At 72.8% G+C, this 115,343-nt stretch carries 87 protein-coding genes and 1 tRNA gene; 36 read left to right on the forward strand and 52 right to left on the reverse strand.

Annotated elements, in window-relative coordinates; translation table 11 throughout:
* The first annotated feature begins 87 nt into the window (after positions 1-87).
* On the forward strand, positions 88-1,518 hold the full coding sequence (locus ABD332_RS10590) for a gamma-aminobutyraldehyde dehydrogenase (RefSeq protein ID WP_425552172.1): 1,431 nt from the start codon (positions 88-90) through the stop codon (positions 1,516-1,518).
* Positions 1,518-2,798, forward strand: coding sequence for a 4-aminobutyrate--2-oxoglutarate transaminase (gabT, locus tag ABD332_RS10595; protein ID WP_344501634.1), 1,281 nt, complete (start codon positions 1,518-1,520; stop codon positions 2,796-2,798). The genes ABD332_RS10590 and gabT overlap by 1 nt, the downstream gene beginning before the upstream one ends.
* 1 nt (position 2,799) lies before the next feature.
* On the opposite strand, the gene speB is transcribed toward gabT, so the two are convergent.
* Genes speB through ABD332_RS10625 form a run of 6 tightly spaced genes read right to left on the reverse strand, consistent with a single transcriptional unit; the run spans position 2,800 to position 9,105 of the window.
* Positions 2,800-3,819 carry an agmatinase gene (gene speB / locus ABD332_RS10600; protein WP_344501635.1) on the reverse strand — a complete coding sequence of 340 codons (1,020 nt, stop codon included), beginning with the start codon at positions 3,817-3,819 and terminating at the stop codon, positions 2,800-2,802.
* A complete protein-coding gene (locus ABD332_RS10605; protein ID WP_344501636.1) occupies positions 3,816-5,012 on the reverse strand; it encodes a saccharopine dehydrogenase family protein in 1,197 nt (398 codons plus the stop codon). The genes speB and ABD332_RS10605 overlap by 4 nt, the downstream gene beginning before the upstream one ends.
* Positions 5,013-5,015: 3 nt before the next feature.
* Positions 5,016-5,828: an ABC transporter permease gene (locus ABD332_RS10610; protein WP_344501637.1), complete on the reverse strand. Its 813-nt coding sequence runs from the start codon at positions 5,826-5,828 to the stop codon at positions 5,016-5,018.
* Positions 5,828-6,733, reverse strand: a complete 906-nt coding sequence (locus ABD332_RS10615; RefSeq protein WP_344501638.1) for an ABC transporter permease — start codon at positions 6,731-6,733, stop codon at positions 5,828-5,830. Before ABD332_RS10615 ends, ABD332_RS10610 begins: the two co-directional genes overlap by 1 nt.
* The gene (locus tag ABD332_RS10620; protein WP_344501639.1) at positions 6,730-7,866 is read right to left on the reverse strand and encodes an ABC transporter ATP-binding protein; all 1,137 of its coding nucleotides are present in this window, start codon (positions 7,864-7,866) and stop codon (positions 6,730-6,732) included. Before ABD332_RS10620 ends, ABD332_RS10615 begins: the two co-directional genes overlap by 4 nt.
* Before the next feature lie 3 nt (positions 7,867-7,869).
* Complete coding sequence (locus ABD332_RS10625; protein WP_344501640.1) at positions 7,870-9,105, reverse strand: polyamine ABC transporter substrate-binding protein; 1,236 nt, start codon at positions 9,103-9,105, stop codon at positions 7,870-7,872.
* A 230-nt stretch (positions 9,106-9,335) separates the two neighbouring features.
* On the opposite strand from ABD332_RS10625, the gene ABD332_RS10630 reads away from it, so the two are divergent.
* Genes ABD332_RS10630 through ABD332_RS10645 form a run of 4 tightly spaced genes read left to right on the forward strand, consistent with a single transcriptional unit; the run spans position 9,336 to position 13,136 of the window.
* Positions 9,336-9,836, forward strand: a complete 501-nt coding sequence (locus tag ABD332_RS10630) for an Lrp/AsnC family transcriptional regulator (protein ID WP_203845385.1) — start codon at positions 9,336-9,338, stop codon at positions 9,834-9,836.
* Positions 9,833-11,212, forward strand: coding sequence for an aspartate aminotransferase family protein (locus ABD332_RS10635; RefSeq protein WP_344501908.1), 1,380 nt, complete (start codon positions 9,833-9,835; stop codon positions 11,210-11,212). Before ABD332_RS10630 ends, ABD332_RS10635 begins: the two co-directional genes overlap by 4 nt.
* A 50-nt stretch (positions 11,213-11,262) precedes the next feature.
* Positions 11,263-11,793 carry a pyridoxamine 5'-phosphate oxidase family protein gene (locus ABD332_RS10640; protein WP_344501641.1) on the forward strand — a complete coding sequence of 177 codons (531 nt, stop codon included), beginning with the start codon at positions 11,263-11,265 and terminating at the stop codon, positions 11,791-11,793.
* A gap of 8 nt (positions 11,794-11,801) precedes the next feature.
* The gene (locus ABD332_RS10645) at positions 11,802-13,136 is read left to right on the forward strand and encodes an NAD(P)/FAD-dependent oxidoreductase (protein ID WP_344501642.1); all 1,335 of its coding nucleotides are present in this window, start codon (positions 11,802-11,804) and stop codon (positions 13,134-13,136) included.
* Positions 13,137-13,140: 4 nt separating this feature from the next.
* Here the strand turns inward: ABD332_RS10645 and ABD332_RS10650 are convergent, their stop codons facing one another.
* Positions 13,141-13,590: a metallopeptidase family protein gene (locus ABD332_RS10650; protein ID WP_033364641.1), complete on the reverse strand. Its 450-nt coding sequence runs from the start codon at positions 13,588-13,590 to the stop codon at positions 13,141-13,143.
* 173 nt (positions 13,591-13,763) lie between these two features.
* On the opposite strand from ABD332_RS10650, the gene ABD332_RS10655 reads away from it, so the two are divergent.
* Positions 13,764-14,120 carry a DUF3499 domain-containing protein gene (locus ABD332_RS10655; RefSeq protein WP_033364642.1) on the forward strand — a complete coding sequence of 119 codons (357 nt, stop codon included), beginning with the start codon at positions 13,764-13,766 and terminating at the stop codon, positions 14,118-14,120.
* Between the two features lie 48 nt (positions 14,121-14,168).
* On the opposite strand, the gene ABD332_RS10660 is transcribed toward ABD332_RS10655, so the two are convergent.
* Positions 14,169-14,426, reverse strand: coding sequence for a WhiB family transcriptional regulator (locus ABD332_RS10660; RefSeq protein WP_033364663.1), 258 nt, complete (start codon positions 14,424-14,426; stop codon positions 14,169-14,171).
* A gap of 315 nt (positions 14,427-14,741) precedes the next feature.
* On the opposite strand from ABD332_RS10660, the gene ABD332_RS10665 reads away from it, so the two are divergent.
* Positions 14,742-15,320, forward strand: coding sequence for a signal peptidase I (locus ABD332_RS10665; protein WP_344501643.1), 579 nt, complete (start codon positions 14,742-14,744; stop codon positions 15,318-15,320).
* Here the strand turns inward: ABD332_RS10665 and ABD332_RS10670 are convergent.
* Together ABD332_RS10670 and ABD332_RS10675 are read right to left on the reverse strand one after the other, a co-directional pair.
* Positions 15,317-17,797, reverse strand: a complete 2,481-nt coding sequence (locus tag ABD332_RS10670) for a bifunctional FO biosynthesis protein CofGH (protein WP_425552186.1) — start codon at positions 17,795-17,797, stop codon at positions 15,317-15,319. The two genes, ABD332_RS10665 and ABD332_RS10670, sit on opposite strands and share 4 nt — an antisense overlap.
* A gap of 169 nt (positions 17,798-17,966) precedes the next feature.
* Positions 17,967-19,736: a hypothetical protein gene (locus ABD332_RS10675; RefSeq protein ID WP_344501645.1), complete on the reverse strand. Its 1,770-nt coding sequence runs from the start codon at positions 19,734-19,736 to the stop codon at positions 17,967-17,969.
* A 133-nt stretch (positions 19,737-19,869) separates the two neighbouring features.
* Between ABD332_RS10675 and cofD the strand changes: the two genes are divergently transcribed.
* The 3 genes from cofD to ABD332_RS10690 are packed head-to-tail and all read left to right on the forward strand — an operon-like array spanning position 19,870 to position 22,420.
* Positions 19,870-20,826, forward strand: coding sequence for a 2-phospho-L-lactate transferase (gene cofD, locus ABD332_RS10680; protein ID WP_344501646.1), 957 nt, complete (start codon positions 19,870-19,872; stop codon positions 20,824-20,826).
* The gene (locus tag ABD332_RS10685; protein WP_344501647.1) at positions 20,823-21,875 is read left to right on the forward strand and encodes a coenzyme F420-0:L-glutamate ligase; all 1,053 of its coding nucleotides are present in this window, start codon (positions 20,823-20,825) and stop codon (positions 21,873-21,875) included. Before cofD ends, ABD332_RS10685 begins: the two co-directional genes overlap by 4 nt.
* Positions 21,872-22,420: an NUDIX hydrolase gene (locus ABD332_RS10690; RefSeq protein ID WP_344501648.1), complete on the forward strand. Its 549-nt coding sequence runs from the start codon at positions 21,872-21,874 to the stop codon at positions 22,418-22,420. The genes ABD332_RS10685 and ABD332_RS10690 overlap by 4 nt, the downstream gene beginning before the upstream one ends.
* A gap of 1,193 nt (positions 22,421-23,613) precedes the next feature.
* Here the strand turns inward: ABD332_RS10690 and ABD332_RS10695 are convergent.
* The 3 genes from ABD332_RS10695 to ABD332_RS10705 all read right to left on the reverse strand — a co-directional run bounded on the left by ABD332_RS10695 (position 23,614) and on the right by ABD332_RS10705 (position 28,099).
* A complete protein-coding gene (locus ABD332_RS10695) occupies positions 23,614-24,711 on the reverse strand; it encodes a mannose-1-phosphate guanylyltransferase (RefSeq protein WP_344501649.1) in 1,098 nt (365 codons plus the stop codon).
* A 101-nt stretch (positions 24,712-24,812) separates the two neighbouring features.
* Positions 24,813-25,958: a glycosyltransferase family 4 protein gene (locus tag ABD332_RS10700; protein WP_344501650.1), complete on the reverse strand. Its 1,146-nt coding sequence runs from the start codon at positions 25,956-25,958 to the stop codon at positions 24,813-24,815.
* Between the two features lie 128 nt (positions 25,959-26,086).
* On the reverse strand, positions 26,087-28,099 hold the full coding sequence (locus tag ABD332_RS10705; protein WP_344501651.1) for an N-acetylmuramoyl-L-alanine amidase: 2,013 nt from the start codon (positions 28,097-28,099) through the stop codon (positions 26,087-26,089).
* A gap of 71 nt (positions 28,100-28,170) precedes the next feature.
* Between ABD332_RS10705 and ABD332_RS10710 the strand changes: the two genes are divergently transcribed.
* Positions 28,171-28,911 (forward strand): TIGR03089 family protein, encoded by a 741-nt coding sequence (locus ABD332_RS10710; RefSeq protein ID WP_344501652.1) that lies wholly within the window; start codon positions 28,171-28,173, stop codon positions 28,909-28,911.
* Here the strand turns inward: ABD332_RS10710 and ABD332_RS10715 are convergent.
* Positions 28,901-30,835: an acetoacetate--CoA ligase gene (locus ABD332_RS10715; RefSeq protein ID WP_344501653.1), complete on the reverse strand. Its 1,935-nt coding sequence runs from the start codon at positions 30,833-30,835 to the stop codon at positions 28,901-28,903. The genes ABD332_RS10710 and ABD332_RS10715 overlap by 11 nt on opposite strands.
* A 98-nt stretch (positions 30,836-30,933) precedes the next feature.
* Between ABD332_RS10715 and ABD332_RS10720 the strand changes: the two genes are divergently transcribed.
* Complete coding sequence (locus ABD332_RS10720; RefSeq protein WP_344501654.1) at positions 30,934-31,419, forward strand: TspO/MBR family protein; 486 nt, start codon at positions 30,934-30,936, stop codon at positions 31,417-31,419.
* Here the strand turns inward: ABD332_RS10720 and ABD332_RS10725 are convergent.
* The 3 genes from ABD332_RS10725 to ABD332_RS10735 are packed head-to-tail and all read right to left on the reverse strand — an operon-like array spanning position 31,388 to position 33,564.
* Positions 31,388-32,494: a hypothetical protein gene (locus ABD332_RS10725; protein WP_344501655.1), complete on the reverse strand. Its 1,107-nt coding sequence runs from the start codon at positions 32,492-32,494 to the stop codon at positions 31,388-31,390. The two genes, ABD332_RS10720 and ABD332_RS10725, sit on opposite strands and share 32 nt — an antisense overlap.
* Positions 32,491-33,036 carry an RNA polymerase sigma factor gene (locus ABD332_RS10730; RefSeq protein ID WP_344501656.1) on the reverse strand — a complete coding sequence of 182 codons (546 nt, stop codon included), beginning with the start codon at positions 33,034-33,036 and terminating at the stop codon, positions 32,491-32,493. The genes ABD332_RS10725 and ABD332_RS10730 overlap by 4 nt, the downstream gene beginning before the upstream one ends.
* Positions 33,037-33,054: 18 nt before the next feature.
* On the reverse strand, positions 33,055-33,564 hold the full coding sequence (locus ABD332_RS10735) for an acyl-CoA thioesterase (protein WP_344501657.1): 510 nt from the start codon (positions 33,562-33,564) through the stop codon (positions 33,055-33,057).
* Positions 33,565-33,588: 24 nt separating this feature from the next.
* Between ABD332_RS10735 and ABD332_RS10740 the strand changes: the two genes are divergently transcribed.
* The gene (locus ABD332_RS10740) at positions 33,589-36,885 is read left to right on the forward strand and encodes a hypothetical protein (protein ID WP_344501658.1); all 3,297 of its coding nucleotides are present in this window, start codon (positions 33,589-33,591) and stop codon (positions 36,883-36,885) included.
* Positions 36,886-37,113: 228 nt separating this feature from the next.
* Entirely contained in the window at positions 37,114-38,709 is a 1,596-nt protein-coding gene (locus tag ABD332_RS10745; protein ID WP_344501659.1) for an ABC-F family ATP-binding cassette domain-containing protein, read from the forward strand.
* On the opposite strand, the gene ABD332_RS10750 is transcribed toward ABD332_RS10745, so the two are convergent.
* From ABD332_RS10750 to ABD332_RS10775, 6 genes are all read right to left on the reverse strand, one after another.
* Entirely contained in the window at positions 38,681-39,331 is a 651-nt protein-coding gene (locus ABD332_RS10750; RefSeq protein ID WP_344501660.1) for a hypothetical protein, read from the reverse strand. The genes ABD332_RS10745 and ABD332_RS10750 overlap by 29 nt on opposite strands.
* A gap of 343 nt (positions 39,332-39,674) precedes the next feature.
* Positions 39,675-41,258 (reverse strand): hypothetical protein, encoded by a 1,584-nt coding sequence (locus tag ABD332_RS10755; protein WP_344501661.1) that lies wholly within the window; start codon positions 41,256-41,258, stop codon positions 39,675-39,677.
* Positions 41,255-42,145 carry an ABC transporter ATP-binding protein gene (locus tag ABD332_RS10760; RefSeq protein WP_344501662.1) on the reverse strand — a complete coding sequence of 297 codons (891 nt, stop codon included), beginning with the start codon at positions 42,143-42,145 and terminating at the stop codon, positions 41,255-41,257. Before ABD332_RS10760 ends, ABD332_RS10755 begins: the two co-directional genes overlap by 4 nt.
* A complete protein-coding gene (locus tag ABD332_RS10765; protein ID WP_344501663.1) occupies positions 42,142-42,951 on the reverse strand; it encodes a hypothetical protein in 810 nt (269 codons plus the stop codon). The genes ABD332_RS10760 and ABD332_RS10765 overlap by 4 nt, the downstream gene beginning before the upstream one ends.
* Positions 42,952-43,242: 291 nt before the next feature.
* The gene (locus tag ABD332_RS10770) at positions 43,243-43,791 is read right to left on the reverse strand and encodes an RNA polymerase sigma factor (protein WP_344501664.1); all 549 of its coding nucleotides are present in this window, start codon (positions 43,789-43,791) and stop codon (positions 43,243-43,245) included.
* Between the two features lie 51 nt (positions 43,792-43,842).
* Positions 43,843-45,222: a glycoside hydrolase family 76 protein gene (locus ABD332_RS10775; RefSeq protein ID WP_344501665.1), complete on the reverse strand. Its 1,380-nt coding sequence runs from the start codon at positions 45,220-45,222 to the stop codon at positions 43,843-43,845.
* 194 nt (positions 45,223-45,416) lie between these two features.
* Here ABD332_RS10775 and ABD332_RS10780 point away from each other — a divergent pair, with 194 nt between their 5' ends.
* Complete coding sequence (locus ABD332_RS10780) at positions 45,417-47,081, forward strand: GDSL-type esterase/lipase family protein (RefSeq protein ID WP_344501666.1); 1,665 nt, start codon at positions 45,417-45,419, stop codon at positions 47,079-47,081.
* Here the strand turns inward: ABD332_RS10780 and ABD332_RS10785 are convergent.
* From ABD332_RS10785 to ABD332_RS10795, 3 genes are all read right to left on the reverse strand, one after another.
* Entirely contained in the window at positions 47,078-47,461 is a 384-nt protein-coding gene (locus ABD332_RS10785; RefSeq protein ID WP_344501667.1) for a hypothetical protein, read from the reverse strand. The genes ABD332_RS10780 and ABD332_RS10785 overlap by 4 nt on opposite strands.
* 27 nt (positions 47,462-47,488) lie before the next feature.
* Complete coding sequence (locus tag ABD332_RS10790; protein ID WP_344501668.1) at positions 47,489-52,753, reverse strand: SCO7613 C-terminal domain-containing membrane protein; 5,265 nt, start codon at positions 52,751-52,753, stop codon at positions 47,489-47,491.
* Positions 52,754-52,888: 135 nt separating this feature from the next.
* Entirely contained in the window at positions 52,889-54,310 is a 1,422-nt protein-coding gene (locus tag ABD332_RS10795; RefSeq protein ID WP_344501669.1) for a UDP-glucose dehydrogenase family protein, read from the reverse strand.
* Between the two features lie 200 nt (positions 54,311-54,510).
* Between ABD332_RS10795 and ABD332_RS10800 the strand changes: the two genes are divergently transcribed.
* Complete coding sequence (locus tag ABD332_RS10800) at positions 54,511-55,671, forward strand: acyl-CoA dehydrogenase family protein (RefSeq protein WP_344501670.1); 1,161 nt, start codon at positions 54,511-54,513, stop codon at positions 55,669-55,671.
* A gap of 105 nt (positions 55,672-55,776) precedes the next feature.
* Complete coding sequence (locus ABD332_RS10805; RefSeq protein WP_344501671.1) at positions 55,777-57,099, forward strand: helix-turn-helix domain-containing protein; 1,323 nt, start codon at positions 55,777-55,779, stop codon at positions 57,097-57,099.
* Here the strand turns inward: ABD332_RS10805 and ABD332_RS10810 are convergent.
* From ABD332_RS10810 to ABD332_RS10845, 8 genes are all read right to left on the reverse strand, one after another.
* Complete coding sequence (locus tag ABD332_RS10810; protein WP_344501672.1) at positions 57,096-58,709, reverse strand: hypothetical protein; 1,614 nt, start codon at positions 58,707-58,709, stop codon at positions 57,096-57,098. The genes ABD332_RS10805 and ABD332_RS10810 overlap by 4 nt on opposite strands.
* Positions 58,710-58,720: 11 nt before the next feature.
* Entirely contained in the window at positions 58,721-59,632 is a 912-nt protein-coding gene (locus tag ABD332_RS10815) for a protein phosphatase 2C domain-containing protein (protein WP_344501673.1), read from the reverse strand.
* Positions 59,632-60,309 (reverse strand): vWA domain-containing protein, encoded by a 678-nt coding sequence (locus ABD332_RS10820; protein WP_344501674.1) that lies wholly within the window; start codon positions 60,307-60,309, stop codon positions 59,632-59,634. Before ABD332_RS10820 ends, ABD332_RS10815 begins: the two co-directional genes overlap by 1 nt.
* Before the next feature lie 16 nt (positions 60,310-60,325).
* Complete coding sequence (locus ABD332_RS10825) at positions 60,326-62,032, reverse strand: hypothetical protein (protein ID WP_344501675.1); 1,707 nt, start codon at positions 62,030-62,032, stop codon at positions 60,326-60,328.
* On the reverse strand, positions 62,029-64,305 hold the full coding sequence (locus tag ABD332_RS10830; RefSeq protein WP_344501676.1) for a hypothetical protein: 2,277 nt from the start codon (positions 64,303-64,305) through the stop codon (positions 62,029-62,031). The genes ABD332_RS10825 and ABD332_RS10830 overlap by 4 nt, the downstream gene beginning before the upstream one ends.
* Positions 64,305-65,474 carry a toll/interleukin-1 receptor domain-containing protein gene (locus ABD332_RS10835; protein WP_344501677.1) on the reverse strand — a complete coding sequence of 390 codons (1,170 nt, stop codon included), beginning with the start codon at positions 65,472-65,474 and terminating at the stop codon, positions 64,305-64,307. The genes ABD332_RS10830 and ABD332_RS10835 overlap by 1 nt, the downstream gene beginning before the upstream one ends.
* A 215-nt stretch (positions 65,475-65,689) precedes the next feature.
* Positions 65,690-66,742: a hypothetical protein gene (locus tag ABD332_RS10840; RefSeq protein WP_344501678.1), complete on the reverse strand. Its 1,053-nt coding sequence runs from the start codon at positions 66,740-66,742 to the stop codon at positions 65,690-65,692.
* A 348-nt stretch (positions 66,743-67,090) separates the two neighbouring features.
* A tRNA-Met gene (locus ABD332_RS10845) sits at positions 67,091-67,164 on the reverse strand.
* A gap of 102 nt (positions 67,165-67,266) precedes the next feature.
* Here ABD332_RS10845 and ABD332_RS10850 point away from each other — a divergent pair.
* Positions 67,267-67,599, forward strand: a complete 333-nt coding sequence (locus tag ABD332_RS10850) for a sigma factor (protein WP_344501679.1) — start codon at positions 67,267-67,269, stop codon at positions 67,597-67,599.
* The gene (locus ABD332_RS10855; protein ID WP_344501680.1) at positions 67,596-68,378 is read left to right on the forward strand and encodes a hypothetical protein; all 783 of its coding nucleotides are present in this window, start codon (positions 67,596-67,598) and stop codon (positions 68,376-68,378) included. The genes ABD332_RS10850 and ABD332_RS10855 overlap by 4 nt, the downstream gene beginning before the upstream one ends.
* A 71-nt stretch (positions 68,379-68,449) precedes the next feature.
* Here ABD332_RS10855 and ABD332_RS10860 read toward each other — a convergent pair whose 3' ends face one another.
* Positions 68,450-69,799, reverse strand: a complete 1,350-nt coding sequence (locus ABD332_RS10860) for an FAD-binding oxidoreductase (protein ID WP_344501681.1) — start codon at positions 69,797-69,799, stop codon at positions 68,450-68,452.
* A 44-nt stretch (positions 69,800-69,843) separates the two neighbouring features.
* Positions 69,844-73,284, reverse strand: coding sequence for an ATP-binding protein (locus ABD332_RS10865; protein WP_344501682.1), 3,441 nt, complete (start codon positions 73,282-73,284; stop codon positions 69,844-69,846).
* Positions 73,285-73,725: 441 nt separating this feature from the next.
* On the opposite strand from ABD332_RS10865, the gene ABD332_RS10870 reads away from it, so the two are divergent.
* The 5 genes from ABD332_RS10870 (at position 73,726) to ABD332_RS10890 (ending at position 83,727) form a co-directional block, all read left to right on the forward strand.
* Positions 73,726-75,975, forward strand: coding sequence for an alpha/beta hydrolase family protein (locus ABD332_RS10870; protein WP_344501683.1), 2,250 nt, complete (start codon positions 73,726-73,728; stop codon positions 75,973-75,975).
* Between the two features lie 217 nt (positions 75,976-76,192).
* The gene (locus ABD332_RS10875) at positions 76,193-79,675 is read left to right on the forward strand and encodes an AAA domain-containing protein (RefSeq protein WP_344501684.1); all 3,483 of its coding nucleotides are present in this window, start codon (positions 76,193-76,195) and stop codon (positions 79,673-79,675) included.
* A 97-nt stretch (positions 79,676-79,772) separates the two neighbouring features.
* Positions 79,773-81,377, forward strand: a complete 1,605-nt coding sequence (locus tag ABD332_RS10880) for a hypothetical protein (RefSeq protein ID WP_344501685.1) — start codon at positions 79,773-79,775, stop codon at positions 81,375-81,377.
* A gap of 52 nt (positions 81,378-81,429) precedes the next feature.
* Positions 81,430-81,822 (forward strand): SRPBCC family protein, encoded by a 393-nt coding sequence (locus tag ABD332_RS10885; RefSeq protein ID WP_344501686.1) that lies wholly within the window; start codon positions 81,430-81,432, stop codon positions 81,820-81,822.
* Positions 81,823-83,727 carry a beta-galactosidase gene (locus ABD332_RS10890; RefSeq protein WP_344501687.1) on the forward strand — a complete coding sequence of 635 codons (1,905 nt, stop codon included), beginning with the start codon at positions 81,823-81,825 and terminating at the stop codon, positions 83,725-83,727.
* Positions 83,728-83,818: 91 nt separating this feature from the next.
* Here ABD332_RS10890 and ABD332_RS10895 read toward each other — a convergent pair whose 3' ends face one another.
* Positions 83,819-84,943 (reverse strand): glycosyltransferase, encoded by a 1,125-nt coding sequence (locus ABD332_RS10895; protein ID WP_344501688.1) that lies wholly within the window; start codon positions 84,941-84,943, stop codon positions 83,819-83,821.
* A gap of 118 nt (positions 84,944-85,061) precedes the next feature.
* Between ABD332_RS10895 and ABD332_RS10900 the strand changes: the two genes are divergently transcribed.
* The 4 genes from ABD332_RS10900 to purE all read left to right on the forward strand — a co-directional run bounded on the left by ABD332_RS10900 (position 85,062) and on the right by purE (position 89,427).
* Positions 85,062-87,029 (forward strand): thioredoxin domain-containing protein, encoded by a 1,968-nt coding sequence (locus tag ABD332_RS10900; protein WP_344501689.1) that lies wholly within the window; start codon positions 85,062-85,064, stop codon positions 87,027-87,029.
* Between the two features lie 106 nt (positions 87,030-87,135).
* A complete protein-coding gene (locus ABD332_RS10905; protein WP_344501690.1) occupies positions 87,136-87,693 on the forward strand; it encodes a hypothetical protein in 558 nt (185 codons plus the stop codon).
* Positions 87,694-87,796: 103 nt separating this feature from the next.
* Positions 87,797-88,927 (forward strand): 5-(carboxyamino)imidazole ribonucleotide synthase, encoded by a 1,131-nt coding sequence (locus ABD332_RS10910; protein WP_344501691.1) that lies wholly within the window; start codon positions 87,797-87,799, stop codon positions 88,925-88,927.
* Positions 88,924-89,427 carry a 5-(carboxyamino)imidazole ribonucleotide mutase gene (gene purE, locus ABD332_RS10915; RefSeq protein ID WP_344501692.1) on the forward strand — a complete coding sequence of 168 codons (504 nt, stop codon included), beginning with the start codon at positions 88,924-88,926 and terminating at the stop codon, positions 89,425-89,427. Before ABD332_RS10910 ends, purE begins: the two co-directional genes overlap by 4 nt.
* A 4-nt stretch (positions 89,428-89,431) precedes the next feature.
* Here purE and ABD332_RS10920 read toward each other — a convergent pair whose 3' ends face one another.
* Both ABD332_RS10920 and ABD332_RS10925 read right to left on the reverse strand, forming a co-directional pair.
* On the reverse strand, positions 89,432-92,254 hold the full coding sequence (locus ABD332_RS10920; protein WP_344501693.1) for an AbfB domain-containing protein: 2,823 nt from the start codon (positions 92,252-92,254) through the stop codon (positions 89,432-89,434).
* Between the two features lie 670 nt (positions 92,255-92,924).
* A complete protein-coding gene (locus tag ABD332_RS10925) occupies positions 92,925-94,367 on the reverse strand; it encodes a hypothetical protein (RefSeq protein WP_344501694.1) in 1,443 nt (480 codons plus the stop codon).
* A gap of 142 nt (positions 94,368-94,509) precedes the next feature.
* Here ABD332_RS10925 and trpB point away from each other — a divergent pair, with 142 nt between their 5' ends.
* The 3 genes from trpB to ABD332_RS10940 are packed head-to-tail and all read left to right on the forward strand — an operon-like array spanning position 94,510 to position 97,220.
* A complete protein-coding gene (trpB, locus tag ABD332_RS10930; protein ID WP_425552174.1) occupies positions 94,510-95,718 on the forward strand; it encodes a tryptophan synthase subunit beta in 1,209 nt (402 codons plus the stop codon).
* A complete protein-coding gene (gene trpA, locus ABD332_RS10935) occupies positions 95,715-96,458 on the forward strand; it encodes a tryptophan synthase subunit alpha (protein WP_344501695.1) in 744 nt (247 codons plus the stop codon). Before trpB ends, trpA begins: the two co-directional genes overlap by 4 nt.
* A 30-nt stretch (positions 96,459-96,488) precedes the next feature.
* Positions 96,489-97,220 carry a GntR family transcriptional regulator gene (locus ABD332_RS10940; protein ID WP_344501910.1) on the forward strand — a complete coding sequence of 244 codons (732 nt, stop codon included), beginning with the start codon at positions 96,489-96,491 and terminating at the stop codon, positions 97,218-97,220.
* Positions 97,221-97,622: 402 nt separating this feature from the next.
* Here the strand turns inward: ABD332_RS10940 and ABD332_RS10945 are convergent, their stop codons facing one another.
* From ABD332_RS10945 to mca, 8 genes are all read right to left on the reverse strand, one after another.
* The gene (locus tag ABD332_RS10945; RefSeq protein WP_344501696.1) at positions 97,623-98,285 is read right to left on the reverse strand and encodes a hypothetical protein; all 663 of its coding nucleotides are present in this window, start codon (positions 98,283-98,285) and stop codon (positions 97,623-97,625) included.
* Between the two features lie 87 nt (positions 98,286-98,372).
* The gene (locus ABD332_RS10950; protein WP_344501697.1) at positions 98,373-98,954 is read right to left on the reverse strand and encodes a TIGR03086 family metal-binding protein; all 582 of its coding nucleotides are present in this window, start codon (positions 98,952-98,954) and stop codon (positions 98,373-98,375) included.
* A 100-nt stretch (positions 98,955-99,054) separates the two neighbouring features.
* Entirely contained in the window at positions 99,055-99,840 is a 786-nt protein-coding gene (locus ABD332_RS10955) for an ABC transporter permease (RefSeq protein WP_344501698.1), read from the reverse strand.
* A 43-nt stretch (positions 99,841-99,883) separates the two neighbouring features.
* Positions 99,884-100,657 carry an ABC transporter permease gene (locus tag ABD332_RS10960; RefSeq protein ID WP_344501699.1) on the reverse strand — a complete coding sequence of 258 codons (774 nt, stop codon included), beginning with the start codon at positions 100,655-100,657 and terminating at the stop codon, positions 99,884-99,886.
* The gene (locus ABD332_RS10965; protein ID WP_344501700.1) at positions 100,654-101,619 is read right to left on the reverse strand and encodes an ABC transporter ATP-binding protein; all 966 of its coding nucleotides are present in this window, start codon (positions 101,617-101,619) and stop codon (positions 100,654-100,656) included. The genes ABD332_RS10960 and ABD332_RS10965 overlap by 4 nt, the downstream gene beginning before the upstream one ends.
* 89 nt (positions 101,620-101,708) lie before the next feature.
* Positions 101,709-104,123 carry a putative bifunctional diguanylate cyclase/phosphodiesterase gene (locus ABD332_RS10970; protein WP_344501701.1) on the reverse strand — a complete coding sequence of 805 codons (2,415 nt, stop codon included), beginning with the start codon at positions 104,121-104,123 and terminating at the stop codon, positions 101,709-101,711.
* A gap of 186 nt (positions 104,124-104,309) precedes the next feature.
* Complete coding sequence (locus ABD332_RS10975) at positions 104,310-104,549, reverse strand: hypothetical protein (RefSeq protein WP_344501702.1); 240 nt, start codon at positions 104,547-104,549, stop codon at positions 104,310-104,312.
* 5 nt (positions 104,550-104,554) lie between these two features.
* Complete coding sequence (gene mca / locus ABD332_RS10980; RefSeq protein WP_344501703.1) at positions 104,555-105,418, reverse strand: mycothiol conjugate amidase Mca; 864 nt, start codon at positions 105,416-105,418, stop codon at positions 104,555-104,557.
* Positions 105,419-105,609: 191 nt separating this feature from the next.
* Here mca and ABD332_RS10985 point away from each other — a divergent pair, with 191 nt between their 5' ends.
* Together ABD332_RS10985 and greA are read left to right on the forward strand one after the other, a co-directional pair.
* Positions 105,610-106,026, forward strand: a complete 417-nt coding sequence (locus tag ABD332_RS10985) for a DUF4307 domain-containing protein (RefSeq protein WP_344501704.1) — start codon at positions 105,610-105,612, stop codon at positions 106,024-106,026.
* A gap of 85 nt (positions 106,027-106,111) precedes the next feature.
* Positions 106,112-106,612 carry a transcription elongation factor GreA gene (greA, locus tag ABD332_RS10990; protein WP_344501705.1) on the forward strand — a complete coding sequence of 167 codons (501 nt, stop codon included), beginning with the start codon at positions 106,112-106,114 and terminating at the stop codon, positions 106,610-106,612.
* Positions 106,613-106,615: 3 nt separating this feature from the next.
* Here greA and ABD332_RS10995 read toward each other — a convergent pair whose 3' ends face one another.
* Genes ABD332_RS10995 through ABD332_RS11015 form a run of 5 tightly spaced genes read right to left on the reverse strand, consistent with a single transcriptional unit; the run spans position 106,616 to position 112,254 of the window.
* A complete protein-coding gene (locus ABD332_RS10995) occupies positions 106,616-107,734 on the reverse strand; it encodes a M48 family metalloprotease (protein ID WP_344501706.1) in 1,119 nt (372 codons plus the stop codon).
* 10 nt (positions 107,735-107,744) lie between these two features.
* A complete protein-coding gene (ilvA, locus tag ABD332_RS11000) occupies positions 107,745-108,971 on the reverse strand; it encodes a threonine ammonia-lyase (RefSeq protein ID WP_344501707.1) in 1,227 nt (408 codons plus the stop codon).
* Complete coding sequence (locus tag ABD332_RS11005) at positions 108,968-109,681, reverse strand: hypothetical protein (protein ID WP_344501708.1); 714 nt, start codon at positions 109,679-109,681, stop codon at positions 108,968-108,970. The genes ilvA and ABD332_RS11005 overlap by 4 nt, the downstream gene beginning before the upstream one ends.
* A gap of 8 nt (positions 109,682-109,689) precedes the next feature.
* Positions 109,690-111,075: an amidase gene (locus ABD332_RS11010; protein ID WP_344501709.1), complete on the reverse strand. Its 1,386-nt coding sequence runs from the start codon at positions 111,073-111,075 to the stop codon at positions 109,690-109,692.
* 36 nt (positions 111,076-111,111) lie between these two features.
* Positions 111,112-112,254: a cystathionine gamma-synthase gene (locus tag ABD332_RS11015; protein ID WP_344501710.1), complete on the reverse strand. Its 1,143-nt coding sequence runs from the start codon at positions 112,252-112,254 to the stop codon at positions 111,112-111,114.
* 216 nt (positions 112,255-112,470) lie between these two features.
* Here ABD332_RS11015 and msrA point away from each other — a divergent pair, with 216 nt between their 5' ends.
* Together msrA and ABD332_RS11025 are read left to right on the forward strand one after the other, a co-directional pair.
* The gene (gene msrA, locus ABD332_RS11020) at positions 112,471-113,067 is read left to right on the forward strand and encodes a peptide-methionine (S)-S-oxide reductase MsrA (protein ID WP_344501911.1); all 597 of its coding nucleotides are present in this window, start codon (positions 112,471-112,473) and stop codon (positions 113,065-113,067) included.
* A gap of 251 nt (positions 113,068-113,318) precedes the next feature.
* Positions 113,319-115,256: an IPT/TIG domain-containing protein gene (locus ABD332_RS11025; RefSeq protein WP_344501711.1), complete on the forward strand. Its 1,938-nt coding sequence runs from the start codon at positions 113,319-113,321 to the stop codon at positions 115,254-115,256.
* The last annotated feature ends 87 nt before the right edge of the window (positions 115,257-115,343 follow it).

The following is a 115,343-nucleotide window of genomic DNA, read 5'->3' on the forward strand; positions in this document are numbered from 1 at the left end:
CTTCACAGCATGGAAACAGTTGCTCAAGGGGTTGTGCACTGCGGAATCGGTGGAAGGATGTGGCTGCCGACACTCAAAGGAGTGGACATGACCAAGCAACTGCAGAACTTCATCGACGGCGCCCACGTGGAGCCCGCCGACGGCCGTTATTCGGACCTGATCGACCCCTCGACCGGTGAGGTGTTCGCCTCCGCGCCGGTCTCGGGCGAGGCCGACGTCGACCGCGCGGTGAAGGCGGCCAGCAAGGCGTTCGAGACGTGGCGGGACGCCACGCCCGCGGAGCGGCAGCGGGCGCTGCTGAAGCTCGCCGACGCGATGGAGGACCGCGCGGCCGAGCTCATCGACGCCGAGTGCCAGAACACGGGCAAGCCGCGGGCGCTGACCACCAGCGACGAGCTGCCCCCGGCCGTGGACCAGGTCCGGTTCTTCGCCGGTGCCGCCCGGGTCCTGGAGGGCAAGTCCGCCGGGGAGTACATGAAGGGCCACACCAGCTACGTGCGCCGCGAGCCGATCGGCGTCTGCGCGCAGGTCACCCCGTGGAACTACCCGCTGATGATGGCGATCTGGAAGATCGCGCCGGCGCTCGCCGCGGGCAACACCGTCGTCCTCAAGCCGTCGGACACCACCCCGGTGTCGACGCTGCTGCTGGCCGAGCTGGCCGCGGAGTTCCTGCCGCCGGGCGTGCTCAACGTGGTCACCGGCGACCGGGACACCGGCCGGGCCCTCGTGTCGCACCCGGTGCCGCAGTTCGTGTCGATCACCGGCTCGGTCCGCGCGGGCCGCGAGGTGGCGGGCTCCGCCGCGCCCATGCTCAAGCGCACCCACCTGGAGCTCGGCGGCAAGGCACCGGTCGTGGTGTTCGACGACGCCGACCTGGAGGCGGCGGCCGAGGCGATCGCGGTCGCCGGCTACTTCAACGCCGGCCAGGACTGCACCGCCGCGACCCGCGTGCTCGCCGGCCCCGGCATCTACGACGACTTCGTGGCCGCGATCGCCGAGCAGGCCGCCGCGACGAAGACCGGCGCGCCCGACGACGAGGACGTGCTCTACGGCCCGCTCAACAACGCCAACCAGCTGGCCCGGGTCGCCGGCTTCGTCGACCGGCTGCCCGACCACGCGAAGCTCGACGCGGGCGGCGCCCGGGTCGGCGACCGGGGCTACTTCTACTCCCCCACCGTCGTCTCCGGCCTGCGCCAGGACGACGAGATCATCCAGGACGAGGTCTTCGGCCCCGTCATCACCGTGCAGCGCTTCACCGACGAGGACGAGGCGGTCCGCTGGGCCAACGGCGTCGAGTACGGGCTGTCGTCGTCGGTGTGGACGAGGGACCACGGCCGGGCGATGCGGATGACCCGCCGGCTCGACTTCGGCTGCGTGTGGGTGAACGCCCACATCCCGATCGTCGCGGAGATGCCGCACGGCGGTTTCAAGTCCTCCGGTTACGGTAAGGACCTGTCCATGTACGGGCTGGAGGACTACACCCGCATCAAGCACGTCATGCACAACATCGAGCTGTGATGACGGCGTCCGGGGAGCTCCACAAGCGCCGCGGCGCCGCGGTCGCCCGCGGCGTCAGCAGCATGATCTCGTCCTATGTGGACCACGCGGCGGGCGGCACGCTGTCCGACGTGGACGGTCGCGAGTGGATCGACATGGCCGCCGGCATCGCCGTCACCAACGTGGGCAACAGCTCGCCGAAGGTCGTCGAGGCGGTGCGGCGCCAGGTCGAGCGCTTCACCCACACCTGCTTCATGATCGCGCCGTACGAGGGCTACGTCGCGGTCTGCGAGCAGCTCAACGCGCTGACCCCGGGCACGTTCGAGAAGCGCTCGGCGCTGTTCAACTCCGGCGCCGAGGCGGTGGAGAACGCGGTGAAGATCGCCCGGCACGCGACCGGGCGGCAGGCGGTCGTGGTGTTCGACCACGCGTACCACGGCCGCACCAACCTCACGATGGCCCTGACCGCCAAGGCGATGCCCTACAAGCACGGCTTCGGCCCGTTCGCCGGCGAGATCTACCGCGTGCCGATGTCCTACCCCTTCCGCGACGGCCTCTCCGGCCCCGACGCGGCCGCGCTGGCCACCGGCATGATCGAGAAGCAGGTCGGCGCCGACCAGGTCGCCGCCGTGCTCATCGAGCCGGTCCAGGGCGAGGGCGGCTTCATCGTGCCCGCGCCCGGCTTCCTGCCGGCGGTCGCCGCGTGGGCCCGGTCCGCCGGGGCGCTCTTCGTCGCCGACGAGATCCAGACCGGCTTCTGCCGCACCGGCGAGTGGTTCGCCTCGACCCACGAAGGCCTGGAGCCCGACCTGGTCACCACCGCGAAGGGCATCGCCGGCGGGCTGCCGCTCGCCGCGGTGACCGGCCGGGCCGAGGTGATGGACGCCGTGCACCCCGGCGGTCTCGGCGGCACGTACGGCGGCAACCCCGTCGCCTGCGCGGCCGCCCTGGCCTCGATCGAGACCATGATGGAGCTGGACCTGGCGGCCGCGGCCCGGCGGATCGAGTCGGTCATGCGCCCGCGCCTGGAGTCCCTGGCCGCCGCCCACCCGTGCGTCGGCGAGGTCCGCGGCCGGGGCGCCATGCTCGCCCTGGAGATCGTCGTGCCGGACGCCTCCGGCCCGGCGGGCCCGACCCCGGACCCGGCGAAGACCGCGGCGATCCAGAAGGCGGCCCACGAGGCGGGCCTGCTCCTGCTCACCTGCGGCACCTACGGCAACGTGATCCGCTTTCTGCCACCCCTGGTCATGGACGACGCCACCCTCGGCCGCGCCCTGGACCTCCTGGAGTCCGCCCTGTAGCTCACGCCTCGGCGGCCGGGGACCGACCCCGGCCGTCGAGGAGGGGCTGGCGCGGGTTCCAGGGGTCGCCGCGGCGGCGTCTGGCGATGGCGGACAGCGCTTCGAGGACGACGCGGTTGGCGAGGTATGCGGTGATCTCGGCGTGGTCGTACGGCGGGGAGACCTCGACGACGTCGATGCCGGCGATCGGGAGCTCGTAGCAGCAGCGGCGGACGGCGTCGAGGAGCTGGCGGGAGGTGAGGCCGCCGGGTTCGGGGGTGCCGGTGCCGGGGGCCATGCCAGGGTCGACCACGTCGACGTCGACGGACAGGAAGACGCCGTCGCAGTCGTCGGTGGCGATCGTGAACGCCTCGGTGAGGCAGTCGTCGAGGCCGCGGGCCACGATCTCCGTCATCTCGTAGGAGCGCATGCGCTGGGCCGCCATCCAGTCCAGCGTGGCCGGGCCCGGCCAGTAGCCGCGCAGGCCCAGCTGCAGGAAGCGGTCGCCGCGGACCGCGCCGGACTCGATGAGGCGGCGCATCGGCTGGCCGTGGCCGACGAGGGAGCCGAACTCGGTGTCGCCGGTGTCGGCGTGCGCGTCGAAGTGCACGAGGGAGACCCGGCCGTAGCCGAGCTGCCGGGCCACGCCGGTGGCGTCGGGCCAGGCGATCGTGTGGTCGCCGCCCAGGACCACCGGGATCGCGCCCGTGGCCGCGACCGTGTGGACCGCGTCCTCCAGCCTTGCGATCGCGCCGGCCGCGTCGCCGGAGAACATCTCGACGTCGCCCGCGTCGTACACCCGCAGATCCCGCAATGGGTCGACACGCAGCGCGAGGGACGGGCGGGAGCCGTCGTGGGCGAGGTAACAGGCCTGGCGGATCGCGCCCGGGCCGAAGCGGGTCCCGGGCCGGTGCGAGGTGCCGCCGTCGAAGGGCGCGCCGACGATGACCACGTCCGCGTCCGGCGGCAGCGCGTCGAGGTCGCAGGGCGGCACCCCGAGGAACGTGATGTCAGGTCCGTACATAGGACCGTATCGCGTCATTTTTCCTGCATACCCCACGGCGAGCCGTACTCGGTGAGCAACTCCAGGAACGGCTTCGGCGGCAGCGCCTCCGGCCCGAGCACGCCACGGCCTTCCCAGGCCCCGGACGCCAGGAGCTCCAGGGCCACCACCGGGTTGATCGCCGTCTGCCAGACGACGGCCTGCGAGCCGTACTCGGCCATCGACCAGGCGTTGTCGACCACGTGGTACAGGTAGGTGCTGCGCGGCGCGCCCGACTTGTCCAGGCCGGTGACGAGCGTCCCCGCGCAGGTCTTGCCGCGCATGCGGTCGCCGAGGCCGGCCGGGTCGGGCAGGCAGGCCGCGACCACGTCCCGCGGTGCCACCTCGACGCCGCCGACCCGGACCTTGCGGGTCGAGTCGAGGCCGAGCTTGTGCAGGGTCTTGAGCACGTCGATGAACTCGTCGCCGAGGCCGTACTTGAACGTGACCCGGCGGCAGTCGACCCAGCGCGGGATGAGCAGGACCTCTTCGTGCTCGACGTTGACGCACTCGACCGGACCGATGCCCTCCGGGAAGTCGAAGACCTCCGGCTCGGAGAAGGGCGCCGTGGTGAACCAGCCGCGGTCGCGTTCCCAGACGACCGGCGGGTTCAGGCACTCCTCGATCGTGGTCCAGATGGAGAACGAGGGTGCGAAGTCGTAGCCGTCGACGACGAGGTTCGCGCCGTCCCGGACGCCGACCTCGTGGACCTCGGAGAAGAGCTCGTCGGCGGCGTACCGGGCGAAGACGTCGGACAGGCCGGGCTCGACGCCGATGCCGACGAGCGCGAGCCGGTCGGCGGCCTCCCACGTCGCGGCGGCGGCGAACTGCTCGTCGCCGAGCTTCATCCCGGTCTCCGCGTACGGCGCGGTGGGGTGCGGTGAGGACAGCGACATCGCCATGTCGAGGTAGTGCGCGCCGGCGGCGAACGCGCCCTCGAAGATCGGCATGACGAACCGCGGGTCGACCGCGTTGAGTACGTGCGTGATCCGATGAGCCCGGCACAGCTCCTCGACAGCTGCCGCCGATGAGGCGTCGATCTGGGCCGCCGTGAAGCGGTCGTCGATCACCGCCGCCTGCGCGCGGGGCAGCGAATAGTCGGCGACGACACAGGTCTCGAAGAACGAGCGGCGGCCGAGAATGCGCACGGCGGCGGAGCCGACGCCACCGGCGCCGACGATGAGCAGGTGCATCGGTCAGCCCTTCTGACGGGAGCGGCGCATGTTGGGGACCTGGCCGATGAGCACGACCAGGAAGGAGATGACGAACATGGCGGTGCCGATCACGTTGATCTGCGGGGGGATGCCCCGCTGCGAGGCGCCCCAGACGAACATCGGGAACGTGACGGTGCTGCCGGAGTTGAAGTTGGTGACGATGAAGTCGTCGAAGGACAGCGAGAAGGACAGCAGCGCCGCCGCGACGATGCCGGGCATGACCAGCGGCAGCGTGACCCGCAGGAAGGTCTGCGCCTCGTTGGCGTAGAGGTCCATCGCGGCCTCCTGCAGCCGCGGGTCGAGGCCGGCGAGGCGGGCCTTGACGGTGACGACCACGAACGACAGGCAGAACATGATGTGGGCGATGACGATCGTCCAGAAGCCGAGCTGCACGCCGGAGGCGACGAACAGCGCCAGCAGCGACGAGCCCATGACGATCTCGGGCGTCGCCATCGGCAGGAAGATCAGGGTGTTGGTGGCGGCGCGGCCGCGGAACGTGTGGCGGGCCAGGGCGAAGGACATCAGCGTGCCGAGGATGACCGCGCCGAGCGTGGCGATCGCCGCGATGACGATGCTGAGCAGGAAGGCGTCGCCGATGCCGGCGGTGCCGAAGGGGTCGGCCCAGTGCGCCCAGGTGAACTTGTAGTTCTCCAGCGAGTAGGGCGCGTTGCGGCCGGCGTCGCGGAACGACATCGCGGCGACGACGCCGATCGGCACGAACAGGTACAGCAGGACGAGCAGGCCGATCGCCATGACCCAGTGGTCGGCGACGGAGCGGCGTAGGCGATGCAGCATCAGAGCACCTCATCCGTCCCGGCGCGCCGGACGTAGACGAAGACCAGGACCAGGATCGCCGCCATCAGCGTGAAGGACAGCGCGGCGGCGCTCGGGTAGTCGCCGACCTTCAGGAACTTCGACTGGATGACGTTGCCGATCATGTACTGCCGGTTGGTGCCCAGCAGCTGCGCGTTGATGTAGTCGCCGGCGGCGGGGATGAACGTGAGCAGCGTGCCGGCGACGACGCCCGGCATCGACAGCGGCAGCGCGACCCTGGTGAAGCGGGCGACGGGCCGGGCGTAGAGGTCGCCGGCGGCCTCGAGCAGCCGCGGGTCGAGCTTCTCCAGGCTGGCGTACAGCGGCAGCACCATGAACGGCAGGAAGTTGTAGACGAGCCCGGCGATGACGGCGGGGGTGGTGGCGAGGAGCCGGTCGTCGGGCAGCGGCACGTGCAGCGCGTTGAGGGTCGTCACCAGCCAGCCGTTGTCCGACAGGATGACCTTCCACGCGAGGGTGCGGATCAGGAAGCTGGTGAAGAACGGCGCGATCACGCAGATCAGCAGCAGGTTCTTCCACCGGCCGCCCTTGAGCGCGATCGCGTACGCGAGGGGGTAGCCGAGCAGCAGGCAGATGGCGGTGGTCAGCGCCGCGTAGCCGAGCGAGCGCATGAAGTGCGGGAGGTATTCGCTCGCGGCGTCGACGTAGTTGCTGAACTGCCACGTCATCGCGTAGCCCTCTTCGAGGGATCCGCTCGGGTCGTAGAGGCTGGTCGCGAAGAGCTGGATCGAGGGCACGGCGAAGAACAGGATCAGCCACAGGCCGCCGGGGAGCAGCAGCAGATACGGCAGCCAGCGCTTCCTCGGCTTTTCGAGGTTCGCCGGTGTACCGGTGGTGCCCGCCCCCACGTGCCCGAGCGCACTCATGCCAACGCCTCGGCGTCGACCACTGGCGCCACCGTCTGCCCCTCGGGTCGCGGCAGCAGGAACGCGTGCTCGGGCCGCCAGTGCACGGTGACCTCGCTGGCGACCGCGAGCGGCGCGGAGACGCCGGAGTTCGGCACGAACACCGTCAGCTCGTCGCCCCACGCCGGTTTGACGAGGTACTGCGTGCTGACGCCCACGTAGGACGAGTCGGTGATGATGCCCGTGACGGACTGGTGCCCGGCCGGGACCTTGTCCAGACCCGTCGCCAGGTGCATCTTCTCCGGCCGGACGCCGAGCCACACCGAGCCGTCCGCGATCCTGGCCCGCGAAGCCGGCAGCGAGTGGCGGGCGCCGTGCGCCTCCACGAGGACGTCGTCGCCGGAGCGGCCGGTGACGGTGCCGGCGAGGAGGTTCGACTGGCCGAGGAAGTTGGCGACGAAGGCGGTGCCGGGGAAGTCGTACATCTCCACGGGGCTGCCGAGCTGCTCGATCCTGCCGGCGTTCATGACCGCGACGGTGTCGGCCATGGTCATGGCCTCCTCCTGGTCGTGGGTCACGTGGACGAAGGTGATGCCGACTTCGGTCTGGATCCGCTTGAGCTCGACCTGCATCTGCCGGCGCAGCTTGAGGTCCAGGGCGCCGAGCGGCTCGTCGAGCAGCAGCACCCGCGGGTGGTTGATCAGGGCCCGGGCGAGGGCGACGCGCTGCTGCTGGCCGCCGGAGAGCTGGGCGGGCCGGCGCTTGCCGAAGCCTTCCAGGTCGACCAGGTGGAGCATCCGCTCCACCTGGTCGGCGACGCCCTTGACGCCGCGGCGGCGCAGGCCGAACGCGACGTTGTCGGCGATGTTGAGGTGCGGGAAGAGCGCGTAGCTCTGGAACACGGTGTTGACGGGCCGCTTGTACGGCCGCAGCCGCGTCACGTCCTCGTCGCCGAGCAGGATGCGGCCGGTCGTCGGCTCCTCAAGACCGGCGATCATGCGCAGGGTCGTGGTCTTGCCGCAGCCGGAGGCGCCGAGGAGGGCGAAGAACGACCCCGCGGGCACCGTCAGGCTGAGGTCGTCGACGGCCGTGAAGGCGCCGAACGACTTCGTCACGCCGACCAGGTTGAGGTCGGCACCGCTCTGCTCGGCCATCTATCAAGCTCCCGAGATCGCTTCGAACTTCGCCGAGTACTTCTTGTCCTCGTCCTCGGTGAGGGCCTTGAAGCTCTTGGTCTTGGCGAGGGTGGCGGCGTCCGGGAAGATCAGCGGGTTGCTGGCCAGGTCCGGGTCGATCTGCTGCATCGCGTCCTGCGCGCCCTGGACGGGGCAGATGTAGTTGACGTACGCCGCCAGCTCCGCCGCGACCTTCGGGTCGTAGTAGTAGTCGATGAGCTGCTCGACGTTGCCCTTGTGGGTCGCCGTCGACGGGATGAGGATGTTGTCCGACCACAGCACCAGGCCCGACTCGGGCGTGACGAACTTGACGTCCTCGTTCTCGGCGCTGAGCTGGATCACGTCGCCGGACCAGGCGATGCACGCGGCGAGGTCGCCCTTGTTCAGGTCTTCCTTGTAGTCGTTGCCGGTGAACTTGCGGATCTGCCCGGAGTCGACGGCCTTCTTCAGCTTCTCCAGCGCGGCGTCGAACTCGGCGTCGGTGACGGTGCCGGGATCCTTGCCCTGCGACATGAGGATCAGGCCGACGGTGTCGCGCATCTCCGACAGCACTGCGACCTTGCCCTTGAGGTCGGCGCGGGTGAGCAGTTCGTCGATGGTGCGGACCTCTTTGGTCGCCTTGGCGTTGTAGGCGATGCCGGTGAGCCCGGACTGCCACGGCGCGGCGAACTTCATGTCCTTGTCCCACGCCCGGTTCTTCAGCGTGCCGAGGACGTTCTTGGTGAAGTTCGGGGTCTTGGCGTTGTCGAACGCCTGCACCCAGCCGAGGCCGACGACGCGGGAGGCCATCCAGTCGGTGAGGACCATGATGTCGCGGTCGATCGACTGGCACGCCTGCAGCTGGTTGCGGACCTTGCCGAAGAACTCGTTGTTGTCGTTGATGTCTTCGTTGTACGTGACGGCGATGCCGGTCTTCGCGGCGAAGGCGTCGAGGCTGGGCCGCTTCTTCTCGTCCTTCTCGTCGACGTCGACGTACAGGGGCCAGTTGGAGAAGGTGATCTTCTTCTCGGTCGCGGAGACGTCGGTGGCGGTGCACGCCGCCTTCTCCGCCTCGGTCTTCTTCGCGGGCTTCGTGCCGCACGCGGCGAGGGCGCCGCCCGTCGCGATGAACGCTCCACCGGCGAACAGGCCTCGCATCAGGGTCCGGCGCGACAGGCCGGTGGCGTTGAGGACGGCGGCCGCTTCGGGCGAGAGCGGCGGGCGAGAGGGGTTTCGCACGAGGGCTCCTACGGATCTCGGGCCGGAACCTCGGGGGGTGGTATCCGACGACCGATCCTGACACGAGGTGCCATCACTGACAAGGGATTCCGTCGTTACGATCGGGCCGCACAACGAAAAGCGCCACTTGGTCAGATTGAGGTTACCGTCGTGACCCGGCGGAAATATGGTCCCGAACGACGATCGATTCCTGACGGATCACGAATCCGCAGATCCCTAGTTATCCAGCTATGGAATTAGTTGCCAACAGCGGGGTCTTGGGCAAGAATCCACACGTGACCGAGCCCGTCCTTGACGACGTCAACAAGCGGATCATCGAGCAGCTGCAGCGCGATGGTCGCATGTCCTACGCCGCCCTCGCCAAGGTCGTCGGCCTGTCGGAGGCGGCGGTCCGCCAGCGTGTGCAACGCCTGCTGGACACCGGCGTCATGCAGATCGTGGCGGTGACCGATCCCCTGACGCTCGGCTTCGCCCGCCAGGTGATGATCGGCCTGAAGGTCGAGGGCGACCTGCGGCCGGTGGCCAAGGCCCTCGCCGCGGTGCCGGAGATCGACTACGTGGTGATCTGCGCCGGCGGCTACGACCTGCTCGTCGAGCTCGTCTGCACCGACGACGAGCACCTGCTGAACCTTCTCAACGACACGATCCGGAGCATCCCTGGCGTCACCGCCACGGAGACCTTCGTCTACCTCAAGCTCGCCAAGCAGACCTATGCGTGGGGGACACGATGACCGACCAGCAGCCCGATGCCGAGCGACTCGACCAGGCCGCCCGAGACCACCTCTGGATGCACTTCACCCGCCTGTCGGCGTACGCCGACGCGCCGGTGCCGGTGATCGTCCGTGGCGACGGCCCCTACATCTACGACAGCAACGGCAAGCGTTACCTCGACGGCCTCGCCGGCCTGTTCGTGGTGCAGACCGGGCACGGCCGGCACGAGCTCGCCGACGCCGCCGCCAAGCAGGCCTCCGAGCTGGCGTACTTCCCGCTGTGGTCCTACGGGCACCCGAAGGCGATCGAGCTCGCCGACCGGCTCGCGGACCTCACCCCCGGCGACCTGAACCGGGTCTTCTTCACCACCGGCGGCTCCGAGGCCGTCGAGAGCGCGTGGAAGCTGGCCCGCTCGTACTTCAAGCGCACCGGCAAGCCGATGAAGACGAAGGTGCTGTCCCGCTCGATCGCCTACCACGGCACGTCGATGGGCGCCCTGTCGATCACCGGCATCCCCGTGCTCAAGCAGGAGTTCGAGCCGCTGGTGCCGGGCGCGTTCCGGGTGCCGAACACCAACTTCTACCGCCGGCCCGACCAGTCGATGACCGAGGAGCAGTTCGGCGTCTGGGCCGCGGACCGCATCGCCGAGGCGATCGAGTTCGAGGGCCCGGAGACCGTCGCGGCCGTCTACCTGGAGCCGGTGCAGAACGCGGGCGGCTGCTTCCCGCCCCCGGCCGGCTACTTCCAGCGGGTCCGCGAGATCTGCGACCGGTATGACGTGCTGCTCGTCTCCGACGAGGTCATCTGCGCGTTCGGGCGGCTCGGCGAGTACTTCGGCGCCAAGCGCTTCGGCTACCAGCCCGACATCATCACCGTCGCGAAGGGCCTCACCTCCGGCTACGTGCCGCTCGGCGCGATGCTCGCCTCCGAGCGGCTCGCGGAGCCGTTCCTCGACGGGGCCAACTGGTTCGCCCACGGCATCACCTACGGCGGGCACCCCGTCGGCTCCGCGGTCGCGCTGGCGAACCTCGACATCTTCGAACGCGAGGACCTCAACGGGCACGTCCGGACCAACTCGCCGCTCTTCCGGTCCTACCTGGAGCGCCTGTACGACCTGCCGATCGTCGGCGACGTCCGCGGCGACGGCTACTTCTTCGGCATCGAGCTGGTGAAGGACAAGGCGACGAAGGAGACCTTCAACGACGAGGAGTCCGAGGCGCTGCTGCGCGGCTTCCTGTCCAAGGCCCTCTTCGACGCCGGCCTCTACTGCCGCGCCGACGACCGCGGCGACCCGGTGATCCAGCTTGCGCCGCCGCTGATCTGCGACGAGAGCCACTTCATCGAGATCGAGCAGATCCTGCGTTCGGTGCTGACCGAGGCATGGGCGCGCCTCTGAGCCGGACGCGGGTCCGTCGGCTTCCCGAGCTCCAGGTCGACGATCCCGCCGTGCTGCACGGCATTCTCGACGCGGGGACGATCGGCCATCTCTCGATCGTCCACGATGGACAGCCGTACGCGATCCCCGTCGCGTACGGCCGGTCCGGCTCCTCGGTGCTCTTCCACGGCTCCACCGGCAGCCGCCTGTTCCGCGTCCTCGCGGAGGGCGCGCCCTGCTGCTTCACGGTGACGCTGCTCGACGGCCTGGTCCTGGCCCGCAGCGCCTTCGAGACCTCGATGCACTACCGGTCGGTGATGGTGCTCGGCGCGTGCACGGTCGTCGAGGACAAGCTCCCGGCCCTGGAGACCATCAGCGAACACGTCACGCCCGGGCGATGGGCGGTCGTCCGCCCGCCCTCACGCAAGGAGCTGGCCGCCACCCTGGTCCTCGCCTTGGCCCTGGACGAAGTGTCAGTGAAGGTGAGCGCCGGGCCGCCGAGCACTTCCCCCGAGGACGCGGGGTTCGACCCGTGGGTGGGGGTAGTGCCTCTTCGCGTCGAACGCGGCGAACCGATCGAGTGCGAGGAGGAGCTGCCTTGAGTTTCTGGATGTCCGTGCTCCCTTCGGTACCGCCGCGTTCGGCGCTGACCGGCGACACCGACGCCGACGTGGCGATCGTCGGCGCCGGGTACACCGGGCTGTGGACCGCGTACTACCTCGCCAAGGCCGACCCGGCGCTGCGGATCGTGGTGCTGGAGGCCGAGACCGCGGGGTTCGGGGCGAGCGGCCGCAACGGCGGCTGGTGCTCGGCGCTGTTCCCGAAGTCGGTGCCGGCCCTGGCCCGCGCGCACGGGCTGCCGGCGGCGCTCGCGCTCAACGCCGCGATGGAGTCCACTGTGGACGAGGTCGGGCGGGTCGCGGCGCTCGAGGGCATCGACTGCGACTACGCCAAGGGCGGGACCGTCGTCCTGGCGCGTTCGGCGGTACAGCTGGACCGGGCGCGACACGAGGTCGCCGAGGCGCAGGGACTCGGCGTCGACCTGCGGCTGCTGTCCTCCGAGGAGGCGTTCGAGCGGGTCGGCGCGACGAACGTGCTCGGCGGCACGTACACGCCGCACTGTGCGGCGATCCAGCCGGCGAAGCTGGTGCGGGGGCTGGCGTCCACGGTGGAGCGGCTCGGGGTGCGGCTGTTCGAGCAGACCCCGGTCACGGCCATCACCGCGGGCCGGGCCGACACTCCACACGGGACGGTGCGGGCGCCGATCGTGGTGCGGGCCACCGAGGGCTTCACGCCGCGGCTGCCGGGGCTGCGCCGGGCGATCGCGCCGGTCTACTCGCTGATGATCGCGACCGAGCCGCTGCCCGCGTCGTTCTGGGCGTCCGCCGGCCTGGCACGGCGGGAGACGTTCTCCGATCACCGGCACCTCATCATCTACGGGCAGCGCACCGCCGACGACCGGCTCGCGTTCGGGGGGCGGGGCGCGCCGTACCACTTCGGCTCGGCGGTCGCGCCGGCGTTCGACGCGTCGCCGCGGGTGTTCGCGGAGCTGCGCCGGGTCCTGGTCGACCTCTTCCCGGCGCTCGAGGACGCCGGCGTCGCCCACTCGTGGGGCGGGCCGCTCGGGATCGCGCGGGACTGGATGGCGTCGGTCGGGCTCGACCCGACCACCGGGCTGGCCTGGGCGGGCGGCTACGTGGGGGACGGGGTCGGCACGTCGAACCTCGCCGGCCGTACCCTCGCGGACCTCATCCGCAAGGAGGACTCTCCGCTGGTCGGACTGCCCTGGGTGGGGCACCGCTCGCCGCGGTGGGAGCCCGAGCCGCTGCGGTGGCTCGGGGTGAACACCAGCCTGCGGGTGATGACCGGCGCCGACGCGGCGGAGTCGCGGACGGGCCGGCCGTCGCGCCGGGCCGCACTGCTGGCGCGGGTGCTCGGTGGCTGAGGTGTTACGGCTCCAGGTCCTCGGGCGCGACGCCCAGCAGGTTGGCGACCTGCTCCAGGATCACGTCGTGGACCAGATCGGCGAGGTCGTCGTGGTCCGCGGCCCGGAACTCCAGGGGGCGGCGGTACAGCACGATCCGCGGCGGGACGCCGTGGCGGCCGGGGCGGCCCGGCAGCAGCCGCGCGAGGGGCACCTCGCCGTCCTCGAGCACGTCGGAGTCGTAGACGTTGAGGTCCGGCGGGACGTCCTCGACGGCGAACTCGACGCCGGCCAGCTCGTTGGCGAAGCGCTGCTCCAGCTGCTCGACGGAGTCCAGCACCAGGTCGTCGAACATCTCCGCGCGGGTGCGGGACATCGGCAGCGAGGCGGGCACCAGCCTGCCGCGCAGCCCCCGGCCGTGCCGGTCGCGGCCGCGCCGTCCCGGTCCGCTGCGTCGTCGATCGGGGCTCGCCACGCTGCCAGCGTAGCGCCACCGTCGACGCGACAGTGGCACGGCGCCACGTCGAGATCGTCCATGCCACTTCGGAGGGGGGCCGGTCAACCGGACGGGCGTGTCGGCGTGGTCACCACGGCGTGTCGTGAGGCTTCGGGGTTGGGCGCGGGCCCACGGAGCGATACGGTTCGGCCGTGAGGACCCCACGTCGATGCTCGCGCAACGGATGCCCCCGACAGCCCGTTGCGACGTTGACGTACATTTATGCCGAATCGACCGCAGTTGTCGGTCCGCTCGCGGCGTTCGCCGAGCCGCACTCCTATGACCTGTGCGAATCGCACGCCCGCGGGCTGACCGCGCCCCGGGGGTGGGACCTGGTCCGGCACGAGGGTGAGTACGGTCCGCCGCCGCCGTCCAACGACGACCTGGTCGCCCTCGCCGAGGCGGTCCGCGAGGCGGCGCGCCCCGCGCCGCACAAGGAGGACCCCGGCAACCATCCGCACCAGCAGGGCCGCCGCGGTCACCTGCGGGTCATCCCACCAGACGCGTGAGGGGTCCCGGCCGTCGCGCCGGAACCCCTCACTCAAACCTACGACCTGCTAGGCAGCGCGTCGCTTGAGCTTGCGACGCTCCCGTTCCGAGAGCCCACCCCAAATTCCGAAGCGCTCGTCGTGCCCCAGTGCGTATTCAAGGCAGTCCGCCCGCACCTCGCAGCGCGAGCAGATGCGCTTGGCCTCGCGGGTGGACCCACCCTTCTCCGGAAAGAATGCCTCCGGGTCGGTCTGCGAGCACAAAGCGCGTTCTTGCCACTCCGGAGCGTTACCCAGCAGGTCGGCCACGACTGGTCGGCCGTCCATCAGCGTGCCTCCTTCTTGCGCGCCGGCGACGATGCCGGCGCAACCCCCCACGCGGAAGGCGCATGTCCTACAAGGTTGCTGTTCCTCGGCGCGGTGTTCTTTATGTCCGAAAGATGACCCGCTTTCGGTCATCCCCCCGAACATCCCCCGTGAAATTACACGCGTGTAATGCGTGCGTCGTCAAGCCGAACCTGATAAATAGGCCCGCTCGGGCGACCGCTTGCACCCCGTGCCGTACCCATACCGAGCAACCCCCTCCGGAGGTAACGGGCGACACGCCGAACGCGCCGGAAGACTCTCGGCGAGTTTGCTCAGGTGCCCGGATCCGCGGCCGAATTGCGCCGATGTGCGGGGAAACCACGAGTTCTGCGCGTGTCCTGGGATACCGTCGTGATCAGGCGGCTGCTGCTCGGCGCCGCGGTGACCACCGTGCTTTTCACGGTCGGAATCATCGGGCTGGGCTGGAAGCCTTACGTGGTCATGTCCGATTCGATGGCGCCTGCCATGCACGCCGGTGATGTCATTCTCGTCGATCCTCAGGCGACATCCCTCGCCGTCTACGAGATCGTCACCTACAGCGATCCGCGTGGGCTCATCACGCACCGGGTCGTGGCGCAGGCGGAGGACGGCACGTTCACGGTGAAAGGCGACGCGAACCAGCAGCCGGACACCCGTCCGGTCGAGCGAAGACAGGTGATCGGGCCGGTCCGGCTGATCCTCCCCAGCGTGGGCTGGCCCGTCGTCCAGGTCCGCACCCACCCGTTCAAGGTCGCCGGGGTGGCGCTGATCCTGGCGGTCGTCTGGCCACGCCGGCGGCTGCTCGGGGTCGCGCTGCTCGGCGGCCTTGTCGCCGTCCTGGCCTTGGTGCCCACCACCGGGGCGCTGCCGCTTTAGCTCCGTGCCTCCACCCGGCCGTAGGTGGTGGTGCGCTGGCGGACGGGGCGGCCGGCGGCCTTGCCGATCGCCTCCAGCTCCTCCCGGGTGCGGGCGGAGCCGTGCTCGGAGCCCGCCATCCTGGAGATGGTCTCCTCCATCAGCGTGCCGCCGATGTCGTTGGCGCCGCCGTTGAGCATCGCCACCGTGCCCTCGTCGCCGAGCTTCACCCAGGAGCACTGGATGTTGTCGATCCTGCCGTGCAGCAGGATCCTGGCCATCGCGTGCACGGCCCGGTTGTCGCGCCACGTCGGGCCCGGCCGGGCGATGCCGGCGAGGTAGATCGGCGCGCTGTGGTGCACGAACGGCAGCGCCACGAACTCGGTGAACCCGCCCGTGCGGTCCTGGATGCCGGCGAGGACCCGGAAGTGGCTGAGCCAGTGCCCCGGGTGGTCGACGTGGCCGTACATCATCGTCGAGCTCGACCGGATGCCGAGCTCGTGCGCCGTGGTCACCACCTCCACCCACGCGGACGTCGGCAGCTTGCCCTTCGTGAGCACCCACCGGACCTCGTCGTCGAGGATCTCCGCGGCGGTGCCGGGGATCGTGTCGAGGCCCGCCTCCTTCAGCTGGGCCAGCCAGTCGCGGATCGACACGCCCGCCTTCGAGGCGGCGGTCACGACCTCCATCGGGCTGAACGCGTGGACGTGCATGCCCGGGACCCGGGTCTTGATCGCGCGGACGAGCTCGGCGTACGCGCCGACCGGGAGCTTCGGGTCGATGCCGCCCTGCATGCAGATCTCGCCGGCGCCGGCCAGCCAGGCCTCCTCGGCGCGGTCGGCGACCTCCTCGTAGGAGAGGCGGTAGGCGTCGGCGTCGCGCTCGCGCTGGGCGAACGCGCAGAACCGGCAGCCGACGTAGCAGACGTTGGAGAAGTTGATGTTCCGGTTGATCACGTAGGTGATGTCGTCGCCGACGGCCGCCTTCCGGAGATCGTCGGCGATCCGTGTGAGCGCTTCCAGGCCATCGCCGTCCACATTGAACAGTGCGAGGGCTTCGTGCTCGTACTGTGGCAGCAGCAGGCTTCCGGGGTCGGTCGAGGCCCTCGCGAGTCCACTTCGGACGTCACCGTCCAATGTGTGCTGTGGCTTTGTGCTGACGCGCGCTGCCACCTCCTGCCAGTCGCCGTAGACCGAGTCGAAGTCGCCGCGGCGGTCGTCGGTGCGACCCTCCGTGTCGATGGCCTCGTGCAGGTCGGTGCGACCGGTGCTCTGGATGCCCCCGTCGGGCTCCTGCCATTTTCTGCCGGCCGGTTTGGCGCCTTCCTGGGCCAGGCCGGTCTCGGTGTCCATGAGTGCCTCGACGTGCCCGGCAAGCCTCGGGTCCAGCCAGGGCGCGCCCTTTTTCGCGTACTCGGGGTAGATGGTGAGGCGTTCCTTGAGCTGGAAGCCGTGCTGCGCGGACTTCTCGGACAGATCCTGGATCGCCGGCCAGGGGCGCTCGGGGTTGACGTGGTCCGGGGTGACCGGGGAGACGCCGCCCCAGTCGTCGATGCCGGCCCGCAGCAGCAGGCCGTGCTCGTCGTCGATGAGGTTCGGCGGGGCCTGGATCCTGGCCTTCGGGCCGAGGACGAGCCGCGCGACCGCGACCGTGGCCGCCAGCTCGTGCAGCTCCGCGTCGGGCATGCCGCGCATCGCCGTGTCGGGCTTCGCGCGGAAGTTCTGGACGATGACCTCCTGGATGTGGCCGAACTCGCGCATCGTCCTGCGGATCGCGAACAGCGCCTCGGCGCGCTCCTCGATCGTCTCGCCGATGCCGATGAGGATGCCGGTCGTGAACGGCACCCCGACCCGGCCCGCGTCGTCCAGCACCCGCAGCCGCACCGCGGGCTCCTTGTCCGGTGAGCCGTAGTGCGCGCCGCCCGGCTCCGACCACAGCCTGGTCGCCGTCGTCTCGAGCATCATGCCCATGCTGGGGGCGACCGGCTTGAGCCGCTGGAGCTCCGCCCACGACAGCACGCCGGGGTTGAGGTGCGGCAGCAGGCCCGTCTCCTCCAGCACCGCGATCGCGCAGGCGCGCAGGTAGTCCAGCGTGGAGTCGTAGCCGCGCTCGTCGAGCCAGCGCTTCGCCTGGTCCCAGCGGTCCTCGGGGCGGTCGCCGAGCGTGAACAGGGCCTCCTTGCAGCCCTGCTGCGCGCCTTCCCGGGCGATCGCGAGGACCTCGTCGATCTCCAGGTATTCGCTCGGCAGCCGGTGCGGCACCGTCGCGAACGTGCAGTAGTGGCACCGGTCCCGGCACAGCCTGGTCAGCGGGATGAAGACCTTGCGCGAGTACGTGACGACGCCGGGCCTGCCGGCGTCGGCGAGCCCCGCGTCGCGCACCGCGCCGGCGACCGCGAGCAGGTCGTCGAGGGCCTGGTCGCGGGCGGTGAGCAGGACGGCGGCCTCGGTCACGTCGAGAGCACGGCCGTCGGCCGCACGGCGCAGCGCCCGGCGCATGGCGTTGCCTTCGGTACCTCTGACTACAGACGTCACAGCTTGCAGCCTAGGCCGCCGCCGGGCGGATCGGCCCTCACACCGGATGTGACTGTTCTCCTTCGCTTCTTCCCCTGTAACGACGCGGGCGCCCGTCGTGTGACGGGCGCCCGCGTCGGGTGTGCTCCGGTGCTCAGTCCTTCGGGGGGATCACCTGGGTGCGCTGGGTCTCGTCGTCGTCGCCCTGGTCGGTCGCCGGCTTCTCCTGGCCCGCGGGCCGGAACACCTCGGTGGCGTCCGGGTCGTGCGCCTGGGTGTTCGCCTGGGTGTTCGCCTGGGTGTTCGCCTGGGTGTTCGCCTGGGTGTTCGCCTGGGTGTTCGCCTGGGTGTTCGTCTGGGTGTTCGTCTGGGTCACGTCGCCGGTGGTCTCGGCCGGGGCGGCGCTGACCGGCGCGTACGCGGCGGTCGCGTCCGGGTCGGCGTCGGCCTTGGCGATGCTGACCGGGGCGGCAGGCTGGGTCTCCGGCTCGCCGACGGTGCCGTGGGCCGCCGTGGTCTCCCCCGCGGTCCAGATCTGGGCGGTGGGCTCCTGTCCGGCCGGGACCGCGGGCTCGGCCGCCGGGGCCGCCGTGGTCTCGGCCGTCGGGAACGCGCCCGTCTTGCCGAACGGTGAGGCGGCGCCGTCGCTGGTGTCCTCCGCCGGCTGCTGCGCCGCGGGCGCGCCGGTGGCCGCGCCCGAGGTGGGGTGGGTCGAGGAGCCGCCGGGCCAGCCGGCCGCCGCGAACCCGCCCGAAGGCGTCGCGCCGCCGTCGGCGGGCGGGGAGGACACCGGCGGGGTGACCGGCGGCGCCGACACCGGCTGGGCGGCGGCCGCCGTGTACGCCGCGAACGGCGAGCTCAGTGGCGGCGTCGAGGCGGGCGCCGCGGACACCGGCTCGGCCGCCGCGGGCTGCGGGGCGAACGCCGGGGCGCCGGTCGCCTGCGGGTGCTGCACGGGGGCGGGCTGGGCGTTGAACGCGGGCGCGCCCGTCGACTGCGGGTTGTACCCCTGGGCCGCCGGCTGGGGGTAGGCCGGGGCACCCGACGCCGGGCCCACGGCCGGAGCGCCCGAGGCCTGCGCGGCCGGGTAGGCCCCGGGCTGCGCCGCGTACGGCTGCGCGGCGGGGACGACCTGACCCGAGCCGGTCGTCGCGGGGTTGGTCCAGCTGCCGGTCGGCTGCTGGTGCTGGGCGGGCTGCTGCTGGTACGGCTGCTGCGGGACCGAACCGGTCTGCTGCTGGTAGCCGTACTGCTGCTGCTGCGGGTACTGGTAGCCCGGCTGCTGCCCGTACGGGTACGCGGGCTGGCCGTACACGCCGGGGGGCGGCTTCGGGGGTGCGTAGGCTCCGAGGTACACCCTGATCACCAGGAACAGGACGAGACCCAGCAGCGCGAGACCGCCGAGACGGGTCAGGAAGATCGTGAGCGCCGAGGTCGCCCGCAGGCCCGACTCGCTGTCCATGTCGCCGATGAGGCTGGCGAGCAGCAGGATCAGGCCGAAGAGCGCCACGATCCCGTATTCGACGAGGCCGACGAGGACGATGACCTTCGCCTTCGGCACCACGGGGTCGACGTGGGTCGCGACCAGCACCGCCAGGATCGGCAGCAGGATCGTCTGCAGGTTGACGAACGTGCCGAACGTGCCACCCGCGCTCAGCAGGAAGTTGCCGTCCAGCGAGGTCAGCAGCGAGATGAACCCGGCGAGCAGGAACGCCGCGGTCGCGCCGAGCAGCACGAACGCCGCCAGCTCGCGAAATGGCAGCGTGAGCGAACGGGCCTTCTTGGCGTCGACCGTCGCCTGCACGCTCTGGCCGGGCTGCTGCGCCGGCGGCACCTGGGGCACGAAGGACGAGGTGGCCGGACCGGCGGCGTAAGCCGCATGCGGCGCCGCCGAGGAGGTCGGGTCGGGTGGCTGGGTGCTCACTGGCTCTCCCCAAGATCTAGCGGACACGCGACAGGTCGCTCGCAGCCTAGCCGTCGAACGGAAAATCCGCGTGCGTGGCCGGACCGGCCGCCTCGCACGGGAAGTGTCATACCCGTGGGGCAGGATGAAGGGTATGCGGATCGTGGTTCTGGCAGGTGGCATCGGCGGCGCTCGCTTCCTCCTCGGGGTGCGCGCGGTGGGGCAGGAGCTGGGGGCGGAGGTCACCGCGGTGGTCAACGTCGGCGACGACGTGACCCTGCACGGCCTGCGGATCTGCCCCGACCTCGACAGCGTGATGTACACGCTCGGTGGCGGCGCCGATCCCGAGCGCGGCTGGGGACGCGTCGGCGAGACGTGGACCGTCAAGGAGGAGCTCGCCGCCTATGGGGCGGAGCCGACCTGGTTCGGCCTCGGCGACAAGGACATCGCCACCCATCTGGTGCGCACCAGGATGCTCGACGCGGGCTATCCGCTGTCCGCCGTGACCGAGGCGCTCTGTGACCGCTGGCAGCCCGGCATCCGCATGCTCCCCGCCAGCGACGACCGGGTCGAGACGCACGCGGTGGTCGAGGTCGACGGCGCCTCCCGCGCGATCCACTTCCAGGAGTGGTGGATCCGGCACCGGGCGGAGATCCCGACGTCGCGGTTCGTCTTCGTCGGCGCCGAGTCGGCCAAACCGGCCGCGGGGGTGCTGGACGCGCTCGCCGCCGCGGATGTCGTGCTGGTGGCGCCGAGCAACCCGATCGTCTCCATCGCGCCGATCCTGGCCGTCCCCGCGGTCCGTGAGGCGGTCGCCACCGGCCGGGCCCCGGTCGTGGGCGTGTCCCCGATCATCGGCACCGCCCCGGTCCGTGGCATGGCCGACAAGTGCCTCGCCGTGATGGGCGTCGAGTGCACCCCCGCCGGCGTGGGCGGCCTGTTCGGCGCCCGCTCGGCCGGCGGCGTCCTGGACGGCTGGCTCGTCGACGACACCGACGCGGGCGTCGAGGTGCCCGGCCTGACCGTTCGCGCCCGCCCGCTGTGGATGACCGACGTGCCGGCGACCGCGGCGATCGTCCGGGAGGCGCTGTCCGTGGCGGGTGTGGCATGAGCGTGCCGCCCGCAGGGTTCGAGGTGCTGCCGGTCGACGGCATCGGCGAGGTGCGCCCCGGCGACGACCTGGCCGCGCTGATCACGACCGCCGCGCCGTGGCTCGTCGACGGCGACATCCTCGTCGTCACCAGCAAGATCGTCAGCAAGGCCGAGGGGCAGCTGGTCGACGTGCCGCTGGAGGAGCCCGCCCGCGAGGCCGCCCGCGAGGCGGTGCTGCGGGCCGAGACGTCCCGGGTCGTCGCCCGCCGGGGCGCGACGCAGATCGTGCAGACGCACCACGGGTTCGTGCTCGCGTCGGCCGGCATCGACGCGTCCAATGTGGAGCCGACCCGGCTCGTCCTGCTGCCCAAGGACCCGGACGCCTCGGCCCGCTGGCTGCGCGACGAGCTGCGGGAGCGCTTCGGCCTGCACGTGGCGGTCATCGTCACCGACACCATGGGCCGGCCCTGGCGGATGGGTCTCACCGACGTCGCCATCGGCGCCGCCGGCATCGACGCGCTGACCGACTACCGCGGGGTGCTCGACGTGCACGGCAACGAGCTCCAGCTGACCCAGATGGCCGTGGTCGACGAGCTCGCCGCCGCCGCCGACCTGGTCAAGGGCAAGACCGGCCAGGTCCCGGTCGCCGTCGTCCGCGGCCTGCCGATCCGCCCCGACGGACACGGCCAGGGCGCCGCCCCGCTGATCCGCGGCGCCGACGCCGACCTGTTCTCGCTCGGCACCGCCGAGGCCGTCGCCAAGGGGCTCCGCACCGCCGCCGCCATCCGCGACACCCCACCGCTCACGTTTCCCGAGCTTCCCGCGCCGGTCGCCGCTGCTGAGAGGGCCGAGCGGTTGCTGCTGGTCTGGGCCCCTGCCGGCGACCTGCGGCGGGCCATGGAGGCGGGCATGGAGGTGCAGCGGATCCGGGCCGGGCTCGCCGCCGACGGCGTCGCGTCCGAGTGGCTGGAGGCGGACCAGGTCGACCTCTCCGGGGTCGACATCCCGGAAGGCGGCATGCCACTCGGCGTGCTCGCCGTCGGTCGCGGTAGCCTGCCGTCACTATGACGACGTTGCACGATGATGCCCTCGCGGTGCTGACCCAGTGGACGCCCCCGAGCGACGAGGCGGAGCAGACGCGGCGGCGGTTCATCGAGTTCGTCCTCCGCGACCCGTCGACGGTGTGGCGCGAGCACCCGGGGGCTCACGTCACGGCGAGCGCCCTCGTCGTCGACTCCACCGCCGAGCGCGTCCTGCTGTGCCTGCACGGCAGGATCAAGCGCTGGGTCCAGCTCGGCGGCCACTGCGAGCCCGGCGACGCGACCGTGGCGGCCGCGGCGCTCCGCGAGGCGACCGAGGAGTCGGGCATCGCCGGCCTGCGGATCAGCGAGGCCCCCATCGGCCTCGACGTCCACCACGTCCAGTGCGCCGGCGGCCCCGCCCTGCACTATGACGTCAGGTATGCCGCCATCGCCCCCGCCGGCGCCGTCGAGACCGTCAGCGCCGAGTCGTCCGCGCTGGGCTGGTTCGCCCCTGACGACCTGCCCACCCCGCTCGCCGACGCCACCGAGGTCCTGGTCGCCCCCGCCCTCGCCTGGGCCCGCCGAGCCTGACCCCGCACCCCGCCCACACTCCGGGTCGAGGCTGGTCCCGCGCAACGGCAAGACCGACGCCCAGCCCACCGCCCGCACCACGACCCAGCACACCACGTCGAAGCAGCCCGAACCACGACCCCGGCTGCGCTCCGCGTCGAAGCAGCCCGAACCACGACCCCGGCTGCGCTCCGCGTCGAGGCCGCCTCGCGCGACGGCAAGACCGACAACCGACCCCGGCGCTCGCGTCCAGCACGCCACGTCCAAGCAGCCCGCATGACGGCGAGGCCGACGACCAGCGATCGCCCGCCGCCCGCACCACGACCCGGGCACGCTCCGCGTCGAGGCTGCCCCGCGCGACAGCAAGGCCAACAACCCGCCCGCCGCTCGCGTCCACGCTCCAGCACCCCACGTCGAACCAGCCCCGCACGGCGGCAAGACCGACAACCAGCCCCGGCGCTCGCGTCCAGCACACCACGTCGAAGCAGCCCCGCATGACGGCGAGGCCAGCCACCTGCGATCAACCCACCACCCGCACCACGACCCGGCGCACACCGCATCAAGGCAGTCCCGCACGACAGCAAGGCCGGCAAGCAACCGCCACCCGCGCCCACACCACACCGCAGCAGCCCCGCGTGACGGCAAGGCCAGCCACCTGCGACCAGCCCACCGCCCGCACCAGGACCCGGCGCACACCACGTCGAGGCAGCCCCACGTGGCGACAAGACCGGCGACCAGCGATCGCCTACAGCCCTGCGCCCACACGCTGGCGAACACCACGTCGAAGCAGCCCCGCATGACGGCGAGGCCGGCCACCACCTGCGATCAGCCCGCCGCTCGCACCACGACCCGGGCCGCGCCGCGTCGAGACAGTCCGGCGCGGCGGCGAGGCCGACGACCAGCCCGCACTGCCCGCGTTCACGGTCCAGCGCACACCACGTCGAAGCAGTCCCGCACGGCGGCGAGGGCGGCGACCAGCGGTTGGCCGCCGTCCGCGCCTCACTGGGCCGTCGCGGCGTGCTGCCTCCGTTGATGTCCTGCTCGAAGCGGTGCGGGTGAGGGCGTGTCCGTCTGACTGACCGACACGCCCCGCTTTCGCAGGTGGGCGAGTCACCGCCTGGCGCAGATCGAAGTACTCGATCAGCCTCGCCGACGTCCCGGACCCGCTCGCAGATGGGACATGACCGAGCTGCGGGCTTCGATCGGGCGGGAGGCTACAGGAGTTCGACGGAGCCGCGTTCCTTCAGGTTGTCGACGAGCTTCTTCACGTCCTGGGCGCGGGAGCGGGGGCAGACCAGGAGGGCGTCGGGCGTGTCGACGACGATGAGGTCGTTGACGCCCACGACGGCGACCAGGCGGCCTGACTGGGGGACGACGACGACGCGCTCGGCGTCCTGCATGATGACGCCGGTCGGGGCGGCGGGGTCGAGGTTGACGACCACGTTGCCGGCGGTGTCGGTCTCGAGGAGCTCGCCGAGGGTGTGGAAGTCGCCGACGTCGTTCCAGCCGAAGTCGCCGGGGACGGTGCCGACGAGGCCGGCCACGCCGGCGCCTTCCATGACGCCGAAGTCGACGGAGATCTTGGTGAGGTCGGGCCAGAGGTCGGCGAGGACCTCTTCGCGGTCGTGGGTGTCCCAGGCCTCGGCGATGCGGCGCAGGCCGTCGTGGAGGACGGGCTGCTGGCGGGCGAGCTCGTCCAGGAAGACGTCGACGCGCCAGACGAACATGCCGGCGTTCCACAGGTACTCACCGGAGTCGACGTACGCCTGGGCGAGGGGCAGGGCCGGCTTCTCCTCGAAGGAGGCGACCTTGCAGACGTCCCCGGTGCCGGTGGGCTCGCCGACGTGGAGGTAGCCGTAGCCGGTCTCGGGGTGGGTCGGGGTGATGCCGATGGTCATCAGGAGGCCGTCCTCGGCACCGGCGATGGCCTTGCGCAGGACGGACGTGAAGGCCGGGACGTCGCGGACCAGCTGGTCGGCGGCGAAGGCGCCCATGACGGCGTGCGGGTCGCGCCGGGCGATGACCGCCGCGGCCAGCCCGATGGCGGCGCACGAGTCGCGCGGCGTGGGCTCGACCAGGATGTTGCCTTCGGGAAGGCCCGGGAGCTGCCGCGCCACCGCCGCCGCGTGGGCCACACCGGTGACCACGAACGTGGTCTCGGGGGTCGCGAGGTCGGCCAGGCGCCCGTACGTCGCCTGGAGCAGCGACAACGGCGTGCCTGTGAGGGCGTGCAGAAACTTGGGATGACCGGCTCGCGACAACGGCCAGAGCCGCGTGCCACTGCCCCCTGCTGGGATGACCGCGTAGAACACAGGCCCATCATGCCCAGCCAAGGGCGCGTTCCAACAACTCGAAGGTGTCATGTCCACTACGAATATCGCCTGATCTGGTTTCAGAGGGTGACGCGGGAGGACTAACTGCGCGGATTGGCCGCTCTCGACCAGGCGGCGAGGTGCACCTCGGCGCTCGACTCCCAGGTGAACTCCTTGGCGCGCGCGGCACCGGCCTTGGCGAGCGCGTTGCGGCGCTCGTGGTCGTCGAGCAGCGCGGCGAGGTCGCGGGCGATCTCGTCGGTGCCGGGTCCGGTGTAGGCGACAGCGTCTCCGCCGACCTCGGGCAGCGAGAGCCGGGGCGTGGTCAGGACGGGGGCGCCGCAGGCCATGGCCTCCAGGATCGGCAGGCCGAAGCCTTCGCCGAAGGAGGGGTAGGCGGCGACGACGGCGCCGCCGAGGAAGCCCGGCAGGTCCGCGTAGCGCAGGTAGCCGGGGCGCAGCAGGCGCAGGTGGCTGGGCACCTCGCCGAGCGCGCCGTCGATCTCGTCGTCGTGGCCCTGGCCGCCGGCGATGACGAGCGCGGGCGGGTCGGGCCGGTCGCGGACGGCGGAGATCCAGCCGCGGATGAGGCTCGGCACGTTCTTGCGGGGCTCCTTGGCGCCGAGGAACGCGATGTACTCCGTCGTGCCGAGGCCGAGGCGGGCCCGGACGCGGGCCTTCTCGTCGTCGGTGGGCGCGTGGAACGCGTCGGGGTCGACGCCGTGGTAGGCGACGTCGATACGGGTCGGGTCGGCGTCCAACAGGCGGATCAGCTCGTCGCGGGTGGCCTTGCTGGGGACGATGACCCGGCCGGCACGGCGCAGTGACGTCTTGATCGCGGAGCGGAAGAAGGTGCGGCGGGACTTGTCGTAGTGCTCCGGTTCGGTGAAGAACGTGGCGTCGTGGACCGTGACGGTGACGGGGCAGCCGGCCCGCAGCGGGCACGTGTAGAAGGGCGAGTGCAGCACCTGGGCGCCGACCTGCTGGGCGAGCATCGGCAGGCCGGTCTGCTCCCAGGCGAGGCGGGCGGGTCGGTGGGCCGCAGCGGCCGGCGCGGCCATGATCCGGGCACCGGACAGTAACCGTCCGTAACGTTCGGCGTCGGTGCGCTGACAGACCACGGCGAGGTCGGCGTCGAGCGCGGCCAGGGCGCCGAGCAGGCCGTCAACGTAGCGCCCGACACCGCCTCGGTCGGCTGGGACACTCGTGGCGTCGACGAGCACACGGGGCGGACGGCCGGGGGTCACTGGGCGTCTCCTTCGAACACGGCATGCCACGCGTAACGAACGTCACGCGATACGTCAGGCAAAGCCTACGCCCGATCCCCCGGTGATCGATGTCCACGACGCGACTCGCGATCGAGGAAACCCAGGATTCAGCTCAACGGCATCGGAATGTCGCCCGGCGCACCCACGTCGTAACCGCCCGCACCGCGGATCTCGTACCGGCCGTCGTGGTACACCGCCGGATCCGCGCGGCCGTCCCCGTCGTACTGCGCGGACACCGGCGTACCGGAGGCGCCGAACTTCACGGCGGCCTGGCCTTCGATGGTGAACTGCTGGGTGACCGGGTTCCAGGTCGCGGCGTCGACAGTGCCGTTGCCGTCGTAGTCGGCGGGCGCGGCGAGCTGACCGGGCGCGCCGACCTTGAACTCGCGCAGCGCGTAGATCGCCCACAGTCCGGTCGACGGGCGCCAGATGGCCGCCTCGGCGCGGCCGTCGCCGGTGTAGTCGGCCGGCACGGGCACGTCGCCGGGCACCCCGAGCTGCAGCTCGCCGATGCCCTTGATGTACCAGACACCGGTCGCCGGACGGAAAACCGCCAGCTCAGCCGCGCCGTCGCCGTCGAAGTCGGCGGGTGCCGGCACGTCGCCCGGCAGACCCCACTGGACGGTCCTGCGGCCCTCGCCGGTGAGCAGCATGCTCCAGTTGCCGGTCGTCGGCGACCAGGTCGCGACGTCGTCCTTGCCGTCGCCGTTGTAGTCCGCGGCGACCGGGATCTCGTTGGGCCCGCTGGTGAAGATCGGATCGGGGATGCCCTGGAGGCGGACGGTGCCGTCGGTGGGCCGGTACGCGGCCAGCAGCGTCCGCACGATCTCGGGTTTGACCAGGTCGCCGAGGATCGCGCCGGCGCGGTCGCGGATCCAGGGCAGCGCGGCGAGGCCCTTCGCGCCGGGGCACTCGGTCGGGTTGGTCTGCTGGTGCGGGAAGACGCGGGGCACCGTCACGGTCGTGCCGGCCGGGTAGCGCGACGTCGACCCGCCGCCGGTGAGGCTGACGGTGCCGCGCGGATCGATCGCCTGATGCAGTGAAAGTTTCCACGCGGTGTACTGCGCGGCGGCCTCCTGGACCGGCTGCGGCACGCTCGTGTACCGGTAGTCGCCGATCATCGCGATGCCCGCGGTGCCCGTGTTGAACCCGCCGGCCTGGGCGCCGACGACGGGGCGGGACAGCCCGCCGGAGCGGCCCTCCCAGAGCCTGCCGAAGCGGTCGACCAGCACGTTGTAGCCGATGTCGCCCCAGCCGCGGCTGACCGTCTGGTACTGGTAGATCGACCGGAGGATCTTCGGCACCTCCTCCGGGCTGTAGTCGTTGCCGGTGGCGGTGTGGTGCAGTGCGACGGCCTTCACGTAGGTGGCGTACTGCGGGCGCCAGTCCATCAGCTGCTCGTTGGCGCCCCAGGCGGCGCGGCGCAGGATGGCGGGCATGAACGGGCGCAGCCCGACGGGCTGACTCTCCGTGACCGGGGTGGCGGGGGCCGGCGCGATGTCGCCGGGCGCGTCGGTGGGGTCGATGAGGTCGGCGGCGATGTCGTGCGGCGTCGCCCCGCCGGTCGTGGTCACCGCCAGCTGCACGCCGTCCGCCTTGCCGGTCCAGACGAGGTCCGCGCCGCCGCGCTGGCCGGCCTGGGGGGCGTCGGGCGTGACGTCGCGGTCGGCCTCGGCGGTGTCGACGGTCCGCCAGGCGCTCCAGGCGCCGCCGGGGGTGTGGTGCCGGACGGCGACGCTGACATCGCCGATCTTCCCGGTCTCGCGCCAGGTGACGCCGACGGCACTGAAGGGGGCCACGCCCTCACGGGTGACGGTGAGTGTCCGCGCTTTCACGCCGCGCCGGTACCGCTCGCCGAGGCCCGCCGGCGCGCCGGCCTGCGTGGCGACGCCGTCGGCCGGCTTCTCGAAGCTGCCCAGCGGGATGCGCGTGACGTTGGGGGTGACGCCGGTGGGGCCGGGCTGTTTGGCGACGGGGTTGGCCCACTGGATCGGCGCGGCGAGGTCAGGGGCCGGCGGCAGGAACGGGATGCGCGGGTCGGCGGTGGCACCGCCGGCGCTGAGCAGTGCGATGGCGACGCCGCCCACGGCGACGAGTTCGAGCCGCCGGTATCGTCGCATTGCCCATACCCCCATCGCACACCACCTAGCTAGACCCGATTGGAGATGCTATGGGAGGATTTTCCGGACATATGGGGAATACAGTTCCTTCACTCTTTGCGGCAATTGTCGGAAGGGACCCGTCACTTCCGCTGCTGACGTTCTATGACGACGCCACCGGGGAGCGGGCCGAGCTGTCCGGCGCGACGCTCGGCAACTGGGTCTCCAAGACCGCGAACCTGCTGGTCGACGGCTGTGGGCTGGGCCCCGGCGACACGGCCGGCGTCTGGCTGCCGCCGCACTGGCAGACCGCCGCGGTGCTGCTCGGTGCCTGGTCCGCCGGGGTCACCGTCGCCTACGGCGAGCCGACCGCCGCCGGCATCGACGTCGAGTTCGCGTCGGCGCAGGCGGTCGAGGCGGGCGTGCCGGCGGGCCCGCCGGACCGGTTCGTCCTCGGGCTGGCCCCGATGGGCATGCCGATGCGCACCCCACCGGCCGGCTGGGCCGACTACGTGACCTCGGCCCGCCAGCACGGCGACCACTTTCCCGGCGCCCCCGTCGCCGCGGACACCGGCGCGCTCGTCGAGACCGACGGCTCGCTCGACGGGCACGGCCCGCTCCTGGACCGCGCCCGGGCCCGCGCCGCCGAGCTGGGCATCTCGGGCGGCCGGGTGCTCATCGACGCCGACGCGTACCCGTACCCCCTCGACTGGCTGCTGGCGCCGCTCGCCGCCGGGGCGAGCGTGGTGCTCAGCGTGCGCACCGACCTGTCGAAGCTGCCCGCGCGGGGCACCTCCGAGCAGGTCGACCACACCGTCGGCCCTACTGTCTAGCCGCCCGGACCGCTTCGAAGTACCGCAGCGACTCCGGGTTCGCCAGGGCGCCCTTCGCGGCGGCCTGATCGACGGGCGTGCCGGTGAGGATCCGCTTCACCGGCACCTCCAGCTTCTTGCCCGACAGCGTCCGCGGCACCGCCTCCACCGCGAACACCTGGTCGGGCACGTGCCGCGGGGACAGGGCCGTGCGCAGCTCCCGCGCGATCGTGGCGCGCAGCGCGTCGTCGAGGGTCACGCCGGGCCGCAGCACGACGAACAGCAGCAGCTCCCCCGCCCCGCCCTCGGGGTCCTCCAGGTGCACGACGACCGAGTCGGTCACGTCGTCGAGGCCCTCGACGACCGAGTAGAACTCGCTGGTGCCGAGCCGGACGCCGCCACGGTTGAGGGTGGCGTCGGAGCGGCCGGTGATCACGCAGGCGCCGCCCTCGTCGATGGTGATCCAGTCGCCGTGCCGCCACACGCCCGGGTACGTGCCGAAGTAGGCGTCGGCGTAGCGGGATCCGTCGGTGTCGCCCCAGAAACCGACCGGCATGCTCGGCATCGGCGCGGTGATGACGAGCTCGCCGAGCTCACCGATGACCGGGGTGCCGTCGGCGGCGTAGGCCTCGACCCGCGCGCCGAGGGCCCGGCAGGCGATCTCGCCCGCGTGGACGGGCAGCAGCGGCACGCCGCCCACGAACGCCGTGCACACGTCGGTGCCGCCGGACGCCGAGGCCAGCAGGACGTCGGCTGAGACCGCGTCGTACACCCACTCGAAACCCTCGGGTGGCAGCGGCGCGCCGGTCGAGCCCACGCCGCGCAGCGCCGACAGGTCGGCCTGCTCCTTCGGGACGAGCCCGGCCTTGCGGCACGACAGCAGGAACGGCGCGGACGTGCCGAAGTACGTGGTGCCGGACTCGGCCGCGACCCGCCACAGCCAGCCGAGGTCGGGGTGCGCGGGGTTGCCGTCGACGAGGACGATCGCGGCGCCGACCGCCGGGCCGGACACCAGGTAGTTCCACATCATCCAGCCGGTGGTGGTGAACCAGAAGAACCGGTCGCCGGGGCCGAGGTCGTGGTGCAGCGCGAGCATCTTGAGGTGCTCGAGGAGGATGCCGCCGTGGCCGTGCACGATCGGCTTCGGCAGGCCCGTTGTGCCGGAGGAGTACAGCACGTAGAGCGGGTGGCTGAACGGTACCGCCGCGAACTCCAACGCGTCGGACGTCTCGTCCCAGACCGGGTCGCCGCCGCGGAGATACGGGATCTCGATGAACGCCTCGACCGACGGCAGCGCCTCACGGATCGCCGCCACCTCGGCGCTGCGGTCGACGGCCTTGTCGCCGTAGCGGTAGCCGTCCACGGCGACGAGCACCTTCGGCTCGATCTGCTGCCACCGGTCGACGACCGAGCGGGTGCCGAACTCGGGCGCGCAGCTGGAGAAGATGGCGCCGAGGCCGGCGGTGGCGAGCATGAGGACGAACGTCTCGGGGATGTTCGGCGCGTACACCGCGACCCGGTCGCCCTGCGTGACGCCGAGCCGCCGCAGCGTCGCCTGCGCCCGGCGGACCTCCTCGCGCAGCTGCGCGGCGGTCAGCGTGACCGGCTCGCGGGTCTGCGAGTAGGCGAGCACGACCGGCTCGTCGTCGGCGACGCCGGGCATCCGCAGCACGTGCTCGGCGTAGTTGAGACGGGCGCCGGGGAACCAGTCGGCGCCGGGCATCCGCGCGTCGGGCAGCGCCGCGGTGGCCGGCTCGTGCGTCATGACCTCGAAGTGCTCCCAGATCGCCTGCCAGAACTCGGCCGGGTGGTCGACCGACCACTGCCACAGTTGCCCGTAGTCCTCGAACTCCAGGCCCTGCTCGCTCGACAGCCATCGCAGGAAGGCACCGATACGGGTGCGTTCGCGGACGTCTGCAGGGGGTCGCCACAGCTCCTTCGCCATCCGACCATCTTCCTGCACGCCCGAACGATCGCTCAGTGTGGGCCACCGACATCCGCACCCGGGTTTCCGTGTGGCGGCCGCGGGTAATCGATGCGGGTATGACGCTCTCGTTGCCGCACCACCACCGCCCGCAGTGGGTCGGCCTCGCCGGATTCGGTGCCGCCGCGGCGGCCGCCGCCCTGATCGGCGGGCTGGGCGTCGCCGGGACCGCCAGTGAGTACGACTCGCTGAGCCAGCCGTCGTGGGCGCCCCCGTCATGGCTGTTCGGGCCGGTCTGGACCGTCCTGTACTGCTGCATCGCGGTGTCCGGCTGGCTGGTGTGGCGGCGCTCCGGATGGACCGCTGCCCTCACCGTCTTCGCAGCTCAGCTGGCCCTCAACGCGATCTGGACGCCGTTGTTCTTCGGCGTCGGCCAGCGCGGGCCGGCGCTGGCCGACATCGTCGCGCTGTGGGTGCTGATCGGCGTGAACATCGCCATGTTCTGGCGGCGATCGCGCCTCGCGGCCGGGCTGCTGGTGCCCTACTGGGCGTGGGTCACGTTCGCCACCGCGCTCAACGCTTCGGTGTGGTGGATGAACCGCTAGCCCCGGGCTTCTCCTGCGTGAGGTCCCGGGTGGCGCCCGGCACCGGCCGCGGCTGTGTGGCAAAGTCCACGAACTCGAAGTTCCCGGCGGTCACCTTCAGGTCCGCGCCCGTCCAGGCGCCGCCGGCGAACCGGCCCGTCGCCGCGTCGACCAGCAGGCAGTCGGCCTTCTGCGCGTCCGCCATGCAGATCACGTCGTACTGCCGGCCGCCGATGCTCGCCGTGGTGGCCTCGACTGCCAGGTCCGCGAGCGCCTGGTAGAGCGCGGCCCGCTGCTGCGCGTCGAGCAGCGGCTCGACGTAGTGGAACACCTCGTGCAGGTACTTGAAGATCATGCCGTCGGCGTTGCGGCCCGGATACGCCTTCGCGGCCCACGCCCGCCACGCCGCCGACAGCTCATGCGCCTTCGCGGCCTCCCGCGGGAACGCGGCGACGTACTCGGCCTTCATGTTGTCCAGGCCCGGCGCCCCGAGGTGCGCGCGCGCCGTTTCCAGTGCGATCTCGTCATCGGACAGGCTGTGGTCGATGCTCTTGGGCCCGTCGTCGGAGCGACGGATGCGCAGCGCCACGCCGGTCCCAGGGTCCTGCCACACCTCGTGGATGTAGCTGCCCGTGCCGTCGATCAGGTTGTACGTCTTCACGTACAGCACCTGACCGGCCCCGATCGGCAGCGGCCCGCCGCGCTGCTGCCCGGCGATCCTGGTCAGCGCCGCGACCGCGGCGGCGTGGTCACCGCCGGCCTTCCCCGCGACCGGCGGGCGCATCGGCGCCTTCGTGCCGTGCGTGACCGGCAGGTCCACCCCCGCCGGCTGGGTCTGCGCCGGCGCGCTCTGTCCGGGTGTCTGAGCCTGCTCCTGTCGTGGCCGCGTCGTCGGTACCGCGGCCGCGGCGCCGACCACGGCGGCCACCGCCACGGCCGCCCCGGCCGTCGCCAGGATCCAGGTCCTGCGAGGTGCCGTCCGCTCCGGGATTGCGGCGCCGGCCAGCTTCCAGCGCCCCTCGGCCAGGGCGCCCTCGCGGGGCTCGTCGAGGTCGGCGCGGAACTCGCGCACGGCGGCCAGATCGTCAGTGTTCATCGGTCCTCGTCCTCCAACGCCTTGCGCATCTTGGTGCGGGCCCGGTGCAGCGCCGACTGGACCGTGCCGACCGGCAGGTCCAGCGCCTCGGCGATCTCCGCGTAGGACAGTTCGGCGACCGCGAACAGCAGCAGGACGTCGCGCTGGCGCCGGGGCAGCTTCGCCAGCACCCGGGCGACCTTCCGCGACCGGCGCTGCGCGTCGGTGCGCTCCTCCGCCCGGGTCGCGTGGCTCTCCTGCACGGGGTCGACCCCCGTCCTCGCGAGGGCGCGGTAGCCGCGCACCTCGTCGCGGCGGTGCCGGTTGAGCACGTTCGTGGCGATGCCGAACAGCCACGGCAGCGGTGGCTGGTCCTGCGCGAAGGTGTGGCGGCGTTCGTACGCGATGAGGAACGTCTGCGCGACGACGTCCTCGGCCAGATCCGGACCGACCCGGCGCGCGCAGTAGCGGTACAGCGTCCGCGCGTGCCGGTCGTAGATGGCCGTGAAGCCGTCCGCGATCAAGAGGTTGCCTTCCGGGTCCACACCCCTTCTTGTCCGCACGCGCCTGTCATGTTCCCGCTACTTCTGTTCTTCCTGGCGGTGCCGCTGGATCGCCTCCCGGCGCGACAGGCGGTGCTCGCGGCGGATCTCGGCCTCGCGCCACCGGCCCTCGTTCTCGGGCGAATCGGGCACGACCGGCGGCACCGCCCGGGGCTTGCCGTCGGCGTCGACCGCGACGAACACCAGATATGCTGTCGCCACCACGACCGGCTCGGCGACCTCGTCCCACCGCTGCGCGACCAGCCGCACGCCGATCTCCATGGACGTCGTCCCGGTCCAGTTGACCTGCGCGTACGCGTGCACGAGGTCCCCGACCCGCAGCGGCTCCAGGAACAGGATCTCGTCGATCGACGCCGTCACCGCCGTGCCGCCCGAGTGCCGCGCCGCCGCCGCGCCCGCCACGTCGTCGACGAACTTCATGATCACACCGCCGTGGACCGTGCCGTAGAGATTGACGTCGACGGCGGTCATGATGCGACTCAGCGTCACCCGTGAATACGCGGTCGGTCGGCCAGTGTGCTCCTGCATTCCCCAGACGGTACGGTGCGAACCATGCGACACGTGGGAAGCCTGATCGCGGGGATGTTGATCGCCCCGATCGCGTGGCTGCTGATCGCCCTCGGCCAGCAGAAATCCACTGAAACGGTGACGAAGTGGGTGGAGCGCGGCGCCTTCGACAGCGTCGACCTCATCGTGCCCGCCGCATACCTCCTGGGCGCCGGCCTGATCCTGGGCCTCATCGCCACTCTGCGCATCTCCCCCGTCGGCCCGATCGTCGCCGGCCTGGCGCTGCTCGGCACCTACGTGAGCCTCTTCATCGACCCGCTCGGCGCCCTGGACGGCCTGCCCGCCGACTACAAGCTCGCCGGCCTGACGATCAACCTGCAGCTGCCCATCCTCAACGGCACGACCGCCGTCCTGGGCATGGCCCTGCTGGTCGCCGCCGCGAGCGTCAAACGCTGGCGCGCGTGGCCCTTGACCGCCCCGGTCGTCGCCACCGGCGGCGAACCCCTCGACCCGCACGAGTTCCCCCTGGGCCAGGGCCCGACCGCGGCGCACCCCGGCTCCCGCACCACCGAGTTCCCGTCCGCCGCCGGTGCCACGTCGGTGCTGCCGCCGTATGGCGCGCAGGCCTCCTCCGGTGGCGGCAGCGGCTCTGGTACGCCGAGCTCCGGCGCCACCTCCGTCCTGCCCACCTTTGGCGCCGCTCCGGCCGGTTCGCCGGGCCTGCCTTCCGACGCGACGCAGCCCGTGCCGCCGGTGGGCCGCCCCGCCGCCGGCCACCCGCCCGTGTCGCACTTCGCCGCTCCGGTGTCCGGCGCTGGGTCGTACCCGCCTCCGGTGACCTCCGCGCCCCCGGTGTCGTCCGCCCCGCCGTTCTCTGCCCCGCCGTCCTCTGCTCCACCGGCGTCTGCTCCGCCGGCGCTTTCGAAGCCGGCCGCGCCTGGGTTCGCCGCGCAGCCCCCCGCCGGTGGGCACCCCGGCCAGCAGGGCGGCCCGGCCCCGGTCTCGGCGCCCGGCAGCAGCACCGGCCCGTCGTGGCTCACCCCGGACTCGATCGCCGCCCAGCCCTCTTCTCCCCAGCCGTCCTCCGCCCCGCCGGCCGCTGGGCAGCCCTACTCGGCGCCGCCGGCCCCTGGTCAGCCTTCCTCCGCCCCGCCGGCCCCCGCGCACCCCCATTCGGCGCCGCCGGCCGCTGGGCAGCCGTACCCCGCGCAGCCCTTCTCGTCCCCGCCGGCCCCTGCACAGCCCCATTCAGCACAGCCCCATTCAGCACCGCCGGCCCCTGGGCAGTCGTATCCCGCGCAGCCTTTTTCCGCCCCGCCGGCCCCTGGGCAGCCTCACTCGGCACCCCCGGCCCCTGGGCAGCCTTACGCGGCCCCGCTCGCCGGGCAGCCCCCGCTGACGCAGCCGTCCTCCATCGCAGCGCCGGTCGCGCAGCCGCTGGCCGCCGCTCACGGCGCCGGGACCCCGGGTGGGCAGGCCGCGCCGGCCACCCCGCCCGGCCCGTTCCCGCCGTCGCTCGGTGGCCGGGGTGGACCGCCGGCTCCGGCCGCCCCGCAGGGTTCGCCGCCGCCCGGGCCGTTCCCGCCCGGGGGCGCGCCCGCCCCTGGCTCCGCGACCCAGTTCCGCCCGGCCGCCGGCCAGGGTGCGCAGACGCCGCCGTTCGCTCCGCCGGGCGCACCCCGTCCTGCCTCGGCACCGCCCGCGCCCCAATTCGGCCAGCCCGCATCCGCCCCGCCGGCGCCGTTCGCACCTCCCACGTCCGGCCCCGCGTCCGCACCGCCCGCACCCGGCCAGGCGTCCGCACCACCGGCCCAGTTCGGCCAGCCGGCCGGCCCCGCGCCCGCGCAGTTCGGACAGCCCGCGTCCGCACCGCCCACGCACTCCGGGCAGCCCTCCGCCGGTCCCGCGTCCGCGCCGTTCGCACCACCGACGGCCGGCCCCGCCTCGGCACCGCCCGCGCAGTTCGGGCAGCCCGCATCCGCACCGCCCGCACCGTTCGGGCAGCCTTCCGCCGGGCCCGCAGCCGCACCGCCCGCGCCGTTCGCACCACCGACGGCCGGTCCCGCATCGGCACCGCCCGCGCCGTTCGCTCCGCCGGCTTCGGGACCCGCGTCGGCTCCGCCCGCGTCCGGGCCCTCGTCCGCGCCGCAGGCTTCGCCGTTCGGGCAGGCCGGGTCCGGTCCCGCGGCGTCGCCGGCGGCACCGCAGTTCTCCGCACCCGCGTCCGCACCGTCCGCGCCACAGTTCGGGCAGCCCGCGGCCGGGTCCGCATCCGCACCGCAGTTCTCCGGGCCGGCGTCCGCGCCTCCTGCGGCCGGGCCTGCTTCCGCACCGCCTGCGCCGCAGTTCGGGCACACCGCAGCCGGGCCCGCGTCAGCACCGCCGTCGGCCGGTCCCGCCTCAGCGCCACCCGCGACTGGGCCGGCATCCGCACCGCCCGCAGCGCAGTTCGGGCACACCGCCGGTCCCGCGTCGGCACCGCCCGCTGCCGAGCCTGCATCCGCACCGCCCGCGGCCGGGCCTGCCTCCGCACCGCCCGCGGCCGGGCCTGCCTCCGCGCCGCCCGCGGCCGGGGGCACGCCTTGGGCCGGGGCGCCCGGCGGGTTGGCGGAGGGCGGCGACGAGCTGCCGACCCGGCCGCTGGGCGCGCCTGTCACGCCGCACGAGGGTGGGGGGCCGTTGCGTCCTGCGTCCGAGTCGGTGGCTCCCTCGCCGCAGGTGCCGCAGACCAGGTACGGGCGGCCCAGCGCGAGCGAGCCGGCCACCGAGCCGTTCGGCATCACGCAGCAGACACCGGCCGCCGGCAGTGGTGAGGCGTTGCCGTCGCGGGCGGCGCGGCCCGACGTGGTGCGGGAGACGTCGATCCTGGCGGGGCCGTCGTTCGACGGGTTCAGCGCCGGGCGGCGGGGCGTCCGCGAGGAGGAGACCGAAGCGCTCCACCCCAACCGCCCGTCCCGGCCGCGGCACGCCGCGCAGAACGAGACCGGTGAGCACCCGACCGTCGGCGGGAGCGTCGACGAGGGCGCGACGACCCGGTTCATGCCGATGCGGGCCACCGACCCCGTCCAGGAGCCGGCGACCGGGACGGACACGGACCAGGACCAGCAGGCGACGACCCGCATCGGACCCGTCGACCCGGACGTGACCACCAGGCTCGGCGCGCCGAGTGCGGCGGAGCAGGCGGAGCGGCGGGCGGCGTTCGCACGGGGCGAGGCGGAGCGGCGGGCCAACGCGCAGGCCGAGCTCGAGCGGCTCACCGCCGAGCGGGCCGCCGCTTCCGAACACGGCGACGACGAGCCACCGACGTCTCCGTGGGCCGCACCACCCCGCGACCGCACCTGAGCAGACCGCACCTGAGCAGCAGGCGCACCGAGGGCCGTCACCTTTCGAGGAGGCGGCCCTCGGTCGTAATTCGGTGGCGGTGCCGGGACGAGATGCGCGACGATGCATCCGTGTGATTCGCAGGACGTGCTGACCGCCTGACCTGGACCCCGCGCAGGGGACGGGCCGGGTGACGTTCCCGTCCGCTCACACTCCCGCTGCGAGGCCACCTTGCTACGCGCTGTTTCTTTGTCCAAGCACTACGACGCCGAGCTGCTGTTCGAAGGCGTCGACTTCACCCTGAACGCCGGTGACCGGCTCGGGCTCGTCGGGCCCAACGGCGCCGGGAAGACCACGCTGCTGCGGTTGTTGACCGGGGCCGAGAAGCCGACGAGCGGGCACGTCAGCCTCGCACCGCGGCGCCGCATCGGGTACTTCGCCCAGCAGGTCCCGAATCCGGATATCTCCGTTCTCTCCTTCCTGAGCGACGGCGAAGCCGACCACCTCGCGCGCCGGATGCGGGCGCTCGAGGCACGCATGGCGGACGACGCCACGGTCCTCGAGGAGTACGGGCAGGTCCAGGAGCGCTGGCTGGCCCTGGAAGGCTGGTCGGCACCGCAGCGCCGGGCCGAGGTGCGCGAGCGGCTCGACATCGCACACCTGCCCGACGACCTGCCGGTCGGCAAGGTCAGCGGCGGCGAGCAGGCCCGGCTGATGCTCGCCCGCGTCCTGCTCGCGACGCCTGACGTGCTGATTCTCGACGAGCCGACGAACCACCTCGACGCCGCCGGCACCGCGTGGCTCGGCGGCTTCCTCGCGGCGTTCCGCGGCGCGGTCCTGGTCGTCACGCACGACCGGGCGTTCCTCGACCGCACGGTGACCCGGATCGTCGAGCTCGACGGCATCCACACCACCCCGCAGTGGTACGAGGGCGGCTACACCGACTACCGCGCCGAGAAGACCCGCCGCTGGCAGAAGCTCCTGCTCGACCACGAGGCGCAGGAGAAGTTCCGCCGCCGGCTCGAGGCCGACATCGCGAGCACCAAGGACCAGGCCCGCGGCGTCGAGGAGTCGGTACGGTCGGGGCTCGGGTCCGACAAGATCCGCCGGTACGCGAAGAAGGTCGCCAAGAAGGCCAAGGCCCGCGAACGCCGCCTGACCCGGCAACTCACCTCCGCGCGCTGGATCGCCGAGCCGTCCACCCGCCCACCGCTCACCCTCGCGTTCCCTGTGGCTCCGGAGGCCCCAGAAGCCGCGGAGTCCGTGGTGAGCGCCCGCGGGCTCACGGTCAAGCTCGGCGCGCGGCGCGTCCTGGACGACGTCTCGCTCGACGTCCACGGCCGCGTCCTGGTCACCGGCCCCAACGGCGCCGGCAAGACCACCCTGCTGCGCGCCCTGTCCGGCCGGCTCCCTACCGACGCGGGCACGGTCACCACCGCCGCCGACGTCGCCGTCCTCCCCCAGACCCATGACGACCTGCGCCGCGATGACCGCACGGTGCTGGGATTCTTCCGTTCGAGGGTGCCGGTGTACGTCGATGAGGCCGAATCCCTCCTCGATGCCCACCTCTTCGGCCCCGACGAGTGGGACCGCCGCCTGCGCGACCTCAGCGCCGGTGAGCTGCGCCGGCTGCTCCTCGCCGTCATCGTCAACACCGGCACCCAGGTCCTCTTCCTCGACGAACCCACCAACTTCCTCGACTTCGAGGCCATCGACGTCGTCGAGGAGGCGTTGCGCGCCTACCAGGGCACCCTCGTCATGATCACCCATGACGAGTACTTCGCCCGCAACGTCGGCTTCGACCACCGCTGGCACGTCACCGACGGCCACGTCCGCGCCGCATAGGTGCGGCCGGCTGATCGGATGCTTGCGTGGCCCCGGACCCCGACCAGGTGAAGGAGCGGCGGGGCAGGAACGGCACCGCGGCGACGACCGTGGTGAGGCAGGCGGCGGCGAGCACGGCGGCCAGGCGTTGGTGGGCGCCGGTCCAGTCGGGACCGTCGACGCTGACGAAGAACGCCGCCGAGCGCGGAGCGAAGGCCAGCGCGGCCAGGGCGACCAGGACGGCGGGGGCCGCGGTGGGGCTGGCCACGCCACGCGGCGCCAGCCGCCAGGCGAGGACGGCGGCGGCCGGGCCGAGGGCGCCGATCGCCGCCGCCTCCAGGGTCAGCGCCCGCAGCGGAAGAAGGTCACCGGTGCCGTCCTGGGCGCCGGCGAGCGTGACGGCGAGCGCCGCCGCCCACCACGCGGCCAGGACGGCACTGCCGATGGCGGTGCGGATCGCGACCCCGTGCCAGGCGGGAGCCGGCGCGGTGGCGGTGGTGGGCTTGGCGGGGTCGTCGTAGAGGAACGCCAGGCCGACGGCGGCGCAGGCGGTGGCCAGGCGCAGCAGGGCGGCCAGGTTGTCGGCCGTGAGGGTCACCGTCATCGCCGCGGGAACGCTGACGATCGCGAGACCGGCCGCCATCGCACCGAGCACCGGACTCCAGCGGATCGCCCGGAGGGTCGGCCGGACAAGGGCGGGCCACCTCATGCCGGACCCGCCACTCGCCCCACGACCACACCACCACGGCAAGCCGCAACCGCACCGCCGCGGGAAGCCGCAACCGTGTCACTGCGGGAAGCCGCGACTGCACCGCCGCGGGAAGGGGCGACCACATCACCGCGGGAAGCCGCGACTGCACCGCCGCGGGAAGGGGCGACCACATCACCGCGGGAAGTGGCGACCGCGCCGCCGCGGGGAGTGCGGACGATCGGATCGACCCGGCGGCGGTCGGTGGCCGGAGGGCGGCGGCGTGGCCCGGCGGCGGTCAGGCGGTGCATACGGTGCGCTCCTCCTCGGGTTGCTCCGGGGCGATCGGCACGCCCATGAGCGCGGCGAAGCGGTCCGCCGCGGTGGCGGGGTCGGTCAGCTCGGTCCAGTGCGCGGTGACCAGGGCGCCGACCTCGGCTGGGGGCCGCCCCAGGGCGCTGAGGCCCGGCGCGGCGTCGCGGTCGGGGACGCTGATGCCCATGAAGGGCGCGTAGTCCAGGAAGGCGAGGCCGCCGGAGCTGGCGGCGTCCAGCTTCCGCAGCCCCCTGGCGGTCGCGGGGGTGGCCTGGCCGACAAGCCACACGAGCAGCGCGCCGCGGGCGCCGCAGACCATGCCGTTGGGGGCGAACGCGCTGCCGGTCATGAGGCGGTGCGCGGCGGCGGCGGCGAAGACGGCCTCGGAGGCGTCGTCGCCCCAGCTGGTGCCGACCGGGATCACCGCCGGGGTGCCGGCGGCCGCCGCGGCGCGCTCCCAGGCGGTGTTGCGGCCGGTCTCGTCGGCGGAGCTGGTGGAGGAGCCGGCGGTCGGGTAGCCGTGGGCCCAGACGCGCTGGCGGACGGCGAGGGGTGGGCCGGTGACGGCGGGAACGGCGCGGCGGACGCCCTGCAGCACCGCCTCCCAGCCGGGGATCCAGGCCGTGAAGTCGGCGAAGGCGCAGTACGTGACGTCGCCGCGGCGGTGGCAGGCCTGCTGGGCGGCGGGGTTGTCGGTGGCGGTGACGGCGGCGCGGCGCGGAGCGTCGTCGGTGTGGAACTGGGCGGCGCCGGCAGCGGCCGCGACGAGCGAGACGAGCACCGCGGCCACGGTCACGGGGCGGCCGCGGGCGCCGGAGCGGAACAGGGCGGCGACGGCGACGAGACCGGCGAGGCCCGCCACGTATCCGAGGTGCCGCAGCGACGGCCGGTCGACCAGGTCGGCCGGCAGGGCGAAGGGCAGGTCGCCGAACATGACCGGCTGGAGCAGGCGCAGGGCCGCGTTGCCCCTGGCGGCGGCGACCAGGACGGTGAACGCGGCCACGGCGAAGGCGAACATCGCCAGGGGCGCCACCACGGCGGAGCGGACCAGCTTGGCGAGCAGCACCCCGGTCGCGGCGAGGAGCGCGACGAGGACCGGGATCAGGGCGAGCTCGGCCGGGTCGGGGCGGCCGGCGGCGCCGGGCAGCAGCGCGAGGGCGCCGATCCGCGCGGCGGCCAGCAGGGTGACGCCGGCCGCGTAGGGCAGCGGGGCGAGCAGGAACGCCGCGGTGCGCCACGGGTCCGGCAGGACGAGCACCGAGTAGAGGGCGTCGGTGCGGTGGCGGTGGGCGCGCAGCGCGTTGAGGTTGGCGACGACGAGGGCGCCGCCGCCGAGGATGAACAGCCCCGACAGCTGCAGGCCGACGACCTTGTCGTGGAGCACCGGATAGCGGTCGGTGGAGCCGGTGACGAGGTCGTACACCCACGGGGACACGAACAGCAGCACGGCGACGAGGGTCAGCGGGTGCCGGGCGAAGCGGACCGCCTCGATCCGGGCCAGGGCCAGCATCGCCCGGCGCCACGGCACCCGCACCGGGCCCTCGGCAGGTGCGAGCACGGCCGTCATGACGCACCGCCGACGTCGACGAGCATGAGATATCCGTCCTCGATCGTGGGTGGGAGCAGCTCGGCACCGGGCGGCGGGTCGCCGACATGACGGTGCAGGCCGGTGCCGGTGCGCCAGGAGGCGAGGGCGCCGGGCTCGCGGGTGGCGCTGGTCCACACCCGGCCGTCGGCGAGGGCGGCGAGGGCGGCGGGCGTGCCGGAGAAGCGGACGGTGCCACGGTCGATGACGACGACCTCGCGGCACAGGGACATGACGTCCTCGGTCTGGTGCGTCGACAGCAGCACGGCCCGGTCCTCGCCGAGGTCGGCGAAGAGCTCGCGGAAGCGCATCCGCTGCTGCGGGTCGAGCCCGACGGTCGGCTCGTCGAGGATGAGCAGGTCGGGGTCGCCGACGAGGGCGGCGGCGAGCGCGACCCGCTGGCGCATGCCGCCGGACAGCGCCTTGATGCGGGTGCGGCGCTGGTCGTCGAGGCCGACGGCGGCGAGGACCCGGCGGACCTCGGCGTGACGGTCGCCGCGGTGGGTCAGCTCCTTGAGGATCGCGACGTAGTCGACGAACTCGAACGCGGTGAAGCCCGGGTGGAAGCCGGGGTCCTGGGGCAGATACCCGAGGCGGCGCCGCACGGCGAGCCGCCCCGGCCCGGTGAGCGGGTCGTGGCCGAGGACGCGCAGCGAGCCCTCGTCGGGGTCGAGCGCGGTGGCGACGATCCGCAGGAGGGTGGTCTTGCCGGCGCCGTTGGGGCCGAGCAGCCCGGTGACGCCGGTGCCGAGGGTGAGCGTGACGCCGTCGAGGGCGGTCTTGCGCCCATACCGCAGGGTCAGGCCTTCGGCCCGCACGGCGCCGGCGGTGTCGTCGGGGCGGCGTGTTCTGGCCGCGTCGATGCTCATCGGAGCCTCCTGGAGTCGGTGTCGAAGGTCGCCGCCCGCCGGGCGAGGAGCCCGACGGCGAGTGCGACGGCGAGTGCGGTGCCGGCCTGGCCGGCGGCGGTGAAGAGGACGCCCGCCGCGGCGGCGACGAGGCCGCCCCAGCCGACGCCGGCGACGACGGCCGCGGTGACCGTGCCGAGGCGCGGGGCGAGCAGGAGCGTGAGCACCGTCAGCGCGAGCGACGGCAGGAACCAGCCGGCCGCGCCGGGGCCGGCGTCGGGCACCGCCAGGCTCGCGAGGGCGCACAGCACGGTGGTGACGGAGACGACGGCGGCGCAACGCAGCAGGAGCAGCCGGAACGACTGCATCGGCGCGACGAGGGCCACCTCATACGTGGGGTCGATGCCGGGCCCGAACGACACGGCCACGCCGAGCAGCGGCAGCAGCGGCGCGCCGGCGAGGAACACGAGCGGGTCGGCGAGCCGGGCGACCGTGGCCGTCATCGCCAGGGTCAGGGTGATCGCGACGAGCCACGACAGCCGCAGCGCCGGGGTCGCGGCGAGCAGCCTGGCGGTGTGGTCGGGCACGCGCAGCAGCAGCAGGAGCCGCTCGACAGGCCCTGGCACGGGCGCGTCGAGGGAGGCGTCGAGGCGCGTCCAGCCGTCGTCGACGAGCCGCGGATCCGCGACGGCGGTGAGCCGCGAGCGGCACGCCGCGCACGCGCCGAGGTGCGCCTCCACCGACCAGAGCAGCGGCCCGGCGAGCCCGCCGCCGGCATACGCCCGCACGTCGGAGTCCTGCAGATGCCAGACATCGGAACGACCCATGCCGCCACCCCCGCTGCGCCCCAAAGGCCCGCTCATGCCGTCACCTCCGCTGCGCTCCGGCGCCAGCCTGAGCCAACCTGCCATCCCGATGAGCGAGCCGAGCCGCTCCGCTGCCCGCTCATGCCGTCACCTCCGCTGCGCTCCGGCGCCAGCCTGAGCCAGCCTGCCATCCCGATGAGCGGGCCGAGCCGCTCCGCTGCCCGCTCATGCCGTCACCTCCGCTGCGCTCCGGCGCCAGCCTGAGCCAAACCTGCCATCCCAATGAGCGGGCCGAGCCGCTCCGCTGCCCGCTCATGCCAGCTCCTGCCGTAGTTGCCGGCGGGCCCGCATCGCCCGCGTCTTGACCGTGCCGGGCGGGATGCCGAGCAGCACCGCGGCCTCGGCGGTGGTGAGCCCGTCCAGGACCGTAGCCTGGACGACGGCGCGCAGCTCCGGGGAGAGCCGCGAAAGGGCGCCGGCGAGGTCACCGTGCTCGACGCCTCGCAGCACCTGCTCCTCGGCCGAAGGCTCCGCGGGCTCCTCACCGCCGCGGAACCTGGCGAGGAGCCGGCCGAGCCGGTGCCGGGCACTGGTGCGGCGCAGCGCGTCGACCAGGCGCCGCGAGCCGATCCGCCACAGCCAGCCGGCGACGTCGCCCTGCTCGCGGTAGCGGGCGGCGCCGCCGTGCCACAGCTCGAGGAACGTCTCCTGGACGACGTCGTCGATCAAGGTCTCATCGGCACACCGGTACCGCAGCCGCAACGTCAACCAGACGGCGTGCCGCCGATAGAACTCCTCGAACGCCGCCCTGTCCCCGGCGGCGGCCAAGGCGAGCAGATCGGCGTCAGACTGAACCCTCACACCTCATCATCGGATCGACCCCGCCGACCGGTTCACGACCACGAGAGAAAACTACGGAGCGGCGTTGAGCAGATCCACCGCGCTGTGCTGGCAGCTGTGGTTGGAAGCGGTCCGCGGCCCGGCCCAGTGACTGCCGTAAGCGTCCAACGTGTCCCGATCGTTCGCATAGGCGCTGTCCGCGTTGCGCTGCAGATAGGCGTTGTAGGCCCCGCCGGCGGCCGCGTTCAGCACGCCCAGGCCGCGCACGGCGGCGCCCTTGAACGAGACCCCGTCCCCGGCGCAGGTGCTGCTCTCGTTCGGCTCACGCAGGATGCCGCCCGGCGACAGATACGTGCTCGCGACCAGCGCGTCCCCGATCCGCCGCGCCGTGGCCAGGGCGGCGGCGTCGCCCGTGAGACGGTTGAGCTGCACCAGCGCGTTCATCAGCACGCCCTGGTTGTAGGTCCACGTGACGGACCCGTTGTTGCGGCAGGTGCTGAGGCTGATCCCGTCGTTGACGAGGTTCGACCCGTTGAGCATCCCGGTGCTCTGGAACCACGTCCAGCCCGCCTGCGCCCGCCCCCGATAGACCGTGTCGCCCGGGATTCGCAGCGACAGCGCCGCGTTGAGCTGGATGTAGAGGCTGTTCTCGATGGCGTTCTTGACCAGCCGGTCCGTCTTCCACCAGACCCCGCCGCCGCAGCGGGTGTCCCAGTAGGCGTACATGTGGTCGGCGCCGGCCCGGGCGGTGTTCAGGTAGCGGCTGTCGCCGGTCGCGTCGTAGGCGGCCACCCACGCCAGGGCCCACCAGCCCGTGTCGTCGAGGTACTCGTTGCGGAACTGGCCGAGCTTGGCGTTGACCTGCTTGTCGTAGGTGTTGGCGATGGCGTACCGGTAGCTGCCCATCCCCGACCGGCGACTGTTGTCGATGACGGCCGTGAGCGCGTTCGCCGAGGTCCACCAGTCGTTGTTGCCGAACAGCCCCGTCGGGAGGTTGTACTGCATCATGAGGGCGGTGGCGGCCGCGGTACGCCGGTCCCACGCGTTCCAGGTGCTGCGGGTCCACGCCGTGCAGGTCAGTTCGGGGCGGTCACCGGCCTTGCCGCAGGCACGCAGCGCGCCGACCCCGTTCGCCGCCCAGTTGTCGACGTTGAACTGCGCGGTCCGCCGCGCGGTGGCGCCGGCGGACACGGTGGCGTAGCCGATGCGGCTGTCGACCCAGGTCCGGCCGCCGTCGAAGGACCGGTCCATCCAGACCTCGTCGCCGGCCTTGCCGTTGTCCAGGGTCGCCCAGGCCATCGCGTCGGTGTCGTTGAGATGCATGGTGAAGCGCCGCCCGTACAGGGTGCTGCTCACCGTCTGCCGGTCCGAGGGGGCGAGCGCGGCGTCGCGCCCGTCGCAGTAACGGTTGCAGACGACGGTCGCGGCCTCGGCGGTCGAGGGAACGGCCACCACGGCGGCAAAGACCAACGCAACAGCAACAAGCACACGCACGGCGGCCTCCGAACCTGGCAAAGGGCCCGGACCGCCATCCGGTTTTCATCGACAATCCTCCACGCATGCAGTTCTGTCAACTCTTGACACAACCGGATCACGCGGAGAGACTCGCCACAGCCGTCAATGCCCGAACCCCCGGGAGCCCCCGCATGCGCCGGATCCTCGTGCTCGCCGCCGTCCTGGTGAGCTGCATCGCCGCGATCGCCGCACCTGTACAGGCCGCGGTGACCACCCGGCCGGTCAAGGTCATGCCGCTCGGCGACTCGATCACCTGGGGCGAGGGCAGCCCGACCACGTCCAGCTACCGGGCACCGCTGTACAACCGCCTCGTCGCCAACGCGGGCTACAACATCGACTTCGTCGGCTCGCAGCGGTCCGGCTCCCTGCCGGACACCGACAACGAGGGGCACTCGGGCTGGCGCATCGACCAGATCGCCGCGAGCGCCAACGGCTGGCTCGCCACCTACCAGCCCGACGTGATCCTGCTGCACATCGGCACCAACGACATGAACCAGAACTATCAGGTGGCCACGGCGCCGCAGCGGCTCGGCTCGCTCATCGACCAGATCCTCGCCGCGCGCCCCACCGCCACCGTGCTGGTCGCGAAGATCGTGCCCGCGCTCGACGCCACCATCCAGGCCCGGATCAACACGTTCAACGCCGCCGTCCCCGGCATCGTGAGCGCCCGCGGCGCGAGGGCCAGGCTGGTCGACCTGTCGACGCTCGCGGCGTCCGACCTCAACGACACGCTGCACCCCAACGACTCCGGCTACGCCAAGATGGCCACGCGCTGGTACACGGCCCTGGAGCCGGTGCTCGGCGACGGCCGCGACTGGCCGCTGCTGCGGGCCCCGTTCGAGCCGAGCGACCCCGCGCCGACCTGGCTGGACAGCGCCGGCGCGGCCATCGGCGTCGGCGGCTACTGCTGCGCCCTGACCGCGATGGAGTCCTCCCCGCGCGCCGAGCTGGCCCGCAGCGGCAGCGCCGCGCTGATGTACTCCGGCGCCGACAACTCCGCCACCCAGTCCTACTCCTACCAGCGGATCCTCGCCACGGACCTGCCGGTCGGCGCGACCACGACGCTGTCCTACTGGATCTACCCGCAGCAGGCCACCGGCACGTTCGTCGCGGTCGACCTGCAGTTCAGCGACGGCTCCGCGCTGCGTGACTCCGGCGCCGTCGACCAGTACGGCGTCCGCGCCCACCCGCAGTTCCAGGGCGAGGGCGGCCACCTCGTGGTCAACCAGTGGAACCTGGTGCGGGTCAGCCTCGGCGGGCTCGCCGGCCGCACGATCACCCGCGTCGACGTCGGCTTCGACCGCCCGACCGGCACCGGACCGTTCCGCGGCTACGTCGACGACATCGCGATCACCGACGAGGGCGGCGCCGACCCGGGCGTGAACCTGGCCCGCGGCGCCACCGTCACCGGCAGCGCCGCCTGCGTCGCGGCGGAGGCCCAGGCGAAGGCCGTCGACGGCGTGATCACCGGCAACAGCAAGTGGTGCAGCGGCGCCGCCGGCGCCACCCTGCAGGCCGACCTCGGCGCCGCCAGGACCGTGCGCCGGTTCGTGGTCCGGCACGCCTCCTCCGGCGGCGAGCCGCAGGCGCTGAACACCCGCGCGTTCACCATCCAGGTGAGCACCGATGGCGCGACGTGGACGACCGCGGTGACCGTCACCGCCAACACCGACGGCGTCACCAGCCACCGGGTCGGCCCGCTGACCGCCCGCTACGTGCGCCTGGTCGTCACCACCCCGACCCAGACCACCGACCCGGCGACCCGCATCTACGAGCTGGAGGTCGAGGGCGCTTAGGCGCCGCCGTAGCCGGAGGCGGTGTCCTCCTCGTCGTCGATGACGAACGAAGGGCCGAGCCGGTCGGCGAGCACCCGCGGGTCGAGCAGCGCCCAGCGGGTGCCGCCGACCGAGCGCAGGTAGGCGAAGTCCGCGCCCCACCAGCCCGGCTCGTACGCCACGACATCCACCCGCTCGCCGACGAAGCGCAGCCGGACCTGGTCCGCGACGACCCCCGACTCGTCCGCCAGGTTGGATCCGCGGACGGTCAGCACGGCCAGCAGGCCGCCGTCGTCCTCGCGCCAGGCTCTCAGCCGGCCGGCGCGACGCATCTCGCCGCAGCCTGCCACGTGCACCGTGTAGGCGAAGTCATGCTGGTCACACACCAACATCGCACTCACAAACATCGATGCTACACGCCGCGGCGCCTAGCGCATGCCGCGATAGACGCCACGGAGCCGGTCGAGGCGCTGGCGCTGCTCGTAGGTCGCGCCGAGCGTGATGAGCAGCAGGCCGGTGCCGCCGAAGAGCAGCAGCAGCATCCAGACGGGCAGCCCGATGCGCAGCAGCTCGTTGACGGTGGCGATGATCGTCACCGCGGACCCGACCGCGACCGGCGCCTTCTGCTGCCGGACCGCGCCGATCGCGACGGTGATGACGCCGGCGAGGATCAGCAGGACGCGGCGCAGCTCCGGGGAGTTCTCGTTGGCGATCGCGAGCGCGAGGCTCGGCGCGAAGCCCGCGACGAGGGCCGGCCCGTAGGCGAGCCAGCTGCCCAGCTCCGGGCGGCGGCGGATCTCCAGGAGCCCGGTGATGAGCGCGAGCACCGCGAAGGGCAGCGTGTACGCCTCGATCAGGGCCACCTTGACCGTGATCAGCAGCAGCCAGATCGCGATCAGCTCGGCGACGGACGCGGCGATGATGAGGATGACCCGCTGCTGGCCGCTGCGCCCCTTGCGGGCCGCGGACAGGCCGAGGACCGCGCCGAGGGCGGTGAGGGCGGCCGCGGTGTGCGCGGCCGAGCCGAGGGTGAGCAGGACCGCGACGACCGCGCCGGCGTAGCCGGCCGCCTCGATCGTCATCGCCTCCCGGTTGATGCTGTTGCCCGGCCGCAGCCGCGGCAGCGCGGCACCCAGCACGAGCAGCATCGTCGCGACGATCAGCAGCGGAAACGCGCACTGCCGCAGCGGCAGGCCGGCGGCGAGCCCGGCCGCGAGGGCGAAGCCCTGCGCGGTCGACGCCGCGACGTGCCAGCCGAGCATCCGGCCGTTGGGTGTGCGCCCCCAGATGCCGGCGACCGCGCCGACGACGATCGAGCCGGCCAGCCACGTCAGCGTCTGCTGCTTGGTGGCGAGGCTGCCCGCGCCGCCCGCCCCGGCGGCGAGCACGGCGATGACGAAGACGAGCCGGCGGGCGATGATGAGCATCCGGCCGTCGGAGCTGTCGGCCTCCGGCGGGATCGTCAGGGCCAGGCCGAGCCCGGCGATCGTGGCGACCAGCAGCGCCGCCGTCGGCTGCCACGGCCACGGCGCGTGCAGCGCCGCCGGCGCGATCAGCATGGTCAGCGCGGCGCTGGGCACGACGATCGCGACGGCGCGACCGGCGACGGCCTGCCCCGAGCCGCCGAGACCGACCGCCATGAGCGCGCCGGCGATGGTGAGCAGCGCCGCGGCGAGCACGTGGGTGCCGTTGCCCGCGAAGCGGCCGAGCTCGCCGAGGTCGGACGCGGTCTGCGCGGTGCCCGTCCAGGGGCGCTGGATCCACTTGTACGGTCCGGCCAGCGCCGCGTACACCGCCGGCGCCACGAACACGACGACGATGAGCGCGGGCAGGCCGGCCGCCGCAGCGACGCCGACGGTGTACCCGCGGGGTGCCCGGACCTGCCGCCACCGGCCGGGCGTGCCGGCGTTGTCCGGGCGGAAGCCGGACATCGGCACCCACGCGACGCCCGGCTGCCAGGTGACCCGCAGCAGCTCGGCGAGGACCCCGAGCAGCGCCGCGGCGGCCGCGTAGACGACGGCGCCGTCGCGCTCGACGATCAGCGCCGCCACGGCCGTGGTGGTCGCGCCGCCCGCGACGCCGACGGTCACGTACGGCAGGTACCCCGGTGCCTGCTGGGCCCCGGTCGCGGCGGCGGCGAGACCGACGGCGGAGGTCGCGAGCGCGGCGATGAGCACGGTGCTGGCCTGGCCCGGGTGCAGCCCGCCCGCGGCCGCGGCGGCGGCACCCGCGAAGGCGAAGAGGGCTGCGGCGACACCGCACCCGCCGACGAACGTGAGCGGGCCGTCGGACGGGTCGCCCCGGCGGATCGCGGTGGCCCGGGCGAACCAGGCGATGGCCACGCCGCTGACCGCGAGCGCGACGAGCGTGCCCGCGCTCGCGCCGGGCCGCACGAGGCTCGCGCCGGCGGCGAACATGCCGGCCACCAGCGCGGCGCCGAGCCGCGTGTAGGCGCCGCGCCAGCCCTTCGCGGTGGCGGCCCAGGCCGCGATCCCGGTCGCGGCGATCCAGCCGATGACCATCGGGGACTGCCAGCCGAGGCCGAGCCCGACGGGGGCACCGATGGCCGCGAGGGCGGCAGCCGAGGCGGCCGTGTCGTCGCCGTACGGCTGCGGCAGTGCGATCGCGGCCGCGCCGGCGAGCAGCAGCAGCGCGATGGGGACCTGCCACCCGTACGTCGCGAGCTGCTGGGCGTTGGCCAGCCATCGGTCGTCGAGGACGGCGCGCCACGGCGGGTCCGCGGCCCGGATCACCCCGACCGCCCCGATGACGGCCAGGCTGCCGGCGAACAGGCCCGTGCAGACGCCGACGGTGGTGGCGCCGGCGACCGGGCCGCGGCGCCACTCGTCGGGCAGGGTCCGGGCGGCGACCGCGACCGCGAACACGAGCAGCGCGAGAGTCACGACCTCGATGCCGTCGGACGCGAGCGACACGGCCCTGGCCACGGCGCCGATCCCGGCGATCGTCACGGCGGCCGCCGCGGCGTCGGCGCCGGTGAATTCGGCGCCGAACGTCTGCCGGTCGTCCATCCGGGGCGCCATCCACAGCATCGCCACGGCGATCACCATGAGCAGGCCGATGACCAGGTCGATCGTGGTGGCGCCGTCCGCGCGCAGGACCGCGATCGCGACCGCGACGGTGCCGGCGGTCGCGCCGATCAGCAGCGGCGGGCTCTGCGCGCCGCGGGCGACCTGCGTGATCGCGGCGTACCCGAGCGTCACCGCGAGCGCGAGGAAGCTCATCACCAGCACGACGGTCGCGCCGCCGGGCAGGTCGCCGAAGGCGATCGCGGCACCGGCCGCGGCGGCGCCCGGCAGCGCGAAGAGGGCACCGCCGGCGCCCGCGTCGGCCACCCTGCGGGTGACGTACTCCCCCTCGGCGTCGGTGCGGTGCGGCCGGGGCAGCAGCGCGATGCCCGCGCCGGCGACGGAGATGGCGAGCAGGATCAGGGCGGTCGACGCCGGCCGGGCCAGGCCGGCCGCGGCCGCGTACAGGCCGAGGACCAGCGCGGCGCCGAGGCAGACCCACGCGGTGTGCGCCTCCCGGACCCGCATGGCGAGCGCCCCGGCGACGATCGCGCCGGCGACGGTGAGGGCGGGGATCGCCAGCCAGCTCAGGCCGAACGCGGCGGGCGCGATGAGCAGGATCAGGGCGGCGCCGACGACGGCGACGTCGGGGCGGAAGCGCTCCGGCGGGGGGACGGTGACGAAGGCGACGTCCCTGGCCCTGGTCGCCGGTGCCGCGCCGGCCCGGGGAGCGGCCGGCGACCCGGGCCGCGGGTCGTCCCAGACGCCGGTGCGCGGGCCGCTCTCCGCCCCGCCCAGCGGCCCCGGCCACAGCCCCGGCGGCGGGGCCGGCTGGGGGCGGACCTCGACCCGGCTGCGGAACATCGAGCCGATCCGTCCGGCTGGTCCGGCGGCCGAGCCGAGCGGCACGTCGACCGGCTCGGTGCGGCCGCTGAGCATGAGCACGCCCGCGGCGGTCAGCAGCAGCACCGCGAGGACGTACTGCCAGCCGTCGGCGCCGACGGCCGTGTCGACCTCCGCGCGGTACGCCGTGAGGTCCGCGTCCCACACTGGCCACGCCGCCCGCAGCGGCGCGGCAAGCGCCGGCAGCACGGTGACGACGAGCAGCGCGGTGGTGGCGGCGGCCGCGACGGAGACCGCGTAGCGGGGCCCCCGGCGGGCGTCGCCAGGCAGGAACGGCACGCCGGCCGCGGCGAGCGCCACCGCGAGCGCGAGGAACAGCAGCGTGGAGCCGGGGAACGCGACGGCGCCGACCCGCGCGAACGCGGCGATGACCGCGACGGTGGCGATGCCGGCCGCGATGTCGGGCAGGACGCCGCGCCGCCAGGACAGGGAGCCGGCGACGCCGATCGCGGCAGCGACGAGGGTGACGGCGGCGGCGCGGACGGTCTCGCCGAGGGCCTCGGTGGTGGCGAGGGCGGCGGCGGCGCACAGCAGGGCCGCGCCGAACGTGACCGCGAACAGCACCCAGGCCGCGTCGCGCATCAGCGCGTCGGCGAACCGGTCGGTCTGCACGGTGTGCGGCTCGTGCTGCTCGGCGTCCTCGGCCGGGGCGGTCCCGGTGCCGTCGTCGCCGCTGCGCTCGGCCTCGATCTGCCGGATGCGGCGCTGGACCGACCGGCCGAGGGCGACGCCGAACGCCAGGTCGATGAGCGCCACGCCGGACAGGGCGAGGGACCAGCCGGCGGGGCCACGGATGGAGTCGTAGGCGAGCAGCGGCAGCACGGGCTGGAGCGCGATGAGGGTGGCGTACCGCGAGGCGATGAGGTGGCTCTGCATGCTGTACGCGGCGGCGATGCCGGCGGTCGCGGCGCAGACCAGGCCGGTGTACAGGCTGCCCTCGACCTTGTCCGCGCCCAGCAGCCCCTCGGAGCGCAGGACGTAGCCGTCGAGCAGGACGAGCAGCAGCGCGACGGACGCGACCGTCTCGGCGGTGGCGGTGAGGCCGCGCCGGACCAGCATCAGCGGCAGGGCGAGGGCGCCGGCGGTGATCAGGGCGAGCAGCAGCACCCGGCCGGCGGTGCCGATGGTGCCGAACGCGTCGGTGGTGAGGACGATCGCGGCGCCGGCGAGGAGCAGGCCGCCGAGCGCGAGGACCGACGCCTGCATGCTGGAGGTGGTCGCCTCGGGCTCGTCGGCCGGGCCGTGCGGGCCGTCGCCGCCGGGTGGGCGGCGCATCTGCGGCAGCGCCGCGAGCCGGGTCCGGGGCGGTGCCGTCCGCGTCGCGCCGACCGGTCTGCGCTCCTCGGTCTCGCCCCGGGTCTCACCCGGGGCCAGCGGGGCCCGCGGCGAGTACACCTCCTGCCCCGGCGGCACCGTCGGGCCCTGGACCTGCCGTGCGACCGGCGGCGTGCTCTCGATCTTCGCGCCGCCGGCCTTCGCACTGCGCCCCAGCCGGGGGCGGCGGCCACGGCCGGTCTGCTCCTGGTCGATGGACTGCCGGACCTTGCGGCGCAGGGAGTCGCGCTGCGCGGAGGCGTGCGCGAGCTGGCGACGCAGCTTCTGGGTGTCGTCGGTCAGGTCGCGCTTCTTCTGCTCCAGCGACGCCACGGTGCGCTGGAACAGGGCGAGCGCGGCAGCGTCGGGGTCGTGCGGGCGGCCGCAATCGCGGCAACCGGCGCCCTCACTGGCCGGGCCACCGCACGCCGGGCACGGATACGTCTCCACGCGACTCCTCCCCCCGGGCCGCAGCCGGGGGCGGCCGCGCGTGCGGCCACCCCCGGCTGTTCACGCCCTACTGGGAAGAATGCCTTGTTTCGACGTGTCGCGAAAGCGATGCGCCCGTTCGGGAGATTCCGGCGCTTAAGCGACTGCCGGCTTGCCCATGCCGCGGTACTCCCAGCCGGCCGCGACCCAGACGGACTGGTCGAGACAGTTCCGGCCGTCGATCACCCGGCGGGCCGCGACGAGCTCGTTGAGCGAGTTGGGGTCCGCGTTGCGGAACTCCTCCCACTCCGTCAGCACGCAGATCAGGTCGGCACCGGTGACCGCGTCGGTGAGGGTCTTGGAGTACGTCACGTCGGCGACGTCGTTGCGGGCGTTGTCCATGCCCTCCGGGTCGTACACGGTGACCTCGGCGCCGGAGCGGGCCAGCTTGCGGACCACCGACAGGGCCGGCGAGTCGCGCACGTCGTCGGAGTTGGGCTTGAAGGTGGCGCCGAGCACGGTGATCCGGGTGCCGGCCAGGTCCGGGCCGGCCGGGCCGTAGCCGCGGCCGAGCAGCTCCGCGGACAGCTGGACGATCTTCTGCCGGCGGCGCTGGTTGATCAGGTCGACCTCGTGCAGGAAGCGCAGCGCCTCGCCGACGCCGAGCTCCTGGGCGCGGGCCTGGAACGCGCGGATGTCCTTGGGCAGGCAGCCGCCGCCGAAGCCGACGCCGGCCCGGAGGAACTTGTTGCCGATGCGGGCGTCGTACCCGATGGAACGGGCGAGCTGCGTCACATCGGCGCCGGCGGCCTCGCAGACCTCGGCCATCGCGTTGATGAACGAGATCTTGGTGGCGAGGAACGCGTTGGCGGCGACCTTGACCAGCTCGGCGGTCGCGAAGTCGGTGACCACGACGGGGACCTCGCGGTCCTCGGTGAGCGCCAGGTCGAACACGCCCTTGTGGGCGGCGTAGAGCATGCCGGTCGCCCAGTCGCTCTTCACGCCGAAGATGATCCGGTTGGGGCGCAGCACGTCCTCGACGGCGACGCCCTCCTGCAGGAACTCGGGGCTCCAGGCGACCTCGACGCCGAGCTCGGCCGGGGTGTGGCGGCGCACGAGCTGCTCGATCCACTCGGCGGTGCCGACCGGGACGGTCGACTTGCCGGCGATCAGCGCCTTGCGCTTGAGCAGCGGCGCGAGGTTGGTGACGGCGCTCTCGACGTGGGACAGGTCGGCGGCCATGCCGTCGGGGCGCTGGGGCGTGCCAACGCAGATGAAGTGGACGTCACCGAACTCGGCGACCTCCTCCCACGACGTCGTGAACCGCAGCCGGCCGGCGGAGAGGTTCTTGCGGAGCAGCTCGTCCAGGCCGGGCTCGTGGATCGGCACGTCGCCGCCGGACAGCTTTGAGATCTTCGCCTCGTCGACGTCGAAGCCGAGCACCTCATAGCCCAGTTCGGCGAAGCAGATGGCATAGGTCGCGCCAAGGTAGCCGGTGCCGAGGAAGGTCAGCCGCGGGCGTGGTGCGCCGGAAGGCGCGGCTACTACGGGTGGGGTGCTCGGGTACGCGATGGTCACGCCTATGTCTCCACTCTTTCCCGTTCCGCAAATACCCGCATTGCGGACATCTGTGGCGTATAGGGCTTGGTACTGCCGACGTTGCTCCGGCGAGAGTAGTCCCTCACCGGCGACCGCGCCTCCAGCTCCTTGGTTACTCATCGGTATGCTCACACTCGGATGAGCCTGAACGGTGGTTCAGGACAAGGATTTTCGGGTCTTTGGGGGATGCCGTGTTCGAGGTGTACCAGTTGCCGGAGGAGCACGCCGCGGTCCGTGAAGCGGTGCGTGCGGTGTGTGACGGCAAGGTGGCGCCCAACGCCGCCGCCGCCGACGAGACCGGCGAGTTCCCCCAGGCGTCCTACGACGCGCTGCGTGCCGCCGACTTCCACGCCCCGCACATCCCCGAGGAGTACGGCGGCGCCGGCGCCGACGCCCTCGCGACCGCCATCGTCATCGAGGAGGTCGCCCGCGCCTGCGCGTCCTCGTCGCTGATCCCCGCCGTCAACAAGCTCGGCACCATGCCCCTGCTGCTGTCCGCGTCGCCGGAGCTGAAGCAGCACTACCTGCCCTCGGTCGCCGCCGGCGACGCCATGTTCTCCTACTGCCTCTCCGAGCCCGACGCGGGCAGCGACGCCGCCGGCATGAAGACCCGCGCCGTCCTCGACGGCGACACCTGGGTCCTCAACGGCGTCAAGCGCTGGATCACCAACGCCGGCGTCAGCGAGTACTACACGGTCTTCGCCGTCACCGACCCCGCCGCCCGCTCCCGCGGCATCTCCGCCTTCGTCGTGGAGAAGTCCGACGAGGGGGTCAGCTTCGGCGCGCCGGAGCGGAAGCTCGGCATCAAGGGCTCCCCCACCCGCGAGGTGTACCTCGACAACGTCCGCATCCCCGCGGACCGCATCATCGGCGCGCCGGGCACCGGCTTCGCCACCGCCATGCAGACCCTCGACCACACCCGGGTCACCATCGCCGCCCAGGCCCTCGGCATCGCCCAGGGCGCCCTGGACTTCGCCCTCGGCTACGTCCAGGAGCGCAAGCAGTTCGGCAAGCCCATCGCCGACTTCCAGGGCATCCAGTTCATGCTCGCCGACATGGGCATGAAGCTGGAGGCCGCCCGCCAGCTCACCTACGCCGCCGCCGCGAAGTCCGAACGCGGCGACAAGGACCTCACCTACTTCGGCGCCGCCGCGAAGTGCTTCGCCTCCGACGCCGCCATGCAGATCACCACCGACGCCGTCCAGCTCCTCGGCGGCTACGGCTACACCAAGGACTTCCCCCTCGAGCGCATGATGCGCGACGCCAAGATCACCCAGATCTACGAGGGCACCAACCAGGTCCAGCGCATCGTCATGGCCCGCCAGCTGCTCAACGGCTAGGTGTACAAGTTTCCGTAGGCCCGAACCCGGCCGTTGATGGTGTTGTCGTGCCGTTTGTCCGACAGTTCGGTTCGGGACGCGCATTCGGCGTGATGGATTCTTCGGATGGAGGCGATGGGCTCGCTGAACCCCCGATTCGGCGCCGAGCTGCGCCGGCGGCGCGAGGATGCCGGCTGGTCACTCAGCCGGTTCGCGGCGAAAGTGCACTACACCAAGGGGTACCTCAGCAAGGTCGAGACCGGGCAGCGGCCCGTCAACGTCGAGTTCGCCCGGCGCTGCGACGCGGCGCTCGAGTGTGAGGGTGAACTCGCCGCGCTGGTCGAGCCGGTGGTCGCCGGTGCGCCCGCGCCGCCGGCGGCCGAGGGTGACGGCGTGTGGGTCCTGACCATGGACGCGCTCGGCGGCGGCGGGTTCGCGGTGGCGAGCCGTCGTGGGCTGCTGCGCTGGGCAGCGTCCGCGATGTTGCCGCCGGGGCTCCGGCGCATCGTCGCCCCGGAGCCCGGGCCGGCGCACGGCGCGGACCGGTCGGCGCTGGAAGGCTTCCGGGCGATGTTCGAGCAGGTGCGCGCGCTGGGGCAGCACGCCGACTCCGAGATCCTGCTGCCGATCCTCGTGGCGCAGACCAACGCGCTGCGGGTGCTCGGCGTTCGTCTGTCCGGACGGGAGCGCGACGATGCCTGGCTCCTCGGGTCCCGCTACGCGGAGTACCTCGGCTGGATGGCGCAGGAGAGCGGGCGCGACCAGGAGGCGGCATGGTGGACCGGCCAGGCGGTCGAATTCGCCCGCAACGGCAACGATCGCGAGATGGCCGTGTACGCCCAGGTGCGCCGAGCCCTGATCACGATGTACCAGGGAGACGCGGCCGCGACGATCGCGCTGGCCCGGCAGGCGCGCGAGACGCCGTGCCGGCCGAGGATTCGAGGGCTGGCGGCCCAGCGGGAGGCCCAGGGCCACGCGCTCGCCGGAGACCACCGGGCCTGCCTGCACGCCCTGGACGCGGCGCGCGAGCTGCTCGCGTCCGACCCCGGCGATGACGGGCCGGTGCTCGGCAGCAGCAACGTGCCCGATGTCGTGGCCATGTCGACCGGCTGGGCGCTGCTGGACCTCGGCCGCCCGGGGCCCGCGGCGGAGACCATCCGGGGCCAGTTGGCCCTCGTCCCGCCGGGTGCGCGGCGGACGCGCGCCCGGTACGGCACCCGGCTGGCCCGGGCCCTGGCCGTGTCGGGCCAGCTCGACGAGGCCTGTGTCGTGGCCGGCCAGGCCCTCGACGACTACGACCGGCTCGGCTCGGCGACGATCCGCGCCGACCTGCGCGAGCTGGCCCGGACGCTGCGCCGCTGGCCCAGCCATCGGGACGCCCGCGTGGTGAGCCGTCGGCTCACCACGGCGCTGTGGTCTCCGGACGGATCGGCGCCGGGCGCGGCCTAGCCCGACGGGCAGGGGGCATGGGTGCCTTTCGTCTTCTTGTAAATGCGGTAGCCCGTCGCATCGCCGCTCAGCGAGTAGGTGTTGTCCCAGCGCAGGCACGTCTCGTTTTCGCTGCCCTTCGGACCGAAGCCGGCGTTCTGCCGGCTCCGGAAGGTGATCCGCGCCAGCACGCCCGCCCCGCCGGGCTGGACGCTCCACAGGACGACATCATCGTCGGTCGTCGTCGTCATGCTGTCGATGAACGACGACCGCTCCTTGAGGTTGTCTGCGTGCACGATGCCGCCGGCCGGGTCGTAGACCGCGAGCGTGGCGTCCCAGTCGCGGTTGTTGATGCCGGTGAAGTACTGGTCGAACATGCGCCCCACGGCGACGGCGGTCCCGTCGGCCCCGGCGGGCAGCGTGACGATGCCGACGGCGGAGGGCGCGACGGGCACCGCCGGCGCGGTGGTCGGCTGCGTCCGTGTCGGATAGGCCGTCGGCTCGTCCTCGCCCGCGCCGGTGTCGAACGGCGTGGAGCCGGACGTGGTGCCGCTGCGGTCCGCGGGCCGCTGGTGATCCTTGTTGGCGACGAGCCCGATGATGCAGATCACGACGACCAGCACCAGGGCGAACACGGCCCACTGCCGCATCGTCAGCGGTCGTGAAGCGCCGCCCGGCCGGACCGGCGGGGCGGGTGCGAGAGGGACGGCCGGCGGCGGCACGGGCGCGGTGACCGGTGCCGGCGGCGCGGTGACTGGGGCCGGCGGCGCGGGCATCACCACCGCTGTCGAGGCGCCCGGCTTCGCCGCCTCGATGGCGTCGATCCACTCGTCCCAGCCAGGGCGTTCGTCCGGGGCCAGCTGAGCCTGCCGGGCCAGGTCGGCCAGGGCCGGGAACCCGGGGCGCAGCTCCTCGGGATCGCGCAGCGACTGGTCCGAACACAGCACCCGGATCACCATGAGCCCGAACTTGAACCGGTCGCCGGCCTTCGTCCCCACCGGCTCGCCGGACGGTAGCTGCCAGTCCGGGGTCTCTACCGGCGGCAGAGGCGAGCGGCCACGCACGGTCATCGCATCGCAGTCGAGCAGGAAACAGCGCCAGTGGAACGTGGTGAACAGGAAGTTCCGCGGCGAGAGGTCACCCACGACGACGTCGTCGGCGTGCAGCGCGAGCAGCATCCTGGCCGCGTCCAGCAGCAGGTTCAGCCGCAGGCTGGGCGATGTCAGCAGGTTGATCCGGTTGGTGTACTCGGGCGGGTTGAGCAGGTAGTCCAGCCGGACCGGCGTCAGCGTGCCGGCGCTGTTGGGCAGGTGGAGGTTGCCCCAGAACACCTCGGGCGCCTGCGGCATCAGGAAGCCACACACGGTGTCGTGCTCGTCGCGCACGAGTGCGACGGGCCACGCCAGCTGCGTCTCCAGCAACGCCCGGAAGCCGGGTCCGGCGTGACCCGGATGCGCGATCATGTCTGCCAGCACATCGTGCTCAAGCTCGCGCAGCACGCCGGGCTCGTACCGTTTGAACGCCATCGGCCCGGGAAACGCGCCCGGCACCCGGACCTGCGTGACCACGCCCTGGCCGCCGTCGCCGAGCAGGCCGACCGGCTCCAGGTCGGCCAGCCGCACGGACGTCACGGCCGGGCTGCTCATCGCGGCCGCCCGGGCCGCGACCAGACTGCGACCAGCGTCCGGTCGTCGTCGAAGGTCTCCCGTGAGAAGCCGGCGACGTGCGCGAAGCCGAGCATCGGCGGCGGCTCGGCCAGGGTGTGCGCCAGCAGCGAGCCGACCAGCCCGGTGCCGTCACCGAGCGGGTCGCCGATGCCGTCGGTGCCGACCAGCAGCACACCCGACGGCGGCAGCGGCACCTCCTCGGCGCGCAGCGTAACGGGCACCCTCGGCAGCGGCTCGACCGCGGAGCTCAGCGGCCCGCCGCCGCCGTGCTTGACCCGCAGGATCGGCCGGAAGACGCCGTCCTGCAGCAACCAGGCCTCCGAATCGCCGACCTGCACCACGCTGACCAGCGGGCCGGCGGGGCTGGGCCGGACGCCGCCGGCGACCAGCGTGGTCGCGAGCCGCCGCTCCACATCGGCCGGCGTCTCGCCGGCACGCAGCCCGTGATCGCGGTCGCGCAGCATCGCGCGGGCGGCGGCCGCGACCACCCCGGCCCAGTCGACGGTCCCGGACTCGTCGAGCATCCGCCACGCCGCGGACAGCGCGCATGACGCGGCGATTCTCGCCCCGATGTCCGCGAGCGGCGCCGACGAGACGCCGTCCGCCACCGCGAACAACACCGTGCCGGTCGGTGGGTGCAGCGTGATCTCGGCGTGGTCCTGCCGCGGCCGGCCGGCGTGGCGGTGGGCGTCGCCTCTGATGCTGGCCAGGCGCACCGTGAAGTCCGGGGTCGACCAGCCGTCGCAGATGGTGTCCGGGGGGACGCGCCCCACACTGGGCCGGGGTTCGAACACCATCGAGCCGCGGTCGACCACGATCGGGTCCCACTGCCCGCGCCGCGGGGGGTTGTGCACCCGCGGCTCGTCGATCTCCTGCGGGGTCGTCATCACACCACGTCGATCACGAGGCGGAAGCCCTCCGGCGGATTCATGACCAGCTCGGGCGAGCCTGTGGCCAGCGTCCGGCCGGACTTCACCACGCTCTTGGTGAGCTCCACGCAGAACTTCGCGACCGATGCCCCGACGTCGGTGCTGGAGGCGGCGATGAAGGCATACCGCGGCTCGGTCGCGACGGACAGGATGATCTCCGCGTCGGCGTCGCCGATGCCGCAGGCGATGATGTTCGGCGCGGCGGGGGTACGGGCGCGGTCGACGAGCCGGGCATGGATCGGCTCCCAGGCCCGGCCGTCGGTGGGTTCGCCGTCGCTGAGGAAGTAGACGGCCGGCCGGTGCACCTGGTAGCCGCCTCGCTTGAGCTTGCTGACGTCGTCCGGGATCCGCCGCTCCAGCTCCGCGAAGGCGGCCGCATAGCTGGTCCGGCCGCGCTTGGCCAGCCGCGGCAGGTCCGTCAGCGTACGGATGTCGGCGAGGTCCAGCCGCAGCACCGCGTCGTCAGAGAAGCCGATGACCGACAGCCGTACCTTCGCCGCCGCCATCGGTTCCGCCAGCAGCGCCGCGTGCAGTGCGTTGAGGCCGGCCTCCAGCTCGGCGATGTTGGAGCCCATCGACATGGACTCGTCGACGAGCAGGTAGATGGGCAGCAGTTGGCCCCGGATGTCCGGCATGGAGTGATAAGCCTCTCTACCTCGGATCGAGATCGGGTTCGGTGGCGGGCACGAAGCCCGCGGGACCGCGGAAGTTCGCGGCCTGGTCGCCGTCGAGCACGGCCTGCCCGTACCGAAGGATGTGGTCGCGGGCGAAGGCAAAGAAGTAGTTGACCGCGGCCGTCGCGCTGCCCGCCGGCGCCACGAACGCCAGCTCCGGGCGGGTCGCCAGCCGGCGCATCGTCGGGGCGGCGGCGGCGCCCAGGCCGCAGGCGACGACGTCGGGCGCGAACCGCTGCACGGCGCGGTCGACCAGCGCTCGGTGCGCGTCCGGCCAGAACGTCGGATCGGCGGGCTCGCTCAGGCTCAGCAGCAGCACCTGCGGCCGCCGCGTGCTCGGGGTCTCCTGCTTCAGCGCGAGCATGTCAGTGTCGAGATGCTCGGTCAGCCAGGTGAAGGCCGGGGCCAGCCGGGACCGGCCGGCCGCCGCGGCGATACGCGGCAGCATCGCGCCCGGCCGCCGGCGGCTGAGGGGCGACACCAGGGCGAGGCTGTCGCCGCACCCGAGCAGCCCGAGCCGGACCACCGCGGCGATCCGCGGGTCCGCGGCGACGGCCTCGCTGAGGTCCGCGAGTCCGTCCCTGATCAGCGACAGCGAGCCGTTGGCGCCGAACGGGACGTCGACGAGGACGTACACCGGAATGACGCCGGGCAGCGGAGGCTCGTCCGGCGGACGCGGCGACGGGACGCCTGACACGGCGGCCGACGGCGGAAGCGGCTCGTCCCAATCGTCGTCGGCCGGTGCCGGCGCGAGCGACGCGACCGGCTGCATGACCGGCGTAAGGGCCTCGCGGCGCATCTTCTCGACGTCCACGGCCTGCAGGAGCTTCTGCTCGACCATGAACCGGAGGCGCTCCTCGGCGCGGGCCCGCTCGGCGTCGTCCCGCTCGATCTGCGCGGCCTGCAGCTCGGCCAGCATCTTGAGGGTCTCAAGCGTGTCGCCCGGGTTGCGCTCGAGATGCAGCATGACCATGTCCTGGATGTTCATCGGCCGTCCCTGCAGGGCGATCCGCTCGCGCTCGTTCCGGTCGAGCTCATGCATCTGCCGCACGACGTCCAGCTCGTTGGTGCGGTTGGTCGTGTCCCGGTCGGTGTCGTGGCGGGCCGCGCCGAGGGTGTTTTCCCGCCGGGCCGTCTCGATCGCCCGCAGGTGTTCCTGCGCGGCCTGATCGGGCGCGAGCCGGGCCCGGCACAGGAACAGGTCGATGCAGCCGCCGATCTTGGTGACCCCGCGGAACTGCTTGTTGACGGCCTCCTGGGCCGCCTGCGCCTTCTCGATCGGGAATCGCTCGGTGATATCCGCTACGGCGTGGATGAGGAAGGTCGACACCACCCCGAGCCCGTCGCGGATGTCGTTCAGGACCACGTCCTTGACGCGGCTGGGGTCGACCCGGAACCCGATCGTGAGCGCCGCCTGGAAGTAGTAGACGCCGCCCTGGGCCGGTGGCGGCATGGTGCGCAGCTCGATGTTGTGGGTGTGGCTGCTCAGGTCGACCTCATAGCGGGTCCGGACACGCCCGTTGAGGTTGTTCGGGCGGCGCCCGGGGCCGGCGGCATGGGGCACATAGAGGTTGCCGTCAGCCAGGCCGTACACGACGGCGACGTTCGGCGTGACGGCGCGCTGCAGGCTCTGCAGCCGTCCGACCGGCTCGGCGCTGAGCAGCAGCGGAACTTGGTTGGTCATGCGACGGCCCTTCCGGGATAGACGGGTGCGGTGAGTGCCCCGATCGCGCTCGCGATCTGCGGTAGCGGCACAAGTTCGTCCTCGCTGTTCCACTGCCACGCGAGACGCTGGATGATCCTGCCGGCCCGGGCGTCGTGCTTGAGCACCGAACGCGCCAGCTTGGTGAGCGCGTCGCGGAGCGACGGGTTGCTCTCGGCCATCGCGGCCCAGCTGCGCAGCACGCGGTGTGCGAACTCGGACCGGGGACCACCGGCGGTCAGGACCCAGACCAGCATCTGCACCAGGCGCCGGCGCAGCTCCCCGGACGAGCCGGCCAGCCGCAGCAGCGTGGGCCACGCCGAGACACTCTCGCCGTCGGGGACGTCGTTCTGCAGATCGCTGGCCACGAAGACGAACATCCACTGGCCGGCCTCCGCGCGCCGCTCGTCGTTGGCGCAGCGCTCGATCATGGCGTACAGCCGGGGCATCAGCTGCTCCTGGTAGTCGTCCTCCTCGGCCAGCAGCCAGGTCACGCCGCGCGCGATCATGAGCCGGACCCAGAGGTCGTCGACCATCGCGAGGCGATACAGCATGTCGAACGCCACCGTGGGGTCGGCGGCGCCGAGGCCGGTGCCGTGGGCCAGCGCCGCGGTCGACTGCAGGAGCGGCTTCTCGCGGTTGCCGTACCAGCCCGCCACGAGGGCTGTGACGTGCGGCCGCAGCGTCTCCTGGCGCGCGGCGACGCCCAGCGCGGCCGCCACGGCCTCCCGGTAGCGGAAGTTGTCGTGGCCGGCCCAGGTGTTGAACACGTGCCGGCACAGGTAATCGAACGAGAGCACCGCCAGGTGCCCGAGCGCCTGGCTGGCGAAGACCCGGACCGTGTCGCTCCCCGTGGCCACGAGACCGTCGAGCCAGCTGATCAGATCGTTCTGGATCTGGTACCCGTGCCAAGCCCGCTCCAGTACCCGCTGCGCGTAGGTGCGGTCGATGAACTCGACCGCCATCGTCGGCACGCTCCCCGGCACCTCCTCGACGATCCGGGCCTGCAGCCGCTTCAGCAGCTGCGCGCGGCCGAAGCGGAACACGTCGCGCCGATGCACCTGCTGGATGTCCGCGTTTCCGGAGTGGATGACCGTGTCGCCCTTGACCAGCAGGTCGCGTAGGTCGTGGGCGGCGGCGGACATCTCGTCGTACGACAGTCCGTGCAGCACGGCGAGCGCGATGGCGAACGAGCGCAGCTCGACGTCGCGCAGGTTCTCGAACCAGCCGTCAAACTCGTCGACCCGGCTCTGCAGCACCCGGGCCCGGACGCGATCCACGTCGATCCGGCCGTCCTCGTCCTGGCAGCGGCTGAGGTGCAGCGCCAGGGTGGCGGCCGTCTCGCAGGTGGCGGTCTCGGTGAGCTGCTCCGCCACGAGGGCCCGGATGTCGGCAGACCCGAGAATCTCCGCGGCCCGGGTTTCGTCGAGCCGGTACTCCAGGTGCCTGAGCAGCACGTGGCGGCGTTCGGGGGCGGCGGGCAGCGTCACCTGGTACCGCAGCAGGTCACCCTTCGGCAGGGCGGCATCGGTCTCGACGGTCACGACCAGACGCGCATCGGCGTCCTGGAGGGCTGCCTCAAGGCTCAGAAAGGCGTGTTCGTGCAGGCTGGCCAGGTCGTCGGGGTCGGTGAGCAGGAACGCCGAGCCCGGCGGGATCCGCTGGCCGGTGATCCGGTCGGCGAGCCGGGTCAGGTCGACCTGCGGCCGCAGCAGGTAGATGCCGGTGGCGCGGACGGTCTGCAGCAGCCGGATCGCCATGGTGGTGCGACCGTGCCCGCGGGTGCCCCGCAGCAGGGCCGTACGCGTGTCACGGAACTCGAGGCGGAGGGTCTCCCACTCGGCGGGCGGAACGAACGCGTACTGCGCGAAATCCACCTCCGTCGGCGACATCGGCTGCAGGGTCACAGTCGTCTCGCTGCCGGTGAGATTGATGATGATCTTGTCACCCGCGACCCGGTCCCCGCCGTAGATCTCGCGGGCCCGCCGGACATAGCCATTACGTTTGGTGGCCAGGCCGGGCTGGGCGGTGGCGCCCGACTCCGCCGCCGGGTCCGGCGCCGCCTCCCCGTCGGCGCCGGACTCGCCCCCTGGTTTGGCATCGGGGTCGCCGGACTGTTTGGCCGCGTCGCCGCCCTTGTTCGCCGGCGCCGCGCCGGCGTTGTCGGGCGGCGCCGAAGGTGCGGCGGCATCGGCCGCCGGAGCCGGCGCGGCGTCGGCCGCCGGAGTGGCCGCGGCCGGGGCCGGCGCATCCATCAGCGACTCCCGTAGTGATGGTGGACGCCGCCCTCGATCCGGTCGCCCCCGTACTGGTCGCCGACCTTGCTGTCGCGAATGTTGAACACCACTGAGCGTGACGTGGCCGCGGCGGATGCCACCGGTTGCGCGTCTTCGGCCGGGGCCGGCGATTTCCGGAGTCCGGGCGGCGCCGGGTAACCAGGAAGGTGAACCCAGCACCGGCCGTCGTCGGCGGGCAGATACGTCGACGAGTCGATCCACTTCGGGTTGTCCAGGACCATGGCGGCATAACCGGCTGGCGACAGCACGAGGGCGACGCGGGCCTTGGTCGCCTGGTCGAGGATCGAGTCCAGCACGGGCTGGGACAGCAGCCGGACGGCGGCGTCGGCAGCGTCCGGGCCGGGGCCACCGAGCCGCCCGCACTCCACGGCCAGCCTGACCCGGTGGACGCCACCGTGGTCGAGCATCGTCCGCAGGTTGTCCGCGAAGCGGGTGATCACGCGCACCGGAGACGTCGTGGCGGGGACGAACACCCGTGCGCCGCCCAGCTGGTCCTCGATGACGCAGCCGTCGAGCCGGGCGTCCAGTGCCGCCCGCTCCACGGCCGTCCGCACCTCGGCGACCGCCGCGGCGCGCTGGTCGTCCGTGGTGGTCCGGTCGAAACGGTCGATGCCGACCAGCGCCACCGTGCCGTCGCGCCCCACCGGCTCCGGCCGGGCTTCCACCCCGAGCAGGGTGAGCACCTTGTCGACCACGCGCTGGACGTCGTACTCGCCGCGGCGGCTGGAGATCCGGTCGTACTGACGATCGGCCAGCCCCGCGATGTCCGGCGGCAGATGGTCGGCCCGCAGGAGCGGCCGCTCCGTTTTGTCGCCGACGAGCACGGGCACGACGGTGATGTTCCGGCCGAGGCAGAACGCGATCTCCTGGCGCACGAAATCGTCGGGGTTGTCGTAGGGTCGCCGTCCGTCCGGTCCCGGCGCATCCCATTTCGGTCCGATGATGGCGAGCAATACCTCACACCGGGACAGACTGCCCCACAATTCGGTTTGCCACTCGCGGCCGATTTCGATCGACCGGGTGTCGCGAAACACCGCCGATTCGCCGAGTTGTTCACACAGGAGCCGATCGATCAGTTGAGCGACGAACGGCTCGTCCCTGGTCTGGTAATTCACGAAAACGCGCATGATGATTCGTCACATCCGAGCCAGGCGTGGGAGAAGCGGTGACCTGCGATGAGTGAGGCCAGCCTGCCAGCAACTCAGATCCGGGAACAAGTGGATATGCGTGCCGAACATCAATAGACAACAGGAAACACCTGGCCCGGTTTTGCCCGAGTCGGCCGACCGATCAGCGGCACCCGCCAACTGATCGGCTTCACTCGATCGAGTGAAGCCGGATGCTACGGTCCGGCCGGCGGCAGGGCTGAGGTATTTACGACGTCGCGGTCGCGCAGCTTGCGGTACACCGACTCGGAGGTGAATCCGCCGATGAAGCCGACCGCCAGGACGAAGAAGGTCAGGCTGCGGGTGCCGGGCGCGGTGAACAGGCTTGGGTTCGTGGCCAGCTGGGCCGCGATGAACAGCAGGAACGCCACGGTCCCGGCCGCCGAGCCCAGGGCGGCGGCGCGCAGCCACTGCATCGCCCCGTCGTAGACGTTGCGCACGACGGCACCCCACGTCGAGGCCAGCAGCGGCGCGGCGACCAGCACGGCGACGTTCTGCCAGGTGCCGGCCGGAACGGCGTAGGCGACCGGGATCGTCAGCAGCGTGAGCACCAGCAGCGCCATGGCGGCGGTGAGGCCCACGGCGGTGCGGCGGCTCGCGGCCCGGCGATCGTGCTCGAGCGCGGCCGCCCGCCCCCGGGTCTGCCGGTGCTGCCCGAGGAGAACCGCGACGACCTCGGCTGCCCGATGCTCGGCCGGGCCGGCGGCCAGGACCGCGATGTCCTCCTCGGCCGCGACGCCGGTTGCCGCGAGACGCCGCCAGACGCGTTCGGCGGCCCCACCGAACGTCGCCACAGGCGCGACGGCGATGCCGCGCGACAGCGCGATCAGCCCGGCGGTGAAGGTGGAACGGCCGCCCCCGACGAGCAGGACGGCATCGACCTCCAGCAGGGTCCGGCAGAACGCGACCTCCCAATCTCCGGTCGGATCGGGTGCCGCCAGGAACACCTGTGGATGAGCGTTCCGCTCTGGAAACGCGCCATCCGAGCCGAAGCGCCCACGAACCAGAATCGAGTGTTTCCCGGCACTTCCGGATTCGACATAACCAGCGACGACGGCACCTTCGATATAGCCCGGATCACTGGAGAACACGGCGATTCGGCATCCCGCGGCCGCCAGTTCCCGCCCTATGGCCCGGGCCGCCTGCAACACGGCTTCACGATTGCGCACCTCCGGCTCGTACGAGCGGCTCGCATCTGCACTTCCCACGATCGCCACCACCGGCTGCATTCGCCAAATATACGGGCATCAAGCAAATACTGGAGCGGCCGAATCGTTCAACTCCCCGAGCAGGCGTGAGGAGCGACTTCCGCTCGGCGGTACTGTCCACGGCCAGTGCAATTGGCGCCGATCGTGGGTTTGCAGGGGGCGAAGCTCCCCTGCAAACCGCAAGCGAAGCGACGCGGACAAACCGACGACCAGCCTGACGTGTCCGCAAGTAGTGCAACCACCGACGGTGTTGAGGGGGCGAGGGTGGAGCGAAGCTCCCCCTGTGGGGAGCGAGCTCCGCTCGCGCGGGGGATGCGGAAACCTGAACGGCAAGCGGCCCCCGCCGCGAAGCAGGGGCCGCCAAGGTTGTAGCGGGGACAGGATTTGAACCTGCGACCTCTGGGTTATGAGCCCAGCGAGCTACCGAGCTGCTCCACCCCGCGTCGGTTTCTCAACCTTACCTGATGGGTGCGACGGGATTTTCAGCGGGGCGGCTCAACCTTCCGGGGGGCGGGGTCGTCATGACCGCGACGAAAGGAGAGCCTGTGTTCTGGAGACGCGGCTTCGACGGGCTGGACGCCCTCGTCGCGGAGCGTGGCGGTGCCTTGCTCGCCACGGCGGTGCTGCTCACGGGCAGCAAGGTGGCGGGGGAAGACCTGCTGCAGGGGGCGCTGGAGCGGTTGATGCGCTCGTGGGGACGGGTGCGTGAGGACCCCGAACGGTATCTACGGCGCACGACGTACCACTTGGCCGTCGACCAGTGGCGGGTGCGGCGGCGGCGGTCGGAGGTGGCGCTGCTGGCGGAGCCGCCGGGGGAGCCGGCGGCGGCGACGTCCTGGCGCGGGCGACGAGAAGGCACCGGCGGCGCGTCGCGGTGATCCGCACGGGGTACGCGCTGGGCGTCGCCGGGCTCGCCGGTGCGCTGGCCGTGGGCCTGACGACCGGCGCGGGCGGTGGCAAGGAGGAGCAGCGGCAGCCGCCGGTCGTGCAGGCGGAGCCGCCGGCGTCCCTCAAGCTGCAGAAGGCGGCCGCAGCCAGCGACAACATCAGCTACCGGATGAAGCTGACGATGCGCAGCGCGGACGGGCGCATGGTCATCGAGTCGGAGGGGGCGTTCGACCCGATGACCGCCACCGGCTACGTCCGCCGCCCGCAGGACGACTCGGTGACGGTGGAGCTGCTCATCGACGGGGTGCGGTACATGGGCGCCGAGCCGCCCCTCGGGCCGCTGCCGCCGGACAAGACACCGGGCGGCGAGGTGTACGGGCGCTACGGCCAGCATCCGGGCAGGTTCGACCGCCTGTCCCTGGCCGGCAACGGCATGGGGGCTCTCGGCTCGACCGGGCCGGACCCGGCGACGCTGTTCAAGGCATTGCAGCAGGTGAACGCGACGGTCACGCAGTACCCCGACGGGACGCTGCACTTCGAGTACTCGACCCACGGCATCCCGGCCGATCCGACCCTGGAGACGAGGGTCTCCGGCGACGTCATCCTCAACGCCGACGGGCGGATCGCGAAGGTGACGATGCAGGACTGGTGGCAGTCGACGATCAAGAGGACTGTCGCGTCCGGCCAGTTCTGCGCCACGCTGGAGCTGTCCGACTACGGCGTCCCCATCCACGTGGACCGCCTCAAGGACGTCGTCCCGGCGAACTGACCGTGCCCGGTGGTGCTCCCCGCATGGGAGCACCACCGGGCACCGAACGGACCCCGGAGACGGGCCGGGCTTTATCCGACCAGGGCCTGGCCGCTGGAGAAGACGTTCGTCGGGTCGTAGGAGCGCTTGATGCGCAGCAGCCGGTCCCGGTCGGCGGTCGCCCAGTTGGCCAGGAGCGCCTCCGGGGCGGCGTGCCCGGAGAAGTTCATGAGGCCGCCCGGCATCGTCTCCACGGCGAGCAGCCGGTCGGTGACCTCGTCGACGACCGGCGCCAGCTCGGGCAGCCCGGGCCCGATGGCGAACAGCGAGTACTGCGCGCCACGGCCGCTCACGGCGTTGGGGGTGGCGGGCGTCCGCGCGAACGCGCCGCCGAGGTGCCGGATCTCCACCATCATCAGCGGTACGTCCACCTGGGGCCCGGCGACCTCCAGCACATGGTCGACGGTCTGCGCGGTCAGCTCACCCAGCAGCACGCCGCGATCGCGGGACGGGAGCGGGTCGACCGGGTCCTGGTGCACGGAGTCGACGGCCGAGTACGGCCGCCATGACACGTCGTCGACGAGCGCGGGCGCCGCGGCGCGCATCGGGGCGAGGAGCGCCTCGCCGTCCTCGGCCGTGCCGAGGTACGCCACCCGCAGGTGCGCCACGTACGCGCCGCGCAGCGGCTCGGGCAGCAGCGGCAGCGGAGGCAGCCGCAGCAGGGCCACCGACGTGCTCATCTCCTCCGGCAGCCCGGCCACCCACGCCCGGTACGCGTGCAGGACCTCGGCGGCGTGGCTGCCCGGGAAGTGGATGCCGCCGCCGAAGAACCCGGCGACCTCGAACAGCCCGAACTCGATCTCGGTCACGATGCCGAAGTTGCCCTTGCCGCCGCGGACCGCCCAGAACAGGTCGGCCTCGTGGTCGGCGTCGACGGTACGCAGCGCGCCGTCGGCGGTGACGATCTCGATGGAGCGGACGTGGTCGGCGGCGAAGCCGTACCGGCGGCCGAGGGGGCCGGCGCCGCCGCCGAGCGTGTAGCCGACGACACCGACGTGCGTCGACGAGCCGTTCAGCGGTGCGAGGCCGTGTGCCGCGGCCGCCTCGACGACCTGCGACCAGCGCGCGCCGGCGGCGGCGCGGGCGGTGCGCGTCACCGGGTCGACGGAGACGGCGGTCATCCGGCCGGTGGTGACGAGCAGGCCGCCGGTCACCGGGCGCACCGCGCCGTGCCCGGTCGCCTGGACCGCGACCGGCATGCCGTGGGTGCCGGCCCAGCGCACCGCCGCCGCGACGTCCTGCGCGCCGGTGGCGCCGACGACGACGTGCGGCTCGTGGTGGATGGCGACGTTCCAGGACGCGACCTCGGCCGCGTAGCCCTCGTCGCCGGGAACAAAGACGGGCCCGGCCGTGACCGGGAGATCAGTCAGTGCGATGGTCATGCCGGTACGGTGCCGGAGGCCGCTTGGCCGGTGCTTGGGTGCCGCTAGGGCTTCGCCAGGGTCGCCAGCTGCGCGTCGCTGGCCGCGACCAGGTGCGCCGCGCCGAGCCGAGCGTGCGCGGCGCGGGCCGATCGGGCGTGGTCCAGCGCCGCGTCGCGGTCGCCGAGCCGGGCCGCCAGCTCGGCGAGGACGAAGTGCATCGAGCCCCAGGTGGCGCATCCGCTGCCGACGGTGCAGAACCGGTCGGCGAAGGGGGCGATCTCGTCGTACAGCTCGCGCGGGTCGGGCGTGCCCAGGCGGGCCGCGATCAGGCCCCACTGAAACGCCACGAACTCCCAGCCCCACAGCTGCTCGCGCGCCGTGCCCCAACGCTCGACCAGCGCCCGGGCCAGGCCCTCGTCGCCGGATTCGCAGGCGGCCAGCACGGCCGTCGGGCGCAGCAGCGAGTACGGCGGCTCGTCGGCGCAGCGCACCAGCTCGTCGCGCAGCTCGCTCTGGCGGCCCTGGAAGCGGCGGATGGTGTACAGCAACGCCAGCCGGATCCACTGCGCGCCCCACAGGCTGGTGTGCTCCTGCAGCGCGAACGCCTCACCCACCAGGCGCTCGCCCTCCGTCCAGCGGCCGGCCAGCATCGCGCGACCGGACTGCGCATACCGCACCTGCGCCGGCAGCACCGGCGTGCGGATCCCCTCGACCAGCCGCACGCAGCGGGCCAGGTCGGCGTCGAATCCCGCGATGTCGCCCGCGATCACCTCGGTCATCATCCGGTGCAGCCGCGCGGTCGCCTCGACGGTCGGTGGCAGCGGCGCGATCGTCAGCAGCTCGTCGACCGCGGCGCGGCGCTCCGCCTCGCGGTGCGGCACCCACGCGGCGTTCCAGTAGTTGTTCAGCGTGCGCGCCAGCAGCTCGGGGTCGCCGAGCTCGCGCGCCAGCCGCACCGCCTCCGCGGCGTGCGCCTCGCCGACCTCACGGTCGGGGCTGTGGTACAGCTCGACGGCGAGCGTGCCGAGCAGCACCGCGCGCCGGTAGCGGTCGTCCGGGTCCAGCCGGTCCAGCTGTTCGCGCAGGATGCCGGTCATGCGCTCGTCGACGGTCAGGTACGGCCGCCACAACCACAGGGTCACCCCGCCGAACAGTGTCGCGGCGTCCATCGCCAGCCCGTCGTCGCCGAGCTGCCGGGCCAGGGTCAGCGCCTCGTCGAGCACGGTGCGGGTGCCTGCCACGTCGCCCGCGGCCCGCCGCGCGACGCCGAGGTCCACCAGCAGGCGGCACCGCTGCGTGGCGGCGCCCGGGCGGGTCGGGTCCAGCGCGCCGAGGGCGGACTCCAGGTACCGGGCGGCCTGGTCGTAGGCCAGCTGCGCCATCGCCACCTCGGCGGCCCGGGTCGCGTACCGCACCGCGCGCTCCGCGACGCCCAGCCGCGCGGCCATCGTGAAGTGGTGGACCAGCCGCCCGAGCAGGTCCGGGTCGTCCGGGCGGTCGAATGCCTCCAGCGCCTCGCCGACCTGCCGGTGCAGCCGCGCCCGCCGCAGGCGGCTCAGCCCGCCGTAGACCGTGTCGCGCACGATGGCGTGGGAGAACCGGTAGTCCCAGCCGTCCGGCACCTCCAGGAGCACGCTGGCTTCGACCGCTGGCTCGAGGTCCGCCATGACGTCCTCGCCCCGGTCCTCGGTGGCCGCCTCCAGCAGGAGCGGGTCCACGTCCCGCCCGATGACCGCGGCGGTCTCCAGCAGCGCGCGGGTGCGCTCGGGCAGCCGGGACAGGCGCCGGGTGATGACGTCGCGCACCTTCTCCGGCACGCCGGTCCCGGCGACCGCCTGCGCGCTGCCCCACCCGCCGGGGTGCTCGCTCTCCAGCAGCCGCAGCAGCTCCTTGAGGTAGAACGGGTTGCCGCCGGTGCGCTCCAGCAGCGCGGCCGCGACCGCGCCGCCGGGCCGGTCCCGGTACCCGGGCGCGAAGCCGGCCGTGTACTCGGCGATGTCGTCGGCGGTCAGCGCGCCCAGCCGCAGCCGCTCGGCGCCGCGCTCGTTGGCCAGCAGCGCCAGCGTCTCGCGCAGCGCCGGGCCGGCGTCGGCCGACTCCGGGCGCAGCGTGGCGAGCACCAGGATCGGCAGCCGGTGCAGCGCCGGCGCGAGGTGCGCCAGCAGCTGCAGCGATGAGGCGTCGGCGACGTGCAGGTCGTCGACGACGACGAGCAGCGCTCGCGCGGCGGCGTGCGCGCGCAGGATGTCGCCCACCGCCTCGTGCAGGTGAAACAGGGCGGTGTCCGGGTCCTCGGCGCGCCAGCGGTTCTCGCCCCGCCCGGTGAGCACGTCGAGCAGGTCCCGCACGGCGTCGGTCTCCGGCAGGGCGCGCAGCACCTGCGTCCACGGCCAGAAGGCCGGCGTGGCGCTCGTTTCGACGCACCGGCTCCACGCCACGTCGAGCCCGGACTGGCCGGCGAGCTCGGCCGCGCGCTCGGCCAGGCGGGTCTTGCCCAGGCCTGCCTCGCCCGCGACGAGCAGCACGCCACCGGCCCCGCCGCGGGCCAGCTCGATGCGCTCGGCGACGCGGCGGACCTCGCCGCTGCGCCCCACGAGCGGCTCGGCTGCCTGGTGCCCTGCCGGTGCCGCGGCCTGCTGTTCCGCCGCCGGTGTGGCGGCCTCGGCCGGATGCCGGGCCGGTGCGGCGGCGGTCCCGGCGACGGTCAGGGCCTCCCGGGCAGGCGGCGGTGTCAGGGACGGGTCGTGGCGCAGGATCGTCGCCTCCAGCGCGCGCAGCTCCGGCCCGGGCGGCAGCCCCAGCTCCTCGTCGAGCAGCGCGCGGGCACGGCGGAACGCGGCCAGCGCGTCGGCCTGCCGACCCTCGCGGTACAGCGCGAGCATGAGCTGACCCCACGACCGCTCGCGGAACGGCCGGCGGTCCAGCAGCGCCTGCGCCTCCGCGATCGCCGCCCCGTTGCGGCCGGTGCCGAGCCGGACGTCGACCAGGTCCTCGTGCGCGGCGTCGCGCAGCTCGTGCAGGTGCGCCACGGCCGCGGCGGCGAACGCCTCGTCGGCGAGGTCGGCCAGCACCTCGCCGCGCCACTCGCCCAGCGCCTCGCCCAGCAGCCGCTCGGCCGCGGGCAGGTCGCCGCGGCCGAGGGCCTGGCGGGCGGCCTCGGCGCGGGCGGCGAAGCGCACCGCGTCGATCTGCTCGCCGTCGACCGCCAGCAGGTATCCCGGATCCCGGGTGAGCAGCACCGCTGGCGGCGTGCGCGGCGGCCGGTCCGGCTCCAGGACGCGGCGCAGCTGCGAGACGTACGCCTGCATCGTGCCGGTCGCGCTCGCCGGTGCCGCGCCGGCCCACAGCCCCTCGACGATCCGGTCGACCGAGACCACCCGGCGGGGCTCGAGCAGGAGCATCGCCAGCACCGCGCGCTGTTTGCGGGCGCCGAGGTCGATCGGCTCGTCGCCCGGCGTCCGCGCCTCGAGCGGGCCCAGGATCCGGAAGTCGAGCCGCGCCACCGGGCCACGATAAGCCGTCCCGCCGAGCCGGCAGATCGGCCGAGCGATCCCCGAACCGGCTCCGGACGGACGACGCGTCGCCCCCGATGAACTGACGGCCACTCAGCATTTCGAGAGATGGCCTATTGCCTGATATCAGTTGTGACCTTCGAAACAATGCTGTGCGGCGCGGTAACCCGGGCGTTTCTTTATCGGCGAGCTCCTGGAACAGGTCATTCGTATTTTCCATTTCGCGCTGAAGCTTTCAGTGCGAAATAGGGAGAGTCGCATATGGTCCGTTTCGCACCCCTTCGGGGTCGAGTCCGGCTTCCGTCCGCAATACTCGCCGGCTGCATCGCCGCAGCAGGCCTTTTCGTATCTTCCGCCGCCGCGGACCCCGGCGACGAGCCGATCGGCTCCAATGGCTTCACCGTCGACGCCTTACCCGACGGCGGCGCGCGGGTGACGCTGCGGCTCGACGAGCCGCTGCCGGTCCGCGACGCCGTGCCGGAGCTCGCCGTCGACGGGCGCGTCATCGGGGCGGCGAAGGAATCGGCCGACGGGCTGAGTCTCATCGTGGAGACCACCGACGCCACCGTCGCCACCGCACAGCGCGTCGACGTCGCCTGGAACGGGGTGGTGCCCGGATCCAAGGCGGCGCCGCCGCGGTCCGCCGCCGCCCCCACCACGCCCAAGGGCCTGCTCAAGAAGCAGCTGTACACGGACCCGGCGCAGCCCGGTCCGTTCCAGGTGGAGCGGATCGACTACGACCTCGGCGACACGGCGACGACGCTGCCCGGCCTGAGCGACCTGCCGGCCGAGATCCGGGCCGCGGTCTACGCACCGGCCGGCGCGAAAGGCGCCCGCCCGGTCGTGATTTTCCTGCACGGCCGCCATTCGGCCTGTTACAACCCGGTCAGCCGGGCGACGAACAACACCAATTGGCCGTGCGCGGCCGGGTTCATTCCGATCGACAGCTATCTCGGGTACAACGAAACCGCGCAGGCCCTGGCCACCCACGGGTACGTGGTCGTGTCGATCAGCGCCAACGGCATCAATGCCAAGGACGCCAGTTTCACCGACGACAACGGGGCCGTGGCCCGCGGGCAGCTGGTCATGGACCACCTGGACCTGCTGGCGAAGTGGTCCACGACCGCGGGGCACCCCCTCGCCGGCCGGCTGGACCTGTCGAACGTCGGGCTGATGGGGCACTCGCGCGGCGGCGAGGGCGTGGTCGAGGCCGCGCTGCTCAACGCCGAACGGCAGCACCCGTACGGCATCAGGGCGGTCCTGCCGCTCGCCCCGGTCGACTTCGGCCGGCCGACGCTGCCGGACGTACCGATGGCGGTCCTGCTGCCGTACTGCGACGGCGACGTCTCCAACCAGCAGGGCCAGCACTTCTACGACGACACCCGGTACTCGGTGCGGGACAACGTGCTGCGGTCGTCCCTCATGATCATGGGAGCCGACCACAACTTCTTCAACACCGAGTGGACGCCCGGCGTGTCCGTCGCGCCGTCCAGCGACGACTGGTCGCCGGCCAACGACGAGGTGTGCGGCAGCGCCAGCCCGGCCCGGTTGACCGCCGCCGAGCAGCGGGCCGTCGGCACCGCGTACATGGCCGGCTTCTTCCGGCTCGTGCAGGGCGGCGAGACGGTGTTCCTCCCGCTGTTCGACGGCACGAACGGCACGGTGCCGTCGGCGGGCCGGGCCGTCGTCCACGCGCAGGCCCAGCAGCCCGGCTCGCGCCGGCTGGACCTCGCGCCGCTGGAGCGCCCGGCCGGCAACGTCTCGGTCTCCGGCTTCGACCTGGGCGCGTACTGCTACAGCGTGGCCGCGCGGGTGCTCCCCGGGGACACCCCGTGCTCGGCGACCACCGCGACCTCGAAGATCCCGCACTGGACGCCGGCGACGTTCGCCCCGTCGGTGCCGGTCAGCCCGGTCCTGCGGCTGCAGTGGAGCGCGGCGTCGGTGTCGCCCGAGGTACGGGTGGCGCTCGGCCCGGGCGAGTGGAACGTCACGAAGTACGACGCGCTCACCTTCCGGGTGGCCCGGGACGAGGCGGCGGCCGGCGACGTCGACCTCGCGGTCACGCTCGTCGACAAGGCGGGCGGCACCGCGACCGTACGGGTCGGCGACGTCAGCCCGGCGCTCACCCCGTTCCCGGCGTCGACGAACACGGCCAACGGGATCAGCCGGCTCGGCAAGACCTGGCTGCGCACGGTCCGGCTGCCGATCGCCTCGCTGTCCGGGGTGGACCTGACCAGCGTCCGCTCCGTGATCGTCCGGCCGGCCACCCCGTCCGGCGGCGCCTACCTGTCCGACGTCGCGTTCGACACCCCGGGTGTCGGCGGCGGCGTCGCCACCCCGGCGGTGCTGGTCAGCATCGCCGACACGACGGTCTCCGAAGGCAACGGCCCCGGCACCGCGACGATGCGGCTGTCACTGAGCGGCAAGCTCAAGGAGGCGGCGACCGTGCAGGTGCAGACGGCCGCGAGCGGGTCCTCCTCCGCCGGCCAGGTGCCACTGCTGTCGTTCCCGGTCACCATCCCCAAGGGCGCCACCGAGGCGACGATCCAGATCCCCCTCACCGGCAACACGGTCACCAACACCGCGTCGCTCCGCTACAAGATCACCATCTCGGCCCCCACCGGCGCCGCGATCGGCGACGGCTTCGCCTGGCTGACGGTCCTCGACGACGACGCAGCCTGACGCGAACCCACGCGGTGGGGCCGACGCGACCCGTCGTCCCCACCGCACCGCCCGTCCAGATCGCAGTGCTCGATCCGCCGCCTCGGCCCCGTTGGGCGAACCCGGCCGCGCAGGCTTGGACGAACTCATCGGCGTCCGGCCACAGGTTCTATTGCATTGATGGCTGCTGTTGCGGAGGCGATTACGATCTGGGGCGTTAAGGAAGCGATGGGTTTGGATGGGGGTTGGGGTGGAGGCGCGGCGGGCGCGGGTGGTGGAGTTCTGGCAGACGGTTGAGATGTTCAGCCCGCAGAGGGTGGAGAAGGTCGACCGCGAGCAGCTTGTGTTCGGGGTGCGGGCGGGGCAGGCGTTGCCGTGGGAGCCGGGGCATGAGCTGGCGCGGCGGAGGTTGCGGGCGAACCAGGCCTGGCGGCATGTGGTGTACCTGGGGGTCTACCGGCTCGACGAGGTGTTCGAGGTGCTGGCGCGGGTGTTGGAGCCGGACCCTGACAGTTACGACGAGCGGCCGGGTGGGGAGAGTGCGTTCGCCGCGTTCGTGGTGGGTGAGGACGGGCGGGCGGTGCCCGGTTCGGAGGTGTTGTCCAGTTGTGCCTGGGCGACCGGGCGGGTGCTGGGCGAGGGGCCGGCGGCGGACTGGGTGGCGCGGTTCGAGCAGGCGTCGAGGGCGTTCGGCGAGCTGTGGCGGGAGGTGGTGACCCACGAGTCCGCCGGGCCAGAGAACGCTGAGAACCATGAAAATGCAGGGGACGACCGGCCGGCGCGGGTGCTCGGGATCGAGGAGCTCGGCGCCTGCCTGGAGCTGGCGGTCGCGGTGGCGGGCACCGGTGACGCGCTGCCGGGGGTGGAGATCCGCGTCAGCAGTCAGATCGTGGCCCGGCGGAGCGCTGACAACGTGAGCGGGCACGAGTTCCTCAACAGCTTCATCGTGAGCGACCTGGCGCTGGTCGCCGGGCAGGTGGCGAAGGGCGACGACGGGGTCGCGCTGCGGGAGTACCTGCGGCCGGGGAGCGAGATCGCCGTCGCCGGGCGGGTGGACGTGCGGGAGCGGATCGAGCACGTGTTCGCGGCGACCGCACCGGAGACGGTGCCGGCCGGGCGGTGGCCGAGCGACCCGGGGCACGCGTTGGCGTTGAGCCAGCAGCTGGCGGTCAACAGTGCGCTGGCGCTGGGCGGTACCGACGCAGACGCCGGAATCGTGGGGGTCAACGGGCCTCCGGGGACGGGCAAGACGACGATGCTGCGGGATCTGATCGCGGCGCTCGTGGTCGAGCGGGCCCGGCGGCTGGCCGCCCTGCCCGACCCGCGGCAGGCGTTCAGCGGGCGGCAGCTGCGGTGGAAGACGGGCAACTACCACCGCGTCGTGAGCGCCTGGCGGGCGGACCTGGTCGGCTTCGAGATGGTGGTGGCCTCGGCCAACAACGGCGCGGTGCAGAACGTCACGGACGAGATCCCGGCCGCCGGCGCGATCGCCGGGTGCTGGCGGGAGCGGGCGGCCGCGGTGGACTACTTCCCGCAGGTCGCCGGGGCGCTGCTGGCGGCGGAGGGTGAGGCGCCGGCGCCGGACGCGGCGTGGGCGCTGGTGGCGGCCCGGCTCGGGAACAAGAGCAACCGCGGGCGGTTCGTCAACGCGTTCTGGTACCACACGCCGGACGACGATCCGCCCGACGAGGCGTGGTCCGGGCTGCTGGCCGTGCTCAAGGGCTACGAGCAGGACGCGCCGGAGCAGTCGTGGAAGGAGGCCGTGGCCGGCTTCCGGGCCGCCGAGGCGCGGGTGGAGGCGATCCGCGCCGAGCGGTCCAAGGCGTACGGCGCCGTCGTCGAGCGGATCGAGCTCGACCGCGAGATCGCCCGCCTGGCCGCGGCGACGCCGGTCGCGGCCGCCAGGGTCGAGGGCGCCAGGCAGCGGCGCGAGACGGCGGTGCGGGTGGAGCGCGAGCGGGCCGCCGAGGCGGAGCGGATCGCGCGGGAGCGCCGGCTGGAGGCCGAGCGGGCCGCCCTGCGGCGCCGGGAGGAGGCCGCGCGGGTCGCCGGCGAGCGCCGGGCCGAGGCCGAGCGGATCGTCGCCGGACGGGTGGCCAACGCCGAGCGCTCGCTGCGCGCGTGGGAGGCCGAGGTGGGCCGGCAGTGGCAGGTCCGGGCCGCGCACCAGCAGGCCCGGCCGGGCTGGTGGGAGTGGCTGCGGACGCTCGGCGCGGCGAACGGGCGCTGGGCGGCGCACGACCGGTGGCTCGACGCCGAGATGGGGGCCGCCCGGCGCGAGCTGGAGGTGCGGCAGGCCACGCTGGCCGCGGCGCAGCGGGACGCGGACGCGGCGTGGCGGGCCCACGAGGTCGCGAGCCGCGAGGCGGCCACGGCGACGGCGGTGCCCGCCCCGGACGTCACCCACGAGCCGCTGGTGGCCGCGCGCCGGGAGCTCGCCCGGGCCGACGAGGAGGTCACCGCGGCCAGCCGGGCCCTGGCGGCGACGGAGACCGCCTGGCACGCCGCCCGGGGCCGGCGCGCCGCCGTCGTCGACCGGCTCGCCGGCTTCGCGGCCGCGCTCGGCCGGCACTTCCCGGACGACGCGTGGTGGACCGACCGCGAGCGCCGCGAGCCGGCCGCGCTGTGGACGGATCCGGAGTGGAACACGGCGCGCAGCGAGCTGTTCCTGGCCGCGCTCGCGCTGCACCGGGCGTTTCTGCGGCACGCGGCCACCGACGTACGCCGGAACCTGCAGGCGGCCATGGACGTCGTCAGCGGTGAGGCGCCACGCGACCTCGCCCGGGACGCCGCGCTCGCCGCGTGGCAGAGCCTGTTCTTCGTCGTGCCCGTGGTGTCCACGACGTTCGCCTCGTTCGCCCGGCTCTTCGGCCACCTGGGCAGGGAGTCGCTGGGCTGGCTGCTCATCGACGAGGCCGGCCAGGCGACCCCGCAGAACGCCGCCGGGGCGCTGTGGCGGTCCCGCCGCGCCGTGGTGGTCGGCGACCCGCTGCAGCTGGAGCCCGTCACCATGCTGCCGTTCCGCGCCGAGCAGGCCATCCGGGCGGAGCTCGGCGTCGACGAGGAGTGGCTGACCAGCCGCACGTCCGTGCAGCGGCTGGCCGACCGTCTCACGCCGCTGGGCACCAGCCTGCCCGCCGACGGCGACGACGAGATCTGGGTCGGCGTCCCGCTCACCGTGCACCGCCGCTGCGACCGGCCGATGTTCGACATCGTCAACGCCATCGCGTACGACGGGCTGATGATCGACGGTACCGGGACTGCGGCCCGCGACCGGTTCGCCGCCGAGTTCCCGACCCTGCCCGAATCCAAGTGGATCGACGTCGCCGGTGCCGACGCGCAAGGCCACTGGATCCCGGACGAGGGCCGCCGGCTGGACCTGGTCCTCGGCGTGCTCGACGAGGTCGGCGTCGACATGTCCGAGGTGATGGTCATCGCCCCGTTCCGGGACATCGCCCGGCAGGTCGCCGCCCGGGCCCGGCGGTTCCCGGGGCTGACCGCGGGCACCGTGCACACCGCCCAGGGCAAGCAGGCCGACGTGGTGATCCTCGTGCTCGGCGGCAACCCCGCCCGCCCCGGCGCCCGCCGGTGGGCCGCGAGCCGCCCCAACCTGCTCAATGTCGCCGTCAGCAGGGCCAAGCGCCGCCTGTACGTCATCGGCGACCGCGAGGCGTGGTCGGCGCAGCGGTACTTCAAGACGCTCTCCGCCGACCTGCCGTAAACCTTTCGAAAGGCCTGGGGTTTCCCCGGGGGTGCGACCTACGGTCGCGGCCACACCCCACCCTGGGAGGACTCCCTTGCACAGAAGACTGGGCCGTTTGGCCGCGACGCTGGCGGCGGTGGCCGTCGTGCTCAGCTCCGCCGGGACCGCGCAGGCGACCGACGGCGGCGGGGACCGGCGCCGGCCGCTGTCGGCGGTGAACCTGCCGTCCGGCGACAGGGTGCTGTTCTACCTCGGGCAGGACAGCAGCACCCTGGCGGACTTCGACACGGCGGTGCTGGACACCGACCGCGGGTTCCCGGTGCCCGCGGGCGTCACGCTGTACACGAACCTCGTCGGGGCGCCGATGAGCGGGATGTTCCAGCCGACCAACTACGGCGCCGGCGACAACGACTTCCCGGCCACGCTCAACACGTACGGCGGCGGGATCGCGGTCGGGTTGTTCCTGTCGGACCCGTCGCAGACGCCGCTGAAGGCGCTCGCCGGCACCGCCGACCAGGCGACCGTCACGCGGTACCGCAAGTGGCTCGACGAGTTCATCACGTACTTCGACCGGACCGGACGGGACGTGTTCCTGCGGATCGGCTACGAGTTCGACGGCGCGTGGAACGCCTACGACCCGGAGCTGTACAAGGAGGCGTTCCGGTACATCGCGCGGCGCATCGACCGGCTCGGGGCGCGGCGGATCGCGACGGTGTGGCAGTCGGCGGCGTGGCCGCGGGTCGAGCAGGCGCCCTACGCGCCGACCGCCGCCGGGCACTGGAAGCAGTGGTACCCGGGCGACGAGTACGTCGACTGGGCCGGGCTGTCGCACTTCTACGGCGAGCGCTTCGACCGCTACCAGTGGGCCTGCGAGACGCCGGGCAACGTGGCCGCGACGCCGCTCGCGGTGCAGGAGTCGCTGCTGAACTTCGCCCGCATGCACCGCAAGCCGGTATTCGTCGCCGAGTCCGCGCCGCAGGGCTTCGACCTCGGCAACCTGACCGCCGGCTGCATCTTCGTCGACCCTGCCACCGGCGGGCCGCGGGCGACCGTGCCGGTCACCGCCGAGCAGATCTGGGACACCTGGTACGCGCCGTACTTCCGGTTCATCGAGCGTAACCGCGACATCGTCCGCGGCGTCGCGTACATCAACACCGACTGGGCGAGCCAGTCGATGTGGAACTGCCAGCCCGGCGCCTGCGCCAACGGGTACTGGGGGGACAGCAGGATCCAGGCGAACCCGCTGATCCTGCGCCGTTTCCGGGCCGAGATCGCCAAGCGCCTCTACGTCCACGGCCCGGACCGCGTCCGCGGCTTCGAGCCGCCGGACTTCTCCGGCCCCGGCCGCTCCGAGGGCGAGTATGCGGACCTGCCGCAGGGCGGGTCGACCGGCATCGCCGTCGCCGACCCGACCGCCTCCAACGACAGGACCGCCCTGGTGTACGCCAACGGCGCGTCGATCGCCTTCGACCACGTCGGTCGCGGCCCGTCCATCGACCTGCGGTACGCCACCGTCACCGGCAACGTGCAGCTGACGGTGCTCGTCAACGGCGCCGCCAGGTGCACGCTGCGGCTGCCGAACCAGGGCAGCGCCACCGCGTGGGCGACGGTCACGATCCCGGTGCCGGTGCCCGACGACGCGGCGGTGACCCTGCGGCTGGACAGCGGCGACGTCGTCTGGGTCGACTACATCACCCCGGGGCAGCGCAACCGCCGCTGACATCTGCCCGGCGGGGCCGAAATTGTCGTACCCGCCGGGCAGAATCAGACCCATGATGGAGTCCCGACACGTCAGCCGCAGCATCAACCGATCGGCAGGGGACGTCTACGCATACGCGTCGAACCCGGCGAACCTGCCCGCCTGGGCGCCGGGTCTGCTGAAGTCCGTCGAGTGGGTCGACGGGCAGTGGGTCGCCGACTCGGACATGGGGCGGATCCTGCTGGACTGGGCGCCGGACAACCCGTTCGGCGTCATGGACCACCACGTGACGGTGCCGTCCGGCGAGACGTTCTACAACCCGATGCGGGTCACCGCCAACGGGGCGGGCAGCGAGGTCGTGTTCAGCGTGCGCCGGCAGCCGGGCATGACGGACGAGGAGTTCGACCGGGACTGCGCGGCGGTCCAGGCCGACCTCGACGCCCTGGCGAGGATCCTGGAAAGTTAGATGCTCGCGTACGGGGGCGACTACACGCCTGAGCAGTGGCCCGAGGAGGTCTGGGCGCAGGACGTCGAGCTGATGCGGGCCGCCGGGGTCAACCTCGTCAGCGTCGGCATGTTCAGCTGGGCGCTGGTCGAGCCGGCCGAGGGGCGGCACACGTTCGAGTGGCTCGACCGGGTGCTGGACCTGCTGCACGGCGCCGGGATCCGGGTCGACCTGGGGACGCCGACCGCCGTGCCGCCGCCGTGGTTCATCCGGCGGCACCCGGGCACGCGGCTCGTCGACCGGGCCGGGCACGTGTTGGGGCAGGGCGGCCGGCAGAGCTTCTGCCCCAGCTCCCCCGACTACGCGCGGGCGTCGCGGGCGATCGCCGAGCAGCTCGCCCGGCGCTATGGCGGGCATCCGGCGCTTGCGCTGTGGCACGTCCACAACGAGTATGCCGGGGTCAACGCCCACTGCTACTGCGACACGTGCGCGGCGGCGTTCCGCGGGTGGCTGCGCGACCGGCACGGCGACCTGCCCGCGTTGAATGCCGCGTGGGGCACCGCCTTCTGGGGTCAGCGGTATGGCGACTGGGAGGAGATCGACCTGCCGCGGCTCGCGCCGACCGCCGTCAATCCCGCCCAGCAGCTGGACTTCCTGCGGTTCTGCTCCGACACGCACCTCGCCAACTACCGGCGGGAGCGCGACGCGCTGAAGCAGCACTCCCCCGGCGTTCCGGTCACCACCAACTTCATGATCGCCAACTGCAAGTGGCTGGACTACTGGAAGTGGGCGCGTGAGGTCGACGTCGTCGCCAACGATCACTACCTGACCGCCGAGCGGGACGACCGGCACGTCGAGCTGGCCATGTGCGCGGACCTCACCCGCGGCCTCGCCGGCGGCGCGCCGTGGCTGCTCATGGAGCACTCGACCGGCGCCGTCAACTGGCAGCCGCGCAACATCGCGAAACGCCCCGGCGAGCTGGCCCGCAACAGCCTGGCGCACGTCGCCCGCGGCGCCGACGGGGTGCTGTTCTTCCAGTGGCGGGCGTCGCGGTCGGGTGCCGAGAAGTTCCACTCCGCGATGCTGCCGCAGGGCGGCACCGGCACCAGGATCTGGCGCGAGGTCACCGAGCTCGGCGAGCGGCTCGCCGGCCTGGGCACGGTGCGCGGCACCCGGGTCGCGGCGGACGTCGCCGTCGTCTGGGACTGGGAGTCGTGGTGGGCGCTCGAGCTGGAGTGGCGGCCGTCGGTGGACCTCGCGTTCCGTGAGCGGGTCGAGGCCTACTACGGGCGGCTGTGGCGCGACCACCTGACCGTCGACTTCGTGCACCCGTCGGCCGACCTGGAGCGGTATCCGCTGGTCGTGGTGCCGTCGCTGTACCTGACGACCCCGGCCGCCGCGGCGAACCTCGACCGGTACGTGTCCGGCGGCGGGACGCTCGTCGTGTCGTACTTCTCCGGCATCGTCGACACCAACGACACCGTGCCCGACGGCCCCTACCCGGGCGCGCTGCGCGACCTGCTCGGCCTCACCGTCGAGGAGTTCCTGCCCCTGCGCGCCGGCGAGCGGGTCACCCTCAGCGACGGATCCACCGCCGACGTCTGGGCCGAGCACGTGGTCCTCGCGGGCGCGGAGACCGTGCTGTCCTATGTGGACGGACCGGCGCCGGGCGGCCCGGCCGTCACCCGCCACCGGCACGGGCGGGGCGTCGCCTGGTATGTCTCCACCCGCCCGGCGGATCTCGGCCCGCTGCTGTGGCAGGTGTACGACGGAGCGGGGCTGCGACCCCCGCCGGATCTCCCGGACACCGTCGAGGTGGTGCGCCGGCCGCCGTTCCTGTTCGCGATCAACCACGGCGGGACCCCGGCCGACGTGCGCGGCGTCACAGTCGAGCCCGGCGCCGTGACGGTCATCGACGAGAGCTGACGATCAGGGCGGCCGTTCCTGTTCGCGACCGACCACGGCGGGACCCCGGCCGACGTGCGCGGCGTCACAGTCGAGCCCGGCGCCGTGACGGTCATCGACGAGAGCTGACGATCAGGTCGGCGGCCAGCGCGGTGTAGCGGGTGGCGACGGTGGCCCAGTCGGCGCCGGCGGTGCGGCGCAGCCCTTCGGCCCGCATGCCGGCGGCCAGGTCGGGGTCGGTGAGGACGCGCTTGAGCGCGGCACCGACGGCGGCGCCGTCGCGGTGCGGCACGAGCAGGCCCGCGCCGGTGCCGAGCAGATCCACGGCGTGCGGGAACGGGGTCGCGACGACGGGCTTGCCGGCCGCGACCGCCTCGTGCAGCACCCCGGAGGACACCTGCTCGGTCGAGTCGTAGGGCAGGACGACGACGTCGGCGCGGTCGACCAGGCGGGCGAGCACCGCCGGGTCGGCGTACGAGCGCTCGAACCGGACGAGCTCCGCCACGCCGAAGGCACGGACCTTCTTGTAGAGGCCCAGCCGGTAGGACTCGCCCTCCTCCGCGAGGACCTTGGGGTGGGTCTGGCCGGAGATCACGAGCCGGGGGCGCGGCGACAGGTGCCGTACCTCCCGCATCCCGGCGATCGCCCACTCGACGCCCTTGCCCGGCGCGAGCAGCCCCCACGTGAGCACCATCGGCTCACCCGACGAGCTGACCGTGCGGATCGCCGGCCGCACCAGGGCGCCGTGCGGCACCAGGTGGACCTTCGCCGGGTCGACGGTGCAGGTCTCGTGCAGGCGGGCCCGGGCCGCCTCGGTGGTCACGACGACGGCGCCGGCGAGGGACGCCACCGTCTCCAGTACCCACCGCTGGTGCTGGCTCGGCCGGCGCAGCACTGTGTGCAGCACGACGATGCTGGGCGCCCGGAGCCGGCGCAGCACCTCGAGCACCGTGTCGCCGTCGCTGCCGCCGAAGATGTCGTAGTCGTGGTTGACGACGACGGCGTCGTGCCGGTCGAGCGCGGCGGCGGCCACCTCGGCCGCGCCGTCGGCGCCCGTGAGGAGGTGCGCGATCACCTCGGGCCGGTCGGTGAAGGTCGGCGAGTCGACGGCCCGGACGACCTCGACCCGCTCGACGCCGGGCGTGGCGGCCAGCGCGGTGCTGAGCGCACCGGCGAACGCGGCAACGCCGCTCTGGGTCGGCGGATACGTGCTGAGCAGCCCGAAGGACGTGGTCACCGCGCGTCCACCTTTCGTCGGTGGGCTCGGCGCCTGGGGATGAGCGTGGCCGGACCTTCCAGGCTCACCGTACACCCGGCGCGGCCGCGGCTCCGCGGTCGGATCGTAGGGTTGAGGCATGGCCAACCGTCTCGCCGACGCGACCTCGCCGTATCTGCAGCAGCACAAGGACAACCCGGTCGACTGGTGGCAGTGGTCGCCGGAGGCGTTCGAGGAGGCACGACGCCGGGACGTTCCTGTGCTCATCTCCGTCGGCTACGCGGCGTGCCACTGGTGTCATGTGATGGCGCACGAGTCGTTCGAGCACGAGGGCGTCGCTGCGCTGGTCAACGAGCTGACGGTGCCGGTGAAGGTGGACCGGGAGGAGCGGCCGGACGTCGACGCGGTGTACATGACGGCGACGCAGGCGATGACCGGGCAGGGCGGCTGGCCGATGACGGTGTTCGCCACGCCCGACGGGGAGCCGTTCTACTGCGGCACCTACTTCCCGCGGGACGCGTTCCAGCGGCTCGTCCACGCCGTGTCGGACGCCTGGCGGACCCAGCGCGACGCGGTGCTCCAACAGAGCGCGGCGGTGGTCGACGCGATCAGGCAGGTCGCCGCGAAGCCACCCGCCGGCCCGATGCACGAGGGCGTCCTCGACGCGGCCGCGCAGAGCCTCGTGAAGGCCTACGACAAGGAGCACGGCGGGTTCGGCGGGGCGCCCAAGTTCCCCCCGCACATGAACCTGCTGTTCCTGCTGCGGCACTACCAGCGCACCCACGACGACGAGGTGCTGGGCATCGTGCGGTACACGGCCGAGCGGATGGCCCGGGGCGGGATGTATGACCAGCTCGCCGGCGGCTTCGCGCGGTACTCGGTGGACGAGACGTGGACGGTGCCGCACTTCGAGAAGATGCTCTACGACAACGCGCTGCTGCTGCGGACGTATGTGCAGCTCGACCGCATCGCCGGCGGCGGCACCGCGCGGCGGGTGGCCGGGGAGGTCGCCGACTTCCTGCGCCGCGACCTGCACGACGGCCACGGGTTCATCTCGGCGCTGGACGCCGACACCGACGGCGTCGAGGGCCTCACGTATGTGTGGACACCGAAGCAGATCGACGAGGTGCTCGGCGAGATCGACGGCGCGTGGGCGCGCTACCTGCTGGAGGTGACCGCCGACGGCACGTTCGAGCACGGCGCGTCGGTGCTGCAGCTGCCGGAGGACCCGATCAACCTGGAGCGCTGGCTCGACATCAAGCGGCGCCTGCTGGAGGCCAGGGACACCCGGCCGCAGCCCAGCCGCGACGGCAAGATCGTCGCGGCGTGGAACGGGCTGGCCATCACCGCGCTGATCGAGTTCGGCCAGGTGTACGGCGACCAGCAGGCCGTCCAGCTCGCCGTGGACACCGCGCGGTATCTGGCGGAGACCCACCTCGTCGACGGCCGCCTGCGGCGGGTGTCGCGCGACGGCGTCGCCGGCGCTCCGGCCGGCGTCCTGGAGGACTACGGCGCCGTCGCGGAGGCGTTCTGCGCGGTGCACCAGGCGACCGGCGACGGCGAGTGGCTGACCCTCGCGGGCCGGCTCCTCGACGTGGCCCTGGAGCGGTTCGCCGACCCGGCCGGCGGCTTCTTCGACACTGCCGACGACGCGGAGCAGCTGGTCAGCCGCCCCGCCGACGTGACCGACAACGCGACGCCGTCCGGCCTGTCGGCGATCGCGGCGGCGCTCGTCGCCTACTCGGCGCTGACGGCGGACGTCGCGAAGCGGGAGGCGGCGGAGCGCGCCCTGGCCACGGTCGCGATGGTGGCGGCCACCCACGGCCGGTTCACCGGTTACGCGTGCGCGGTCGGCGAGGCGCTGCTGTCCGGCCCGTACGAGATCGCGATCGCCACCCAGGACCGCCACGACCCGCTCGTCACCGCCGCCTGGTGGCACGCCCCGCCCGGCGCGGTGGTCGTCGCCGGCCCGCCGGACACGCCGGGGGTGCCGCTGCTGGAGAGCCGGATGCTGCGGGACGGCCGGCCCACGGCGTACATCTGCCGCGGCTTCGTCTGCGACGCGCCGGTCACCGAGCTGGAGGACCTGGTCTCAGGCCTCGGCTAGGAGCGCCGTTCCCCTCAGGGCGAACACGCCCTCCTTTGGCATGCTCTTGTAACGGTGTAATCATGTAATCAGCGTTGCAAGAGCAAGTGAGTAAGGGAGTAAGCAGATGCGACGAGGAGAATGGGGCCGCGGCGGCGGTCCGCGCAGCGAGCCCCCGCCCGCCACCGACGCGCCCGCCTGGATCGGCGGCGCGCTGCCCGACGGCTGGTTCACCGGACCCGCCGAGATCACCATCGACCGCGACGAGATCACCATCGTCGGCCGGCTCAGCGACCCGCCCCTCCCCGACGACGCGACCGACGCCGACCGGTCCGCCGCCGAGCAGGGCCGCATCGCCGGGTTCCGGGAGACCACCCGCGACCAGCGGATCGGCATCGCCCAGCAGCTGGAGCGGCGCTACCAGCGCAAGGTCGCGTGGGGCGTGCGGGTCGGCGAGAATCGGGAGCTGTTCACCACGTTCTCCGCGCCGGTCATGACCCGGCTGCGGCAGGCCGAGCGGCAGGTCCTGGACACCCTTGTGGACTCCGGCGTGGCCCGGTCCCGCTCGGAGGCGCTGGCCTGGTGCGTCGCCCTCGTCGGCCAGCACGCCGAGTCGTGGCTGGCCGAGCTCCGCCAGGCCATGACCCAGGTCGACGAGCTCCGCAAGCAGGGCCCGTCGGTGTGATCCGCGCCGGGCACCGCCGGGAGTGCCCGCCGGTGTGATCCGTGCCGGTCGCGGCGCCCGGGACTCGGGTGCCGCGACCGGAAAACGCTAGGCTCACCAGCCTATGGACTCGCGAACCGGACTCCCCGTCGTGGGCATGGTGGGCGGCGGCCAGCTGGCCCGCATGACCCACCAGGCCGCCATCGCCCTCGGACAGTCGCTCCGGGTGCTCGCCGTCTCCGCCGACGACGGGGCCGCGCTCGTCGCCGCCGACGTCGTCATCGGCCGGCACGATGACATCGACGCGGTGCGGGCGTTCGCGAAGGGGTGCGACGTGGTCACCTTCGACCACGAGCACGTGCCCGGCGACCTGATCCGCACGCTCGCCGCGGAGGGTGTCACGCTGCTGCCGGGGGCCGACGCCCTCCGGTACGCCCAGAACAAGCGCGACATGCGCGCCCACCTCGCGGAGCTCGGCTTCCCCGTGCCCCGCTGGACGGACGGCGACCTCCAGCAGTTCGGCGACGAGGTCGGCTGGCCGATCATCGTCAAGACCGCCACGGGTGGCTACGACGGCCGCGGCGTCTTCGTCGCCCACTCGGTCGCCGACATCCCGGACGTGGAGGGGCTGATCGGCGAGGAACGCGTCCAGCTCAAGCGGGAGCTCGCCGCCGTCGTCGCCAGGTCGCCGCTCGGCCAGGTGGCCGCCTACCCGGTGGTCGAGACCGTGCAGCAGGACGGCATCTGCGTCGAGGTGCTCGCGCCGGCGCCCGGGCTCGACGAGGACGTGGCGGTCGAGGCGCAGCGGCTCGCCATCGACATCGCCACCCGGCTCGGGGTGGTCGGCGTGCTCGCCGTGGAGTTGTTCGAGACGACGACCGGGAAGATCCTGGTCAACGAGCTGGCGATGCGCCCGCACAACTCCGCGCACTGGACGATCGAGGGCGCCAGGACCTCGCAGTTCGAGCAGCACCTGCGGGCCGTGCTCGACTACCCGATGGGCGACACCAGGCTCACCGCCCCCGCGGTCGTGATGGCCAACGTGCTCGGCGGCGCGCCCGGCGGGATGCCGATCGACGAGCGGCTGCACCACCTGTTCGCCGAGGAGCCCGGCGCCAAGGTCCACTTGTACGGCAAGCAGGTCCGGCCCGGGCGCAAGATCGGCCACGTGACGGTCCTCGGCGACGACATGGAAGACTGCCGCCGGCGCGCCGCCCGGGCCGCCCGGATCCTCGAAGAAGGGTATGTGCATTGACCGACGTCGGCATCATCATGGGCAGCGACTCCGACTGGCCCGTGATGCGGCTCGCCGCCGAGGCGCTGGACGAGTTCGGCGTGTCCTATGAGGTACGGGTCGTCTCCGCCCACCGCACGCCGCACCTGATGCTCGACTACGCCGGCGAGGCCGTCGCCCGCGGGCTGAAGGTCATCATCGCCGGGGCCGGCGGCGCGGCGCACCTGCCGGGCATGGTCGCCTCCGCCACTCCCCTGCCGGTCATCGGGGTGCCGGTACCGCTGAAATACCTCGACGGCATGGACTCGTTGATGTCGATCGTGCAGATGCCGGCCGGCATCCCCGTCGCCACCATGGCGATCGGCGGCGCCCGCAACGCCGGGCTGATGGCCGCCCGCATCCTCGCCGTCGGCGATCCCGAGCTGCTGGCGAAGGTCCGTGACTTCCAGGAGTCGCTGCGCGCGATGGTGGCGGAGAAGGACGCCGCCCTCTCCGCCACCATCGCGGGCCTCAACGCCTAGGGCGTCACGGGGCCCACGGTGCGGCCAGGTTCCAGCTGCTGTCGGCGCTGAGCGCCTGCGGCCGCTGGAACCCGGTGCCGTTGCCGGCGGAGATGTACACCTGCGACTCGAAGTGCCGCAGGTACGAGCCGGGGATGTTGATCGACTCGAACGTGACGCCGGTGCCGCCGATGCCCGGGCGGGCGCAGAACGTGGCGTCGGCGAGGAACAGCGCCGAGCCGTCGTTCACCGAGTTGCGGACCCGGCTGTCGGCGTGCCGCAGGAACTGGCCGGGGAAGTTCACCGACTCGAACGAGTAGCACGACGAGTCGGCCAGCCCGCGCCGCACCGTGTACGTGGCGTCGGCCTTCAGCAGGGCGCTGCTGCCGCCGTTCACGATCTCGGTGTAGGCGAGGCTGTCCGAGTGCCGCAGGTAGCGGTCGGTGAAGCCCCACGTGGTGACCTGCAGCGACTTGCGCGCGTCGGTCTGCAACTGCACCGAGCTGCGCCACAGCGCCGGGTTCGCCGTGTTCCAGGTCGCGTCGGCGGCGAAGCCGGACGCGGTGTCCCACGCGTTGGCGCCGCCGCTGCGCGCCAGGTAGACGTTGTCGGCGTAGTGGCGCATGTACGAGCCGGGGAAGTTGTACGACTCGAACGACGTGCCGCCCGCCGCCAGCCCGGGCCGGCCGCACCAGGTCGCGTCCGCGGCGAAGCTGCCGCCCGTGTTGGGGTCGATGCGGACGCGGAGGTTGGCGTGCCGCAGGTACTGGCCGGGGAAGTTCACGGACTCGAACGAGTAGCACCGCGGGTCGGCCAGGCCGGCCACCGTGCGGAACGACGCGTCCTGCCGCGCCCCGTCGGTGCTCGCCGAGCTGAGCACGTCGGTGCGGGCGAAGCTGTTCGAGTGCCGCAGGTAGCGGTTCGTCAGCCCGGCCGTGGTCACCTGGAACGACCTGACGTGCCCGAGGGTCATCGGCACGGCCGCGTTCAGGTTCTTCGACGCGTTGATGAGGTTGGTGTTCGCGGCGCGGACCAGGTTGGTGTCGACCTTCTGGATCCGCCGGTCGTAGGTGAGCAGCCCGTTGTACTCGCCCTCGACGTCGGTGATCTCGGTGTACACGTGCGCCGACAGGCCCCGCGTCGTCATGAGCGCCTGCGTGTCGCGGATCATGCCGGTGAACCGGTCGTTGAGCTGCGCGTTGCTGAACACCTGCTCGTACGCGAAGAACTGCCCGTCCGGGCTCCACTCGTGCCCGGGCGTGCGCAGGCCGATCCCGCCGAACTCGCCGAGGACCGAGACGCGGGTCGATGACGGCAGCGGGGCGTCAGGACCGGTGTAGATGTGCCAGTCGATGATGTCGCCGGTACCGGGGTCGCCCTTGGACGCGCAGCAGTTGTAGCCGCTGTGCGGGTTCACCAGGCGGGTCGGGTCGTAGTTCTTCAGGTCCGTGGTGATCCGCTGGGTGTCGGCGAGGTTCCACTCGCCCCAGCCCTCGTTGAACGGTACATAGGTGACGACCGCCGGCGAGAACCGGTGCTCGTCGATGATCTCGCGCGCCTCGGACTCCAGCTCGGCGATCTGCGCCGGCGTCCGGTTCGCGTCGAACGCCTGCGTCGACGGGATGTCCTGCCACACCAGCAGGCCCAGGCGGTCGGCGTGGTAGTACCAGCGCGCGGGCTCGACCTTGATGTGCTTGCGGACCATGTTGAACCCGAGGTCCTTGTGCTTCTGCAGGTCGGAGGCGAGCGCGGCGTCGGTCGGCGCGGTGTAGAGCCCGTCGGGCCAGAAGCCCTGGTCGAGCGTGCCGGCCTGGAAGATGAACTCGCCGTTGAGGGTCGGGCGGAGCACGCCGTTGACCAGCTTCTTGCCGATCTCCCGCATCCCGAAGTAGCTCACGACCTGGTCCACGGTCGCGCCGGCGCTGTTGCGCAGCGAGACCCGCAGGTTGTACAGGAACGGGTCGTCCGGCGACCACCGGCGCGCGTTCGGCACCGGCACGCTGAACTCGGTGAACCCGCCGGTCGTGCTGCCGACGACGGTCGTGCCGTTCATCGCCTCGGCGAAGACGGTGTGCCCCGTGACGTTGCCGCGGGTGAAGACCCTGACCCGCGCGGTGTTGTTGGCCAGGTTGGCGTAGATGTCGACGGAGTAGATCGACGACACCGGCGTCGGCTCCAGCCACACCGTCTGCCAGATCCCGGACGTCGGCGTGTAGAAGATGCCGCTCGGGCTGTTGGTCTGCTTGCCGATCGGCTGCTTCTCGCCGCGGCCGTCGGTCGGGTCGTACACCCGCACGACGATCTCGTTGTCACCGCCGTTGAGCTGCGGCGTGATGTCGACCTCGAACCGGTCGTAGCCGCCCTTGTGGGTGGTGACCTGCACCCCGTTGACCCACACGGTGGCCTCGTAGTCCACGGCGCCGAAGTGCAGCTGGACGCGCCGCCCGTTCCACCCGGCCGGCACGGTGAACGTCCGCCGGTAGAACATCAGGTCACGGTTGTCGTTGCGCATGATGCCGGACAGCGCCGACTCGACCGGGAACGGCACCAGGATCCGCTCCGGCAGCGTCTGCCCCAGCGGCGGCGCCGCGTAGCGGTTCACGTTGCCGGCGCCGTCGGTGGCGGGGTTCAGGAACTCCCACTCCCCGTTGAGCGACTGCCACTCGTTGCGGGTCATCTGCGGCCGCGGGTACTCGGGCAGCGGGTTCGTCGTGGACACCTGGCTGGTCCACGGCGTCGTCAGCGGCGGCGTCTTCGGCACGACGGCCGAGGCCGGCGCACCCGACGCCACCAGCCCCCCGGCGACGACGGTCAGGACGGCCAGTGTGCGGGCGAGGAGATGGCGCATCGAACTCCTTCTGGCGGGAAAGAGCACGCGGAACCGGCCCGCGGCCGGTTGGCGATCGGCCGCGCGCTGGCAGCGAGCGTTGTGGCGGGCATCGACGGGCTTGGGTAGGGCCCAGGTTCCGGGAACGTAACATGAAACATTCCCAAACGGAACAGCTCACATGTGCCCACTAATCAAACAGAATCCACCATAGTTTTCGAAAGACACTTGGCACTTCCTGCCGCAAGCACTCAACGAGGCCACTGGAGGGCCGCACTTCGCGGCTGTCGCGATGGCCGGGACGGAGTCGTTCCGCCACAGTGGACGGTCGAACCTGACCGAGGACACAGTGCTCGCCGTGCACGGCGACGCGGGCTTCCCCGATGCGGCCGGGGACGACGGCGCCGACCTCGCCCGCCTCCATCAGCAGCCCCGACCCACACCCGATCCAGAGCACGCGAGCGACCACGCAACCGCGCGCAGCGCCGGACAACCCCCATCGGGGCGGCCAGGGCCGAGGCCACCGCCGCATGGCTCACCAATGGCACTGTGCCGCGCCCATTGGATGACGGTCAGCCAGCGCGCGGGGCCCCCACCGGCGAGATCACCGACAAGACGCTGCGCGTAGGCCCCCTCCACCGGGTCGTCGACCCGGTCCGGACGACGGCAGGCCGTGCAATGCGGGCGGGGCTCAGGCGCGGTGGCCGTTGGGGATGGCGGCGCGGACGGCGTCCCAGGGCATGGCGGCGACGGCGCGGGTCAGGCGGGTGGACCAGGCGACGACGACGTCCAGGTCGCCGGAGCCCTCGCACAGCAGGTACTGCCCCTCGATCCACCACGGCGGGACGGCCATGAACAGCTCGGGAACCGGGACGCGGCCGGCGAAGAGGCCCGCGAGGGCGGGGTCCGGCGCGCCGGGGGCGACCTGGCCGGCCTGGTCGAAGGCGGTGTGCGACAGATACGGCACCGGGGTGGGCAGCGGCACCATCCAGATGGTCTGCACCGGGTCGGAGCGGCGGGGTTTGCGCCGGTACCGGTCGCCGACGAGCACCGGCACGCCGTCGACGGTGCCCCTGAGCACGTCATACAGGTCGACGGACTGGGAGTGCTCCTGGACGCCGATGACGGCGCGGCCGGTCTGCGGGCCGGGGACGGGCACGGTGAGCGAGGGCACGAACTCCCAGCCGCGCTGGGAGGCCAGCCGCTGCCGGGCGCGGGTCGGGCGCAGTGCCGGCAGGCGCCGGTACGCATTGAGCACCACCGACAGGACGCCCATCTCCAGGGCGAGGACCACGGTCGCCGTCACGTACTTGTTGACCTGCGGGATCAGGGCTGCCACGGCGATCATCGTGACGAGACCGCCGATGGCGGCGAAGATCGCGCCGACGACGGCGATCCGGCCGTCGAAGCGGGTCCCGAGCAGGCCGACGGTGACGCCGATGGCGAGGAAGCCGATGACCGCCGCCATCGCGCCGGGCAGCCCGGCCCGGGACAGCGGGACGGCGATGGCGGCGACGAGAAGACCGCCGACGATGACGGCGAGGACCGCGATGGCGCGGTCGCTGAGGCCGACGCCGGCCGGGCCGCGGCCGACTTCCCGTCGTGCCGGCCGGATCTGGCACCGGCGGGCGACGAGCTCCGCCTCGAGCCGCTCGACGAACGCCTTGTAATCCGTCTTGTCGGCGCCGGTGATGTCCACCGCGCGGCCGTCGAGCGTGACCAGGCCGGCTGCGGTGATCTTGTCGTCCTTGCGGGTGACGTGCATCTCGTCGATCCACGAGAACGGGGCGGCGTCGACGCTGCGGTTGCGGCTCCACACCAGGCCGTGCTCGTAGTGGTGGACGACGACGTAGGCGCCGAAGAGCCGGTAGAAGGCATAGCCCGCCGCGGCCAGGCCGGCGATCGCCAGCAGCACGACGATCAGGGCGAGCGCCTTCACCTGGAGGAACTCGATGGACGAGACGATCCAGCTGACGAGGGCGGCGGCACCGAACAGGATCGCCGAGATGACAAGGCCGGTGGCGCACTCCACCACCGGGTGGTCGCCCTTGTGCATGGCGACGTGCGCGCCGAGCTGCTGCCGCTCCGCGAGCGCGGCCACGCGTGGCGGCACGCTGACGGTCGATGCGTCCATGGTTTCCCCCGTCCTGGTCGATCGACGCAGGACGCTACGCCATGTGGCGTCCGCCCCGCGACCCCGGCCGCGTTGACTTCCGTCACGGAGTCTGTCACTGTTCTAGAACTGTCGCAACTGTTCTAGAACTCTGGGAGTGGGCATGGGCGATCTGCTGATCCGGCCGAGCCGCACGCCGTCGCGCGTCCGGCTGATGGACGACCCGGGACCGCTGGGCAGGTTCGGGGACTATGGCGGGCGTTACGTCCCCGAGTCCCTGATCCCCGCCTGCCGGCGGGTCGAGGAGGCGTTCCGGGAGGCATGGGCCGACCCCGCGTTCCGGCACCAGCTGGCCGGCCTGCTCGCCACGCACGCCGGGCGGCCGACGCCGCTGACCCCCGCGGTGCGGCTGTCCGCCGAGCTCGGCGTGACGCTGCTGCTCAAGCGGGAGGACCTCACCCACACGGGCTCACACAAGATCAATAACGTGATCGGCCAGGCGCTGCTCGCGAGCAGGATGGGGCACAAGCGGCTGATCGCCGAGACGGGCGCCGGGCAGCACGGGGTGGCGACGGCGACCGCGGCGGCGATGTTCGGCATGGCGGCGACCGTGTTCATGGGCGAGCGCGACATCGAGCGGCAGGCGCTCAACGTGTTCCGGATGCGGATGCTCGGCGCCGAGGTCGTGCCCGTCCGCACCGGCGCGAGGACGTTGAAGGACGCCACCAGCGAGGCGATGCGGCACTGGGTCGGCTCGACCGCCGACAGTTACTACTGCATGGGATCCGTGCTCGGCCCGATGCCCTATCCGTGGATGGTGCGCGAGTTCCAGCGGGTCATCGGCGACGAGGCGCGCCAGCAGTGCGCCACCGCGCTGCCCACGGCGGTGCCCGACCACGTCGTGGCGTGCGTCGGCGGCGGGTCCAACGCGGCCGGGACCTTCGCCGGGTTCGTCGACACCACGGCGAAGCTGGTCGGGGTCGAGGCCGAGGGCGGCGCCGGCGCGACCCGCGGCAGCCTCGGCGTGCTGCACGGGGTGCGGTCGATGTTCCTGCAGGACGACGACGGTCAGGTCCTGGAGGCCCACTCGATCGCCGCGGGGCTCGACTATCCGGGCATCGGCCCCGAGCACGTGCACCTGCGGGACCTCGGCCGCGCCCGGTATGTGACGGTCAGCGACGCCGAGGTGGTCGACGCCGTCGTCCGGCTCGCCCGCACCGAGGGGATCGTGGCGGCGCTCGAGTCCGCGCACGCGGTCGCGTGGGTGATCCGCGCCGCCGCCGACGGCACGCTGCCCGCCGGCTCGACCGTCCTGCTGACCCTGTCCGGCCGCGGCGACAAGGACATCTCCGCGCTGAAGGAGCTGCTGTGAAGCTGCCGACCGACCGCAAGGTCCTGATGCCGTATCTCACCGGCGGCGCCGTCGCCGAGTGGACCGACCACCTCCGGGCGCTCGTCGACAACGGTGCCGACGCGATCGAGGTCGGCCTGCCGTTCTCCGACCCGACGCTCGACGGCGCCACGATCCAGGAGGCGACCCACGCGGCCCTCACCCGGGGCGCGACGCTGCGCGGCATCCTGGCCCGCATCCCGGAGGTCGCCGGGGCCGTGCCGCTCGTCGCCAGCACGTATGCCAACCTCCTCGTCCGCGACGACGCGTTCTGCCGCGGCCTCCGCGACGCCGGTTTCGACGGGCTGATCGTCCCCGACCTGCCGCTGGAGGAGTGCGCCGAGGCAAGTGCCAAGGCAGAAGAGCAGGACCTGGATCTGGTGCTGCTGGCGTCGCCCGCCACCCCGGACGAGCGCCTCGGCGAGATCGCGCGGCGCAGCCGGGGCTTCGTGTATGCGGTCACGGTGATGGGCACGACCGGCGAGCGCGAAACCCTCGCCGCGTCCGCCGCCGACCTGGCGCGCCGGCTCGCCGGCCGCTGCGACCTGCCGGTGTTGCTAGGATTCGGCATCTCCACCCCGGCCCAGGCGGCCGAGGCAGCCCGCCTCGCCGACGGTGTCGTCATCGGCGCGGCGATCATGCGCCGGGTGCTTGACGGCGCCACGCCGGCCGAGATCGGGGCCTATGTCCGGTCGATCCGGGAGGCCATGGACGAAGGGTGAGCCATCAACGCCGAGCCGCGGTATCGCAGCATCGCCGCCGACCTGGCCGAGAAGATCCGCGCCGGGGAGTATGCGCCTGGTGCGGCGCTGCCCGGGCAGCGCGACCTCAGCCACAGCTACGGCGTGACCCTGATGACGCTCCGGCAGGCACTGCGGCACCTCAGCGACGAGGGGCTGATCGTGCAGCGGGCGGGGAAGGGCACGTATGTGGCGCCGCCGCACCTGGCGTACCGGCTGGGCCCGCTGCGCAACCTCGCGGACGACCTGCGCGAGCAGGGCCTCGAGGTGCAGACCCGGGTGCTGGACCAGGCGCTGCGCCGGCCTCCGCCGCCGGTCGCGGTCTTACTGGGGGCGCCGGCGCTGCGGCTCGAGCGGGTCAGGGCGTTCGCCGGGCGGCCGGCCGTGCACCAGGTGTCGTGGGTTCGCAAGCCGTTCGGCAACCGGATCCGGGCGGCCGACTTCGCCACGGCGTCGCTGTACCTGACGCTGGCCGACGCCGGGGTGGCCGTCGCCAGGGCCAGCGAGACGATCCGGCCCGCGGTGCTGGAGGAGGAGCTGGCCGGGCACCTGCACGCCGAGGTGGGCACGCCGGTGTTCGTCAGCGAGCGGATCACCTACTCGCTGGACGACACCCCCGTCGTCGCCGACCGCGCCGTGATCCTCGGCGAGATGATGGAGATCCGGGCCACCCGAGCCGCGTCCGGCCTGTCCCTGACCTGGTCGGACGTGGCCGCCGAGGTGGTCCCCCGCCGGCAGCCGTAGCGACCGGAACGGAACACGCACAGCGACAGGCCGCGTGGTGCAGCGCCGACGCCGTCAAGCTCGTCCCGGCTGACACGGACTGATGCCGAGCCGGTGATGGCGAGCCACGGCCCGGCGCCGGCGGACGAGCGGCAAGTACACGTCCCGCATCGGTCGGCGTTGCAGCGCATCTGAGCTCGGCCAGCAGCGGCCTGTCGCGGGAGACCAGCAGCGGCCGGGTCACTGAGACCGACCAGCGACCCTCGCGGAGGCCGACCAGCGGCCCCGTCGCGAAGGCCGACCAGCAGCCCGTTGCGGAGGCCGAGCAGCAGCGCCCGGTTGCGGAGGCCGGTCAGCGATGATGCGGTCCCGCGGGCTGAGAAGTTCACGACGCCGGAGGTCGGCGGGGGCGGTGCCGGGGAGTCAGACGTGGCCGCGGAGGGACTCGTCGTAGATGACGGTGGGGGGTGGATTCAGCAGGTCGTGGGCGGCCTTGCTGAACGTGCTCGCGTCGCGGCGGCGGCGGAGCTCCACCGTCACCGACTCGCAGGACGCCTCGCCGTCCAGGGCGGCGACCGCGCCTGACGGGAGCAGGAACACCGGGGCGGTCGGGCCGACGGCGGTGTCCGCGGGGCGGCCCGCGATGCCGACGACGGTGGCGTTGACGACGGCCTGGCCGCGGGACAAGGTTGTCCGTTCGCCGAGGCGGATGTCGTGGGCGGCGGCGGTGCGCTCGTCGATGAGGACCTGCGCGTCGGAGGCCGGGTAGGTGCCCGAGCGCACCGCCGACCAGCGCAGGCCCGGCCGGCTGGCGGCGGTCAGCACCGTCGCGCCGTTGAGCAGGCCGCGGGAGGTGACGACGGTGACGCCGTAGAGGGTGGTGCCGCACTCGACGGCGGCGGCCTGGGGCAGGGACGCGATGCGGTCGACCTGCTTCGGCGTGAACCTGCCGACGAGGCGCACGTCCGCGTCGCCGGGCAGGTCCGTGAACTGGGTGGATTTCTCATACCGGTCGAGGACCACGAACGCCCCGACCGCGACCGCACCGATAACGAAGCCGGCGACGATCGTCCGCTCCCCGCGCATGCCGCAGACGGTACCGGAGTGGTCACCCACGGTCGGGGAGCCACGCAGGGGGCCGCCCGAGTGGGTGGCCCCCAACTGCGGAGCGGGTCAGGCCGCGCGGCCGAGGTAGCGCAGCAGGGTCACCGCCGGGCCGGCGTCGTCGGCCGGCAGGGCCGCGGCGTAGGCGCCGTAGGCCCGCAGCGGCTCGACGATCTCGCGCGCCACCGGCAGCAGCCGCTCGGCGAGGCCGTCGGACAGCGGCGACGGCTGTCCGGTCGCGACCGCGACGTCCCACGCGTGGACGGCGGCGTCCAGGCCGGCCGCCCCGGCGCCGAGCCAGCCGGCCATCTTGCCCTGCGGCAGCGGCGTGGGCGCGTCGGTCGCGTCGGCGGCGACGGTCGCCCAGGCCGCGGCGGATGCCTGCATCGTGCGCTCGACGAAGGCCTTGAACGCGTCGAGGTCGCCGTCCAGCTCGCCCGACGGCGCGAACGGGTCGAACGTCGGCCAGCCTTCGCCGGTGATCGCGGCGGCGTAGCCGAGCTGGTCGCCCGCGGCGTGCTGGAGGACCTGGGTGACGTTCCACAGCTCGCACGGCGTCGGCAGCAGCAGGTCCGACGGGCACAGCCCGGCGAGCACCGCCCGCAGCGCCGCGTGCGACTCGTCCAGGACGGTCCAGGTGTTCGAGTCCATCAGACACTCCCTCAACTCGGTGACTGCGACCAGTCTATCAGAACGGAATGCTCCATTCCACTACGAGACCGAAGCGAAGTGGAGGAGCCGGCGAAGCACTTCAGGCGACGTCGAGCGTGGCCTTGCGGCGGCTCTCGCGCTCGAACCAGGCGAGCAGGGCCAGGCCGATCACCACGTACAGCACGCCGAGACCCGCCTCGGCGAGCACGTCGTCGCGCACCGACGCCAGCCCCGCGCCGGCCGCGACCTCGCGGGCCGCCGCGATGCCGTGGGTCAGCGGCAGCCAGCCGGCGACGGCGGCCATCCAGTCCGGCAGCTCCGACAGCGGGACGTTGACGCCGGCGAAGACGAGCAGGACGCCGACGACCAGGTTGGACAGGACGGCCACCTCGCGGACCCGCAGCGACAGCGCCGCGTTGGCGAGGCCGAGCCCGGTGCATGCGAACGCCGACACCGCCACCACGCCGGTGAGCGCCAGCAGCGACGACGCCCTGATCGGCACGTCCAGCAGCAGCGACCCGGCGAGCAGCGCGACGAGCGCGACGGCGAGCCCGTTGACCACGACGGGCAGTGCGCGGCCGAGGAAGAGCGGGATGCGCCGCGCCGGCGAGACGAGCAGCAGGCCGAGGGTCCCCTGGCGGCGCTCGTCGCCGACGGTGATGCTCATCGCGAAGATGCAGGGGATGGCGGCATTCTGCACGGCGTTGCCGATGACGTAGTACGCGTCGTCGCCGACGCCCGCGGTGCGGCCGACATAAGCGAAGAAGAGGATCTGCGCGATCGGCCCGACGATGAACGTCGGGATCAGGATCCACGGGCTCAGCCACGAGAACAGCGCCCGGTAGCTGGTGAGCCCGCCCAGGAAGAACAGCCGCAGCGCGCTCATGACCGCACCCCGGCGGCGCCGCGGCGCTCCGCGAAGCAGCCGCTCATGTCAGCGCCAGGGTGGCGTGGCGGCGGGCTGCGTCGACGAGGCGGACCGCCAGGAGGGAGCCGACCAGGCCGTACACCGCGGCAAGACCCAGACAGGCGGCCAGCGCGGGCAAGGCGTCGCGCCCCTCGGCGGCGGCACGGATCGCGTCGATGCCCCAGGTCGGCGCGAGCAGCCACGAGATCGGGCGGATCCACGCGGGCAGCAGGTCCAGGGGCACAAGGAAGCCGCTGATCAGCCAGACGGGCATCTCCAGGGCGGTGCCGAGGGCCCACGCGGTGCGATACCGCACGGACGAGACCGCGAGCAGGAACCCCAGGACGCCGATCGACACGACGGTGACCGCCGCGGCGAGCACGAACTGGACGGGCCGCTGGATGGCGAGGTCGACACCGAAGGCGAAGCGGCCCCACATGAGGGTGACGACGAGGCTGTACGCGCCGATCGTCGCCATCGACAGCGTGACCGGCAGGATCACCACGGGCAGCGGCGTCGGCGCGGCGACGAGCAGCTCGAGGGTGCCCTGCCGGCGCTCCTGCTGCAGCGCGGCCGAGGCGGTGGTGCTGGTCGAGGACCACACGCCCATGACGCTGGCGCCCACGGCGGCGCTGAGCAGCGCGGCACCCGACGCGTCGCCGTGGCGGAACATCATGAAGACGACGGTGGAGAAGAACAGCGGGTAGAGGACGCCGAGCAGCCCGTCGAAGGCGGAGCGGCTGCGCATCTTCAGCTGCAGCCACCAGGCGAGCCCGATGACGCGGACGTAGGTCACGCGGCACCGACCAGCTCGACATACGCGTCCTCCAGGGTCGGCTGCCGGGTCGCCACCCGGCCGACCCTGGCGCCGACGAGCGCGCCGAGGACCGGCTGGGTCACCTCGGCGCCGGGCTCGGCGTGCACGAGCAGGACCTGGGCCGGGCCACGCTCGTCGATGACCAGGGAGCGGACGCCGGGCAGCGCGCGGACCCGGTCGCCGGCGCCGTCGGGCAGGCCGAAGACCTCGACCTCCACGACGTTGCCGACACTGACCTTCTGCTTGAGCTGCTCGGGCGTGCCCTCGGCGACGATGCGGCCGCCGGCGAGCACGGCGATGCGGTCGCACAGCTCGTCGGCCTCGAACATGTAGTGGGTGGTGAGCAGCACCGTGGTGCCCTGCGCGATGAGGGCCTTCACCGTCTGCCGCAGCTCGCGGGCGCCGACGGGGTCGATGCCGATGCTGGGCTCGTCGAGGAAGAGGACCTCGGGGCGGTGCAGCAGGCCGCGGGCGATGTGCAGCCGCTGGCGCATCCCGCGGGAGTAGCCCTCGACCCGCTCCTTTTCGCGGCCGGTCAGGCCGACGAGGTCGAGCAGCTCGCCGATGCGGGCGCGCTGCTCGCGGGCCGGCACCGCGTACAGCTCGGCGAAATACCGCAGGTTGTCCAGGCCGGACAGGCGCTCATACAGCCCGCGGTCGCCGCCGAACACGTAACCGACGCGGCGGCGCACCTCGCGCGGGCTGGCGACCACGTCGTGGCCGAGCACCTCGATCCGCCCGCCGGTCGGCAGCAGCAGCGTGATGAGCATCTTGATCGTGGTGGTCTTGCCTGCGCCGTTGGGCCCGAGCAGGCCATACAGCTCGCCGCGCTCCACCTGGAAGGAGATGCCCCGCACGGCCTCGACGACCTTCTCGGTGCGGCGCAGGCCGCTGCGGGACCGGAACGTCCGCCGCAGGTCGGACACATCGATGATCGCCATCCCGGGCCCCCGCTCAAGAATCGCTGGGGCAGACCCTAGCACCGGTCCGCGACCCCCGAGGACCGTCGATGCGCACGGTGACGGACGGACTACCCGGCGCCCTCGGCGCGCAGGTGACGGCGCTGCACCTGGCGGCGCTCGCGCAGGACGGCCGCCAGGCGTTCGGCGGCCAGCGGCGGGTGGAACAGGAAGCCCTGCGCGGAGGTGCAGCCCAGCGCGGCCAGGGCTGCGCGCTGGTCGGGGTTCTCCACGCCCTCGGCGACGACGCGCAGCTTGAGCCGCAGCCCGAGCTCGACCGTGGCCCGGACGATCGCCTCGGCCTTCGGGGAGTCGATCATCTGCGCGACGAACTCCCGGTCGATCTTCACCTCTTGTACGGGCAGCCGCGTGAGCACGGTGAACGAGGAGAACCCGGTGCCGAAGTCGTCGACCGCGAGCTGGACGCCGAGCCGCCGGATGCGGGCGAGGACGTCGTCGATGACGGGCGACTGCGACAGCATCACGGTCTCGGTGATCTCCAGGACGAGCAGCTCGGCCGGGAGGCGGTGGCGGGCGAGCAGGTCGCCGATCGCCTCGGGCAGCTGCCGCTCCAGGAGGCTGCGGGCGGAGATGTTGACCGACACGGGGACGGCGAGGCCGGCGCGCCGCCAGCTGGACGCGAGGCCGATCGCCCGGTCGAGGACCCACCGGGTGAGCGGGCCCATCAGCTCGCTGGCCTCCACGACGGGCAGGAACTGGCCGGGGGTGAGCGGCCCTCGGCGCGGGTGCTTCCACCGCACGAGCGCCTCGACGCCGGTGATCTGCTGCGCGCCGGGCGCCAGCGAGACGGCCGGCTGCAGCTCGACGCTGAGCTGCTCGCCGGCGTTCAGCGCCTCCCGCAGCTCGGCGAGCAGGGCGAGGCGGTCGGTGCTGGCGTCGTCGCGCCCGGCGTCGTACCAGGCGACGGGCTGGACGGCGCGCTTCGCCTGGTACATGGCGATGTCGGCGCGGCGCAGCAGCTCGGTGAGGTCGACCTCGCCGGCGGCGGCGACGACCACACCGATGGACGGCTCCTTCGACAGGAGCACCCCGTCGATCCGCATCGGCACGGCGATCTGCGCGCTGAGCTTGCGGGCCCGCTCGACGGCGGCGGCGAGGGCGAGGTCGGCGCCGCCGGTGTCGAGGTCGGTGATGAGCAGCGCGAACTCGTCGCCGCCGAGGCGGGCGAGCAGGTCGCCGGCGCCGCCGGCCTCGGTGACCCGGCCGGCGATCACGCGCAGCACCTCGTCGCCGGCCGCGTGGCCGAGGGCGTTGTTGACCTCTTTGAAGTCGTTGACGTCCAGCAGCAGCATGGCGACGGGGTCGTGCGGCCCGCGGCGGCGGAGCAGCGCGTTGCCGCGCGACAGCAGCGCCGCCCGGTTGAACAGGCCGGTCAGGGGGTCGTGGACGGCGTCGTACGTGGTGCGCTCGCTCATCGAGCGCAGCTCGTCCTGGCTGATCGCGTCGTGCAGGGCGGCGGCGAGGGCGTCCCCGTACGCGTCGAGCATGCGCTGGTTGCGGGGCCTGAGCCGGCCGAGGCCGGACAGCCGCAGCTCGCCGACGGCGACCGCGCCGACGACCAGGTGGTGGGCCGCCGGGCTCTCGCCGGGACTCGCGCCGAAGACGGTGCCGTCCGCCAGCACGACCTGCGCGCCCGAAGCGCCGAAGAGCCGCCGGGCGCCCTCGATGCCGGCCTCGGCGGTGCCCCGCACGTCGAGCCGGTTGAGGTCGCGGGTCGCCTCGGCGAACTCGTGCCAGGTGCGGCGCTCCTCGCGGTCGCCGATGCGGCTCGCGTAGAGCTGCTGGAGCAGCAGCAGGACCGGCGGCAGGAGCAGCAGCAGGAGCGCGTCGGTGAGGCAGGCCCAGACGATGACCAGGCCGATGACGACGTTGCCGACGACCATGAGCAGCTTGCCGCGCAGCAGCTCGGCGGCGACGGTGGCGGTCCGGCCGCCCCGGGTGGTGGCGACGTGCGCGGCGGTGGCGGTGATCGACACGACGCAGTACACGAGCGCGCCGGCACTCAGGGCGAGGATGCCGTGCGGCGTGAGGGGCGCGTCATGGACCGGCGCGACGAGGGTGGCGGTGGCCGCGGCGAGCGTGCCGGCCAGGGTGAGCGCGGAGACGGTGTAGAGCAGGTCACGCCCGGTGCGGACGCGGCCGGCGCGGGCGTCGACGGTGCGCAGGATGCTGTGCGACACGGCGGCGCCCGGCAGGACGACGAGCGGGATCAGCGGGGCCGGCAGGTTGACGCACAGGATCACGATCGCGGCCTCGCCCCAGGCGAAGGCGGCCTGACCGGCGCCGGCCCGCACTCTCAGGCGGGCGAGCTGGGCGAGGATCACCACGCCGAAGCTCGCCGCGATCGCTCCTGACAGGCCCGAGAGGCCGGGCTGCCTCGTGGCGGTCAGCACCGTCGCGACGGCCACGCCGGCGAAGGCGACGGACGCCACGGCGGCGGTGAGGCGCGCCGGAAGGGGTGTCATCGATGCACCGCATCGACCGACAACAATGACGCTAAGCGGCGACCCGCATGCGCAGCGTGAGCAGATCCGTGGGCAAACGGGGTGTCCACCATCTGCCCCCCTTCCCTGCCCCACAGGGAGACGCGTCCGGCGAAAGGAACGCGCACCCCGTGAAGGCTAAAGCACGGAAGAAAGGCACAACAGTGGTCAGTGCCGCGATTCTAGGTCGGAGCCCTCGTCACTGCGGTCGTCGTCGGACGAGGTGGCGGGTTTGTCGGGATCCGGGAACTCCGCGGGAAGGCGGCGAATCCGCGCGGTCATGTTGCGGATCAACAACACCGTCGCGATCGCGAGCAGGACGATGATGAGCAGCCCCATGGGGCCGGCCAGACCGCCCGAGCGGGTGTCGCCGAAGTTGTTCTCGGCGAGGAACTGCCACGCTTGCATACTGCCTACCTTACGCCTGCGAAAAGATCGTCTTCCGGCGTGCGGGTGTCGACGTGCGACTTCACCAGCTCGTAGTCCTCGGTGGGCCAGATCTTCTGCTGGATGTCGAGCGGGACGGCGAACCAGAAGCCGTCGGGATCGACCTGCGTGGCGTGCGCGCGCAGCGCGTCGTCGCGGGCCTCGAAGTATTCACCGCACGGCACGCGGGTGGTGACCCGGTCGCCCTTGTCGGGGCGCTCCTCCCACTGCTTCATCCACTCGGTGTAGGGCGACTCACCGGTCGTCTCCAGCATCGCCTCGTGCAGCGCGTGCATGCGGACCCGGGACCAGCCCATGTTGTAGTACAGCTTCAGCGGCTGCCACGGCTCGCCGGTGCCGGGATAGCGGGCCGCGTCGCCGGCGGCGTCGAACGCCACCATGCTCACCTTGTGCGTCATGACGTGGTCGGGGTGCGGGTAGCCGCCCTCCTCGTCATACGTGGTGATCACGTGCGGGCGGAACCTGCGGATCAGCTCGACCAGCGGCGCCGCCGCCTCCTCGGGGTCCATCAGGCCGAAGCAGCCCTCGGGCAGCGGCGGCAGCGGGTCGCCCTCCGGGAAGCCCGAGTCGACGAAGCCCAGCCACGCCTGGTCGACGCCGAGGATCTCCCGAGCCCGGTCCATCTCCGCGCGGCGGATGGTGGCGATGTTCTCCCAGACCTCGGGCCGGTCGAGCTTCGGGTTGAGCACGCTGCCCCGCTCGCCGCCGGTGCACGTGACGACCAACACCTCGACGCCCTCGGCGGCGTAGCGCGCCATCGCGGCCGCGCCCTTGCTCGACTCGTCGTCGGGATGCGCGTGCACCGCCATCAATCGCAGTTGCTCGCTCACGCCGCCACCTCCGCTGACGCTCCGGTGCCGGCCTGAGCGAAAATCCGCAGCACCGGTGAGCGGTCCGAGCCGCTCCGCTGACCGCTCACAAGCTCTCCTCAAGGTGTCCGTCAACCCCGCGGTGGGGGCGCCCCGGGTTACGACCCTATTGTGGTCGGTACCTCCGACGAAACGACGAGGACCGTCATCCCGTGACCGAGACGCACGCCACAGCCAAGTACCCGCCCGGCCGCTACGGCCGCCGCCGGGAGCCCCGGCCGCGCCGCACCTGGCTGGTCGTGCTCCTCGCCGCCGTGGCGGGGGTCGCCGGCGTGCTCATCGCGGTGAAGCTCTTCCAGCAGTACGGGCCGCAGGAGTACGAGCCTCAGGTCCAGCGCTTCTACGCGGTCAGCGACGACGGCATCACGGTGGACTTCGTGGTCCGCAAGGACGCGTCGAAGGAGGCGACCTGCCGCGTCCGGGCCCGCTCCGCCAGCGGCGAGGAGGTCGGCCTGGCCGAGGTCGACGTCCCGAAGGGTGCCGAGGCACCGGTCACCTACCGGCTGGCGACGAGCGCCCGGCCGGTCACCGTGGAGGTCCCGGCCTGCGGCCCGCGCCGCACCCGCTGAGCACCCAGCATTTTCCATGCCGACGGTGATGCGGCTCACTGGTACTTTGGTGGTTTGACCGAGCGTGCCCGTAAGGAGATCTTCAGTGTCGACGACCGACGGCGACCAGGGGACAACCTGGCTGTCGCAGGAAGCATTTGACCGGCTGCAGGCCGAGCTGGACGAGCACATCGCCAACCGGCCGGCGCTCGCCGCGGAGATCAACGCTCGCCGCGAAGAGGGTGACCTGCGCGAGAACGGCGGCTACCACGCCGCCCGCGAGGAGCAGGGCAAGGCCGAGGGCCGCATCCTGTACCTGAAGGAGTTCCTGCGCAAGGCGGTCGTCGGCGAGGCGCCGACCAGCAACAAGGTCGCGCCCGGCACCGTCGTCACGATCCAGTTCGACGACGACGAGGACGACACCGAGACGTTCCTGCTGGGCTCCCGGGAGATCGCGGCGACGACGGACCTGACCGTCTACAGCCCCGAGTCCGCGCTGGGCAAGGCGATCCTGGGCGCCGGCAAGGGTGACCAGGTGAAGTACACCGCCCCGAGCGGCGCGCAGATCGCCGTGAAGGTCATCTCGTTCGAGCCGTTCGCCGGCTGAGCATCACAACGCTTTGAGGGTCCGCGCCGAGCTGGCGCTGTGTCGTGCCAGCTCGGCGTCGATCCGCTCGTTGCGCGCGCTGTCGAGCACGACCGCCGCCGACTCCGGCGCGGTCGCCTCGATCAGCTGGGCCCGCAGCCCCGACGGTGGGTGGGTGGCGAAGAGCGAGATCTCGCGCTCCGTCTCCGCGTCACGCCGCGACGCCAGCTGCGGCCGCAGCTCGTCAAGCAGCTGCCGGGTGGTCTGCGGCCACTCGGCGACCGGCCGCCCGGCCCGGGCGTCCCGCATGATCAGCATCCCGAGGCTCTCGAGCACGACCAGGGTGTCGAGCAGGTCGACGGTGGCCGCGCGGCCGGCCAGCCGGGCCGCGACCCGGTCGGCGCGGTATTCGGCCCGCTGCCCCTCCCGCAGCACCTGGACGGCGAGGGCGGTCCTGGGCACCCACAGCAGGCCGCGCACGACCAGCTTGACCAGGTTCAGCAGCGGCCTGACGACCCAGACGACCAGGAACCCCTCGCTCGTCCAGACGTCACCCTCCCGCCTGGACTCCGGCTGGAGCAGCGTGTCGAGCTCGGCCAGGGTCGTCCACGACGGCTGGACCAGCAGCCCGCGCCGCGGGTCGCCGTTGACGAAGTGGCCGAGCTCGTGGCCCAGCAACGCCATCCGGGACTGCCGCGGCAGCGCGTTCCACAGCGGCAGGCCCAGCACCAGGGTCGGGTGGCGCCGCAGACCGACCGTGTAGGCCGCCGCGTCGAACAGGTCGCCCTCGACGTAGACCCGCGGGACCGGCGCACCGACCGCGGCGGCCGCCTCGCGGACCAGCGCGTGCAGCTGCGGCGCCTCCGCCGCGGTGACCTCGGTCGCATACTTCGGCACCCGGCCCATGCGGGGCCGCAGGAGGACCGCGAGGGCGATCACCACCAGCCCTACGAGGATGCCGGGGGTCGAGACGGTGCACAGCCAGATCCCGGTGGCGAGCAGGCCCAGGACCACCCCGTACAGCAGCAGCGACGACACCAGGAGCACACCGGAGCCGACCGTCGTGGTGCGGTCGGCCCCACGGCTGAAGGCGTCGAAGGTGGCGAAGGTGTGGCGGTGCGCGAGCCGCTTGCCGAAGGTCACAAAGGATCTTCTACGCGCCGAAGGTCACCGTGTATCCGGCCGAACGGAGGGCGTTGACCAGCCGGTCGGAGTGTTCTGAGCCGCGGGTCTCGACCGACAGGTGGATCTCGACCTCGCCGAGCTGCAGGCGCGGGTCCTGGCGGCGGTGGGCGACGTCGACGACGTTGGCGCCGTGCTCGGCGATCTGGGAGAGGATCTTCGCCAGGTGGCCGGGGCGGTCGCCGCAGCGGACGGTGAAGGTCAGGTAGCGGCCGGCGGCGGCGAGGCCGTGCTCGATCACCCGGAGCATGAGCATCGGGTCGATGTTGCCGCCGGAGAGGACCGCGGCGGTGGGGGTCTCGACCTCGACGGCGCCGGCGAGCAGGGCCGCGACGCCGACGCTGCCGGCGGGCTCGACGACGGTCTTGCCGCGTTCCAGCAGCATGAGCAGCGCCCGGGAGATGTCCTCGTCGGTGACCGTGACGACCTCGTCGACGAGCTTGCTGACGTGGGCGAACGTGAGGTCGCCGGGGCGGCCGACCGCGATGCCGTCGGCGATCGTGCCGAGCGCGGCCAGGCGGACCGGACGGCCGGCGCGCAGCGACTCGGGGAAGGCCGCCGCGCCCGCCGCCTGCACGCCGATGATGCGCACGTCGGGGCGCAGCGCCTTGACCGCGACGGCGAGGCCGGAGATGAGGCCGCCGCCGCCGATGCCGGTGACGATCGTCCGTACGTCGGGCAGCTGCTCGAGCAGCTCCAGGCCGAGGGTGCCCTGCCCGGCGATGATGTCGGGGTGGTCGAAGGGGTGAATCAGCACCGCGCCGGTGCGGTCCGCGAACTCCTGCGCGGCGACGAGCGCCTCGTCGACGGTGCCGCCCGCGAACTGGACCGCGGCACCGTAGTTCTTGGTGGCGGCGATCTTCGGCAGCGGCGCGCCGACGGGCATGAAGACGGTGCTGGTGGTGCCGAGCAGGCCGGCCGCGAGGGCGACGCCCTGCGCGTGGTTGCCGGCGCTGGCGGCGACCACCCCGCGGCGGCGTTCGTCCGCGCTGAGGCGGGCGATCCGCACGTACGCGCCGCGGACCTTGAACGATCCGGCCCGTTGCAGGTTCTCGCACTTGAGCCAGGCAGGGCCGCCGAGCTTCGCGGTGAGCGGCCGGCTGGGCTCGACCGGGGTCCGGCGGATCACGCCGGACAGCAGGTCGCGTGCCGCCTCGATGTCGGCGAGCGTCACGAGCCCCGAGGAAGGTTCCGTCATTCCCTGATCGTGCCACCGACCGCGACCGGCAGCACCACCGTCCAGTCCTCGTTCGTGGAGCGCAGCGCCCGCAGGGTCGCCGGCGGCACGAGGGATCCACGGAGGCGGGCGACGCGGCCGTACTGCGCGCTGGTCACGCGGGCGATGAGGATCAGCGCGACGACCGCGGCGGCGATGCCGAGCGCCGCGCCGGGCAGGCGCAGCAGCAGCTGCCGGCCGAACAGGTGCGACACGAGCACCCGGTCGACGGTCCCGCCGGCGGCGACCCGCTCCCGGACGTCGTCGATCTCCCGCAGGTTGTCGAGGCCGGCCAGGACGGCGACCCCGACGGCGGTCACCGTGAGCAGCAGGCCGAGCCACCACAACCAGGTGAGCACCGTCATCCTGCGGCGCAGCAGCGGTGACCGGCCCACGCTGCCGACGGCGACGTCCATGAGCGGCACCGCGGACGTGGCACGGATGCCGAACGCCGCCAGGTTCGACCGGGCCCGGCCGGCCCAGCCGGCGAACGCGACCCAGGCGGTCAGCACCGCGACGGCGAGGGCGGCCCAGCCGCCGAGGCGCACCGCCGCGGCGTCGGTGCCGGGGCGGTGCGCGGCCCAGATGTCGACGAGGGGCAGGAACGCCACGCACAGGTGGGTGAGGGCCGCCCCGGCGACCGCGAGCATCGCCGCGGTCGCCCAGCCGGAGATCGCCCTGATCCGCCGCATCGCCCGCCCTAACGCCGCGCCGCGACGCGGGGCCAGCCCGGCGCGTGCCGCCGCCACGGAGCGGCCTGCTCGACCTGGCCGGCGAGGGCGAGCAGCAGCAGCTCGGAGCCGGGCGGCCCGACGAACTGGACCGCGGCGGGCAGCCCGTCGGCCCGGACACCGACCGGGATCACGATCGCGGGGAAGCCGGCGAAGTTCCACGGCGCGCTGTAGGGCGCGTAGCGGGTGTTGACCAGCATGTTCGCCGACCAGGAGCGCTCCGACCAGCGCACGGCGCGCGGCGGGGCGGTCGCGAGGGCCGGGGTGACGAGCACGTCGTGGCCGCCGGCCAGGAACCAGTTGCGGCAGCGCTCCCGCCACTCGTCCCGGTCGGCGGGCTTGACCAGGCCGCGGCGCAGGGCCTGCTCGCCGAGCGCCACGTGCCGGCGGGTGCGCGGCTGCAGCCGCGACACGTCCAGCTCGGCGGCGTCGCCGGCCGCGCCGGCGAACCAGGTGGCGAGGACCTTCGCGGCGAGGGCCGGCGGATAGGTGGGGTCGGCGCGCACCGCGTCATGGCCGAGGCCGAGCAGCAGGCGGACGGCGTCGCTGAGGCCCTTGCGGGCGCCCGCGTCGGGGAACACGCCGGTGGCGGGGCTGCGCGACGACACGGCGATCCGCAGCTTCCCCGGCGTCTGCAGCGCTTCGGGGGTACGGCCGGCGATGACCGAGAAGCCCAGCGACGCGTCGCCGACGGTGGTCGCGAGGATGCCGTTCTCGGCGAGCCCGTGCCAGTCGTTGGCGCCGATGCCGGCGGGGACGACGCCCCGGCCGGGCTTGAGGCCGACGAGCCCGCAGCAGGCGGCCGGGATCCGGATCGAGCCGAGCCCGTCGTTGCCGTGCGCGATCGGCACCAGGCCGGCGGCGACCGCGGCGGCCGACCCGCCCGACGAGCCGCCGGGGGTCCGGTCGGTGCGCCACGGGTTGCGGGTGACGCCGTCGGCGTCGTCGGTGATCCCCCAGATGCCGAGCTCCGGCATCTTCGTCACGCCGACGACGACGGCGCCCGCGCCGCGCAGCCGCCGGACGACCTCGTGGTCGTGCTCGGCGACGGGCCCGCGGGCGGCCGCCGAGCCGTTCCACGTGGGCAGGCCGGTGACCGCGATGTTCTCCTTCACCGCGATCGGCACGCCGGCCAGGGGCAGGTTGCGCAGCTCCGGCTGGTCGTCGACGATCTCCGCCTCGGCGATCGCCTCGCCGGCCCGGACCTGCCGGAACGCGCCGACGATCCGGTCGTAGGCGCGGATCGAGTCGAGGTGGTCGGCGACGACCTCCGTCGCTGACGTGTCACCGCGGCGCACCGCGCGGGCGATCTCCCGCGCGGTGATGCCGACCCAGGTGGTGGAGCGGTGCAGCATGGTGAGACACCTTCCGGCCGATGGGCGTTCAGTGTCTCAACGAGCGAGGGCCTGCTCCAGGTCCGCGAGAAGATCGTCGATCGTCTCGATGCCGACGGACAGCCGGACGAGGTCGCCGGGGACCTCCAGCGGCGAGCCGGCCGCGCTGGCGTGGGTCATGCGGCCGGGGTGCTCGATCAGCGACTCGACGCCGCCGAGGGACTCGCCCAGCACGAACAGCTTCGCCCGGTTGCAGATCTCCACGGCGGCCTCCTCGCCGCCGGCGGCCCGGAAGCTCACCATGCCGCCGAAGCGCCGCATCTGCTTGGCCGCGACCTCGTGGCCGTGGTGGTCGGGCAGCCCCGGGTACAGGACCTGGCGCACCGCCTTGTTCCTGGACAGGAACTCGACGACCTTCTCCGCGTTGTCGCAGTGCCGGTCCATGCGCACGCCGAGGGTCTTGATGCCGCGCATGGTCAGCCACGCGTCGAACGGGCCGCAGACGGCGCCCATCGCGTTCTGGTGGAAGGCGAGGCGGTCCAGCAGCTCGTCGTCGCTGCCGACGAGGGCGCCGCCGACGACGTCGGAGTGCCCGCCGATGTACTTCGTGGTGGAGTGCACGACGATGTCGGCGCCCAGGTGCAGCGGCTGCTGCAGGTACGGCGAGGCGAACGTGTTGTCCACCACCAGCAGCGCGCCGCGGTCGTGGGCGACCTGGGCGAGCGCGGCGATGTCGGCGATGCCGAGCAGCGGGTTGGTCGGGGTCTCCAGCCAGACGATCTTCGTGCGGTCGGTGATCGCGTCGCGGACCGCGTCGACGCTGTGGATCGACGCCGGCGTGTAGTCCAGGCCCCACCGCTGCGCGACCTTCGAGAAGAGCCGGTAGGTGCCGCCGTAGGCGTCGTCGGGGATGACCACGTGGTCGCCGGGCACGCACACCGTGCGCAGCAGCGTGTCCTCGGCGGCGAGGCCGGAGGCGAAGGCGAGGGCCCGGCGGCCGCCCTCGATCGCGGCGAGGCACTCCTGCAGCGCGTCGCGGGTCGGGTTCTGGGTCCTGCTGTATTCGTAGCCGCGTCGGGGGTGGCCCACCGCGTCCTGCGCGTACGTGCTGGTCTGGAAGATCGGCGGGACCACCGCTCCTGTGGCGGGGTCCGGCTCCTGGCCGGCGTGGATGGCGAGGGTCTCGAAGCCGTGCGTCATGGACCGACCATAGTGCGGGACGGGGTGAGCCGAGTCACGGGTCGGCACAATCCGCTCGCCGGGTCGCAGCCGTAATGACCTGATAAGGCGGACGGGCGTGTCACGAGGCAAACTTGAGCCCACGAGCTTTGTAAGGAGCTGATCGTGTTCCCGTGGATCCGTAAGCCGCTCGACCTGCCCACCGCCGACACCGCGCTCGCCGGCCGCGACACCGAGATGCCGGTCGCGGCGACCCACACCGTGCTCGGCACCCCGCTGCGCGGGCCCTGGCCGCTGGGCCTGGAGGTCGCGTACTTCGGCATGGGCTGTTTCTGGGGTGCGGAGCGCATCTTCTGGCGCATCCCCGGCGTCCACTCCACCGCCGTCGGCTACCAGGGCGGGTTCACCGCCAACCCGACCTACGAGGAGACGTGCTCCGGCCGGACCGGTCACACCGAGGCCGTCCAGGTCGTGTACGACCCGCTGAAGGTCTCCTATGAGACGCTGCTGAAGGCGTTCTGGGAGAACCACGACCCGACCCAGGGCATGCGCCAGGGCAACGACGTCGGCACCCAGTACCGTTCGACGATCTACACGACCACGCCGGCGCAGGCCACGGCCGCAGCCGCCTCGCGGGAGGCGTTCGCCCCGGTGGTCCGGGCCGCCGGCAAGGACGAGATCACCACTGAGATCGGCCAGGCCGGCCCGTTCTACTACGCCGAGGACTACCACCAGCAGTACCTGTCGGACGTGAAGAACCCGTACGGCTACTGCAACCACGGGCCGAACGGCATGACGTGCCCGATCGGCGTGGGCTCGCTGCCAACGCTCTGACCTTTCCGCGACAACGGGCGCCCCGGCTTCGGGGCGCCCGTTTCCTTGTGCGCGAAGTGTGAGCAACCTTCGAGTTTCTCGTCACCTTCAGCAACCGTACTGATACTTTGAGTGACGATCCGGCATGCGTGTCCCTGTTCCAGGTGATCTGTGCCTATCGATTGCTCCCATCCCGCGGTCTGACGGAGGAGACGACCAAAGTGCAAGTCAAGACAAAGCAACGCGGTGTCGCTGCGGCACGCATAGGCGCCGTGCTGACGCTCGCGACGGCCGGCCTGGTCGCGGTCGGGACGCCGGCGTTCGCCGCCACGACGCTCGCACCGAGCACCGGCCCCGTCGGCACGGTGATCACCGTGACCGACTCCGGCACGAGCTTCACCGGCGCGACGCGCGTGCAGTTCCAGTGGAAGTCGACCGGTAACACTGCGTGTTCGGCCACTGCCCTGACCCCGACGCCACCCAGCGCCTCGGACCCGACCACACAGACCGGCGGCGTCATCGAGGTGCCGGCGGCCAACATCAAGGTGACCTCCTCCAGCGTGCTGGACGTGACCGTCCCGACGACGCTGACGCTGCTCGGCACCCCGTCGCAGATCACCGCCGACTATTTCGTCTGCGCTTACAACGCGGCCGGCACGACGCTGCAGAACGCCTCCGACGAGGTGTTCACGCTCAACGGCAACCTCGTCCCGAGCGCGACCTCCGGCCCGACCGCCGGCGGCAACACGATCACCGCCACGGCCATCGGCAAGGTCTTCAACACCGGCTCCGTGTACGTCCAGTTCCAGGACAACACCGGGTGCACCTCGACCTACTCCGCCGTGAGCGGCACCGTCGTCGCCGTGCCGACTTCTGGCGTGAAGATCCTCAACGGCACGCCACCGACCAACAAGCTGTCGATCACCGTCCCCGCCGGCGTGGTCAACGCGGGTGGCTTCACGACCGAGAACTGGTACATCTGCGTGTACAGCGGCAACACCGCCGGTAACGCGAACAGCCCGCTGATCGCCGGCTCCGGCCTGCAGTACACCGTCGGCCCGGTCCCGACGATCTCGACCGTGACGCCGACCACCGGCCCCGCCGAGGGCGGTACGACGATCACCGTCACGGGCACGAACATCCCGAGCGGCGGCGTCGGCATGACGGCGCTGCTCGGCGGCGAACCGCTGACCGACATCGTGGTCGCCGGCAACAACCTGTCCTTCACCGCGACCGTCCCGGCGCACTCCGCGGGCGGCCCCTTCGCCCTGTCACTGACCACCACCGGTGGCACGGTCACGAAGCCCGCCGTCTTCAGCTACACCAACGGCATCACCGTCACGCCCAAGAACTCGCCGAACACCCGGAACCAGGGCACCGACCTCGACATCACCGGCGTCGGCTTCTCCGCGCTCGACTTCAGCGGCAACTCCTCCGGCGGCCTGACGCCGGACAACGCCAAGGCGCACGTCTACCTGGTCCGGGGCGCCTACAACCCGGCGGCGGGCACCAGCCCGACGGTCAAGACCAACCCGCAGGTGGCGGAGTGCCTCGACGTCACGGTCGTGGACGACAACGAGCTCATCTGCACGCTCTACACGGCCGGCACCGGCTTCGCCGGCGCCAACTCCACCCGCGCGGTCAGCGGCTGCACCGTCGCCTCGGGCTCCGCCAACGTGGTCGGCTCAGCCACCACCACCGCGTGCAACTTCTCGGCCTCGGACGTCGGCATGGCGGTGACCGGCACGGGCATCCCGACCGGCACCAGCATCATGGCGTTCACCGACGCGACGCACGTGACGCTGTCGAAGAACACCACGTCCGCGGTGACCGCGATGACGTTGAACACGAACCGGGTCATCGCCGACGCCGCGACCACGGCCGGCAGCACCACGCTCGGCACCTCGGCGGCCGCCGCCTTCAACGCCGGCGACGTCGGGCGGGCGATCAGCGGCCCGGGCATCCCGAACGGCACCAGGATCGTGAGCGTCGCCGCCGGCGTGCCGACGCTGTCGAACGCGGCCACGGCGACCGCGACGACACCGTCCCTGACGCTGCACTCCGGCATCCCGATCCCGAACGGCACCTACACCGTGACGGTCGTCAGCAACGGCGCCGTGGGCGCGCAGCTCACCGCCGGCTACTCGCAGACGATCATCTCCAGCGGTTCCACCTTCACCGTCGCCGATTACCTCATGGCGATGAACTGATCCACCACGCGATAAGGGCGGCCCGGAGTGCAATCCCGACTCCGGGCCGCCGCCGCATTCCTGAAGAATTCTCACTACTGACAGCAT

Source organism: Dactylosporangium maewongense (assembly GCF_039531485.1).
Lineage (GTDB): Bacteria > Actinomycetota > Actinomycetes > Mycobacteriales > Micromonosporaceae > Dactylosporangium > Dactylosporangium maewongense.

Bases quoted from the DNA above. Each gene is read 5' to 3' on its own strand.
- ABD332_RS10590 (WP_425552172.1), top strand. From the start codon at position 88: ATGACCAAGCAACTGCAGAACTTCATCGACGGCGCCCACGTGGAGCCC.
- gabT (WP_344501634.1), top strand. From the start codon at position 1,518: ATGACGGCGTCCGGGGAGCTCCACAAGCGCCGCGGCGCCGCGGTCGCC.
- speB (WP_344501635.1), bottom strand. From the start codon at position 3,819: ATGACGCGATACGGTCCTATGTACGGACCTGACATCACGTTCCTCGGG.
- ABD332_RS10605 (WP_344501636.1), bottom strand. From the start codon at position 5,012: ATGCACCTGCTCATCGTCGGCGCCGGTGGCGTCGGCTCCGCCGCCGTG.
- ABD332_RS10610 (WP_344501637.1), bottom strand. From the start codon at position 5,828: ATGCTGCATCGCCTACGCCGCTCCGTCGCCGACCACTGGGTCATGGCG.
- ABD332_RS10615 (WP_344501638.1), bottom strand. From the start codon at position 6,733: ATGAGTGCGCTCGGGCACGTGGGGGCGGGCACCACCGGTACACCGGCG.
- ABD332_RS10620 (WP_344501639.1), bottom strand. From the start codon at position 7,866: ATGGCCGAGCAGAGCGGTGCCGACCTCAACCTGGTCGGCGTGACGAAG.
- ABD332_RS10630 (WP_203845385.1), top strand. From the start codon at position 9,336: ATGGAATTAGTTGCCAACAGCGGGGTCTTGGGCAAGAATCCACACGTG.
- ABD332_RS10635 (WP_344501908.1), top strand. From the start codon at position 9,833: ATGACCGACCAGCAGCCCGATGCCGAGCGACTCGACCAGGCCGCCCGA.
- ABD332_RS10645 (WP_344501642.1), top strand. From the start codon at position 11,802: ATGTCCGTGCTCCCTTCGGTACCGCCGCGTTCGGCGCTGACCGGCGAC.
- ABD332_RS10660 (WP_033364663.1), bottom strand. From the start codon at position 14,426: ATGGACGGCCGACCAGTCGTGGCCGACCTGCTGGGTAACGCTCCGGAG.
- ABD332_RS10670 (WP_425552186.1), bottom strand. From the start codon at position 17,797: ATGCGCCGGGCGCTGCGCCGTGCGGCCGACGGCCGTGCTCTCGACGTG.
- cofD (WP_344501646.1), top strand. From the start codon at position 19,870: ATGCGGATCGTGGTTCTGGCAGGTGGCATCGGCGGCGCTCGCTTCCTC.
- ABD332_RS10685 (WP_344501647.1), top strand. From the start codon at position 20,823: ATGAGCGTGCCGCCCGCAGGGTTCGAGGTGCTGCCGGTCGACGGCATC.
- ABD332_RS10690 (WP_344501648.1), top strand. From the start codon at position 21,872: ATGACGACGTTGCACGATGATGCCCTCGCGGTGCTGACCCAGTGGACG.
- ABD332_RS10705 (WP_344501651.1), bottom strand. From the start codon at position 28,099: ATGCGACGATACCGGCGGCTCGAACTCGTCGCCGTGGGCGGCGTCGCC.
- ABD332_RS10710 (WP_344501652.1), top strand. From the start codon at position 28,171: ATGGGGAATACAGTTCCTTCACTCTTTGCGGCAATTGTCGGAAGGGAC.
- ABD332_RS10715 (WP_344501653.1), bottom strand. From the start codon at position 30,835: ATGGCGAAGGAGCTGTGGCGACCCCCTGCAGACGTCCGCGAACGCACC.
- ABD332_RS10720 (WP_344501654.1), top strand. From the start codon at position 30,934: ATGACGCTCTCGTTGCCGCACCACCACCGCCCGCAGTGGGTCGGCCTC.
- ABD332_RS10725 (WP_344501655.1), bottom strand. From the start codon at position 32,494: ATGAACACTGACGATCTGGCCGCCGTGCGCGAGTTCCGCGCCGACCTC.
- ABD332_RS10735 (WP_344501657.1), bottom strand. From the start codon at position 33,564: ATGCAGGAGCACACTGGCCGACCGACCGCGTATTCACGGGTGACGCTG.
- ABD332_RS10740 (WP_344501658.1), top strand. From the start codon at position 33,589: ATGCGACACGTGGGAAGCCTGATCGCGGGGATGTTGATCGCCCCGATC.
- ABD332_RS10750 (WP_344501660.1), bottom strand. From the start codon at position 39,331: ATGGCGGCCGGTCTCGCGATCGTCAGCGTTCCCGCGGCGATGACGGTG.
- ABD332_RS10755 (WP_344501661.1), bottom strand. From the start codon at position 41,258: ATGACGGCCGTGCTCGCACCTGCCGAGGGCCCGGTGCGGGTGCCGTGG.
- ABD332_RS10760 (WP_344501662.1), bottom strand. From the start codon at position 42,145: ATGAGCATCGACGCGGCCAGAACACGCCGCCCCGACGACACCGCCGGC.
- ABD332_RS10765 (WP_344501663.1), bottom strand. From the start codon at position 42,951: ATGGGTCGTTCCGATGTCTGGCATCTGCAGGACTCCGACGTGCGGGCG.
- ABD332_RS10780 (WP_344501666.1), top strand. From the start codon at position 45,417: ATGCGCCGGATCCTCGTGCTCGCCGCCGTCCTGGTGAGCTGCATCGCC.
- ABD332_RS10805 (WP_344501671.1), top strand. From the start codon at position 55,777: ATGGAGGCGATGGGCTCGCTGAACCCCCGATTCGGCGCCGAGCTGCGC.
- ABD332_RS10815 (WP_344501673.1), bottom strand. From the start codon at position 59,632: ATGACGACCCCGCAGGAGATCGACGAGCCGCGGGTGCACAACCCCCCG.
- ABD332_RS10820 (WP_344501674.1), bottom strand. From the start codon at position 60,309: ATGCCGGACATCCGGGGCCAACTGCTGCCCATCTACCTGCTCGTCGAC.
- ABD332_RS10825 (WP_344501675.1), bottom strand. From the start codon at position 62,032: ATGACCAACCAAGTTCCGCTGCTGCTCAGCGCCGAGCCGGTCGGACGG.
- ABD332_RS10830 (WP_344501676.1), bottom strand. From the start codon at position 64,305: ATGGATGCGCCGGCCCCGGCCGCGGCCACTCCGGCGGCCGACGCCGCG.
- ABD332_RS10835 (WP_344501677.1), bottom strand. From the start codon at position 65,474: ATGCGCGTTTTCGTGAATTACCAGACCAGGGACGAGCCGTTCGTCGCT.
- ABD332_RS10840 (WP_344501678.1), bottom strand. From the start codon at position 66,742: ATGCAGCCGGTGGTGGCGATCGTGGGAAGTGCAGATGCGAGCCGCTCG.
- ABD332_RS10860 (WP_344501681.1), bottom strand. From the start codon at position 69,799: ATGACCATCGCACTGACTGATCTCCCGGTCACGGCCGGGCCCGTCTTT.
- ABD332_RS10875 (WP_344501684.1), top strand. From the start codon at position 76,193: ATGGGGGTTGGGGTGGAGGCGCGGCGGGCGCGGGTGGTGGAGTTCTGG.
- ABD332_RS10885 (WP_344501686.1), top strand. From the start codon at position 81,430: ATGATGGAGTCCCGACACGTCAGCCGCAGCATCAACCGATCGGCAGGG.
- ABD332_RS10890 (WP_344501687.1), top strand. From the start codon at position 81,823: ATGCTCGCGTACGGGGGCGACTACACGCCTGAGCAGTGGCCCGAGGAG.
- ABD332_RS10900 (WP_344501689.1), top strand. From the start codon at position 85,062: ATGGCCAACCGTCTCGCCGACGCGACCTCGCCGTATCTGCAGCAGCAC.
- ABD332_RS10905 (WP_344501690.1), top strand. From the start codon at position 87,136: ATGCGACGAGGAGAATGGGGCCGCGGCGGCGGTCCGCGCAGCGAGCCC.
- ABD332_RS10910 (WP_344501691.1), top strand. From the start codon at position 87,797: ATGGACTCGCGAACCGGACTCCCCGTCGTGGGCATGGTGGGCGGCGGC.
- ABD332_RS10920 (WP_344501693.1), bottom strand. From the start codon at position 92,254: ATGCGCCATCTCCTCGCCCGCACACTGGCCGTCCTGACCGTCGTCGCC.
- ABD332_RS10925 (WP_344501694.1), bottom strand. From the start codon at position 94,367: ATGGACGCATCGACCGTCAGCGTGCCGCCACGCGTGGCCGCGCTCGCG.
- trpB (WP_425552174.1), top strand. From the start codon at position 94,510: ATGGGCGATCTGCTGATCCGGCCGAGCCGCACGCCGTCGCGCGTCCGG.
- ABD332_RS10945 (WP_344501696.1), bottom strand. From the start codon at position 98,285: ATGCGCGGGGAGCGGACGATCGTCGCCGGCTTCGTTATCGGTGCGGTC.
- ABD332_RS10950 (WP_344501697.1), bottom strand. From the start codon at position 98,954: ATGGACTCGAACACCTGGACCGTCCTGGACGAGTCGCACGCGGCGCTG.
- ABD332_RS10955 (WP_344501698.1), bottom strand. From the start codon at position 99,840: ATGAGCGCGCTGCGGCTGTTCTTCCTGGGCGGGCTCACCAGCTACCGG.
- ABD332_RS10965 (WP_344501700.1), bottom strand. From the start codon at position 101,619: ATGGCGATCATCGATGTGTCCGACCTGCGGCGGACGTTCCGGTCCCGC.
- ABD332_RS10970 (WP_344501701.1), bottom strand. From the start codon at position 104,123: ATGACACCCCTTCCGGCGCGCCTCACCGCCGCCGTGGCGTCCGTCGCC.
- ABD332_RS10975 (WP_344501702.1), bottom strand. From the start codon at position 104,549: ATGCAAGCGTGGCAGTTCCTCGCCGAGAACAACTTCGGCGACACCCGC.
- ilvA (WP_344501707.1), bottom strand. From the start codon at position 108,971: ATGACGGAACCTTCCTCGGGGCTCGTGACGCTCGCCGACATCGAGGCG.
- ABD332_RS11005 (WP_344501708.1), bottom strand. From the start codon at position 109,681: ATGCGGCGGATCAGGGCGATCTCCGGCTGGGCGACCGCGGCGATGCTC.
- ABD332_RS11010 (WP_344501709.1), bottom strand. From the start codon at position 111,075: ATGCTGCACCGCTCCACCACCTGGGTCGGCATCACCGCGCGGGAGATC.
- ABD332_RS11015 (WP_344501710.1), bottom strand. From the start codon at position 112,254: ATGACGCACGGCTTCGAGACCCTCGCCATCCACGCCGGCCAGGAGCCG.
- msrA (WP_344501911.1), top strand. From the start codon at position 112,471: ATGCCGGTCGCGGCGACCCACACCGTGCTCGGCACCCCGCTGCGCGGG.